This is a genomic window from Microbacterium sp. M3, assembly GCF_033548675.1.
Lineage (GTDB): Bacteria > Actinomycetota > Actinomycetes > Actinomycetales > Microbacteriaceae > Microbacterium > Microbacterium arthrosphaerae.
Genome location: NZ_JAWTZT010000006.1, coordinates 1 through 111,946, shown reverse-complemented (window position 1 = coordinate 111,946; position 111,946 = coordinate 1). Strand labels below are relative to the sequence as shown.

At 71.6% G+C, this 111,946-nt stretch carries 101 protein-coding genes and 2 pseudogenes; 48 read left to right on the top strand and 55 right to left on the bottom strand.

Annotation, left to right across the window (positions count from 1 at the left end; translation table 11 throughout):
* Positions 1-547: 547 nt before the first annotated feature.
* Positions 548-2,293, bottom strand: coding sequence for a formate--tetrahydrofolate ligase (locus R8Z57_RS16395; RefSeq protein ID WP_318354855.1), 1,746 nt, complete (start codon positions 2,291-2,293; stop codon positions 548-550).
* A gap of 320 nt (positions 2,294-2,613) precedes the next feature.
* On the opposite strand from R8Z57_RS16395, the gene R8Z57_RS16390 reads away from it, so the two are divergent.
* Complete coding sequence (locus tag R8Z57_RS16390; RefSeq protein ID WP_318354854.1) at positions 2,614-3,075, top strand: GNAT family N-acetyltransferase; 462 nt, start codon at positions 2,614-2,616, stop codon at positions 3,073-3,075.
* A gap of 244 nt (positions 3,076-3,319) precedes the next feature.
* Here the strand turns inward: R8Z57_RS16390 and recQ are convergent, their stop codons facing one another.
* Together recQ and R8Z57_RS16380 are read right to left on the bottom strand one after the other, a co-directional pair.
* A complete protein-coding gene (recQ, locus tag R8Z57_RS16385; RefSeq protein WP_318354853.1) occupies positions 3,320-5,332 on the bottom strand; it encodes a DNA helicase RecQ in 2,013 nt (670 codons plus the stop codon).
* Between the two features lie 153 nt (positions 5,333-5,485).
* Positions 5,486-6,022 (bottom strand): DUF1697 domain-containing protein, encoded by a 537-nt coding sequence (locus tag R8Z57_RS16380; protein WP_318354852.1) that lies wholly within the window; start codon positions 6,020-6,022, stop codon positions 5,486-5,488.
* 169 nt (positions 6,023-6,191) lie between these two features.
* On the opposite strand from R8Z57_RS16380, the gene R8Z57_RS16375 reads away from it, so the two are divergent.
* Entirely contained in the window at positions 6,192-7,064 is an 873-nt protein-coding gene (locus R8Z57_RS16375) for an SDR family oxidoreductase (protein ID WP_318354851.1), read from the top strand.
* A gap of 78 nt (positions 7,065-7,142) precedes the next feature.
* On the opposite strand, the gene R8Z57_RS16370 is transcribed toward R8Z57_RS16375, so the two are convergent.
* Positions 7,143-9,908, bottom strand: coding sequence for a DEAD/DEAH box helicase (locus R8Z57_RS16370; RefSeq protein ID WP_318354850.1), 2,766 nt, complete (start codon positions 9,906-9,908; stop codon positions 7,143-7,145).
* Positions 9,909-9,992: 84 nt separating this feature from the next.
* Positions 9,993-10,880 (bottom strand): SGNH/GDSL hydrolase family protein, encoded by an 888-nt coding sequence (locus R8Z57_RS16365; protein ID WP_318354849.1) that lies wholly within the window; start codon positions 10,878-10,880, stop codon positions 9,993-9,995.
* Positions 10,881-11,078: 198 nt separating this feature from the next.
* Between R8Z57_RS16365 and R8Z57_RS16360 the strand changes: the two genes are divergently transcribed.
* Positions 11,079-11,399, top strand: a complete 321-nt coding sequence (locus R8Z57_RS16360) for a GNAT family N-acetyltransferase (protein ID WP_318354848.1) — start codon at positions 11,079-11,081, stop codon at positions 11,397-11,399.
* Between the two features lie 7 nt (positions 11,400-11,406).
* The gene (locus tag R8Z57_RS16355) at positions 11,407-12,378 is read left to right on the top strand and encodes a pirin family protein (RefSeq protein ID WP_318354847.1); all 972 of its coding nucleotides are present in this window, start codon (positions 11,407-11,409) and stop codon (positions 12,376-12,378) included.
* Positions 12,379-12,564: 186 nt separating this feature from the next.
* On the opposite strand, the gene R8Z57_RS16350 is transcribed toward R8Z57_RS16355, so the two are convergent.
* On the bottom strand, positions 12,565-15,486 hold the full coding sequence (locus R8Z57_RS16350) for a S8 family peptidase (protein WP_318354846.1): 2,922 nt from the start codon (positions 15,484-15,486) through the stop codon (positions 12,565-12,567).
* Between the two features lie 238 nt (positions 15,487-15,724).
* On the opposite strand from R8Z57_RS16350, the gene R8Z57_RS16345 reads away from it, so the two are divergent.
* The 5 genes from R8Z57_RS16345 (at position 15,725) to R8Z57_RS16325 (ending at position 20,670) form a co-directional block, all read left to right on the top strand.
* Positions 15,725-16,276 carry an ECF transporter S component gene (locus tag R8Z57_RS16345; protein ID WP_318354845.1) on the top strand — a complete coding sequence of 184 codons (552 nt, stop codon included), beginning with the start codon at positions 15,725-15,727 and terminating at the stop codon, positions 16,274-16,276.
* A 106-nt stretch (positions 16,277-16,382) separates the two neighbouring features.
* On the top strand, positions 16,383-18,344 hold the full coding sequence (locus tag R8Z57_RS16340; RefSeq protein WP_318354844.1) for an ABC transporter ATP-binding protein: 1,962 nt from the start codon (positions 16,383-16,385) through the stop codon (positions 18,342-18,344).
* Complete coding sequence (locus tag R8Z57_RS16335; RefSeq protein ID WP_318354843.1) at positions 18,341-19,186, top strand: energy-coupling factor transporter transmembrane component T; 846 nt, start codon at positions 18,341-18,343, stop codon at positions 19,184-19,186. Before R8Z57_RS16340 ends, R8Z57_RS16335 begins: the two co-directional genes overlap by 4 nt.
* 39 nt (positions 19,187-19,225) lie before the next feature.
* Positions 19,226-20,101, top strand: coding sequence for a siderophore-interacting protein (locus R8Z57_RS16330; protein WP_318354842.1), 876 nt, complete (start codon positions 19,226-19,228; stop codon positions 20,099-20,101).
* On the top strand, positions 20,098-20,670 hold the full coding sequence (locus R8Z57_RS16325; protein ID WP_318354841.1) for an ECF transporter S component: 573 nt from the start codon (positions 20,098-20,100) through the stop codon (positions 20,668-20,670). The genes R8Z57_RS16330 and R8Z57_RS16325 overlap by 4 nt, the downstream gene beginning before the upstream one ends.
* Positions 20,671-20,817: 147 nt before the next feature.
* Here the strand turns inward: R8Z57_RS16325 and R8Z57_RS16320 are convergent, their stop codons facing one another.
* Complete coding sequence (locus R8Z57_RS16320) at positions 20,818-21,981, bottom strand: acyl-CoA dehydrogenase family protein (RefSeq protein ID WP_318354840.1); 1,164 nt, start codon at positions 21,979-21,981, stop codon at positions 20,818-20,820.
* A gap of 161 nt (positions 21,982-22,142) precedes the next feature.
* The gene (locus tag R8Z57_RS16315; RefSeq protein WP_318354839.1) at positions 22,143-23,456 is read right to left on the bottom strand and encodes a D-alanyl-D-alanine carboxypeptidase family protein; all 1,314 of its coding nucleotides are present in this window, start codon (positions 23,454-23,456) and stop codon (positions 22,143-22,145) included.
* A 120-nt stretch (positions 23,457-23,576) separates the two neighbouring features.
* On the opposite strand from R8Z57_RS16315, the gene R8Z57_RS16310 reads away from it, so the two are divergent.
* Positions 23,577-24,704, top strand: coding sequence for an Rv2578c family radical SAM protein (locus tag R8Z57_RS16310; protein ID WP_318354838.1), 1,128 nt, complete (start codon positions 23,577-23,579; stop codon positions 24,702-24,704).
* A 40-nt stretch (positions 24,705-24,744) separates the two neighbouring features.
* On the opposite strand, the gene R8Z57_RS16305 is transcribed toward R8Z57_RS16310, so the two are convergent.
* Positions 24,745-25,665 (bottom strand): alpha/beta hydrolase, encoded by a 921-nt coding sequence (locus R8Z57_RS16305; RefSeq protein WP_318354837.1) that lies wholly within the window; start codon positions 25,663-25,665, stop codon positions 24,745-24,747.
* Between the two features lie 72 nt (positions 25,666-25,737).
* Here R8Z57_RS16305 and R8Z57_RS16300 point away from each other — a divergent pair, with 72 nt between their 5' ends.
* Entirely contained in the window at positions 25,738-26,397 is a 660-nt protein-coding gene (locus tag R8Z57_RS16300) for a TetR/AcrR family transcriptional regulator (protein ID WP_318354836.1), read from the top strand.
* A 63-nt stretch (positions 26,398-26,460) separates the two neighbouring features.
* On the opposite strand, the gene R8Z57_RS16295 is transcribed toward R8Z57_RS16300, so the two are convergent.
* Positions 26,461-27,378: an SGNH/GDSL hydrolase family protein gene (locus R8Z57_RS16295; protein ID WP_318354835.1), complete on the bottom strand. Its 918-nt coding sequence runs from the start codon at positions 27,376-27,378 to the stop codon at positions 26,461-26,463.
* A 191-nt stretch (positions 27,379-27,569) separates the two neighbouring features.
* On the bottom strand, positions 27,570-29,369 hold the full coding sequence (locus tag R8Z57_RS16290; RefSeq protein WP_318354834.1) for a glycosyl hydrolase family 18 protein: 1,800 nt from the start codon (positions 29,367-29,369) through the stop codon (positions 27,570-27,572).
* Positions 29,370-29,536: 167 nt separating this feature from the next.
* On the opposite strand from R8Z57_RS16290, the gene R8Z57_RS16285 reads away from it, so the two are divergent.
* The gene (locus R8Z57_RS16285) at positions 29,537-30,808 is read left to right on the top strand and encodes a glycosyltransferase (protein WP_318354833.1); all 1,272 of its coding nucleotides are present in this window, start codon (positions 29,537-29,539) and stop codon (positions 30,806-30,808) included.
* Positions 30,809-30,882: 74 nt separating this feature from the next.
* Here R8Z57_RS16285 and R8Z57_RS16280 read toward each other — a convergent pair whose 3' ends face one another.
* Positions 30,883-32,553 (bottom strand): DEAD/DEAH box helicase, encoded by a 1,671-nt coding sequence (locus tag R8Z57_RS16280; protein WP_318354832.1) that lies wholly within the window; start codon positions 32,551-32,553, stop codon positions 30,883-30,885.
* Between the two features lie 327 nt (positions 32,554-32,880).
* Between R8Z57_RS16280 and R8Z57_RS17450 the strand changes: the two are divergent.
* From R8Z57_RS17450 to R8Z57_RS16270, 3 genes and pseudogenes are all read left to right on the top strand, one after another.
* A pseudogene (locus R8Z57_RS17450) lies at positions 32,881-33,582 on the top strand (hypothetical protein); the annotation flags it as partial.
* 122 nt (positions 33,583-33,704) lie between these two features.
* Positions 33,705-34,328 carry an antibiotic biosynthesis monooxygenase gene (locus tag R8Z57_RS16275; protein ID WP_318354831.1) on the top strand — a complete coding sequence of 208 codons (624 nt, stop codon included), beginning with the start codon at positions 33,705-33,707 and terminating at the stop codon, positions 34,326-34,328.
* Between the two features lie 118 nt (positions 34,329-34,446).
* Positions 34,447-35,532 (top strand): DUF998 domain-containing protein, encoded by a 1,086-nt coding sequence (locus R8Z57_RS16270; RefSeq protein ID WP_318354830.1) that lies wholly within the window; start codon positions 34,447-34,449, stop codon positions 35,530-35,532.
* A 47-nt stretch (positions 35,533-35,579) separates the two neighbouring features.
* On the opposite strand, the gene R8Z57_RS16265 is transcribed toward R8Z57_RS16270, so the two are convergent.
* The 8 genes from R8Z57_RS16265 to R8Z57_RS16230 all read right to left on the bottom strand — a co-directional run bounded on the left by R8Z57_RS16265 (position 35,580) and on the right by R8Z57_RS16230 (position 44,945).
* Positions 35,580-36,467 (bottom strand): hypothetical protein, encoded by an 888-nt coding sequence (locus tag R8Z57_RS16265; RefSeq protein ID WP_318354829.1) that lies wholly within the window; start codon positions 36,465-36,467, stop codon positions 35,580-35,582.
* 53 nt (positions 36,468-36,520) lie between these two features.
* Positions 36,521-37,297: a hypothetical protein gene (locus R8Z57_RS16260; RefSeq protein ID WP_318354828.1), complete on the bottom strand. Its 777-nt coding sequence runs from the start codon at positions 37,295-37,297 to the stop codon at positions 36,521-36,523.
* A gap of 212 nt (positions 37,298-37,509) precedes the next feature.
* A complete protein-coding gene (locus R8Z57_RS16255) occupies positions 37,510-41,628 on the bottom strand; it encodes an efflux RND transporter permease subunit (protein ID WP_404810356.1) in 4,119 nt (1,372 codons plus the stop codon).
* Between the two features lie 156 nt (positions 41,629-41,784).
* A complete protein-coding gene (locus tag R8Z57_RS16250; protein WP_318354827.1) occupies positions 41,785-42,159 on the bottom strand; it encodes a fluoride efflux transporter FluC in 375 nt (124 codons plus the stop codon).
* Positions 42,156-42,569 carry a fluoride efflux transporter FluC gene (locus R8Z57_RS16245; RefSeq protein ID WP_318354826.1) on the bottom strand — a complete coding sequence of 138 codons (414 nt, stop codon included), beginning with the start codon at positions 42,567-42,569 and terminating at the stop codon, positions 42,156-42,158. Before R8Z57_RS16245 ends, R8Z57_RS16250 begins: the two co-directional genes overlap by 4 nt.
* A 160-nt stretch (positions 42,570-42,729) precedes the next feature.
* A complete protein-coding gene (locus R8Z57_RS16240; protein WP_318354825.1) occupies positions 42,730-43,698 on the bottom strand; it encodes a DNA topoisomerase IB in 969 nt (322 codons plus the stop codon).
* 50 nt (positions 43,699-43,748) lie between these two features.
* On the bottom strand, positions 43,749-44,015 hold the full coding sequence (locus R8Z57_RS16235) for a Rho termination factor N-terminal domain-containing protein (protein ID WP_318354824.1): 267 nt from the start codon (positions 44,013-44,015) through the stop codon (positions 43,749-43,751).
* A 42-nt stretch (positions 44,016-44,057) separates the two neighbouring features.
* Positions 44,058-44,945 (bottom strand): SDR family oxidoreductase, encoded by an 888-nt coding sequence (locus R8Z57_RS16230; RefSeq protein ID WP_318354823.1) that lies wholly within the window; start codon positions 44,943-44,945, stop codon positions 44,058-44,060.
* A 212-nt stretch (positions 44,946-45,157) separates the two neighbouring features.
* Here R8Z57_RS16230 and R8Z57_RS16225 point away from each other — a divergent pair, with 212 nt between their 5' ends.
* On the top strand, positions 45,158-45,322 hold the full coding sequence (locus R8Z57_RS16225; protein WP_200826306.1) for a hypothetical protein: 165 nt from the start codon (positions 45,158-45,160) through the stop codon (positions 45,320-45,322).
* Positions 45,323-45,465: 143 nt separating this feature from the next.
* On the opposite strand, the gene R8Z57_RS16220 is transcribed toward R8Z57_RS16225, so the two are convergent.
* The gene (locus R8Z57_RS16220; protein ID WP_318354822.1) at positions 45,466-46,248 is read right to left on the bottom strand and encodes a MerR family transcriptional regulator; all 783 of its coding nucleotides are present in this window, start codon (positions 46,246-46,248) and stop codon (positions 45,466-45,468) included.
* Positions 46,249-46,841: 593 nt separating this feature from the next.
* Between R8Z57_RS16220 and R8Z57_RS16215 the strand changes: the two genes are divergently transcribed.
* Positions 46,842-47,813: a DUF4097 family beta strand repeat-containing protein gene (locus R8Z57_RS16215; protein ID WP_318354821.1), complete on the top strand. Its 972-nt coding sequence runs from the start codon at positions 46,842-46,844 to the stop codon at positions 47,811-47,813.
* Entirely contained in the window at positions 47,813-48,421 is a 609-nt protein-coding gene (locus tag R8Z57_RS16210) for a PadR family transcriptional regulator (protein ID WP_318354820.1), read from the top strand. Before R8Z57_RS16215 ends, R8Z57_RS16210 begins: the two co-directional genes overlap by 1 nt.
* Before the next feature lie 63 nt (positions 48,422-48,484).
* On the opposite strand, the gene R8Z57_RS16205 is transcribed toward R8Z57_RS16210, so the two are convergent.
* Together R8Z57_RS16205 and R8Z57_RS16200 are read right to left on the bottom strand one after the other, a co-directional pair.
* The gene (locus R8Z57_RS16205; protein WP_318354819.1) at positions 48,485-49,795 is read right to left on the bottom strand and encodes an alpha-L-fucosidase; all 1,311 of its coding nucleotides are present in this window, start codon (positions 49,793-49,795) and stop codon (positions 48,485-48,487) included.
* A gap of 203 nt (positions 49,796-49,998) precedes the next feature.
* Positions 49,999-50,538 (bottom strand): universal stress protein, encoded by a 540-nt coding sequence (locus tag R8Z57_RS16200; protein WP_318354818.1) that lies wholly within the window; start codon positions 50,536-50,538, stop codon positions 49,999-50,001.
* A gap of 167 nt (positions 50,539-50,705) precedes the next feature.
* Between R8Z57_RS16200 and R8Z57_RS16195 the strand changes: the two genes are divergently transcribed.
* Positions 50,706-50,903, top strand: coding sequence for a DUF3073 domain-containing protein (locus R8Z57_RS16195; protein ID WP_318354817.1), 198 nt, complete (start codon positions 50,706-50,708; stop codon positions 50,901-50,903).
* A 168-nt stretch (positions 50,904-51,071) separates the two neighbouring features.
* Here the strand turns inward: R8Z57_RS16195 and R8Z57_RS16190 are convergent, their stop codons facing one another.
* The 3 genes from R8Z57_RS16190 to purM are packed head-to-tail and all read right to left on the bottom strand — an operon-like array spanning position 51,072 to position 54,954.
* On the bottom strand, positions 51,072-52,301 hold the full coding sequence (locus tag R8Z57_RS16190; RefSeq protein ID WP_318354816.1) for an MFS transporter: 1,230 nt from the start codon (positions 52,299-52,301) through the stop codon (positions 51,072-51,074).
* A gap of 52 nt (positions 52,302-52,353) precedes the next feature.
* A complete protein-coding gene (gene purF / locus R8Z57_RS16185) occupies positions 52,354-53,814 on the bottom strand; it encodes an amidophosphoribosyltransferase (protein WP_318354815.1) in 1,461 nt (486 codons plus the stop codon).
* A 36-nt stretch (positions 53,815-53,850) separates the two neighbouring features.
* Positions 53,851-54,954: a phosphoribosylformylglycinamidine cyclo-ligase gene (gene purM, locus R8Z57_RS16180; protein WP_318354858.1), complete on the bottom strand. Its 1,104-nt coding sequence runs from the start codon at positions 54,952-54,954 to the stop codon at positions 53,851-53,853.
* A 233-nt stretch (positions 54,955-55,187) separates the two neighbouring features.
* On the opposite strand from purM, the gene R8Z57_RS16175 reads away from it, so the two are divergent.
* Positions 55,188-55,799, top strand: coding sequence for a zinc-binding alcohol dehydrogenase (locus R8Z57_RS16175; protein ID WP_318354814.1), 612 nt, complete (start codon positions 55,188-55,190; stop codon positions 55,797-55,799).
* A gap of 71 nt (positions 55,800-55,870) precedes the next feature.
* Here R8Z57_RS16175 and R8Z57_RS16170 read toward each other — a convergent pair whose 3' ends face one another.
* Positions 55,871-56,224 carry a potassium transporter Trk gene (locus R8Z57_RS16170; RefSeq protein WP_318354813.1) on the bottom strand — a complete coding sequence of 118 codons (354 nt, stop codon included), beginning with the start codon at positions 56,222-56,224 and terminating at the stop codon, positions 55,871-55,873.
* A 48-nt stretch (positions 56,225-56,272) separates the two neighbouring features.
* Positions 56,273-56,641 (bottom strand): sterol carrier family protein, encoded by a 369-nt coding sequence (locus R8Z57_RS16165; RefSeq protein WP_318354812.1) that lies wholly within the window; start codon positions 56,639-56,641, stop codon positions 56,273-56,275.
* Positions 56,642-57,071: 430 nt separating this feature from the next.
* Between R8Z57_RS16165 and purD the strand changes: the two genes are divergently transcribed.
* From purD to R8Z57_RS16140, 5 genes are all read left to right on the top strand, one after another.
* A complete protein-coding gene (gene purD / locus R8Z57_RS16160) occupies positions 57,072-58,346 on the top strand; it encodes a phosphoribosylamine--glycine ligase (RefSeq protein WP_318354811.1) in 1,275 nt (424 codons plus the stop codon).
* Positions 58,347-58,348: 2 nt separating this feature from the next.
* On the top strand, positions 58,349-58,738 hold the full coding sequence (locus R8Z57_RS16155; protein WP_318354810.1) for a hypothetical protein: 390 nt from the start codon (positions 58,349-58,351) through the stop codon (positions 58,736-58,738).
* A gap of 109 nt (positions 58,739-58,847) precedes the next feature.
* On the top strand, positions 58,848-59,549 hold the full coding sequence (locus R8Z57_RS16150; protein WP_318354809.1) for a DUF2306 domain-containing protein: 702 nt from the start codon (positions 58,848-58,850) through the stop codon (positions 59,547-59,549).
* Positions 59,550-59,553: 4 nt separating this feature from the next.
* Positions 59,554-60,786 (top strand): sensor histidine kinase, encoded by a 1,233-nt coding sequence (locus tag R8Z57_RS16145; RefSeq protein ID WP_318354808.1) that lies wholly within the window; start codon positions 59,554-59,556, stop codon positions 60,784-60,786.
* Positions 60,783-61,436, top strand: coding sequence for a response regulator transcription factor (locus R8Z57_RS16140; protein WP_318354807.1), 654 nt, complete (start codon positions 60,783-60,785; stop codon positions 61,434-61,436). Before R8Z57_RS16145 ends, R8Z57_RS16140 begins: the two co-directional genes overlap by 4 nt.
* A 139-nt stretch (positions 61,437-61,575) precedes the next feature.
* Here R8Z57_RS16140 and R8Z57_RS16135 read toward each other — a convergent pair whose 3' ends face one another.
* Positions 61,576-61,734 carry a hypothetical protein gene (locus R8Z57_RS16135; RefSeq protein WP_308866175.1) on the bottom strand — a complete coding sequence of 53 codons (159 nt, stop codon included), beginning with the start codon at positions 61,732-61,734 and terminating at the stop codon, positions 61,576-61,578.
* 173 nt (positions 61,735-61,907) lie between these two features.
* On the opposite strand from R8Z57_RS16135, the gene R8Z57_RS16130 reads away from it, so the two are divergent.
* Positions 61,908-62,249 (top strand): hypothetical protein, encoded by a 342-nt coding sequence (locus R8Z57_RS16130; RefSeq protein WP_318354806.1) that lies wholly within the window; start codon positions 61,908-61,910, stop codon positions 62,247-62,249.
* Between the two features lie 6 nt (positions 62,250-62,255).
* On the opposite strand, the gene R8Z57_RS16125 is transcribed toward R8Z57_RS16130, so the two are convergent.
* Both R8Z57_RS16125 and R8Z57_RS16120 read right to left on the bottom strand, forming a co-directional pair.
* The gene (locus R8Z57_RS16125) at positions 62,256-62,936 is read right to left on the bottom strand and encodes a response regulator transcription factor (protein WP_318354805.1); all 681 of its coding nucleotides are present in this window, start codon (positions 62,934-62,936) and stop codon (positions 62,256-62,258) included.
* Positions 62,937-62,966: 30 nt separating this feature from the next.
* A complete protein-coding gene (locus R8Z57_RS16120; RefSeq protein WP_318354804.1) occupies positions 62,967-64,217 on the bottom strand; it encodes a sensor histidine kinase in 1,251 nt (416 codons plus the stop codon).
* A 223-nt stretch (positions 64,218-64,440) separates the two neighbouring features.
* On the opposite strand from R8Z57_RS16120, the gene R8Z57_RS16115 reads away from it, so the two are divergent.
* From R8Z57_RS16115 to R8Z57_RS16100, 4 genes are all read left to right on the top strand, one after another.
* The gene (locus R8Z57_RS16115; RefSeq protein WP_318354803.1) at positions 64,441-65,295 is read left to right on the top strand and encodes a hypothetical protein; all 855 of its coding nucleotides are present in this window, start codon (positions 64,441-64,443) and stop codon (positions 65,293-65,295) included.
* A 106-nt stretch (positions 65,296-65,401) separates the two neighbouring features.
* The gene (locus tag R8Z57_RS16110; protein WP_318354802.1) at positions 65,402-66,391 is read left to right on the top strand and encodes a phosphoribosylaminoimidazolesuccinocarboxamide synthase; all 990 of its coding nucleotides are present in this window, start codon (positions 65,402-65,404) and stop codon (positions 66,389-66,391) included.
* A 109-nt stretch (positions 66,392-66,500) separates the two neighbouring features.
* Positions 66,501-67,847, top strand: a complete 1,347-nt coding sequence (locus tag R8Z57_RS16105; RefSeq protein WP_318354801.1) for a uracil-xanthine permease family protein — start codon at positions 66,501-66,503, stop codon at positions 67,845-67,847.
* Positions 67,848-68,061: 214 nt separating this feature from the next.
* On the top strand, positions 68,062-68,949 hold the full coding sequence (locus R8Z57_RS16100) for a VOC family protein (protein ID WP_318354800.1): 888 nt from the start codon (positions 68,062-68,064) through the stop codon (positions 68,947-68,949).
* A gap of 174 nt (positions 68,950-69,123) precedes the next feature.
* Here R8Z57_RS16100 and R8Z57_RS16095 read toward each other — a convergent pair whose 3' ends face one another.
* From R8Z57_RS16095 to R8Z57_RS16075, 5 genes are all read right to left on the bottom strand, one after another.
* On the bottom strand, positions 69,124-70,137 hold the full coding sequence (locus R8Z57_RS16095; RefSeq protein ID WP_318354799.1) for a LacI family DNA-binding transcriptional regulator: 1,014 nt from the start codon (positions 70,135-70,137) through the stop codon (positions 69,124-69,126).
* Between the two features lie 148 nt (positions 70,138-70,285).
* The gene (locus tag R8Z57_RS16090; protein ID WP_318354798.1) at positions 70,286-71,764 is read right to left on the bottom strand and encodes a glycoside hydrolase family 1 protein; all 1,479 of its coding nucleotides are present in this window, start codon (positions 71,762-71,764) and stop codon (positions 70,286-70,288) included.
* Between the two features lie 40 nt (positions 71,765-71,804).
* Positions 71,805-72,716, bottom strand: a complete 912-nt coding sequence (locus R8Z57_RS16085) for a carbohydrate ABC transporter permease (protein WP_318354797.1) — start codon at positions 72,714-72,716, stop codon at positions 71,805-71,807.
* Positions 72,713-73,780 carry a carbohydrate ABC transporter permease gene (locus R8Z57_RS16080; protein ID WP_404810355.1) on the bottom strand — a complete coding sequence of 356 codons (1,068 nt, stop codon included), beginning with the start codon at positions 73,778-73,780 and terminating at the stop codon, positions 72,713-72,715. The genes R8Z57_RS16085 and R8Z57_RS16080 overlap by 4 nt, the downstream gene beginning before the upstream one ends.
* A gap of 99 nt (positions 73,781-73,879) precedes the next feature.
* Complete coding sequence (locus R8Z57_RS16075; RefSeq protein ID WP_318354795.1) at positions 73,880-75,121, bottom strand: ABC transporter substrate-binding protein; 1,242 nt, start codon at positions 75,119-75,121, stop codon at positions 73,880-73,882.
* A gap of 459 nt (positions 75,122-75,580) precedes the next feature.
* Here R8Z57_RS16075 and purS point away from each other — a divergent pair, with 459 nt between their 5' ends.
* Both purS and purQ read left to right on the top strand, forming a co-directional pair.
* Positions 75,581-75,829 (top strand): phosphoribosylformylglycinamidine synthase subunit PurS, encoded by a 249-nt coding sequence (gene purS / locus R8Z57_RS16070; RefSeq protein WP_318354794.1) that lies wholly within the window; start codon positions 75,581-75,583, stop codon positions 75,827-75,829.
* Positions 75,826-76,533 (top strand): phosphoribosylformylglycinamidine synthase subunit PurQ, encoded by a 708-nt coding sequence (gene purQ, locus R8Z57_RS16065; protein WP_318354793.1) that lies wholly within the window; start codon positions 75,826-75,828, stop codon positions 76,531-76,533. The genes purS and purQ overlap by 4 nt, the downstream gene beginning before the upstream one ends.
* A gap of 109 nt (positions 76,534-76,642) precedes the next feature.
* Here the strand turns inward: purQ and R8Z57_RS16060 are convergent, their stop codons facing one another.
* Complete coding sequence (locus R8Z57_RS16060) at positions 76,643-77,074, bottom strand: DUF1761 domain-containing protein (RefSeq protein WP_318354792.1); 432 nt, start codon at positions 77,072-77,074, stop codon at positions 76,643-76,645.
* 103 nt (positions 77,075-77,177) lie between these two features.
* Between R8Z57_RS16060 and R8Z57_RS16055 the strand changes: the two genes are divergently transcribed.
* The gene (locus R8Z57_RS16055; RefSeq protein ID WP_318354791.1) at positions 77,178-78,110 is read left to right on the top strand and encodes a 2-hydroxyacid dehydrogenase; all 933 of its coding nucleotides are present in this window, start codon (positions 77,178-77,180) and stop codon (positions 78,108-78,110) included.
* Between the two features lie 105 nt (positions 78,111-78,215).
* On the opposite strand, the gene R8Z57_RS16050 is transcribed toward R8Z57_RS16055, so the two are convergent.
* Together R8Z57_RS16050 and R8Z57_RS16045 are read right to left on the bottom strand one after the other, a co-directional pair.
* Positions 78,216-78,914, bottom strand: a complete 699-nt coding sequence (locus R8Z57_RS16050; protein ID WP_318354790.1) for a response regulator transcription factor — start codon at positions 78,912-78,914, stop codon at positions 78,216-78,218.
* Positions 78,911-80,092: a sensor histidine kinase gene (locus R8Z57_RS16045; protein ID WP_318354789.1), complete on the bottom strand. Its 1,182-nt coding sequence runs from the start codon at positions 80,090-80,092 to the stop codon at positions 78,911-78,913. Before R8Z57_RS16045 ends, R8Z57_RS16050 begins: the two co-directional genes overlap by 4 nt.
* 226 nt (positions 80,093-80,318) lie before the next feature.
* Here R8Z57_RS16045 and R8Z57_RS16040 point away from each other — a divergent pair, with 226 nt between their 5' ends.
* Both R8Z57_RS16040 and R8Z57_RS16035 read left to right on the top strand, forming a co-directional pair.
* On the top strand, positions 80,319-80,942 hold the full coding sequence (locus R8Z57_RS16040; RefSeq protein WP_318354788.1) for a hypothetical protein: 624 nt from the start codon (positions 80,319-80,321) through the stop codon (positions 80,940-80,942).
* A 147-nt stretch (positions 80,943-81,089) separates the two neighbouring features.
* The gene (locus R8Z57_RS16035) at positions 81,090-81,668 is read left to right on the top strand and encodes a pyridoxamine 5'-phosphate oxidase family protein (protein WP_318354787.1); all 579 of its coding nucleotides are present in this window, start codon (positions 81,090-81,092) and stop codon (positions 81,666-81,668) included.
* Between the two features lie 15 nt (positions 81,669-81,683).
* On the opposite strand, the gene R8Z57_RS16030 is transcribed toward R8Z57_RS16035, so the two are convergent.
* The 3 genes from R8Z57_RS16030 to R8Z57_RS16020 all read right to left on the bottom strand — a co-directional run bounded on the left by R8Z57_RS16030 (position 81,684) and on the right by R8Z57_RS16020 (position 84,735).
* Positions 81,684-82,202 carry an adenine phosphoribosyltransferase gene (locus R8Z57_RS16030; protein ID WP_318354786.1) on the bottom strand — a complete coding sequence of 173 codons (519 nt, stop codon included), beginning with the start codon at positions 82,200-82,202 and terminating at the stop codon, positions 81,684-81,686.
* Between the two features lie 149 nt (positions 82,203-82,351).
* On the bottom strand, positions 82,352-84,265 hold the full coding sequence (locus R8Z57_RS16025) for a M64 family metallopeptidase (RefSeq protein ID WP_318354785.1): 1,914 nt from the start codon (positions 84,263-84,265) through the stop codon (positions 82,352-82,354).
* A 5-nt stretch (positions 84,266-84,270) separates the two neighbouring features.
* Positions 84,271-84,735 (bottom strand): hypothetical protein, encoded by a 465-nt coding sequence (locus R8Z57_RS16020; RefSeq protein WP_318354784.1) that lies wholly within the window; start codon positions 84,733-84,735, stop codon positions 84,271-84,273.
* Positions 84,736-84,904: 169 nt separating this feature from the next.
* On the opposite strand from R8Z57_RS16020, the gene R8Z57_RS16015 reads away from it, so the two are divergent.
* Positions 84,905-86,590 (top strand): alpha-amylase family glycosyl hydrolase, encoded by a 1,686-nt coding sequence (locus tag R8Z57_RS16015; RefSeq protein WP_318354783.1) that lies wholly within the window; start codon positions 84,905-84,907, stop codon positions 86,588-86,590.
* A 122-nt stretch (positions 86,591-86,712) separates the two neighbouring features.
* Positions 86,713-87,729 (top strand): LacI family DNA-binding transcriptional regulator, encoded by a 1,017-nt coding sequence (locus tag R8Z57_RS16010; protein WP_318354782.1) that lies wholly within the window; start codon positions 86,713-86,715, stop codon positions 87,727-87,729.
* A 115-nt stretch (positions 87,730-87,844) separates the two neighbouring features.
* Here R8Z57_RS16010 and R8Z57_RS16005 read toward each other — a convergent pair whose 3' ends face one another.
* Genes R8Z57_RS16005 through R8Z57_RS15990 form a run of 4 tightly spaced genes read right to left on the bottom strand, consistent with a single transcriptional unit; the run spans position 87,845 to position 90,022 of the window.
* The gene (locus tag R8Z57_RS16005) at positions 87,845-88,486 is read right to left on the bottom strand and encodes an LON peptidase substrate-binding domain-containing protein (protein WP_318354781.1); all 642 of its coding nucleotides are present in this window, start codon (positions 88,484-88,486) and stop codon (positions 87,845-87,847) included.
* Positions 88,487-88,515: 29 nt separating this feature from the next.
* Entirely contained in the window at positions 88,516-89,022 is a 507-nt protein-coding gene (locus R8Z57_RS16000) for a hypothetical protein (RefSeq protein ID WP_318354780.1), read from the bottom strand.
* 44 nt (positions 89,023-89,066) lie between these two features.
* A complete protein-coding gene (locus R8Z57_RS15995) occupies positions 89,067-89,768 on the bottom strand; it encodes a tyrosine-protein phosphatase (protein ID WP_318354779.1) in 702 nt (233 codons plus the stop codon).
* A 26-nt stretch (positions 89,769-89,794) separates the two neighbouring features.
* Complete coding sequence (locus tag R8Z57_RS15990) at positions 89,795-90,022, bottom strand: hypothetical protein (RefSeq protein ID WP_318354778.1); 228 nt, start codon at positions 90,020-90,022, stop codon at positions 89,795-89,797.
* A 26-nt stretch (positions 90,023-90,048) separates the two neighbouring features.
* Here R8Z57_RS15990 and R8Z57_RS15985 point away from each other — a divergent pair, with 26 nt between their 5' ends.
* Complete coding sequence (locus R8Z57_RS15985) at positions 90,049-90,438, top strand: ester cyclase (RefSeq protein ID WP_318354777.1); 390 nt, start codon at positions 90,049-90,051, stop codon at positions 90,436-90,438.
* A 21-nt stretch (positions 90,439-90,459) separates the two neighbouring features.
* On the opposite strand, the gene R8Z57_RS15980 is transcribed toward R8Z57_RS15985, so the two are convergent.
* Complete coding sequence (locus tag R8Z57_RS15980) at positions 90,460-91,197, bottom strand: alpha/beta hydrolase (protein ID WP_318354776.1); 738 nt, start codon at positions 91,195-91,197, stop codon at positions 90,460-90,462.
* Positions 91,198-91,580: 383 nt separating this feature from the next.
* Between R8Z57_RS15980 and R8Z57_RS15975 the strand changes: the two genes are divergently transcribed.
* Positions 91,581-92,810 (top strand): amidohydrolase, encoded by a 1,230-nt coding sequence (locus R8Z57_RS15975; RefSeq protein ID WP_318354775.1) that lies wholly within the window; start codon positions 91,581-91,583, stop codon positions 92,808-92,810.
* A gap of 30 nt (positions 92,811-92,840) precedes the next feature.
* Here the strand turns inward: R8Z57_RS15975 and R8Z57_RS15970 are convergent, their stop codons facing one another.
* The 3 genes from R8Z57_RS15970 to R8Z57_RS15960 form a co-directional block, all read right to left on the bottom strand.
* Positions 92,841-93,305 carry an SRPBCC family protein gene (locus R8Z57_RS15970; RefSeq protein WP_318354774.1) on the bottom strand — a complete coding sequence of 155 codons (465 nt, stop codon included), beginning with the start codon at positions 93,303-93,305 and terminating at the stop codon, positions 92,841-92,843.
* A 17-nt stretch (positions 93,306-93,322) separates the two neighbouring features.
* A complete protein-coding gene (locus R8Z57_RS15965) occupies positions 93,323-94,057 on the bottom strand; it encodes a hemerythrin domain-containing protein (protein WP_318354773.1) in 735 nt (244 codons plus the stop codon).
* 332 nt (positions 94,058-94,389) lie between these two features.
* Positions 94,390-95,490, bottom strand: coding sequence for a VanZ family protein (locus R8Z57_RS15960; protein ID WP_318354772.1), 1,101 nt, complete (start codon positions 95,488-95,490; stop codon positions 94,390-94,392).
* A 140-nt stretch (positions 95,491-95,630) separates the two neighbouring features.
* Between R8Z57_RS15960 and R8Z57_RS15955 the strand changes: the two genes are divergently transcribed.
* The 5 genes and pseudogenes from R8Z57_RS15955 (at position 95,631) to R8Z57_RS15935 (ending at position 101,897) form a co-directional block, all read left to right on the top strand.
* Positions 95,631-97,694, top strand: coding sequence for an APC family permease (locus tag R8Z57_RS15955; protein ID WP_378722300.1), 2,064 nt, complete (start codon positions 95,631-95,633; stop codon positions 97,692-97,694).
* Positions 97,695-97,757: 63 nt separating this feature from the next.
* On the top strand, positions 97,758-99,059 hold the full coding sequence (locus R8Z57_RS15950; RefSeq protein ID WP_318354771.1) for a SufS family cysteine desulfurase: 1,302 nt from the start codon (positions 97,758-97,760) through the stop codon (positions 99,057-99,059).
* Positions 99,056-99,532, top strand: coding sequence for a Fe-S cluster assembly sulfur transfer protein SufU (gene sufU / locus R8Z57_RS15945; protein WP_318354770.1), 477 nt, complete (start codon positions 99,056-99,058; stop codon positions 99,530-99,532). The genes R8Z57_RS15950 and sufU overlap by 4 nt, the downstream gene beginning before the upstream one ends.
* A 242-nt stretch (positions 99,533-99,774) precedes the next feature.
* Positions 99,775-101,217 (top strand): annotated as a pseudogene (locus R8Z57_RS15940) (DUF4118 domain-containing protein); the annotation flags it as partial.
* The gene (locus R8Z57_RS15935) at positions 101,214-101,897 is read left to right on the top strand and encodes a response regulator (RefSeq protein ID WP_318354769.1); all 684 of its coding nucleotides are present in this window, start codon (positions 101,214-101,216) and stop codon (positions 101,895-101,897) included. The pseudogene R8Z57_RS15940 and the gene R8Z57_RS15935, both read left to right, overlap by 4 nt.
* Before the next feature lie 120 nt (positions 101,898-102,017).
* On the opposite strand, the gene R8Z57_RS15930 is transcribed toward R8Z57_RS15935, so the two are convergent.
* On the bottom strand, positions 102,018-102,917 hold the full coding sequence (locus R8Z57_RS15930) for a TerC family protein (protein ID WP_318354768.1): 900 nt from the start codon (positions 102,915-102,917) through the stop codon (positions 102,018-102,020).
* Between the two features lie 221 nt (positions 102,918-103,138).
* Here R8Z57_RS15930 and R8Z57_RS15925 point away from each other — a divergent pair, with 221 nt between their 5' ends.
* Positions 103,139-104,251: a fatty acid desaturase family protein gene (locus tag R8Z57_RS15925; RefSeq protein WP_378722302.1), complete on the top strand. Its 1,113-nt coding sequence runs from the start codon at positions 103,139-103,141 to the stop codon at positions 104,249-104,251.
* Positions 104,252-104,349: 98 nt separating this feature from the next.
* Here R8Z57_RS15925 and R8Z57_RS15920 read toward each other — a convergent pair whose 3' ends face one another.
* From R8Z57_RS15920 to R8Z57_RS15905, 4 genes are all read right to left on the bottom strand, one after another.
* A complete protein-coding gene (locus tag R8Z57_RS15920) occupies positions 104,350-105,330 on the bottom strand; it encodes an SRPBCC family protein (RefSeq protein ID WP_318354767.1) in 981 nt (326 codons plus the stop codon).
* Positions 105,331-105,332: 2 nt separating this feature from the next.
* On the bottom strand, positions 105,333-105,728 hold the full coding sequence (locus tag R8Z57_RS15915) for a metalloregulator ArsR/SmtB family transcription factor (protein WP_318354766.1): 396 nt from the start codon (positions 105,726-105,728) through the stop codon (positions 105,333-105,335).
* 118 nt (positions 105,729-105,846) lie between these two features.
* Positions 105,847-106,443 (bottom strand): VanZ family protein, encoded by a 597-nt coding sequence (locus R8Z57_RS15910; protein ID WP_318354765.1) that lies wholly within the window; start codon positions 106,441-106,443, stop codon positions 105,847-105,849.
* Positions 106,440-107,105, bottom strand: a complete 666-nt coding sequence (locus R8Z57_RS15905) for a M15 family metallopeptidase (protein WP_318354764.1) — start codon at positions 107,103-107,105, stop codon at positions 106,440-106,442. Before R8Z57_RS15905 ends, R8Z57_RS15910 begins: the two co-directional genes overlap by 4 nt.
* An 88-nt stretch (positions 107,106-107,193) precedes the next feature.
* Between R8Z57_RS15905 and R8Z57_RS15900 the strand changes: the two genes are divergently transcribed.
* The 3 genes from R8Z57_RS15900 to purL all read left to right on the top strand — a co-directional run bounded on the left by R8Z57_RS15900 (position 107,194) and on the right by purL (position 111,502).
* Entirely contained in the window at positions 107,194-107,868 is a 675-nt protein-coding gene (locus R8Z57_RS15900) for a response regulator transcription factor (protein ID WP_318354763.1), read from the top strand.
* Positions 107,861-108,940: a HAMP domain-containing sensor histidine kinase gene (locus R8Z57_RS15895; RefSeq protein WP_318354762.1), complete on the top strand. Its 1,080-nt coding sequence runs from the start codon at positions 107,861-107,863 to the stop codon at positions 108,938-108,940. Before R8Z57_RS15900 ends, R8Z57_RS15895 begins: the two co-directional genes overlap by 8 nt.
* A gap of 225 nt (positions 108,941-109,165) precedes the next feature.
* Positions 109,166-111,502 carry a phosphoribosylformylglycinamidine synthase subunit PurL gene (purL, locus tag R8Z57_RS15890; RefSeq protein WP_318354761.1) on the top strand — a complete coding sequence of 779 codons (2,337 nt, stop codon included), beginning with the start codon at positions 109,166-109,168 and terminating at the stop codon, positions 111,500-111,502.
* Positions 111,503-111,946: the final 444 nt, after the last annotated feature.

The window sequence follows — 111,946 nt, the reverse complement described above, 5'->3', positions numbered from 1 at the left end:
TTCCCTACCTCTCGTCCACCAGCTGTACTCTCGCGGCGCGGGCCGCGGGCGCCGACGCGGGCCGGGCGTCGGGCGCGGGCGCGGGGCGAGCGCGGGGCGCGGCCGGGACGCGGGGCGTCGGGCGCCGGCGGGGGCCGAGCGGGCGGCGCGGCCCCCGCCGCCCGCGGCCCCCGTGCCCCCGCCTGCGGGCTCGCGACTTTCGCCGAAAGTACAGCTGGTGGACGAGATGTTGGTTGGNGCCGGGCGTCGGGCGCGGGCGCGGGGCGAGCGCGGGGCGCGGCCGGGACGCGGGGCGTCGGGCGCCGGCGGGGGCCGAGCGGGCGGCGCGGCCCCCGCCGCCCGCGGCCCCCGTGCCCCCGCCTGCGGGCTCGCGACTTTCGCCGAAAGTACAGCTGGTGGACGAGATGTTGGTTGGTTCCCTACCTCTCGTCCACCAGCTGTACTCTCGCGGCGCGGGCAGCGGGCGCGGGGCGAGCGCGGGGCGCGGCCGGGACGCGGGGCGCCGGGCGCGGCGCGGGCCGAGCGCGGGGCGCGGCCGGAGCCGGACTCAGAAGAGGCCGACGATGCGGCCGTCTTCGTCCACGTCGATCGTGTTGGCCGCTGGCACTGCGGGCAGCCCGGGCATCGTCATGATGTCGCCGCAGATCATCACGACGAAGCGCGCACCCGCGGCGAGGCGCACCTCACGGACGTCGACGACGTGGCCGCGGGGCGCGCCGCGCAGGCGCGGATCGGTCGAGAACGAGTACTGCGTCTTCGCAACGCACACCGGGTACCCGCCGTAGCCCTCGTCCTGCAGGCGCTTGATCTGTGCGCGCACAGCGGTCGAGGCGGTGACCTCGGATGCCCCGTAGATGCGGGTGGCGATGGCGTTCATCTTCTGCCACAGCGTCGCGCCGTCGGAGTACGTGAAACGCAGGCTCTGTGCCTCCTCCGGGTCCTGAGCCGGTGTCTCGGCCCGCTCCGGCCGCGGGGGGGACGGAGGGCCGGGCACCGGGCTGTGGGCGCAGAGGCGCACCACTTCGCGCGCCAGCGCCTCGGCCCCGGCGCCGCCCTCGGCGAAGTGCTTGGCCACGACGGCCGTGACCCCGACGGCCTCCGACGCGGCGACGAGCGCCGTGGTCTCGGCATCCGAATCCTCCGCGCGATGGTTGATCGCGACGAGCGCGGGGATCCCCCACGTCTCGCGGATGGTCGTGAGATGGCGGACGAGGTTGGCGGTGCCGCGCTGGAGAGCGGCCACGTCCTCGCGAGCGAGATCGGCGACCTCCACGCCGCCGTGGTACTTCATCGCGCGCACGGTCGCGACGACGACGGCCACGTCGGGCCGGAGGCCGGTGGTGCGGCAGAGGATGTCGACGAACTTCTCGGCGCCGAGGTCTGCCCCGAAGCCGGCTTCGGTGACGACGTAGTCCGCCATCCGCAGCGCCGAGTCGGTCGCGAGGAACGAGTTGCAGCCGTGCGCGATGTTCGCGAACGGGCCGCCGTGCACGAAGGCCGGCGTGTGCTCGAGCGTCTGCACCAGGTTCGGGGCGAGCGCGTCACGCAGGATCGCCGCCATCGCGCCGTGGGCCTGCAGATCGCGCGCGCGGACGGGCCGGCGGTCGCGCGTATACGCGACGACGATCTCGCCCAGGCGCTCCTTGAGATCGGCGAGGTCGGTGGCCAGGCAGAAGATGGCCATCACCTCGCTGGCGACGACGATGTCGAAGCCGTCCTCCCTGGGGTATCCGTTCGCCGGGCCGCCCAGGCCGACCACGGCATCGCGCAGCGCGCGGTCGTTGACGTCGAGCACCCGCCGCCACGTCACTCGGCGCACGTCGATGCCGAGCTCGTTGCCGTGGTGCACGTGGTTGTCGATGAGAGCCGCGAGCAGGTTCGTCGCGACGGCGATGGCGGCGAAGTCGCCGGTGAAGTGCAGGTTGATGTCTTCCATCGGCACGACCTGGGCGTATCCGCCACCCGCCGCGCCGCCCTTCATGCCGAACACGGGCCCGAGCGCCGGCTCGCGCAGGCAGATCATCGCGCGCTCGCCGATGCGCGCGAGGGCATCGCCGAGCCCCACCGTCGTGGTCGTCTTGCCCTCGCCCGCTGGGGTCGGCGAGACAGCCGTCATGAGCACGAGCCGGCCGCGCGGGCGGTCGCGGAGAGTGCGCAGATGCCGCAACGAGACCTTCGCCTTGTGCCGGCCGTACGGCACGAGCTCTTCCTCGGGGATGCCGAGGCCCCCGGCGATCCGGGTGATCGGCCAGAGGTCGGCCTGCTGTGCGATCTCGATGTTGCTCGTGGCCACGCGCGTTGCTCCGTTCGCGGGCACCGTCGCCCGCTGCGGTCAGCCTAGGCGCAGGCGCCCCGCCGAGTCCGGAGCCCGCGCGTCCAGCGCCGCCCGTCCCCGCACCGGGGCCGCGCGCGGCGGAGGCCCGGCGCACTCGCGGAGGCCCGGCGCTGCCGAGATAGCACGGTCTCGTCGAGCCAGTACGTTGTCGGCGACGACGACATGCGTGCTCGTCGAGATCGCACGATCTCGACGGGGACGGGCGGGTCCCCGGTGCTGCGGTGGCGGTGCGGCGGCGGCGCTGGCGGCAACGCGTGCCCTTGCCTACGTTGGAGGGCATGGCCAGGCATCCGGTCCGCAGAGCGGGCGTCGACGACGCCGAGGCGGTCGCCGGTCTGCTGCACGACTTCAACACCGAGTTCGATACGCCGTCACCGGGCAAGGACGTGCTGGCAGCTCGATTGCGGCACCTGCTCGGCGAACCGCACACGTTCGCGTTGCTCGGTGGCGATCCCGCGCAGGGACTCGCGCTGGTGACGCTGCGTCCGAACGTCTGGTACCCGGGACCGGTGGCGCTCCTCGACGAGATGTACGTGGCGCCGGCGGCCCGCGGCTCGGGCATCGGCGGCGCGATCATGGACCGACTCATCGAGGAATGCCGGGCCGCCGGGGTGTCGGCGATCGAGATCAACGTCGACGAGAGCGATGTCGACGCACAGCGCTTCTACGAGCGTCACGGCTTCGCCGGCGTCGACCCCGAAACCGGCGAGCGCGCCTTCTACTTCTCCCAGGAGCTCTGACCGGCCGAGTGCGGCCGGCGGCTGCGCCGGCCGTGTCGATCGCGCGAGTAATGTTCGAGCGCACGGATTGCCGGCGAGCGGACGACCTGTATGCGCGGATATCTCCTGCACTCGGCGCTCACCGGCCCCCGACTCCGCGCGGGGCCCCGGACGCCGGGCGCGCGGACGCACATCCCGGAGCCGGGTCGGGCCTCGACGCCGGGCGCTGACCCACATCCCGGAGCGGTCGGGCCCGCGACGAGGGTCAGGCCGCGGCGGCGACCACCGCGAGCACGGCGTCGCCGTAGGCCTCGCGCTTCTTCGCGCCGATTCCCGAGACGCCGTCGAGGTCGGCGAGGCTCTCGGGGCGGCGCTCGGCGAGGGCGCGCAGCGTCGCGTCGCCGAACACGATGTAGGCGGGAACGCCGAGCTCCTTGGCGACTCCGGCGCGCCACGCGCGCAGCGCCTCGAAGAGGCCGGCATCGGCGGGATTCAACGACGCGGGCGCGCTGGACTTGCGCACGCGGGCCACGCCGCCCGACCGGCCCATGACGTCGCGGCGCAGTGGGACCGGCGTCTCGGCGCGCAGCACGCCGGCCGCGGGCTCGCCGAGCGCGAGCGTGCCGTACTCGCCGCGGGCGACCAGGATGCCGCGTGCCAGGAGCTGCCGGATCACGCTGCGCCAGTCCTGCTCGCTGAGGTCGGCGCCGAGGCCGTACGTCGACAGCTGGTCATGCCCCTGCTGACGGATCCGATCCGTCGACGAGCCGCGCAGGATGTCGATGAGGTGGCCGGCACCGAACGCCTGGCCGCGCTCCCGCTGGAGCCGCACGATCGTCGAGAGCAGCTTCTGTGCGGGGATCAGGCCGTCCCACGTCTCGGGAGACTCGAGGCAGGTGTCGCAGTTGCCGCAGGGCTGCGAGTCCTCGCCGAAGTAGGCGAGCAGGTTCTGCCGCCGGCATCCGACCGTCTCACACAGGGCGAGCATCGCGTCGAGATGCTGGCCGAGACGATTCTTGAAGGCCCGGTCGCCCGGCGACTGGTCGATCATCCGCCGCTGCTGCACGACATCGCCGAGGCCGTAGGCCATCCAGGCGACCGAGGCTTCGCCGTCGCGGCCGGCCCGCCCGGTCTCCTGGTAGTACCCCTCGACCGACTTCGGAAGGTCGATGTGGGCGACGAACCGCACGTCGGGCTTGTCGATGCCCATGCCGAAGGCGATGGTGGCGACCATCACCACGCCGTCCTCGCGGAGGAAGCGGGACTGATTCGCGGCGCGCGTCTCGGCCGGGAGACCCGCGTGATACGGCAGCGCGTCGACGCCCTGCGCAGAGAGGAACTCGGCCGTCTGCTCGACGGACTTGCGGCTCAGCGCGTAGACGATCCCCGCGGCCCCGGGCCCCTGCGACCTGATGAAGGCGACAAGCTGTCGCCGCGGGTCGGACTTGGCCTCGATGCGGTACTGGATGTTCGGACGGTCGAAGCTCGACACGAAGTGCCGCGCCTGCGGCAGCTGCAGGCGCTCGGTCATCTCGCGGTGGGTCGCGGGAGTCGCGGTCGCGGTGAGGGCCAGACGTGGCACACCGGGGAACCGCTCGGCGAGCGCGCCCAGCGCGAGGTAGTCGGGCCGGAAGTCGTGACCCCACTGCGACACGCAGTGCGCCTCGTCGATCGCGATCACACTCAGCCGCCCCCGGGCGAGGAACCGCAGCGTCGTCTCGGTGTTGAGCCGCTCCGGAGCGACGTAGAGGAGGTCGAGCTCCCCGGCGAGGTACGCCCGCTCGACGGCCGCGCGCTCGGGCGGAGCCTGCGTGGAGTTCAGGTAGGCGGCGCGCACGCCGTTGGCCACGAGTGCGTCGACCTGGTCGTGCATCAGCGCGATGAGCGGGCTCACGACGAGCCCGGTGCCGGGCCGCACGAGCGCGGGAACCTGGTAGCAGACGCTCTTGCCGCCACCCGTCGGCATCAGGACGACGGCGTCGCCGCCCCCGACGACGTGGCCGACGATGTCGCCCTGCTCGCCGCGGAATGCGTCGTAGCCGTAGACCTCCTGCAGCACGGCGCGGGGGTCGGCGCCGGTGAAGTCACGGCGCGGGCCCGCGCCCTCGAACGGATCGAGGTGGGTCGATCCTCCGGCGTGCACGTCGGGCGGCGGCGCCCAGCCGTCCTCCGGCGGTGCCCACGAGTCGTCGGGCGGAGGTGCGTCGTCGAACGGGGGCGCTGCGAGATCGGCCTCCCACGCGAGATCGGCGTACGGGTCGCCCTGCGGGATTGTCACCCGTCCCAGGGTAGCCGCGGCATCCGACTCGATCTTCGTGGGGGACGGATGCCGCACAACCGGCGCGATGCGCGCGCGAGCGGCTGCTGGGGAGGAGCCGGGAGTCAGGCCGACGCAACCTCCAGCGAGGCGTAAAGGCTGTGGCGACGCGGGTCAGCACCACTTGTCGGCGATCGCCTGGATCACCGTGCGATTGCGGTTGGTCGCGACCCCGAGCAGCTTCACCGCGTTGAGCGGATCGACCGAACCGGCCTGGTATGCCGGGCCGAGCAGCGCGTGCGCGGCGCGATCGCTCACGACCATGCGCCCCGCCTCGGACTCGAGCGCCGCGATGCCGGCGACGGCGTCGGCGGAGGGCTCGTCCTTCAGCAGATAGACGTAGTGGCGCGCGAGGCCGGGACTGGCCTCGCTCAGGGCCGCGGCCTCGTCGGCGATCGCGCGCACCTCGGCCGTCGTGAAGACCATGGTCGGCACCTCGAAGCCGCGGTCGGCGGCGAAGGCGTCCTCGAGCAGTTTCTCGATCTTGGGGTGCGACCGCATCGATGTAGTGAAGCGCACGTTGCCGGTGTTGATGTGCGTCTCGACGTCGGTGAAGCCGACGCCCTCGACGGCGCGGCGGATGTCGTCCTTCGGGACCTTCCGATTCGGCCCGAGATTGATCGCGCGCAGGAACGCCACGTAGGTGGGCATGACCTCATCATTCCGGATGACCTCGTTCCACGCAGGCCGGTCGCCGGGGCATCCGTTAGCCTCGAGGTCATGCAATGCCTGTGACCCGCCTCCGTCACCACCTCGTCCGCCGCGATCGGCGCGGACGCTGATCCGGATGCCGCAGCCCGGCGTCCTCGAAAGGCATCGCATGTTCCCCACCACCCAGCCGCTGCGCGGCAAGACCGCACTCGTAACCGGCGTCTCCCGCCGACGCGGCATCGGCTTCGCCGTCGCGTCGGAGTTCGCCCGGCTCGGTGCCGACGTCTTCCTCCACCACTACCGCCCGCACGACACCCGTCTGCCGTGGGGCGGCGACGACCTCGACGCGGTGCGCGACGGGCTGCAGAGCGCCCTCGCCACGGGCGCCCGGTTCGGCGATGTGAGCGCGGATCTGCGGGACGCGGCATCCGTCCCCCTCGTCATCGAGGCCGCGCAGGGTCTGACCGGACGGCTCGACATCCTGGTGTGCAACCACGCGCAGTCGGGCGACGACGGCTCGATCCTCGACATGACCGCCGAGCGGCTCGACGCGTTCTGGGCGACCAACACGCGCTCGACGATCCTGCTCACGCGAGAGTTCGCGGCCCTGCACGCGCGTTCGGACGGGCCGGGTTCGCGGCCCGGCGAGCGCGTCGAGCGTCGCGGCCCGTTCGCTGAGCCGACGGGACGGGTGTTCTGGATGACGTCGGGGCAGATCCACGGCGCGATGCGCGGCGAGGTGGCGTACGCCGCGAGCAAGGCCGCGCTCGCCGGCGTCACGAAGACGGTCGCGGCCGAGCTGCTCGACCTCGGAATCATCCTCAACACGATCGATCCCGGACCGGTCAACACGGGCTACCTCGATCCTGAGACGACGGACCGCCCGCTCGCCGAGATCGAGGCGTGGATGCGCGCCACCCCGTTCGGGCGCTACGGCGAACCCGCCGACCCGGCACGGCTCATCGGGTGGCTGGCGACGCCGGCGGGCGCGTGGGTCGTCGGCCAGGTGCTGTCCACCGACGGCGGGCTCGGGCTCGGCTGACCCGCGGCTCGAATGGCCCGGGTGGCACGCTCGACCCGGTCACCCGCCCATCCTCGAACGGACCGCCGCCACCCCGGGCTACAGCCGGACGACCTCCGTCACCCGCACGACGGCGGTGCCGGTCTCCTCCGACGCGGCGAGGTCGACCACGCCGCGGATGCGCCAGTCGTGGTCGCCGGCCGGGTCGTCGATCGTCTGCTCCACCCGCCACACGCCGGAAGCGGCATCCGTCTCGTCGATCGTCACGAGGCGCGGCGACCGCGCCGGACCGCCCGTGCCGATCGAGTCATGGTCGTCGAAGTAGGCGTCGAGAGCGGCGGGCCAGTCGACGTCGGCGTCGAGCTCGACGAGCTCGTCGTCGCGTTGCAGCGCCGCCAGCTGCACTCGGCGGAACAGCTCGTTGCGCACCAGCACGCCGAACGCGCGACGGTTCGTGAGCACGGACGGCGGGGCGGGCGGCACGACCGGCGCCGCCGGGTCGTCGGCGGGGTTGACCAGCGCCCCCCACTCGTCGACGAGGCTCGAGTCCACCTGGCGCACCACCTCGCCGAGCCACGCGACCAGGTCGTGGAGGTCTTCGGTCTGCGCCTCGGCGGGCACCGTCTGCCGGATCGCCCGGTACGCGTCCGACAGGTACCGCAGCACCAGCCCCTCGCTGCGCGCGAGCTGGTAGAGCGAGATCAGCTCCGAGAACGACAGCGCCCGCTCGAACATGTCGCGCACGACCGACTTCGGCGACAGCTCGAAGTCGCGCACCCACGGCTGGCTCGATGCGAACACCTCGTACGCCTGCGCGAGCAGCTCGTCGAGCGGCTTGGGGTAGGTGACCTCCTCGAGGAGGGCTATGCGCTCGTCGTACTCGATCCCGTCGGCCTTCATCGCGGCGACCGCCTCGCCGCGGGCCTTGAACTCCTGCTGCGCCAGGATCGGTCGCGGGTCGTCGAGCGTCGCCTCGATGACGCTCACGACGTCGAGGGCGTAATGACCGGTCCCGGCGCCGGTGCGTGCTGCAGAACTCCACGGATTCTGCCCCGCGGCCGCCGAATCCGGCATCTCCGCGGGCTGACGCGGCGGATCCGTGGAGTTGTGCCGGGCACCGGCCGTGTCGTCCGGGTCGAGCAGCTCGATCGCGGCGAGCGCGAACGGCGACAGCGGCTGGTTGAGGGCGAAGTTCGGCTGCAGGTCGACCGTCAGCCGGATCTGATCCCGGATGCCGGGGGCCGAGGCATCCGTCATCTCCCCGCGTGTCCCAGAATCTTCGCCGCGTGTCCCGGAATCATCGCCATACGGCGCGGTTTGCGGACGATTTCGGGACATGCCGTCGGTGGAGGGCGTCTCGAGCGCGCCGCGCGCGACCTCGACAACGTCGGCGGCGACCAGCGTGCGGAAGATCGCGATCGCGCGGCGGGCGAGCTCGTACCGGCGGGCGCGAGGCTCGTGGTTGTCGAACACGAGAGACCGCACGTTCGTGAACACGTCGCCGCCGCGGGCGATGACGTTGATCAGCATCGCGGCGGTCAGCTGCAGCTGGGGGACGAGCGGCTCGGGCTCGGCCTCGACGAGGCGCTCGAACGATCCGAGCCCCCAGTTGACGACCCCCGTCGGCGCCTTCTTGCGGACGATCTTCTTGCGCTTGGCAGGGTCGTCGCCGGCCTTGCGCAGCGCGGCCTCGTTCTCGATCTCCCACTCCGGCGCCATCACGACGACGGTGCCGGCGGTGTCGTAGCCGGCGCGGCCCGCGCGGCCCGAGATCTGATGGAACTCCCGTGCGGTGAGCTGGCGCATCTTGGTGCCGTCGAACTTCGACAGCGCCGTGATGAGCACGGTGCGAATAGGGACGTTGATGCCCACGCCGAGCGTGTCGGTGCCGCAGATCACGCGCAGCAGTCCCCGCTGCGCCAGCGTCTCGACGAGGCGGCGGTAGCGCGGCAGCATGCCTGCGTGGTGCACGCCGATGCCCGCCCGCACGTAGCGCGACAGCGTGCGCCCGAAGGCCGTCGTGAACCGGAAGCCGCCGATCGCCTCGGCGATCGCGTCGCGCTGCTCGCGCGACACGATCTTGATCGATGACAGCGCCTGCGCCCGCTCCATCGCGGCGGCCTGCGAGAAGTGCACGATGTAGATCGGCGCCTCGCCGGTCTGCAGCAGCTCCTCGACGGTCTCGTGGACGGGCCGGCGCGCATACGAGAAGTGCAGGGGCACCGGCCGCTCCACACCGGTGATGCGTGAGACCGCGCGACCGGTGCGGCGCTCGAGGTCTGCGGCGATGTCCGTGACGTCGCCGAGGGTCGCCGACATGAGCACGAACTGGGCGCGGGGCAGCAGGAGCAGCGGCACCTGCCACGCCCACCCGCGCTCGGGGTCGCCGTAGTAGTGGAACTCGTCCATCACCACCTGATCGACCGCGGCGTCCGCGCCCTGGCGCAGCGCCAGGTTCGCCAGGATCTCGGCCGTGCAGCACACGATGGGCGCATCGGGGTTCACCGACGAATCGCCCGTCACCATGCCGACGTTCGCGGCGCCGAAGATGTCGACGAGCGCGAAGAATTTCTCGCTCACGAGCGCCTTGATCGGCGCGGTGTAGTAAGTGCGGCCGCCACGGGCGACGGCGGCCGCGTGCGCCGCGACGGCGACCAGCGATTTGCCGGTCCCCGTCGGCGTCGACAGGATCACGTGCGATCCCGACACGATCTCGATGACCGCCTCGTCCTGCGCCGGATACAGCGCGAAGCCCTGATCGCCCGCCCACTCGACGAACGCGTCGTACAGCGCGTCGGCGTCGGGTGCCCCGGCAGGCGACCCGGCCGCCTCGGCCGCCGCGGCGATCGTCTCGAGAAGCGTCACCGTCCGAGTCTGCCAGGTCGCCTCGCCCTCGCCGGTGGATGACGGATGCCGCGGGCCCCGGCATCCGTCCCCTCCCTCTTCGTCCTACCCGGCGAGGGCTCCGGCGACCGCCCGGGCGTAGGCCTGCTGGCCGGCGGCGTTCGGGTGGAAGCCGCGGTCGACCGTGCCCTTGCCCGACGAGAGCCCGATGATCCAGCGGTCGCCGGTGTCGCAGAGCCGGTGCCCCTCGAACGCGGGCGAGACGTCGACGAACTCGACCAGTGGATCGGGCATGCCGAACGTCGCGGTGAAGATCGCCTGGTAGAGATCCACGCCGCCGCTCACGGCGGTGTTCACCCCCGCCACTCCGGCGTTGATCTCGGCGGTCTGCTGCGCGGTGAAGGCGACCGGCGCGCCGCCCGAGCTGCCGACGTGGCAGGTGTCGCTCACCATGCCGAACAGCAACGGGTAGCCCGTGACCACGATCCGCGCGGTCGGGGCCAGACTCCGGACGAGCCCGATCAGCTGCGAGATGGCGACCGGGATCCCCGCCGCCGCCTCGGCCGCGTCCAGCTTGGCGGCCTCGCACGCGGCCGGCGTGCCGGTGCTGCTGCAGGCGATGAGCACTGACTGCCAGTCGATGTTGTTCACGCCCGCCGTGATGGTGACCAGCTGCGTCGCGGGTCCGAGCGAGCCCATCGCCGCGAGAGTCGCGGCCTGCGCGGTGACCTCGGCCGTGTCGTCTCCCGCGCACGCGGCGGAGAGGACGGGGGTGCCGAGGGCGACGCCGAGCAGCTCCGGGTAGGCCTTCTTCGAGCGCAGGCAGCCGGCGTCGAGGTACGGCATGTTGCCCGTGCCGGCGGCCTCCGAGTCGCCGATGGCGACGTACGGCGAGCCGGTCGGCTCCACGGCGAGCGCCGCGGAGGAGGTGCCGAACAGCGCGGTCGCGCCGACGGCCAGCGCCGCGAGGGCGGCGAGGATGCGTCGTTTCATGATTCCCCTTTGAATCCAACGGATCGATCGGTCTCCCCAGAACCGGCCCACCGGTGCACATCCCGTCCCTCGCTGCACGGGTATGCGGTGGACGAGGCTGACGATAGACCCGCGACGGGTCCGCCGAAAGGGGGAGGCGCGCGCTGGCGGAACACACGGGCGCCCGCCTACGTTGGAGAAGACGTCGAAAGGATGCCGATGCCTGCCACCGAAGACGAGATCACCGTCCGTCGCAACGACGATGCCGGCCGCTACGAGGTGTGGGTCGGCGACGTGCTCGCCGGATTCACGGAGTTCGTGCCCGACGCCCGCGGCCGCCTGCGGTTCCCCCACACCGAGGTCGATCCGGCGTTCCGGGGGCGCGGTCTGGCGCAGATCGTCGTGGCCGAGGCCATGGCCGACGAGGCCCGCCGGGGCGACACCGTGGTGCCGCTGTGCCCGGTCGTGGTGAAGTACGTGCGCGAGAACGACGTGCCCGGCCTCCAGGTCGAGTGGCCGTCGCGCGTCGCGACCCCGTGAACCCGTCATGACCCGCATGGATGCCGACGCCGCCGTCGCGACCGAGTCCGCGGTGGAGTGCATCGGGCCGCGCGCGCTGCTCCTCGAGGTGCGCGAGGTGCCGCTCGGCGGCGTCCGCGCGATGTCGGTGCACCGTGCGCTGCCGCAGCGCGAGCTGCCGCTCGTCGGAGCGTGGTGCTTCCTCGACCGGTTCGGCCCGCAGGAGACGCGCATGCGCGTCGAGCCCCACCCGCACATCGGCCTGCAGACCGTGACATGGCCGTACCTCGGCGACGTCCGCCACCGCGACTCGGTCGGCAGCGACGTCGTCGTGCAGCGCGGCGCGCTCAACCTCATGACGAGCGGCGCGGGCATCTCGCACTCCGAGTACTCGGTGGGCGACGACGCGGCGCCTCTCGACGCACTGCAGCTGTGGGTGGCGCTGCCCGAGTCGCGCCGGCATGGCGCGCCGGCGTTCGAGCAGCACGCGGTGCTCCCCGAGTTCGAGCTCGTGGCGGTCGATGGGGCGCCGGGCGCCGCCACCGTGGTGCTCGGCGAGCTGGGTGGTGTGCGGTCGCCGGCGACGGTGTACACGCCGATCATCGGCGCCGAGCTGCGGATCGCGGCCGGCTCGACGGTGCGCGTGCCGCTCGACCCCGCATGGGAGCACGCGCTCGTCGCGGTGCAGGGCGAGGCCTCGGCCGAGTCCGTCACGCTCGACACCGCTCATCTGCTGTACCTCGGCACCCGGCGCAAAGGCGTCGAGATCACGAGCCCGACCGGCGCGACGCTGTTCCTCCTGGGCGGCGAGCCGTTCGAGGACGACGTCGTGATGTGGTGGAACTTCGTCGGCCGCACCCATGAGGAGATCGTCGACGCCCGCGAGGCCTGGGAGTCGGGCTCCGAGCGGTTCGGCCGTGTCGTCGACCACGGCGACGAGCGCATCCCCGCCCCGCCGATGCCCGCGGTGCGCCTCACCCGTCGGCGGCGCCGCCTATAGCGCGCACGCCGCACGCGGCGGATGACGGATGCCGCGGCCCGTGGTCCTGCGGTGCGGCATCCACCCCCACCCGTGCGAAGTCCGGACTTCACAGGGTTTCTCGCATCGCACCGTGCACTTCCCGGACCGCGAAGAGGCGCCCGGGCCGAAGCCCGGGCGCCCCTCGCTGTGCGCTGTGCGCTGGAACTACGGCACGTCGACCGAGACGACCGTGCGCACGTCCGAGTCGCCGTAACGGACCACGCCGAGGTAGGTGCCGCTCTCGAGGCCCGACCACGACAGGTTGTACGTCGTCGGCGTCGCCTGCTCGGCCGCCAGTGTGCCCGGGGTCGCCGTCAGCGAGCCGAGGCCGCCGTCGGTGACGAGGGCGCTGGTGGCCGTCCAGGTGAACGGACCGGTGAAGGCGAACACGTCGGCCTCGATGAGGTACCACCCGGCCGTCGGCTGCGGGATCTGCACGGCCTCATCGGCCGAGCCGGTCGCGGACTGCCATGCCTGGTAGTACCGGAGGTCGGTGTCGCTGACGACGCGCTTGACCGTGAGGTCGAGGTCGGTGCCCGCGGTGTCGACCGATGAGTTCAGCGCGAACCGGGCGAGTTCGACCCCTTCCGGCACCTGCACCAGGACCTTGGTGAGGCCGTCGGTGTCGGCACCGGTGGTCTCGTCACCGTCGATGAGCACGTCGTCCTTCGCGAGGCCGAACACGTTCAGCGGCAGGTCGCCGGTGAAGCCCGGCGTGACCGTGACGTCGACGCTGCCGTCGGCGCCCTCGCCCGAGACCGCCGGCGGGGCGTCGGCCGTGACCGGGAACACCGCGATGGGCGAGCGGACCGTCGTGTCGGCGCCCGTCCACGTGAGGAAGCCCGTCGTCCACTCCTCGACCGGAGCCGTGGCGTTGGTGAACGTGACCGTGAAGGCCTGCGTCTCGCCCGCGGCGATCGTGAAGGAGGACGGCGAGACGACGGCGTCGACACCGGGGAGGTCGACCGAAGCGGTGAACGTGCCGGCGGTGGTGGCCGTGACCTCACGCGTGATCGTCTGCGTGCCGGCGAGCGCGCCGACTCCGATCGACGCGAGGTTGAGGTCGCTCGGGTCCATGGGCTCCGCGTCCGTCCAGTAGTCGGCCCCGAGTGCGCCCTCGATGTACGACAGCCAGTCCATGGTGTCGTTCAGGTAGAGCAGGCCCGGCTGGAAGTAGCGCTTCGGGTCGACGTGACCGGCACCCTGCGCGAAGGTGTCGGCGACAGGATCACCCGAAGCGTCCACGAGGTCGTACGCGGTCGTCATGAGCGCGGACTTGATCTGCGCCGGCGTCGCGTCGGGGTCTTCGCCCAGGTAGAGGGCGCCGAGACCTGCGACGTGCGGCGACGACATCGACGTGCCCGACTTGAAGCCGAACGTCGCGGCCTCCTTCGGGCCGTTGTGCGTGGCGGCGATGATGGCGACACCGGGCGCCGACACGTCGGGCTTGATGACGTCGCTGCCGTCCGCGAGGATCGGCCCGCGGCTGGAGAACCCGGCGATCTGGGGCGTCGGGGTCTCGACACCGGTGACGTTGTCACCGACGAGGGTCGCCGTCGCGCCGGCGGTGCCGCGGACGTACTCGAGCAGCGCGTCGCGGTGCTGCGCGTCGATGTGCACGGTCGGCACCGAGTGGAAGTCGTTGTCGAGCGATCCGGGCGTCTTGTTGACGAGGATCATCGCCGTGCCACCGGCTGCGGCGACCTCCTGCGACTTCTCCACGCGGGCGTTGGCGCCGCGGTCGCAGACCACGATCTTGCCCGCGGCCTTCGCCGGGTCGAGCGTGCCGAGGAAGCACAGCTCGGCGTCGGCCTGCGCGGCATCCGCCTTCTTGATGTCACCCGCGTAGACGACCGGGCCGCTGAGCGACTCGCCGAACGGCACCGTCACCGAGGCACCGGCGGCCTGGAAGCCGTTCGGCAGCTGGACCGTGCCCTCGTAGGTCGGCACCGTGGAGGCGGCGACCGTCGTGTACCAGGGCGAGCCGTGGTCGGCGGTCGCCGCACCCGGTCCGTCGTTGCCCGCGCTCACCGACACGAAGACGCCCGCCGCCGCGGCACCCAGGAACGCGTAGTCGTCCGCGCTCAGGATGCTCGAGGCCGAGCCGCCGCCGATCGAGTAGTTGATGACGTCGACGCCGTCCTCGACCGCCTTGTCGATGGCGGCGATCAGGTCGCTGCCCGCGCAGATGTCGTCGCTCGTGACGAGGTCATCGGGCCCGACGTAGCACGCCTTGTACGCCGAGACCTTGGCAGCCGGGGCAACGCCCGAGATCTTGCCGAAGCCGATGCCCTCGACCGAGGCGTCCACGCCGAAGTTGCCGGCGGCAGTGCCCGCGGTGTGCGAACCGTGGCCGTCACCATCTCGCGGCGAGAGGTAGTCGTAGCTGAAGTCGAAGCCCGACGCCTTCGCACCCTCGGAGAAGTACTGCGCCCCGATGAGCTTGGTGTTGTAGTTGTGCTTGTTCCAGCTCTGACCGATCGTGATCGGGCTGCGGAACTGGCCGCCGTCGGCCTTGTCGAAGACGATGGTGTCGCCGCCCTCGGTGTAGGGCTCGCCCGTGCCGGACTTCTTCTTCAGCTTGTCGCCCGCGAACGAGGGGTTCTCGGGGGCGATGCCCGTGTCGATGACGCCGACGACGATGCCCTTGCCCGCCTCCGCGACGCCGCCCACGGCATCCCAGACGCCGCCGGTGCCGGTGTCGACCGACCCGAGACCGATGAACTCCGTCGACGGCACGGCCGCGGTCGGGTGGTAGATCTCGTCGGGGAAGACGCCGAGCACGTTCTTGTCGGTGCTGAGCGCGTCGACCTGCTCGCCGGTGAGCTGGGCGCTGAAGCCGTTGACCGTCACGCCGTACGTCGTGTCGGGGGTGGCGCCCACCTCGGCGGCGACGTCCGCCTGCTGCTTCTTGAGGTGCGCGAGGTACTTCTTCGAGTTGGGCGAGTGGGCGTCGAGCTGCGCGCCCTTGTCGGGCTTGGTGCGCTGGAGGCCGCTCGTGCCGCCCTCGTACGCGGCGAGGGGCGCTTCCTTCAGCAGGACGATGTAGCGGCCGTCCTCTGCGCCGACGGGGGCCGGGTTGTTCACCTCCTCAGGCGCGGCACCGAAACTTGCTGTGGCTGTGCCCGTGAACAGGGCGGCGAGTGTGACGACCGCGGCTGCTCTGACGGAGGATCGACCCATCAATGGCCTCCAGATTGTTGGTACTGGGAGATGCCGCGCCACATCTTCGGGGCGCAGCACGCTCAAACGTAACTCGCAGGTGAATCACAGAAAATGAGAGCTCCGTGAGAAACGCAATGCCGGCGCCCAGTACTCTGGGCAGGTGGCTGAACGAACCCGACTCTCGACGAGCGTTCTGCTCACCTGCGCGGCCATCGGCGTCGCGACCGGTGTGCTCGGCGGTGTCGCGGGCTGGATCACGTTCCCCGTTCTGGCGGCGGTGCCGATCGTGTACGGGTTCGTCCTCGGCGTGCACGTGCTGCCCGGGATCATCGCCCAGGAGCTCATGCGGCTGCCGTGGGTGGCGCTCATCACGCACCTCCTCGCCGCGCTCGTCGCGTCGGCGATGATGCCGCCGTACATCGGTCGCTTCCTCGGCACGGCGCTCCTCTTCGGCGCCATCCAGGAGGTCGTCGCCGCCCTGACCCGCTACCGCAGCTGGGCGCCCTGGCGGTTCTTCGTGTCGGGCGCGATCATCGGCGTGCTCGTCGCCGTCGTGGTGTTCTTCGCGGCCGACCTCGCCGCCCTGCCCGGCTGGGCCCAGGTCGCCTACCTCGCACTGTCGCTGCTGGGGCCCATCGCATGGACCGCCGTCGGCCTCGGGATCGGCGCGGGCCTCCGCCGCGCGGGGGTGGCACGGCGCAGCCGGGGCTGAGGCATCCGTCCCCCATCGCCCGGTCGCGCGCGCCCGCCGGCCGAGCGGTTGGCCGGGTGCAGTGCGGCCGGTAAGTTAGGGAAGGCTAAGTTTCCCTGACGATCGGATGCCCGTGTCCCCTGCCGTGCCGCTGCTGCGTGTGAGCGAGCTCGGCGTCACGCATGACGGCGAGGAGACGCCGGCACCGGCATCCGTCTCGTTCACCGTCGCCCCGGGCGAAGTCGTGCTGCTGCTGGGCCCCAGCGGCTCGGGCAAGTCGACGCTCACGCTGGCGCTCAACGGACTGATCCCGCACGCGGTGCCCGCCACCGTCACCGGGACGGTGGAGGTCGACGGCCTCGACACGCGCGACACCCCGGTGGCCGCGCTCAGCACCCGCGTCGGCATGGTCTTCCAAGACCCCGACGCGCAGCTCGTGACCGGCACGCTGCTCGACGAGGTGGCCTTCGGACCGGAGAATCTGCGGATGCCGGTGGCCGACGTCCTCGCTCGCGCCGAGGCGGCGCTGCGCCGGGTGGGCCTGTGGGACCGCCGCGCCGAGAACCCCGACCGCCTGTCGGGGGGCGGGCGGCAGCGCCTGGCCATCGCGTGCGCCCTCGCGATGGGCTCGCCGCTCCTCGTGCTCGACGAGCCCACGGCCAACCTCGACCCCGCGGGCATCGAGGAGGTCTATGCGGCGCTCGGCGACCTCGTCGCCGCCGGCGACCGCGCGATCCTGCTGGTCGAGCACAACCTCGACGCGGCGGTCGGCTTCGTCGATCGCGTCGTCGTGCTCGACCACGACGGGCGCCTCGCCGCCGACGGGACGGTGGACGACGTGCTGCGCGGCCGCGCCGGCGACCTGCACGAGATGGGCGTGTGGCTGCCGGTCTCGGCGATCGCGGCGCTCCGGCTGCGGCAGGCGGGCTTCACCCTCGACCCGCTGCCGCTCACCCCTGACGAACTGCGCGCGGCGCTCGACGCCGAGCCGGCGCCGGCCGGGCTCGCGAAGGCCGAGCCTGCGTCGGCCAGGCTCGCCGACGCCGAGCCGGCGTCCCGGTCGTCGAGCGAGCGAAGCGGGACGCAGCGCTCCGAGCCGACGCACGACGCGGACTCCACGCCCGAGCTCGCCCACCGGGATGAGGCCGCTCCCCTCATCACCGTCCGCGACCTTTTCCTGCGGCGCGGGCGAGCCGAGGTGCTGCACGGCATCGACCTCGCCGTGCCCCGCGGCGCGTTCGTCGCGGTGGTGGGCGCGAACGGCGCCGGCAAGACCACCCTCATCCAGGCGCTGGCCGGCGTGGTGACGCCCCCGAAGGGCAGCGTGCACATCGACGGCCTCGACGTGGGGCGCAGCGACGCCCGCACGCTCAGCCGGCGCGTCGGGTTCGTCTTCCAGAACCCCGAGCACCAGTTCATCGCGCACACGGTGTTCGACGAGATCGCGCACGGCCTGCGCCTGCAGCACCTGCCCGACGACAAGGTGCGGACGCGCACCGAGGCCCTGCTGGAGCGGTTCGGTCTGACGGCCAAGGCGGGCAGTCACCCCTTCCTGCTGTCGGGCGGGCAGAAGCGACGGCTCTCGGTGGGCACGGCGCTCGTCGCCGGCGCGCCGGTGCTGGTGCTCGACGAGCCGACGTTCGGCCAGGACCGCGCCCGCGCCGACGAGCTGCTGTCGCTGCTGGCGGAGCTCAACGCCGACGGCACCACGATCGTCGTGGTCACGCACGACATGCAGCTGGTCACCGACTACGCCGATCGCACCGTCGTGATGGCCGACGGCCGCGTGCTCGCCGACGGGCCGACCGCCGACATCTTCGCCGACGACGCCCTCATCGCCCGCGCGGGACTGCGCCCGCCGCCCCTGCGCCGCGCACTGCGAGGCGTGCAGCGGCATCCCGAGCTCTCCCGGGTCGCGCGCCTCGCCGACCTCCCGGGCGCGCCGGTCACGGCCGCCTCGTCTGCACAACTCCACAAGACCGTCGCGGAATCGCGCGAAACCGCCGATGTCACCCCCTCGAGCTCCGAATCCGTGGAGTTCAGCAGACGCCCGCACGCGACCCCGCACGCGAGGGGAGGCGCGGCATGAGCGACACCGCACCTCTCACCGCGGCCCCGGCCGCGCCGGCCGATCCCTACGCGCAGCGGGCCGCGGCATCCGCTCTCCGCTTCCTGTACGCGCTGAACCCGCTGGCCAAGCTCGCTGCGCCGTTGCCGGCGATGCTCGTGCTGGTGTTCGTACGGGATGCCGCGACCCCCGCCGCATTCCTCGCGCTGGCGTACGTCGTGCTGCTGGTCGGCGTGGACTTCACGCGCCGGCTCGCGGCGGTGCTGTTCCTGGCCATCCCGGCGAGCGCGGTCGCCATCGGGTTCGGGTTCTCGCTGTGGACCGACGCGTCGCGCGTGGACCAGTCCGTCGTGGTGTGGCAGATCGGCGGGTGGACGATGTACGGCGGGGCGCTCGAGGTCGGGTTCGCGACCGGACTGCGGCTCGCGGCCATCGTCGCGCTGACGCTCATCGCGGGCCTCTCGACCATCGGGCCCGACCTGGTGCGGGCCACCGTGCAGCAGCTGCGGGTGCCCTACCGCATCGGCTACACCGCGCTGGCGGCGTTCCGCTTCGTGCCGCGGTTCGGGCACGAGCTCGACGTGATCCGTCAGGCGCACCGCGTGCGCGGCGCCCACGGCGGCCGTGGGCCTTTCGCCGCGACCGCCCGCTGGTTCGGCTACATCGTGCCGCTCCTGGCCGGCGCGATCCGCCACGCCGAGCGCGTCGCGCTGGCGATGGACGCGCGCGCCTTCGGCGCCCACCCCGACCGCACCGAGCGGCACCTCGTGCCGTGGCGCGCCCGCGACACCGTGTTCGTCCTGGCCTTCTGGGCGGTGTCGGCCGTGCTGCTGATCGCACTGTTCCCGTGGGGTCTCGCGTGACCCCGACCCTCGCCCCCCACCCCGAAACGGAGCACTGACATGGCTCAGGCAAGCCGGCTGGTCAAACCCGAGACGCAGGGTCTCGTCCACCTCACGGTGCTGCGCACCGAGCGCCTCTCGCCGCACTGGATGCGCGTGACCCTGGGCGGCGGCGAGATCGACGGGTTCCACCCGATGGGCTACGACCAGTGGTTCCGCATCTTCCTGCCGCTGGGCGGCGACGAGGGGCTCGAGCGCCTGCCCGCCAAGGCCAACAAGATGTTCGGATACCTGAAGTACCTGCGCATCCCCGACGGGGTGCGGCCCGTGATGCGCAATTACACGGTGCGCGCCTATCGACCCGCCACCGCCGAGACGGGCGCCGAGATCGACGTCGACTTCGTGCTCCACGGCTCGGCGGCCGACGGCACGGCGGGCCCGGCATCGCGCTGGGCCGAGACGTGCGAGCCCGGCGAGAGCGTCGTCATCATCGACGAGGGCCTCGCCTTCAACCCCGAGCGGGGCGTGGACCGCGTCGTGCTGGTCGCCGACGAGACCGGTCTCCCCGCGATCGCCGGGATCTGCGCGGCGCTGCCCGCCGACGCCACCGGCCTCGCGATCGTCGAGGTGCCCTCGGCCGAGGACGCGCTGGACTTCGTGCACCCGGCCGGCGTCGCGGTCCAGTGGATCGTGCGCGACCACGACGTCAAGCCGGGCACGCCCGCCCTCCAGGCGCTGCGCGACGCCGCGCTGCCGCCGGCGCCCTTCCACGCCTACCTCGTCGGCGAGCAGGCGCTCCCGACGGACGGCCGCCGCCACCTCGTCGGCGAGCGCGGCGTGGCGAAGGAGCTCGTGAGCTTCTGCGGCTACTGGCGCGTCGGTGCCGCCTCACCCGCGCCCAAGTCGCAGCGCGTCACCGCCGAGGCGCACTCGTGAGCCGCGCGACGACCGCCTATCTGCTCACGTGCGCCGCGATCGGCGTGGCGGGCGGCGTGATGCTCTGGGGCGCGACGGCGCTGTCGACGGTGCTGTTCGCCGTCGTGCCGTTCATCTCGGTCGCCCTCGCGGGCCTGTGGCTGCTGCCCGCCGTCGTGGCGCTGCGGCTCATCGAGCGCCCGTTGGCGGGCCTCCTGGTCGGCCTCATCTCGGGCCTCGTGGTGTTCCCCTACCTCGCGACGAACCTCTGGTGGTCGTTCTTCGCCGAGCTGCCGTTCCTCATCGTGCTGTACCGCTCCTGGCGCACGTGGCAGTACTACGCCGGCGCGGCCTTCGTCGGGGTGCTCTACCCGGTGCTCGCGGCGGTGTCGTTCGACCTGTGGTCGATGACGCTCGGCGCACAGGTCGGCTTCTTCGCCCTCTCGGTCGCGAGCTGCCTGGCCGGCACCGCGCTCGGCATCCTCATCGCCGATCGGCTGCGCAGGGCCGGTGTCGCCAAGCTCGCGCGCCGCGGCGGACTCGCGGGCCGCGGACTCGGGCGCGGCAGCGGCCCGGCCGGCCAGCACTGACACACCGAAGACGACGGATGCCGCGACCCGGCGCCTCGGCAGAGGCTCGGGTCGCGGCATCCGTCATCGAACGGGGCATCGCGTCCCCGTCGCATCAGGTCTCGATACGGCTCGTTCCTCGCCTACTCGACCTTGACCCGCGACGCGTCAACGCTTCCCGGCGATCTGGCGGCCGACGATCTCGCGCATGATCTCGTTCGTGCCGCCGTAGATGCGGTGGACGCGGGCGTCGAGGAACGCACGGGCGATCGGGTACTCGGTGATGTAGCCGTAGCCGCCGTGCAGCTGCACGCAGGTGTCGAGGATCTCCCACTCGCGCTCGGTGGTCCAGAACTTGACCTTCGCGGCCTCTTCGGCCGACAGGTTGCCGTCCTTGTAGGCCAGCAGCGCGCGGTCGAGGTACGCCCACATGACGTCGACGGTGGTGGCGACATCGGCCAGCTTGAAGCGCGTGTTCTGGAAGTCGATGATCCGGTCGCCGAACGCCTCGCGGCTCTTCGTGTAGTCGACGGTCCACGCGAGGGCGGCCTGCGCTGCCGCACCGGCGGCGATGCCGATCGACAGACGCTCGAGGGGCAGGTTCATCATCAGCTGGATGAAGCCCTGGCCCTCCTTGCCGCTGATGAGGTTCTCTTCGGGCACGAAGACGTCGCTGAACGACAGCTCGGCGGTGTCGTGGCCATGCGAGCCCATCTTGTGCAGCTTCTTGCCGTGGTCGAAGCCGGCCATGCCGTTCTCGAGGATCAGCAGGCTGAAGGCGTCGGGGCGGTTGCCCTCGCCGGTCTTGACAAAGGTCACCACGATGTCGGCGGTCTTGCCCGACGAGATGAAGGTCTTGGCGCCATTGACGATGTAGCCGCCTTCGACGCGCTTGGCGGTGGTCTTGATGCCGCGCAGGTCGGAGCCCGCGCCCGGCTCGGTCATGGCGAGGGCGCCGAGCACCTCACCGGTGGCCATGCGGGGCAGCCACTTCTCCTTCTGCTCCTGCGTGCCCATGTGCACGAGGTAGGGGACGGCGAGGTCGTCCTGGATGCCGAAGGCCCCGGCGAGCGAGCCCGCGCCGGCACCGATGACCTCTTCGTTCACGATCGTGCGGAAGCGGTAGTCCTGCAGCATGCCCGCGCCGCCGAACTCCTCCGGCACGCTGAGGCCGATGATGCCCGCCTCACCGGCGGCGAGCATGGTCGCGCGGTCGATCTCGCCGTCGGCGTCCCACTGGTCGCGCTTCTCGCTCGTCGCGTAGCGCTTGATGAACTCCCTGACGACGTCGCGGAACGCCTCGTGGTCCTCGTCGTAGATGTCGCGCTCCATTGTGCGCCTTCCTCTCGTTGCTCCCGCTTCGCGCAGCGGTCGAGTCTGCGGAGACGCTCCCCGGCTGGAATTGCATCTCACGGCATATGGTACTCAGTTTCAGTCGAACGGATGCCGCGAACCCGGGGCGGCCGGATCTCGCGACCTCTGCGCGCGCGGCGTCAGCCCAGGTAGTCGGGAGCCGGTCCGAGACCGAAGAAGTCCTCGAGCGAGGTCCAGCCGCCGTCGTGATACGCCTTCGCCAGCTCGGGACCGACGTAACGCAGGTGCCAGGGCTCGGGCAGGTAGCCCGTGACCGGTGTCGCCCCGTCGACGTAGCGCACGATCCAGCCGTGCTCCCACGCGTGCTCGGCCACCCATTGCCCCTGCGGCGTCGCGGCGAGCCCGTCCAGCGAGCCGCACGCGCCGGCGCACGCGACGACGTCGGCACCCAGGCCCAGCTGGTGCTCGCTGAAGCCGGGCCGCGCGCTGACCTGGTCGGCGCCGTCGCCGCGCTCGGCGACGTGCCGGCCGTAGGTCTCCTGCTGGGTCTGGTACGAGCGGAAGCCGCTCTCGAGCGCGATCTCGCCGACGCCGGAGGCGAGCGCGGCCGCCGCGAGCGACGAGAGAGCGGATGCCGCGTCCGACCGCAGTGCGCCTCCTTCGACGTTGCGCACCCCGTCCGGGAGGACGAGCCCGACGGGCCGGTAGTCGATGGGGCTGGCCGGGCGGGCCTTGTCGACCACGGCCCAGACGCGCGAGGAGTCCCCGAGGTCGACGCACGACGCGCGACCCTCGACCACGGCGGCGCGGAAGGCCTCGCCGCCACCCGCCGCGACGATCGCCGCCTCGTCGGCGCCGGTCTGCAGCGCCGAGACGACGTCGGGGAGCGTGCAGATGTCGGCGGCGGGCGGCGACTGCTGCACGTCGGGAACCGGAAGCTGCTCGACCGCAGGGAGCTGCGCGCTCAGCGAGGTCGCGGCACCGGTCGGGTCGCCCGCCGCCGGGGGCAGCATCATGGCGGTCATCGCCGCCGACCCCACCAGCAGCGCCCCGCCCGTCACGAGCCCGGCGACGACCGCGAGCCGCCGGGTCAGTCGCCGCGGCTGTGCGTGACGGACCGGCGGCGCATGCTCGTCGACCTCGAGCATCTCGGCCGCCCGCGCCGCGCGCCGCTCGCCGAGCTTCCGGTGCGTCTCGCGCGCCGCACGACCGCGCGGGCGCACGCGCGGCGGAGCCGGGGCGGTCGCGCCGGAGGTGCGCCCGACGGGGGCGGCGGCATGCACGCGCAGCTCGGGCGGCAGCGCCGAGGGAGAGGCACCGGCCGCCGACGCCGGCGCGAAGTCGTCGGTCGGCAGTTCGAACGAGACGACGTCGGCCGGAGCTGCCGGCTCCTGCGTCCGGGCACGCCGTTCGGCCTCTTCGCGCATCGCTCGGGCGGCGCGACGAGTCTCGGGGGCGGCTCGGGGGGTAGCGAGCCCGCCAGGCTCCGTCACGTCAGCCATTCTGACCCGATCAGCCTGATTTGGCCAGGCGAGCAGCCTCCGTTCGGGCGGTGTTCTATCGCAGGGGCGGTCAGCCTTGACTTAAGTTCGAAGCTTTGTTCTCATGGAACCATGCGGTGGCAGGGGCAGGAACTCGGAGTGGCGGATGCCGCAGCCCTGCCCGGCATGGAACAGCTGAACGGGCTGGTGCGATCGGTGACGACGCCCGAGTTCGCCGGCGTCACCTTCCACGAGGTGCTCTGCAAGTCGGCGCTCAATCACGTGCCCAGCGCCTCGGCCATGCCGTTCGACTGGACCGTGAACCCGTACCGCGGATGCAGCCATGCCTGCGTTTACTGCTATGCCCGGGGGACGCACGAGTACCTCGAGCTCGACGCGGGCCGGGACTTCGACACGCAGGTCGTCGTCAAGGTCAATGTGGCCGACGTGCTCGAGAAGGAGCTGCGACGGGGCACGTGGCAGCGCGAGCCCGTGATGCTCGGCACCAACACCGATCCGTATCAGCGGGCCGAAGGCCGCTACAAGCTCATGCCGGGGATCATGTCGGCGCTGACCGAGTCGGGCACGCCCTTCTCGATCCTCACGAAGGGCACGCTGCTGCGGCGGGATCTGCCGCTGCTGACGGATGCCGCAGAACAGGTCCCCGTGACGATCGCGATGTCGATCGCCGTGTTCGACGACGAACTGCAGCACCTCGTCGAACCCGGCACGCCGAACGCGACCGCACGCCTGGAGACGGTACGTGCGGCGACCGAGGCGGGCTTCCGGGTCACCGTGTTCCTGATGCCGATCATCCCGCACCTCACCGACTCGATCGCGGCCATCGACTATGCACTGACCCGCATCAAGGAGGCGGGCGCGGTGCGCGTGGTCTACGGCGCTCTTCACCTCCGACCGGGCGCGAAGCAGTGGTTCCTGCAGTGGATCGCCGAGCGGCACCCCGAGCTGGTGTCGTCGTACCGCGGGCTCTATCCGGGTGCGACCGCCTACGCGCCGAAGGCCTACCGCACGTGGCTGGCGCGGCGCGTGCAGCCACTGCTTCGTGTACACGGGCTCAACGGACGGGCGGAGGACGAGACGCCCCGCGGAACGCCCGTCGCGGGGCTGGCCGACCGCGTCGACGCGCGCAGCCAGCCGCCGATCGTCACCACCTCGCGCGGGCGCGCGGCCGCGACGTCGCTGCGGATGGCCGCGGCGCGTCCCACGACGGCGGGCGAGGCATCCGCCCGTCTCTTCTGATCGAGGGAACCACCCCGAACCGCACCTCGACGACCGGGGCTCAGGCCGCGGTCGTGACGACCCCCGGCCCGTCGAGCCGTGCGACGGGGGCCGGTGTGCGCACCGGCGCCTCGAGGTGCGCGAGCACCGCGTCGAGCACGACGTCGGACGCCAGGATCCGGTTGTGACCGAGCCCTGTGGTGGGCAGCATCCGCGCCCCGTGGTTCGCCGCCACGATGCGGCCGGCCTCGGCGAACGGCACCACGCGATCGCCGTCGTCGTGCGCGACCAGCAGAGGCACCCCCGCAGGAAGCGGGCGCCGCACGCTCGAGAGCCACGCGAACGGGTCGGACTCCCCGGGGAAGTAGCGCTCGACGAAGCGCTCGCGCATGCGCGCCGACACACCGTCGGAGTAGCGGAGCATCGCCTGGAACTGGCTGAGCAGCAGATCGGCGTCCGCGGGCGCCGCGATCGTCACGACCCGTTCGGAGACGGTTCCGCCGGCGACGCCGACGAGGGTCGCGAGTCCGCCGAACGAGTGGCCGACCATGCCCTCGAAGGCGCCGTGGCGCTCTTGCAGGGCGGCGAACACGTCGAGCCAGTCGACGAGGTACGTGCGGCGTCCGGCCGAGGAGCCGTGGGCCGGCGCATCGAACGCGACGACGCGGAACCCCGAGGCCACGAGCTCGCGCACGAGCACGGCGAACTGGCTCGCCCGGCCGCTCCAGCCGTGCGCGAGCACGACCGTGCGAGACCCCGCACCCCACTCGTACGTCTCCACGTCGACGCCCCGACGGTCGACCCCGGGAATGCGCACGGTACGGCGGCGTGCCCGCGACATCGTCGGCTCGTCGTCGGCGTGAACGGGACGAGGCCTCGCGACGTACGCGAAGAGCGGCATCGCGACGGCAGCGCCCCACCGGGGCGAGACCGCCGCCGCAAGCCGCACGGAAGCACCGGCGGTGGCGAGTGCGAGATCCATGATGGGCTCCGATCGGAAGAATACGAACGATCGTACTTATAAATACGAACGATCGTACGGTAACCTCGGGGTGTGGCACAAGCATCGATCGATCGGCGGCGTCTGCGCGGCGACGAGTCACGTCGCGCCGTGCTCGCTCACGCCGTCGACACCGCCACCGTCGAGGGGCTCGACGGCCTCACGATCGGCCGCCTGGCCGAAGCGTCCGGGCACAGCAAGAGCGGGATCGCGACCCTCTTCGGCTCGAAGGAACAGCTGCAGCTCGCGGTCGTCGCGGCGGCGCGCGAGGTCTTCATCGACCGGGTCGTGGCCCCCGCTCGCGCGCGGACGTCGCGCGGGCTCATCCGTGTCTGCGCGCTGCTCGCGGACTGGCTCGCCTACTCGCGTGATCGCGTCTTCCGCGGCGGCTGCTTCTTCGCGGGCACGTCCGTCGAGTTCGACGCCAAGCCCGGCGCCGTGCGCGACGCCATCGTCGCGGCCTCCGGCGAGTGGGAGGACTACCTCACCCTCAGCATCGAGCACGCCATGGCCGCCGGCGAGCTGCCCCTGCTCGACGACGCGCGCCAGCTCACATTCGAGATGGTCTCCTTCCTCGAGGCCGCCAACACGCGTTCGCTGCTCCACGCCAGCGCGGAGCCGTACCGCCGCGCCGAGACGGCGCTCCGGTCACGGCTCACCGCCCTCGGCGCCGACCCGGCGCTCGTCGCGTCGATCGGCGCCTCCTCGGCCTGATCGCCCCGGCGGCGAGCGGATGCCGGGGCCCCGGCATCCGCTCTCTTCCCCCGCTCGCCCGGCTCAGCCCGCCGGGATCGCCGCCCGGATCGCCGCGGCATACGCCACGTAGCCGGATGCCGTCGGATGGAACCCGTTGGTGGTACTGAGCCAGCTCCAGTCGTTGATCCAGGGCGCCGTGCTGCCCACGCCGTGGCCGGCGAAGTCGTCCTCGACGTCGACGAAGACGGCGCCGTTCGCGACGGCCACCCGCTCGATCACATCATTGAGCGCGACCGTCTGGTCGTTGACCTCGTCCGCCCACGAGTACTTGGGGTTCACGCCGCTCGCGTTCTCCCAGAACAGGAGCGGGTAGCCGGCGACCACGACGCGCGCGGCAGGCGCCTTGGCGCGGATCGCCGTGATCACGCCGGCGACGTTCGCCGCGAACGCGTCGGAGGCGGCGATCGCGGAGCCGGCCGCGATCTTCGACGCGCATGTGGAGTTCGGCAGCACGAAGCAGTTCTGCATCACGTCGGCGAACCCGACGTCGTTGCCGCCGACCGTCACGGTGACCAGCGCGGCACCGGCCGGCACCGCCCCGGTCTGAGCGACCACGGCGGCCGTGTTCGCGCCGGAGCAGGCGACGAACGTCGACAGCAGCTTGTCGGCATCGGCGTCGAGCAGCTTCGGATAGCTCTTGGAGCTGCGGTAGCACGACGTGTCGAGGTAGCTGCCGGCGCCCACGCCCGCCGCGAACGAGTCGCCGACGGCCGCATAGACCGGCTCGGTGGTGCCACCTCCCCCGCCACCGCCTCCGCCGCCCTTGCCCCCGCCGTTGCCGCCTCCGGGGCCACTCGGCTTCGCCGCGACGACCGCTCCGCCTCCGGCAGCCTCGGCGGGCGCCGCCACCGCGACGAGGGCCACGGCCAGGAAGACAGCGATCAGTGCCGCGATGGATGCGCGTCCGCGCGCGTGCGCGCGCACCAACGATCCGCTCATCGGAAACCCCCAGTCTGTTCGACTCCCCAGCCGATTCGACGCCGTCGTCGATGGACACAGCTATACCACTGTCCCCGCGGCACGGAAAGAGGGCCGGTCGCCGCCGATCGCGGCACGGCAGGCGAGGCCGGCCCCGCACGCCACGACGGGCGCCCCCGAGGGGACGCCCGTCGTGCCCGCGATGCGCGCGGTCAGCGCTTCCAGGGGCCGTGCTTGGCGCCCGGCACGTCGTTGCGGCTCCACCACTGCGCGGTGTAGGTCACGCCGTCGTGGATGACCTGGTCGCCCTTGACGTAGATGGTGTCGGGGTACCAGGCCTGCACGGTGGCCGGGTCGACGCCGCAGGCGGTGAGCGTGCTCCACGGCCCGCGCACCGACGCCCCGGGCTGGTCGCCCTTGGCGTACCACTGCGCCTCGAACACGCGCCCGTCGAGGAAGACCAGCTCGCCCCCGCGATACGTCGTCTGCGCGTTCCAGGGCTGGGCTGCGGCATCCGGCGTCGTCGCACACTGCAGACCCGCAGAACCGGCGACCGGACCTGGCGCGGCGGCGCGGAGCACCTCGGCCGAGGCGGTCGGCAGATCGCCCGCCACGTCGTTGCCGACCTCCCAGAAGTCGACCCCGCCGAGACCCTTCGAGATCGCCCACGCGGTCTTCTCGGCCACCGCCACCTCGTCGTCGAACGACCAGAACTCGCCCGCTGCGGCGTCATAGCCCCACGTGGCATCGAACCGGCCGTCGGCCGTGTACTCGTGGTGGATGTCGAGGTCGCGCTGCTTCAGCTGGTCCCACGTGATCTGCCCGATGCCGCCGCCTGCCGCGGTCCAGGGCGCGGGTTCGGCATCCCGCCAGCCCTGCCCGTAGGCGGCGAGCCCGAGGTTCAGCTGGGCGGGATCGACTCCCGCGTTGACATACGACGCGAGCACGGTGTCCAGGCCCAGGCCCCAGTTGTGGGCGGGGTCGCCGTAGACGTTGCCCTGGTGTCCGGTCTCGGCCGTCCACGAGCCCCACAGGTCGTAGCCCTGCAGGTTGGCGTAGTCGAGGTACTCGAAGAGCTCCGGATCGTTCCAGCCGCCCGCGGCGATCTGGGTGGGGCCGGCCGGGAGGAAGGCGGAGAGCTCGTAGTCCCTGCCGGTCTCGCCCTCCACGGCGTCGAGCTGCGCGCGCAGCTCCTTGACGAAGGCCAGGAAGTTCGCCTTGTCGTTGACCGGGTCGACGCTGTTGCCGACCTCCTGAGCCCAGTCCGGGGCGCCCGGCCACTCCCAGTCGAGGTCGAACCCGTCGAACACCCCGGCCGCGGCGCCCGGGCCGCCGCGCCCGTCGATCACGGGGAGGTTGCCGCGGATGTACAGGTCGATGCACGAAGCGGCGAGGGCCGAGCGCCGCTCGGGGGTGGCCACCGCCTTCGAGAAGGACTTCGACCACGACCAGCCGCCGAGCGACACGTTCACCTTGAGATCGGGGTAGAGCCGCTTCAGCTGGGCGAGCTGATTGAAGTTGCCGGCGAGCTTCTGCTTCTTCGTGTCGGCGATGCCGAGCACCGACTGCTCCGCGGTGAACGCGTGCACGAAGTCGCTGTCGGCGTCGCCGGCCGTGTCGGTCTGGCCCGGCCCCGGGGCAGGGGTGTCGGAGATGAAGCACGTGTACGGCTCCACTCTGTCGAGCCCCTTCGTGCCGGCAGCGCGTGCCGCGTCGAGGGCGGTCTGGTCGCCGGCGATGTTGCCGAACGAGTAGTTGAGATGGGTGAGTGTCGCCCCGGCGCTGCCGTCCACGAACAGCCGCTCGATGGTGGCCTGTGCCTCACCGGTCGCTCGCCACTGGCCGTAGTAGCCGACGTTGCGATAGCCGTTCAGGGTGGTGGTGGGCGTCGCGTCGTCGGCGGCCGCGAGGGCCGGCGGTGCTGCGACGAACCCGACGGCGAGCGCGCCGGCGACGGCGGCGGCGAGGGCGGGGAGTCTCCGGGATCGCCCGGACGGTTGTTGCTTCGACACACAAGCTCCTTCGGTTGTGAGGGGGGAGGCATCCGAGTCGCCAATTAGGTAAGCGTCCTAACAAATACCCGATGTCCATTCTGGCATCGCACCCCTGCCCGCCGAAAGCCCCGGAAGCCGCGGCCACCCCTCTGGCGCGGCCGCCGCAGGTCGGCCAGCATGGCGGAATGGCGCGGTTCCTCCTCTCCGCGATGCCCTTCACCGGCCACGTCACTCCCCTGCTGGCCGTCGCCGGCGCCCTCGTCGAGCGCGGACACGCCGTGCGCTTCCACACGGGCGCCGCCTTCCGCGCGCGTGTCGAGGCATCCGGCGCCGTCCACGTGCCGTGGCGCGAGGCGCCCGACTTCGACGAGAACGATCAGGGTGCGACGTTCCCGCGCGTGCAAGGACGCAAGGGCCTGCGGCAGGTGTTCATCAACCTCGAAGACCTCATGATCGGCACCGCGCCCGCACAGGTGGCCGACCTGCAGGCCGAGTGGGACCGTGAGCCGTGGGACGCCCTCGCCGCCGACGAGATCTCGGTCGGCGCCGCGCTCTTCGCCGCCCGGTCGGGCTGCGCGTGGGCGACGATCGCGGTGCTGCCGCTCGCCGTGCCGAGCGGGCAGGGACCGCCGTCGGGCATGGGGATCATGCCGGGTCGCAACCCGCTGACGAAGACGCGCGACGCCGCGCTGCGCGCGCTGGCGCCGCTGATGATGCGGCCCCTCACCGGGCCGCTCGTACGGGCGCGGACGGCCGTCGGCCTCGCACCGGATCCGCTCACCTTCGCGCAGACGGTGTTCTCGCCGCAGCGCGTGCTCGCGAGCGGCTCGCCGCTGCTGGACTACGGCCGCACCGACCGGCCGCCGCACCTGGACTTCGTCGGCGTGCTCACGCAACCGCCCTCAGGGCCCGCCCCGCTTCCGGACTGGTGGGGCGACCTCGACGGCCGCACGGTGGTGCATCTCACGCAGGGCACGCAGAACATCGATCCGTCCGACCTCCTGCGGCCGGCACTCGAGGCGCTCGCGCACCGCAACCTGCTCGTCGTCGTGTCGACCGGCGTGCGCGGCCGCGACGAGCTACCGTTCCCGGTGCCGGGCAACGCGCGCGTGGCGGGCTTCCTCCCCTACGACCAGCTGCTCCCCCGCACCGACGTCGTCATCACGAACGGCGGCTGGGGAGGCACCCTGCGCGCGCTGAGCCACGACATCCCGCTCGTGATCGCCGGCGGCGACCTCGACAAGCCCGAAGTCGCGGCCCGGGTGGCCTGGAGCGGTGCGGGCGTCGACCTGCGCACCGGGACTCCGACGGCAGCTCACGTGGCGCGCGGCTTCGAGCGCGTCTCGCATGATCCGTCGATGAGGGGTGCCGCAGCCCGCGTGGGTGCGCAGCTCCGCTCAGAAGGCGGGGCACAAGCTGCGGCCCGACTGCTCGAGGCCTTCGCCCGCGAGGCGTGAGGCTCAGCACCCGCGAGGCCTGCCGGCTCAGCGCCACGACGCCCCTGGGTCAGCTCCGCCCGAGACGTGAGGGCTCAGCGCCCGATGCCTGGCAGGGGTTCGCCCGCGCGGGCCTCGTCGAACGGCGCGTCGATGTCGGCGCGCTCGAGCAGCTCGGCGAGCCGCGCGCGTCGCGCCCTCGTGACGAGCGTGACGACCGTTCCCGCCCGGCCCGCGCGCCCGGTCCGCCCGGCGCGGTGCAGGTACGTCTTGTATTCGTCGGGCGGGTCGGCCTGCACGACCAGGTCGATGTCGTCGACATGGATGCCGCGAGCCGCGACGTCGGTCGCCACCAGCACGTCGATGCGTCCGGAGGTCAGCTTCTCGAGGTTGCGGGTGCGGCGGGCCTGGTCGAGGTCGCCGTGCAGCGCGAGCGCCCGGATCCCGGCTTCGCCGAACTGCTCGGCGAGCATCTCGGCATACGCCCGCGTTCGCGTGAACACGAGCGTCTTGCCCTCGGTGCTCACCAGCGCCCGCAGGATCTCGGGCTTGTCGCGATGGTCGATGACCAGTACGCGATGGTCGATGGTGCCCGAGCGCTGCGTCTCGTCGGCGACCTCGTAGACGGCCGGCTCCGCCAGGAACTCGCGCACCAGCGCCTCGACCTGGCGGTCGAGGGTCGCCGAGAACAGCAGCCGCTGAGCGTCGCGCGAGGTGCGGCGCATGATGCGCTGCACCGGCTCGAGGAAGCCGAGATCGCACATGTGGTCGGCCTCGTCGAGCACGGCGATGCGCACCTGCGAGAGATCGAGCGCGCGGGACTCGACGAGGTCCTCGATGCGGCCCGGCGTGCCGATGACGATGTCGACGCCCTTCTTCAGTGCGCCGAGCTGGCGCGCGTGCGGCACTCCGCCGTAGATCTGCGTGGTGAAGAGGCCGACGCTGCGCGCGATCGGCTGGATCGTCGCATCGATCTGCAGCGCGAGCTCGCGCGTCGGCGCGAGCACCAGGGCGCGCGGCGGGCGGCCGATATCCCGCTTCTGCCTGGCCTGCGAGCGCAGCACGCTCTCCACGAGGGGCGCGCCGAACGCGATGGTCTTGCCCGATCCGGTGCGTCCGCGGGCGAGCACGTCGCGGCCGTCGAGGATCGCGGGGATGGTGGCCGCCTGGATGGGGAACGGATGCCGCGCCCCGAGCTCGGCGATGGTCTTGACGATGTTCTGGCCGAGACCGAGATCCCCGAAGGTGGCGTCCGACCCCGCCGCGGCCGTGACGACATCGCCGCGGAGGCGCTCGTGCACGACATCGTCCCCGCCGCCCGCCCGGGTCGGCGCAGCCGCGCCGCGCGGTGCCCTCCGGCCGCGCTCCTCGACGGGGCGTCCCGCACCGCGATCACCCGCGCCGCGATCACCCGCCCCGCGACCGCGGTCCTCCGTCGGCCGAGCACCGTCCGGGCGGGACCGCGCGTCCCGCGCGTGCGTGCGGATGGCGCGCGCCTCGTCGCGCCCGGCACGCTCCTGCTCGGTCCACCGGCGCTTCGGCGCCCCGCCCTCGCGGCCCGGCTGGCGCGGGTCGGCAGCCGGTTCCGCGCGGTAGCCGCGGTGCCCGGGGCTGCGACTGCCGGGCTTGCCGGTCGAGGATTCGCCGGGGCGTCGCTTGCCCCCGGGTTCGTCCGACGATCCGCCCGCGGCGCGGTACTTGGGGTTGTAGCGCGGGTCGAAGTTCTTCGCCGCGCGGCCGCCGCCGGGCTTCTTGTTCTTGGGCATCCGGCCCCTCCTGGTGCGCATCCGCGAAGCTCGCAGGCCGCCCGTGGGGCTCGACGCGGGAGCCGGTCACCCTCAGCGTACTCGGGCCCGCTTGCGCATCGAAGAGCCGCTGAACGCAGACGGGGAGCCTTTTCCCGGCTCGGCGGACTACTGTTTGACTGAGCGGCTTGTCGCTGATCAGCCTTTTAACACTGATCAGGGTCGAACCGCATGCAGCAGTCAATGCTGAACTGGGGATTTGTCGTCATATCCGGCGACCCCCGGCGCCGGATTCCTTTGGGGGGATGATCGGCTCCGGAGTCGCGCACAGAACCGATCGTGAGTCGCATGCCTCCCACGACCCTTTCCGACGCAGCCAGCGGTCCAGCTGCCCCTTCGGCAGCGCCGGTACTCGCCGTGGTGCGCCGTCCGGCGCGCCTCGACGCCGCGGGGGCGGCGCTCGAGCCCGTCACCGCCCAGCCGTCCACCACCATACCCGCGCTCCTGGCTCGCGACGTCGAGGTCACCTCCGTCGCCGACGCCCGTCCGAGCGCCGCCGACCTCGACCCCACCGCCGTCGCTCACCGCGTCGGCCGCCTCGCCGTGCTGTCCCTTCCCGTGGGCGTCGCCCTGGCGATCCTCACCACCCACGACGCCACGTGGTGGCAGCTCCACTTCTCCCAGCTCGGCACGCACTCCGACTTCTCCGGCCGCACGTTCAACACCATCGCGATGTTCTCGGGCTTCTTCCTGGCCGCCTACGGCGTGCTGATCGCGGTGGCCCTGCCCTCCGGCATCCGTCGCCGCACGTCGCGTGCCTTCCGCGGCTCGATCGTGTCGGCGGGTCTGCACCTGACCGCCGTGGGTCTCGTGCCGATCCCCGTCAGCGTCGTGATGCACGACCTGATCGCGACGGGCCTCGGTCTGTCGTTCCTCGCGACCGTGGCGACCGGGCTGGCCCTTCCCGGCCGCAGCCGCGGATTCCGCCGGGCGACGGCGCTCTGCGTCGGACTGCTGGCCGCGGGCATGGCGGTGCTCACCGCCGGCTTCATCACCCTCGCCCTGTTCGAGTTCGTCGCGTTCGTGACCATGGGCATCTGGCTCCTCTCGCTCCCGCGCGCACTGGCCCGCGTCTCGGCGCCGAAGCGGTCGGCGCAGCCCGCCACCGCAGAATGGACGTCATGGCAGAACCCGTGGCCCACCCCATCACTGTCGCGATCGAACGACGCATCGACCCGTCCCGCACCGTCGAAGCCACGAGCTGGATGCAGGCCGGCACGGATCTCGCTGCCGGTTTCGCCGGCTTCCTCGGCTCGGGATGGGTTCGCGCCGGCGAGGGGAGCGACCTCTGGTACATGCTCTACCGCTTCCGCGACATCCCGACTCTCGAGGCGTGGGAGGACTCACCGCAGCGTGCGTGGTGGCTCGACTCGGGTCGCGCCTTCGCGAGCGAGGTCAGGGTCGAGCGTCGCACCGGCATCGAAGGCTGGTTCGACGCGCCCTTCGCGACCCACGTCGAATCGCGTCACGCCGACGGCGCTGCTGCGCCGGTCACCGGTCCGGTCCAGCAGCCCATCCCGGCCGCCCCGCCGCGGTGGAAGCAGGCCGTCACGATCTGGCTCGGGTTCTTCCCGACGAACCTCCTCGCGTCGTGGCTCCTCGGCTTCGTCCCGGGGTTCACGGACTGGCCGCTCGTCGCACGCGTCCTCCTGGCGACGGTGCTGCTGACCCCCGTGATGACCTACGCGGTGCTGCCGTGGGTGACCCGCGCGCTGCGGCCCTGGCTCCAGCGCTGATCACGGCACGTGGTGCCGGGCGCCCGCCGGCGACCGATGCGAGCGGTGGTGGCATCCGTGATCGAATCTTGTCTCGCCGTTCCTCCTCGGAGCTCGCACGCGGTCGTACCCTGACCTCGTGAGCACACGGAACACCTCGCCGCTGCCGGATGCAGAGGCGCCCACTCCCGGTCGTCGCGCCGAGTCGGAGGCGGTCTACGCCGCCCTGTCCGCCGGCGTGCTGGGAGCGATCTACGGGCTGCTCGTCGGGATCTTCGCCCCCGATCTGCAGCTGGCGGGAGTCGCGGACTCCTTCGCGGTGTGGGCCGCGTGCGGCGCCGCCGTCGTCGCCGCCGTCGCCTCCGCGACCGAGTACTGGCGGGCTCGCCACCGGCCGGGGCAGGAGTGGCGCGCCGCCCTGCCGCCGTGGAAGTTCGTCGTCAACACGATCTCGGTCGTCATCGTCCACACGGCTCTCGCGTTCGTCGCGGTCTACGCGCTCTACCGCGTGCTGGCGATGGGGTTCATCGGCCTGCCCATCGTGACGTTCTGGTCGGTCGTCCTCATGGCCGTGACGCTCGGGCTCACCACGTGGGCGGTCTACCTCTCGGTGTCGGCGATGACGACGCAGCGCATGTCGTCGCTGCTCCTGGCGTTCATCGCCATCGGCACGCTGACCGCGATGGTCACCACGCCCGACCCGCGCTGGTGGACGATCCACTTCAGCCACCTGGGCACGTTCGAGGACGACCTGTCGAGCTGGGTCTTCAACGGCACGCTCATCGCCGCGGGCCTCCTCGTCACGACATTCGCCGTCTACATCGCAAACGACATGCGTGTGCTGGCCACGGCCGGCGTCCTCGAGAATCCGAAGGGACCCCGCGTCGTGCCGGTGCTGTTCGTCGTGATGGGCGTCATGCTCGCGTGCGTCGGCATCTTCCCCGTCGACGTCAATCTCGCGCTCCACAACCTCTCGGCCTCGGGCATGGCGGCGATGTTCCTCGTGCTGCTGATCGCCGGGCCCCGCCTGCTGCGCGGGATGCCGCGCACGTACTTCGTCGCCTCGTGGGGGTTCCTCGCGGCCATGGCCGTGTCGGTGGTCCTCTTCATCCCGGCGGTGGGGTACTTCTCGCTGACGGCGTTCGAGATCATCGTCTTCGCGCTGATCTTCGGCTGGATCGCGGTGTTCATCCGCTTCCTCGGGGTCGCGGGGCGCCGCGACTGACGCTGTCGAGCGGATGCCGCGCCCCGCTGTGGAGCGGAGCTCCGGGGTCACTCGCTGTCGAGGAAGACGCCGACGCGGTCGCCGTCGAAGACGAACTGCAGGGCGCTGTCGTCGGTGAAGCGCGCCCGCAGGGCTTCCGGCGCGTTGCTGTCGACGGCGAACTGGACCGTGGCGGGGAAGGCGCCGACGCCGCAGCCGTAGTACACGGCGCCCTGCGTCGACCACGAGCTGGTGTCGGCGCCGGGCTCGGGCAGATCCTCGGTGGCCATCACCGTGAAGCAGTCCGTTCCCGACCCGCCGGGACTGAATCCGCCCGAGGTCTCGAACAGCGTCAGTCCGTAGAACTCGAAGGCTCTCGAACTCGGGCCGGCGCCGAACCAGCCGGCGGGCACGGTGATCAGGGAGTCGGGCTCGAGCGTGGCGATCTGCGGCGCCCCGCTGGACGCCGAGACCGGCGCCATCGAGGTGAGCGCGTACGTCGCACCGGCCGCGAGGGCCGCCGCGGCCACGACCGACAGGGCCCACAGCACCCGCGTGCGCGGACGCAGACGAGCCCGCGCGGGTGTCGCCGAGGTGGCGTCGGCGGGGGGAAGTGCCGGAGCTGACTCGTCCGGGCGACGGGGCTCCGCGGCCGCCGTCGGAGCGTCCGGCTCTTCGCGCGGGCGTCGACGCCGGACTGCGGGCGCCTCGTCCGCCGGGGGCCGCGGTGGGTCTGTGTCGGCCGCGCGGGCCTGGTCGCTTCGCGACTCAGCGTTCGGGAGGAGCGCGTCGACGGTCGCCGGCGCCGGCGCCGGCGTCGGCGTCGCGGCGCCGGCGTGACGGGCTTCGAGCTCGCGCAGCCTGCTCAACGCGGCGGGATCGCCGTCGATGTCGGCCGCCGGGCCGTAAGCACGCTGGCGAAGCTCCCGCAGTTCGTCGAGGGTGGCGGCATCCATCCTCAGCATCGTCTCACGACCGATCCGTCATCCAGCCGCACGGCGAGACCCGCTCACCCGCCGAACTCGGCGTGCGTGATGACCGGAGTCTGGTTGGCGTTGCAGGCGAGGATGATCACGCCCACCGGCTCCTCGGTGCCGTTGAGCACGGCGCCGACAGGACGGTCGGGATCGTCCACGATGCCTTTCAGGTCCGCAAAGGCGGTTCCCAGCTCGGACTGCGCCGCCGCGGCGAGAGCGTCGAGCTCCGCCGTCGCCTCGTCGACGCGGGTCTCCCACTCGCTCGCGGGGAAGGCACCGTAGTGGGTGTATCCGGTATCGGCGTTGATGAGGGCGCTGTGGATCTCGGAGAACCTCTCGCAGTCGGCCGCGAGTGCGTCGTCGCGGGCGAACTCCGCGTCGGAGAAGGTCGGCGACGCCGTCCACGTGACACCCTCGCCGACGGTGACCGACAGCGTGGGGCCGGTCTGCTCGGTCACCGGCCATGACAGCTGCTGGGTGCCGTCGCAGGTTCCGCCGGCCGGCGCCTGTCCGAGCATCATCGAGTCGCCCAGCTCGACGCTGAACAGTCCCCCTCCTTCGCAGTCGAAGGCGATGACGACCGAGCGAGCGCCCGCCGGGATCTCGAAGTCGACGCCGGGAAACCCGGTGGGCCCCGTTCCCGACACGCTCTCGCCGTCCAGCGCGGCCGCGGGTGTCGTCGCCGATCCCGCGGCAGGGGTGGGCTCGACGTCGCCCGTGGCGCACCCCGACACGGTCATCGTGATCGTCAGCACCCCCGACAGCACGGCGGCGAGACGAACGCCCCGCCTCTTCGTCGCGCGGACCATCGCTCTCCTTCGCCGTGTGGTCGGCTGTCGTCGCGCCTGCCCGGCGACCGCCATCAGCACGCTACCGCGCACCACGGATCCGGGTGCAGACGGCCCGGCCGGACTGTGGACAACCATCGGCGCGTCGGCTCGAGCGGGAGTCCGCGCACGCGAAAGGGGGATGGATGCCGCGGGCCGCGGCATCCATCCCCTCGTGTCCTGCGCGCCCGGCGTCAGTCGCCCTCGCGGGGGCGGTGCTCGTCGCCCTCGGGCCGGCCCTCCGAGTGCTGCTCGGCATCGGACTGCTCCGAGACGTGCTGCTCGGCCGGCTGGTCTTCCGCCTCGGGGGCGGGCTCGGGCTCCCACTCCACGACGGGCTCGGACTCGGCGTCCGCGACCGCTTCGGACTCGACGTCGGCCACCGGCTCCGGCTCCAGCTCCGGCTCCGCGGCGACCTCGGGCTCGGGCTCGGGCTCGGGCGAGGCCTCGGCGACCGGCTCCTCGCCGGCAACCGGCGAGGAGTCGGCGACGGGCTCGGCGAGCTCGGCCGCGGGATCGGAGTCGGACGCGTTCTCCAGCTCCGCCCCACCGTCGGACGAGGGCTCCGGCTGCGCGGCATCGGCGCCCGGCACCGTGTCGATGATGGCGAGCGGCTCGGCCTCCGTCTCCACGGGCTCGGACTCGTCTACGAGAACCGCCGACTCGGGCTCCGCCGAGGGCTCCTCGGACTCCGGCTCCCCCGCGAACTCGGTGAGCTCGGACTCGACGACCGCGGGCGCGGGCTCCGGCTCGGGCCCCACGGTCGAATCCGGAGACTCGGACTCGAGCGGCTCGGCCTCGGTCACGGCGGGCTGCCCGTGCCCACCCTCCTCGACCGTCTCGACGTCCGCGTCAGGGGACTGTTCCGCGTCGAGCGAAGACACCGCCGCCACGGCCGCCGCTGCGGCGTCGGCCGCTGCCGGCGGGGGCGTCGCGTCCGACACCTCGACGTCGGGACCCTCCTCGATCACCGGCACGTCCACGTCCACGCTCTCGGCGACGGCCGCACCGGTCTCGGCCTCGCGCTGGCGGCGCTGCCGCCGCGTCTCGAACGCGCCGGCGGCCGCGCCCGCCACGGCCGCAGCACCTGCGCCGGCCGCGTCGGCACCACCGGCACCGGCACCCGCGACGCCCGCGCCCACGAGCACCGCGTCGGCTTCGGCATCCGTCCCGCTCGTCGGTCCCTCGCCCGCGGGCGCCGGACCGCCGTCGCCGCCGTCGTCGTCACCACGTCCGCGGCGACGCTCGGCACGACGCTCCTTGGCGCCCTCGACGAGGTTGTAGAGCGTCGGCAGCACGAGCAGCGTCAGCACCGTGGATGAGACCAGGCCGCCGATCACGACGATCGCGAGAGGCTGCGAGATGAAGCCGCCCTGACCGGTGATGCCGAGGGCCATCGGGGTGAGCGCGAAGATGGTCGCCAGCGCCGTCATGAGGATCGGGCGGAGGCGTCGCGAGCCGCCGGCGATCGTGGCATCGTGCGCCGACAGGCCCTTCTCGCGGTACTGGTTCACGAGGTCCACGAGCACGATGGCGTTCGTCACGACGATGCCGATGAGCATCAGCACGCCGATGAGCGACGCGACGCCGAGCGGCACGCCCGTGATGATCTGCAGCAAGATGGCGCCGGTCGCCGCGAAGGGCACCGACACGAGCAGCAGCAGCGGCTGGCGCAGCGACTTGAACGTCGCGACCATCACGATGTAGACGATCAGGATCGCCGCGAGCAGGGCGAGACCGAGCTGCGAGAACGCGTCCTGCTGCTGCGTCACGACGCCGCCGAGGCTCGCGTCGGCCGAGGCAGGCAGGTCGGCGTCGGCGAGCGCCGTCGTCACCGACGCCGAGGCGGTCGCCAGGTCGTCGGTCGACGGCGTGACCGTCACGGTCGACGTGCGCTGACCGCCCTCGGTGGTGATCGAGGTGGGGCCTTCGCTCTCTTCGACGGTCGCGACGTCCGACAGCGGGATCGGGCCGGTGGCGCTCGGCACCGGCAGCTGGCGGAGCTCGTCGAGCGACGCGGGCGTCTCGGCTGCCGCGAGGTACACGGTGAGCGACGTGTCGTCGATCTCGACCGTCCCGATCGACTGCGGCTGCATCGTGTTCGACACCAGCGCGCCGACGGCGACCTCCGACAGCCCGAGCTCCGCGGCCTTGTCGCGGTCCACCGTCACGGCGATGTAGGGCAGCGAGGCCGACAGGTTGCTCGTGACCTGGCCCACGCCGTCGGCTCCTTCGACGGCCGCGATGACGGCATCCGTCGCCTCCTGCAGCGTCGAGGAGTCGGGGGCCGTGACGTCGATCGCGATGTCGGTCGAGCCGAAGCCGCCGCCACCGGCGGCGACGGTGATCTCGCCGGCGTCGTCGAGCTCGGCGACCGCGGCCTGCACCTCTTCCCGGAGCGCCACCTGGTCGACGCCGGCGTCGGTCGTGATGGAGTACGTGATGCCGCTGCCGCCGCCCGAGAAGGCGTCGCGCAGCGCGGAGCCGCTCGAGCCGATCGACACCTGCACGGTCTCGATGCCGTCGATGCCGAGGAGCACCTCCTCGACCTGCTCGGCCGCGGCGCTCTCGGCCTCGAGCGAGGGGGCCGGCCCGATGTCCTGCGTCATCGTGAACGTGTTCTGACCCGAGTCGCCGAGGAAGTTCGTCTTCATGAAGGGAGCTGCGGCGATGGTGCCGACGAGCACCAGCACGGCGAGGGCCAGCGTGACCCACGAGTGCTTGAGCGTCCAGCGCAGGATCGGCAGATACGACTTCTGCAGACGGCTGGGCGGCGCCGCCGGGTCCTCCGGGTCGACCGCGACGCCGGCCTCATCGAGGATCGGCTTGCCGGGCTTGAGGAACCAGTACGCGAGCACCGGCACGATGGTGAGCGCCACGAAAAGCGACGCGGTCATGGCGATCGTCACGGTCATCGCGAACGGACGGAACAGCTCGCCCGTGACGTCGCCGACGAACGCGATCGGCAGGAAGACCGCCACGGTCACGATCGTCGACGCCGTGATGGCGGAGGCCACCTCGCGCACCGCCCGGCGGATCGAGTCGCCCTTGTCGGCATCGCCGACGTAATGCCTCTTGATGTTCTCGATCACGACGATGGAGTCGTCGACCACGCGGCCGATCGCGATCGTGATCGCACCGAGGGTCAGGATGTTGAGCGAGTAGCCGAACGCCTGCAGGCCGATGAACGTGATGAGGATGCTGGTCGGGATCGAGATCGCCGCAACGAGGGTCGAGCGCACCGACAGCAGGAACACGAAGATGACGAGCACCGCGAAGACGAGTCCGAGCAGGCCCTCCTTCGCGAGCGTGTCGATCGACTCCTGGATGTAGGGCGCCTGGTCGAACACGACCGTGAACTCGGCGCCGTCGAGCGACTCCTCCAGCTCGGGCAGGATCGCCAGCACGCCGCGCGAGACGTCGACGGTGTTCGCCGCCGGGAGCTTCGTGACCGCGATGGTGAGCGCGGGCTCGCCGTTCACCCGCGAGACGGTCGTGACCGGGTCGGCCTCCTCGGCGACCGTCGCGACGTCGCCGACGGTGACCAGCCCCGCCTGGAACTGCTCGGGGGTCGAGGGCACGAGCGGCAGCGCCGCGATCTCGTCGACCGAGGCGATCTTCGAGCCCGTCTGCACGGTGAGCGACTCGTCGCCCTCGGTGACCTCGCCGCCGGGGAACAGCACGCCGTTCTGGTCGAGGGCATCGCGGATCGCCTGCTGCGTGTAGCCGGCCGCGGCGAGCGCCGCCTGGTCGGGGGTGATCGTGACGCGCTGCCCCACGCCGCCGACGATCTGCGCCGCGTTGACCCCGTCGACGTCCTCCAGGTCGGGGATGACGGATGCCTCGAGCTGCGCCTGGATCGTGGCCTCGTCATCGTAGCCGGTCACCGCCAGCTGAATCACCGGGAAGTCGTCGATGCTCGCCGAGATGACGCTGGGCTCCACCCCCTCGGGCAGCTGGCCCTTGATGCGGTTGATGGCCTGCGTCATCTTCTGTTCGGCGGTCGCGAGATCGGTGCCGTACGTGAAGGACGCCTGCACGATCGACGCATTGGTCGTGCTCGTGGCCGTCGAGGACTCGAGCCCGGCGACGCCCTGGATGGCGGTCTCGATGGGCACCGACACGTCGTTGCTCACGACCTCGGGCGACGCGCCCGGGTACGTCGAGACGACGATCAGCGCGGGGAACTCGATCGAGGGGATGAGCTCCTGCTTGAGGTTCGTCAGCGCGAGCCCGCCGAACACGGCGGCCACGATGGTGATCAGCGCGATGAGCGCGCGGTTCTTGAGACTCAGGACGGCGAGGTTGGACACGGGTGCCTTCGCTGGTTGTGCGACGGATGATGTCGATACGGTGTGCGCGTGGTCCCCGCACCGCAGATGCGGCGGCGGGAGCCCCGGACGATACGCGGATGTATCGGTGTCAGTATTTCATGCGGTTCTCATGTGAACCGCCTGAGCGCCTGGCGCTCAAACCGCGAGCACGCGCCCCGCGAGAAGCCCGATGCCGGCGGCGGCCACCGCCACCGCGAGTGTGCCGAAGACGTTGAGCGCGGCATCCCGCCACCGCCGTCGCTGGGCGAGCAGCACCGACTCGACGGCCACCGTGCTGAACGTCGTGTACCCGCCGAGCAGCCCGACGCCGAGGACGAGCGCCGCCTCGGGCGCGACCGCCGAGCCGAGCCCGGTGATGAGCCCCAGCGCGAACGACCCGGTGACGTTTACCACGAAGATCCCGAGCGGGAACCCGCCGTGGCCCGCCGGAGTCAGCAGCCGGTCGACGACGTACCGCAGCCCTGCGCCCACCCCGCCCGCGAGCGCGGCGAGCAGCAGCCAGGCGCTCACTCGGCGTCCTCCGGCAGCTCGATCTCGCCGGGGCGGTCGGCGATCCGGCGTCCGATGAAGAGGCCGACGACCGCGCCCGCGATGCCGGCGATGACGGATGCCGCGGCCAGCCCCGCGGCGGACCACGGCGTTGCGAGACCCTCGGCCAGGGCCACGGCGAGCGCGCTGTACGTCGTGAATCCGCCCAGGACGCCGGTGCCGAGGAACGCGCGCAGCAGCGGCCGGCGGTCGTCGAGCCATCCCACGACCACCCCGAGCAGGAGCGCCCCCGCCACGTTCACCCCGAACGTGACCCACGCCGCCGTGACGGGGTCGCCCACGGGCGTGACGATCATCCCGCGGGCGAGCACCCCCACGGCACCCCCGGCCGCCGTCGCCCCGAGCACGCGCGGGTCGACGGGCTGCGGCATCCGTCCACGCTACTCCCGCGGTCCGCTGAGCCGGCGTGCGTCCGTCCCGCTGTCGCGTTTCGTCTCGCTCGTTCCTCGCTCGCTCAACGACCGGCATCCAGCCCGGTCGTTGAGCGAGCGAAGCGAGACGAAACGCCCGGGGAAGACCGCAGGACCCCGGTCAGCGGCCCGGGCGCAGCAGCGCGCGGATCGCCGACTCCGGCGTCTTCGAGAGGTCGAGCAGATGCCCGTCGCGGTAGCGCGCGAACACTCGCGGGTCGATGTACGAGCCGCGCGCGACCGAGGGGGTGTTGCCGAGCGCTTCGGCGGTCGCCCTGACCGCCAGCACCTCGGCGCGCTTGAGGTCGGTCTTGGTGTCGACCGTGCCGATCCGCGCGAGCGCGTCGGCGGCGAGGATCGTGCCCCGCAGCGTGCGGAAGTCCTTCGCCGTGAACCGCGCACCCGTGAGCGTCCGGATGTACGCGTTGACCTCTGCCGGCGTCAGCGGCACGCGGCGCCCGCCGCGGTCCCAGGCGAGCAGCGGCGAGCGCGGACGCCCGGCCGCCAGCAGCTCGATCGCGGCCGCGAGATCCGCGTCGTCGATTTCGAGCAGCTGGCGCTTCCCGCTCTTGCCGGGGAAGGCGAACGTGATGGCGGATGCCGCGACCGACGCATCCCGACGCTGCAGGGTCGTGAGGCCCCGGCTGCCGTGCGCGGCGAGGTAGCGCTCCGAGCCGATGCGCGGGGCCGCGTCGTCGAGGAGCCGGAACGCCACGGCGAGCACGCGCTCGCGATCGAGCGCCTCGCGGCGCAGCGAGGTCGTGACGCGCGCCCGTGCCCGCGGCAGCGCCTCGGCGAGCGCGAGGGCACGCGCGAACTTGCCCTTGTCGCGGCCGGCGGCCCACTCCGCGTGATAGATGTACTGCCGGCGGCCGGCGTCGTCGGTGCCGACGGCCTGGATGTGCCCGTCCGGACGCTCACTGATCCAGACGTCGTTCCAGGCCGGCGGGATGACCAGCGCCTGGATGCGCTCGAGGTGCCGGCGGCCGGGCGCCCGGCCCCGCGCGTCGAGGTACCGGAAGCCCGCGCCGGATCGCACCCGACGGAACCCCGGGTCCTCGAGGGGCCGCACGCGCGCCAGTCTCGGCATCCGTCACTCCGTTCGCATGAGTCCGGACGCCGTCTGCGCCGACCGCGACCTCAGTGGTTGCGGATCATCGAGATGAGCTCGGACTTCTTCTTGCCCGAGTATCCCGTGAGACCCAGCTCCTTGGCGCGCTTGCGCAGCTCGGGCACGGTGCGGTCGTCGTAGTCCTTGGCGTTGCCGCCGCGCCGTCCGACCTTCTTGCGGCCCTGGCTCGCGGCCGCATTCGAGATCCGTGCGGCCTTCTCCTTCGAGGCGCCGTCCTTTCGGAGCTCCTCGTACATGTCGCGGTCCTTCAGGTTCGATCCACGTCCGGCGGGCATGGCATCCTCCTTCTCTGTCGGCGCGCCGCGAGGGCGCGGTCGTCACAAGCCCTTCCCCCCGGTCACCGGCAGGATCGCGGCCGAGGTGTACGACGCATGGTCGCTCGCGAGGTACACGTAGGCGCCCGCCAGTTCGGCCGGCTGACCGGCGCGCCCGAGGGGAGTGTCCTGTCCGAACGACGCGAGGCGCTCCTCATCCCACCCGGTGGCCGGGATGAGCGGGGTCCAGATGGGTCCGGGTGCCACGCCGTTCACACGGATGCCCTTCTCGCCGAGCTCCTGCGCGAGCGCCCGCACGAAGGCGACCTGGGCGGCCTTCGTCATGGCGTAGTCGATGAGTCCCGGCGACGGGTTGAAAGCCTGGACGGAGGTCGTCACGATGATCGACGACCCGGGCTTCATGTGCGGGATGGCGGCGCGGGCGGTGAACATCTGCGCGTAGAGGTTGGTGCGGAACACCCGGTCGAACTCTTCGGTCTCGAGCTTGTCGAGGCCCTCGCGGTCCTTCTGGTATGCCGCGTTGAGCACGAGCACATCGAGTCCGCCGAACTCGCCCACGGTGCGCTCGACGATCTCGGCGCAGAAGTCCTCGTCGCGCAGATCGCCCTCGAGCGGCAGCGCGCGGGTGCCCGCCTCGGTCACCCAGCGCGCGGTCTCGTCGGCGTCCTCCTGCTCCTCGGGCATGTAGGTCAGCGCGACGTCCGCCCCCTCGCGGGCGAATGCGATCGCGACGGCCCGCCCGATGCCGGAGTCGCCTCCGGTGATGAGCGCGCGACGACCGCTGAGCCGTGCGGCGCCGCGATAGCTCTCTTCGCCGTGGTCGGGTTCGGGCCGCGTCTCGTCGGTGAGTCCGGGCTGCTCCTGCTCCTGTGCGGGGAAGCCGCCGGAGTGATGTGCGTTCGTCGGATCACTGGGCGTGGATGAGCTCATGGCGCGACGCTACGGCGGCACGCGCGCGCTCTCACGGGGCTTGACTTCCCCCGGGAGCGGCGATAGACCCGCGGTTCTCCGGCGACTATCACCGCTGCGGGATCGTCGTCAACCCCCTACGGGCGGCGCGGTGGCGGTGCCACTGTCGATGCATGCCCACAAGGCATACCGGCGCATCCCGTGCACCGGACACCCAGAAGGAGATGCTTCACATGAACCTCGCCCTGATCATCATCATCGTCGTCGCGATCATCCTTGCGATCGTCGGCGGCCTCAACTCCGCGCTGAGCTGGCTGCTGTGGGTGGCCATCATCGTCGGTGTCATCGCCCTGATCGCGTTCCTGTTCAGGGTGATCAGCGGGAACCGCAACACCTGATCTGCATCACCCCGGATAGACAGCGGATGCCGCGGCCAGAGCTGGCCGCGGCATCCGTGTGTCTGTGCGGGGTCCCGCCTTCCCGCTCACCTGTCACGAAGTGCCGGTCCGACCGACGCATTGCGACAGGTGAGCGGAGGGGTTCAGAGGTTCGCCTCCGCGTAGACGCGCAACGCGTCGCGGACGAACTCGGCGCCGTGCGTGCCGCCCTGGCTCGTGGCGTAGTTCGCGCCGAAGCGCGGGTCGGCGACGTACATCTCGCCCAGCCCGAGCACGTAGCCCTTCACGTCTCCGCCGCCCGGAGCGGCCGGCGTCCCGGGGATGCCGGTGAGCCACTCCACGTGGCGCTTCGCGAGCGCCTGCGCCTCGTCGCTGTCGGGCGCGACACCGGATTCCGCCGCCGCGATCCAGTCGCGGCCGAGATCGGAGACCCGCTGCTGCCACGCGGCCTTCTCGTCGGCGCTCATGGAGCGCCACCAGCGGTCGCTGTCGGCGTACGCCTTCTTGCCCCAGCGCTGCTGGACCTCGTCCTTGTACTGGGTGTGGTCGAAACCGTCGAACATGTTCTCTGCCATCATTCGCTCACCTCCTCTCACGGCGTTGATGGTGTTCTCCACCGACGCGATCTGTCGCGCCAGGCGGTCCTGCTCCTGCCGCAGCCAAGCCAGATGGGCCTCGAGCGCCGGCACCTCGCCGGTCTCGCGCTCCATCACCTCGCCGATCTGCGGCAGGCCGAGGCCCAGCTCGCGCAGCAGCAGGATGCGCTGCAGGCGCACGAGCGCGGCCTGGTCGTAGTAGCGGTAGCCGTTGTGACCGATGCTCGAGGGTGCCAGGAGCCCGATGTCGTCGTAGTGACGCAGCGTGCGGCTGGTGGTGCCCGCGAGCTTCGCGATCTGCTGGATCGACCACTCTTCGTCGTCTCTCACGGCGGCTCCTCCCTGCTCGTCGTCCGTCGTGATGACCACGCTAAAGGTTGACGCTGCGTCAAGGTCAAGCGCCGCCCCCACCCGCGAGACCGCACGAATGCACCAGCATTTGCCCTCCCACGGTGCTATCGCGAGGTCTCATCGCAACAGCACCACCGTAGGCAAGGGTCGCAGCCCCACCCACCCCCACCCGCGCGACCGCACGAATGCACCAGCATTTGCCCTCCCACGGTGCTATCGCGAGGTCTCATCGCAACAGCACCACCGTGGGCAAGGGTCGCAGCCCCACCCACCCCCACCCGCGAGACCGCACGAATGCACCGGCATCCGCCCTCCCACGGTGCTATCGCGAGGTCTCATCGCAACAGCACCACCGTGGGCAAGGGTCGCAGCCCGACCCACCCCCACCCGCGAGACCGCACGAATGCACCAGCATTTGTCCTCCCACGGTGCTATCGCGAGGTCTCATCGCAACCGCACCGACCGCGCACACGAGCAGCACTCTTGACCCGGACGCGATATATCGTGTTATGCTGGACGCACGCGATATATCGCGAGACGGATCACCCCGAGAAACCGCAGGAGAAGCAGCCATGACCCTGGAGAAGTGGATCATCCACCCGGGCGACACGCGCGTCATCGACATCGAGGCCGTGCGCACGCTCAAGATCGGCCTCGTCGGCGGACAGGTCGACGTCATCGCCCACGACGAACCCGGCATCCGGATCGAGGTGCACGAGGTCACCGTCAAGGACCTCCGCATCGAGGTCGCGGACGACCACATCGAGATCGACCACCCGCAGCTGCGGTGGGACAACTTCCTCGAGGTGTTCCGCAACTTCGGCGCCGGCGGGCCTAAGGCCGAGATCAGCGTCGCGGTTCCCCGCGACGTCGCACTCACCCTCGGTGTCGTCAGCGCCAGCGCCCTCGTCTCGGGCCTGCGCAACGGCGCCACCCTCAACACCGTCTCGGGCGACATCATCGTCGACGGCCTCACCGGCGACCTGTCGGTCAACGCCGTCTCGGGCGACGTGCAGGTGCGTGAGCTCGTCGGCGGCCTCAACGCCAACAGCGTCTCGGGCGACGTCGCCGCGACCGGCTCGCTCCGCAAGGCGAACATCGACACCGTCTCGGGCGCACTGCTGGTGGACTCGACCGGCGAGATGCTCACGGTCGGCCTCAACACGGTGAGCGGGAACGCGACCGTGCGACTGGACGAGGGATACCCCGCGAACTTCGTGCTCCGCAGCGTCAGCGGCCGTGTCCAGGTCGACGGTGTGGTGCGCTCGGGCAACGGCACGGGTCCGACGACGAACTACGCCGGCTCGGTGGGCGAGCTCAGCGGCAGCTTCGCCGACGTGCGCGCGCACAGCGTCTCGGGCGACATCACGGTCCTGCGCCGCGCGGACGCGTCGGTGACGGATGCCGCGGCCCCCGCTCCCGCCGACGCTTCGGCGCCTGCGGCGACCGGCTTCGAGCAGGCCCCCGCCGAGTCGGGCTGGTCGGCCCAGCCTCAGGGTGACGGCACCGCCGGCGACGCCGGCTACGACCGAGGAGAAGTGTGATGGCTCCGGTCTTCTCGCACGGCGACCTGCGCCTGTACCTGCTGAACCTGCTCGATGAAGGGCCGCGCCACGGCTACGACATCATGCAGGCCCTGTCGGACCGCACCGGGGGCACCTACACCCCCAGCGCCGGCACCATCTATCCGCGCCTGGCGAAGCTCGAGGAGGAGGGGCTCGTGACCAAGACGGTCGACGGTCGCAAGACCGTCTACGAGATCACCCCCGCCGGCCACGCCGAGGTGCAGGCCCGCGCCGGCGAACTCGAGGGCATCGAGGCCGGCCTCGCCGACTCGGTGCGGCTCATCGCGGACGAGGTGCGCGGCAGCGTGCGCGAGGCGATGAAGAGCCTCCGCGCCGACCTCGCCGCCGCCTCCCGCGAGGAGCGCGAGGCCACGCCCCAGCAGCCGCGCGAGGACGATCCCCGCGTGCGCAGCCGCGAGCAGCTGCAGCGCCTGGACGCGCTGGTCAACACCTTCCGCGCCAACCTGCGCAGCGACGCCCGCGTCCACGTGGCGCGAGGCGGCGAGCTCGCCGCCTCGGTGGTCGACCAGGTGGCGGCCGAGCTCGACCGCGTCGCCCGCGACGTGACACGCGCGCTGCGGGGCTGAGCCGCGGCATCCGTCCTCCCGGACGAGGAGAGGGTGGCCCCGAGGGGCCACCCTCTCTGCGCGTCAGCGCCGCGCCATCGCCACCGCAACAGGGCCGCCGTCGGTGCCCGCGACCCGGACCACGGCCTCGTCACCGTCCCGCTCGACGACCGCGTCGCCCGTCAGCACGCGGGACCGCTCGGCGTCCACGCCGGCGCCGTCGAGCCGGTGCTCTCCGGTCGCATCTACGAAGACGATGCGCTCGCTCGGAGTCCACCACTCGCGCCGCCACAGACCGTTGGACGGCAGCGACGGATCCCGGCGCTCGGTCGCCTCGGCGGCGTCGCCGAGGGCGCGCTTCCAATCGCCGAAACCGCGGAGCGACTGCTGCTGCCGCTCGGGGATCACGCCCTCCGCCGTGGGCCCGACGTTGAGGAGCAGTCGCCCGCCCTTGCTCACGACGTCGACCCAATGCTGGGCCAGCTGCGCCGAGTCCAGGGTCTGCGCGGGCGACTCGAGCCGGTTGAACCCGAACGACCAGCCGAGCCCGCGGGTGTTCTCCCACACGTCCTTGGCCTCGTTCTCGCTCATGGCCGAGTACTCGGTGGTGGCGAAGTCGTAGTGGGTGTCGCCCCACCGATCGTTCACGACGCCGTCGGGGTTGGCCGCGTAGTAGTCCTCGAACAGCTCGTAGAGCCCGTCGGGTCCGCGGTGCTTGCCGGCGTCGGGCCACTCGATGTCGTTCCAGAGCACGTCCGGCCGGTACCGGTCGATGAGATCGCGCACGTGCGCCAGCGCGTAGTAGTTGTAGGCGGCGTCATTCGGTCGCAGTGAATGCACCTGCTCTCCTGAGCGTTGCGGCGGCAGGTCGGTGACCGACCAGTCGAGACCGCCCGAGTAGTACACGCCGAAGCGCAGACCCTCAGCGCGGACGGCGCCGGCGATGTCGCCGATCAGGTCTCGCTGCGGCCCGCGCCGCACCGTGTTGCGCGCCCCCGTGCCCGGCGCGTCCCACAGTGCGATCCCGTCGTGGTGCTTGGTCGTCGGCACGACGTAGTCCGCGCCCGCCTCGGCGAACAGCTTCGCCCATTCCGCGGGGTCGAACCGCTCCGCCTTCCACTGGTCGAGGAACTCGTCGTACGGCGCGTCGCCGTACTGCTCGCGGTGGTGAGCCTGCGCCGGGCTGCCCTCGATGCGGATGGTGTTGAAGTACCACTCGGCGTAGGGGTTGTGGGCGAACCAGGTGTCGTCGTCCGCGATCTCGCCGAGGGCGCCGATCGGCTCCGCCCACGCGGGCACGGAGTACGCGCCCCAGTGGATGAAGATCCCGAACTTCGCCTTCGCGAACCATTCAGGAAGCGGCCGCGACAGCTCGTGCCAGGTCTGCTCGGTCAAGGGTGGTCCTTCCGGTCAGCGGCGACGCGGGCACGCTGAGATCCGATGTCTGGACCCTAGTCTCGGGTAGGTCGCGCGAAACGGTCAAGTCTGAGGCCGAAACATCAGCTCAATCACCGCGACCGGCCCTGTCCGGCGCGACGCCGCGGCTGCGCGACGCACCGACGAGCATCTGGCGGCAAGCCGGCTTGCGCAGGCCCGCGTCAAGCGGGCCAGATCTCCTCGTCGTCCGGCACGGGCTCCCCGAGGGGCACGATCAGGATCGACCGGTGCTGGCGATGGGCGAGGCGGGCACCGACCGAGCCGGTGAAGAACTCGCGGACCGACTCGCCGAAGCCGCGCTTGCGGGTGCCCACGACGAGCAGGCGCGCGTCGATCTGGTCGGCGAAGTGCTTGATGGCCATCGCGGGGTCGCCGACGAGCTGGCGCACGGTCCAATCGAGGCCGGACTCGGCGAGGACGGATGCCGCGGCATCCTGCACCTTCGCCAGCTCGCCTTCGCCGGCGGCGATGTTCATGTCGATGGGCGCCGAGTGCACGTAGCCGTCGGGATCTTCGTAGGTGACGAAGCGGGTCACATCGACGTGCACGACGACGAGCGGAGCCTGGAAGAGTTTCGCGTAGCGCGCCGCCTCCTTCACGACCCGGGTCGACTGGTCGGGGATGACCCCGACGACCACCGCCCCGTGCAGGTTCTCATCGGTCGTCGCGTCGCCTTGCGGCTCGGATGCCTCGTCGGTCATATGTCCGCACTCCTCCTGGGCCGTGGGGGTCGGAACCGCCGGGGTGCGGGGGCTCCGTGTTATCCTGAATGCTACTCTTACCGGTTCGAAGCCGGATTCGTGAATGCCCGGGTTTACGCGGCTGTCAGCCGCAGAATTGCCCGCGACTCTAAATGAGGGGGTCTCGCATGGGGCGTGGCCGTCAGAAGGCGAAGCACACCAAGATCGCCCGAGAGCTGAAGTACGACACGTACAGCGTGAACTACTCGGCGCTCGAGCGCGAACTCGGTCACCACAGTGAAGACGAGTACGTCGACAAGTGGGCCGACCAGTACAACGACGAAGACGAGGACGAGACCTCGCACCTCTCGTCGTCGCAAGCCTGAGCACGCGCCCGCAGGTCCTCACGACCCGCGGGCGCTCTCGTGCGCCGGAAGCGCGAGGCCGCCAGGCCCGGGTCGACGCCGGTCGCCGTCACGCGCGGGTCGATGCCGGTCGCCGCTGCGCGCGGCTCGACGCACCTCACGCGGCGGTCGCGCGCCGTCGCGGATGCCTCACCAGGCGCCGTGCCGGCGCTCCCAGTCGTCCTCCACGGTGTGGGGCCGCGCAGCGACCACGCCCGCGGGAATGGCCGCCGCCACCACGCACGCGAGGATGATCAGCGGCACGGTCCAGGAGTCGGTCGCATCGTGGATCAGACCGATGCCCACCGGGAACAGCGCGGCGATCGCGTAGCCGCCGCTCTGCACCAAGCCGCTCAGCGCCACCGACCCCTCGTGGGTGCGCGTGCGCAGCCCGAGCAGCACCAGGATCATCGGGAACAGCAGCGGCGCGAGACCGACCAGCACGACCCACAGCCATGGGGCCGCGGTCGGCGCGAACAGCAGGCCCGCGAAGCCCGCGAGACCCGTCGTGACCGCGATGCCGAACAGCAGCCGCGTGGCGTTCCAGCGCGTGACCAGCAGCGGCACGACGAGCGATGCCGGCAGACCCATGAACCCGAAGAGCGAGAGCAGGGCACCGGCGGTCGCCGGCGTGACACCGGCGATGTCGACGAGCATCTTGGGCATCCACGCGAACGACGTGTAGGCGATGGTGCTCGAGACGGCGAATGCGACGAGCAGCGCCCACGCGAGCGGCACCCGCCACATGCGCCCGAACACGCGCGGACTCGCCTGCTCGATGTCGCCGTCGGCGCCGTCGGCGCGCCGCCGCACCGCCAGGCCGATCCAGGGGATCATCGCCACCAGGGCGAAGACGGCCCACAGGCCCAGCGAAAGGCGCCAGTCCGCGGCATCCGCCACCGGCACGGCGATGAGGGGCGGCACGAAGGTGGCGACGGCCATCGTCGTCGAGAACACCGTCGTCATCAGCCCGATGCGGTCGGGGAAGTACCGCTTCACGAGCGGCGGCAGCAGGATGTTGCCCGTCCCGACCGCGGCGAAGACGAGCGCCGTGCCCGCGAGCAGCAGCCCGGAGTTCGGTGCGAGACTGCGTGCCACGAGCCCGGCGGCGACGACGGCCATGGCGACCACCGCGAGCCGCTCCAGGCCGAACCGCCGCTCGAGGGCGGGCGTGAGCAGGCCGAAGATCGCGAAGCACACCGGCGGGGCGGTGCCGATGAGGCCGATGACAGCCGCCGGCAGCTCGAAGTCGGCCGCGATGTGATCGAACAGCGGCGACAGCGACGCGACCGCCGAGCGCAGCGAGAACGCGAACAGGACGATGCCGGCGAGCGCGAGGGTTCTCCCCTGCCAGAGCGGACGGGCAGGAGTCGACTTCACCTATCCACCCTACGGGCGCTGACGGATGCCTCGGCCCGGCGCGATCGCCGGGTCAGGACTCCTGCGAGCCCTCGACCCACGCGAGGTACTCGTCGGTCACGGTGCCGGTGATGTAGCGGCCGTCGAAGCAGCTCATGTCGAGGTCTTCGACGTCGGAGCCCTCGAGGATCGCCGCCTTGAGGTCTTCGACCTCCTGGTACACGACGAAGTCGGCGCCGAGCTCCTCCGCGATCTCGGGGATCGTCCGACCGTGGGCGACGAGCTCATGGCGCGACGGCATGTTGATGCCGTAGACGTGGGGGAAGCGCACCGGCGGCGCGGCCGAGGCGAACGTCACGCTCTTGGCCCCGGCATCCCTCGCCATCTGGATGATCTCCTTCGACGTCGTGCCGCGCACGATGGAGTCGTCGATGAGCAGCACGTTCTTGCCCTTGAACTCGCTCGACATCGCGTTGAGCTTCTGGCGCACGCTCTTCTTGCGCACGGCCTGCCCCGGCATGATGAACGTCCGGCCGACGTAGCGGTTCTTGTAGAAGCCCTCGCGGTACTCGACGCCGAGCTTGCGCGCCACCTGCATGGCGGCGGGGCGCGACGAGTCGGGGATGGGCATGACGACGTCGATCGCCTCACGCGGGGTGTACTTGGCGATGGTGTCGGCGAGCCGGTCGCCCATGCGCAGGCGCGCCTCGTAGACCGAGATGCCGTTCATGACCGAGTCGGGTCGGGCGAGGTAGACGTACTCGAACGAGCACGGCACGAGCTGGGCGCCGGTCGCGCACTGGCGGGTGTGCAGCTTGCCCTCGAGGTCGATGAACACGGCCTCGCCGGGCTCGACGTCGCGCACGACCTCGAACTCGCCGTTCTCGAGCACCAGCGACTCGCTCGTGACGACCCACTCGTAGTGGCCGTCCTCGTGCTTGCGCGTGCCGAGGATCAGGGGACGGATGCCGAACGGGTCGCGGAACGCCAGGAGACCGTAGCCGGCGATCAGCGCGATGGCGGCGTACGAGCCCTCCACGCGCTCGTGCACGCGGCTGACGGCGTGGAACACCTGGTCGGGATCGAGCTCGAGGCCCGAGATGGACGACTGCAGCTCGTTGGCGAGCACGTTGACGAGCAGCTCGGTGTCGGACGAGGTGTTGAGGTGCCGACGGTCCTTGGTGAACAGCTCCTGCGTCAGCTCGCGCGTGTTGGTGAGGTTGCCGTTGTGCACGAGCACGATGCCGTACGGCGCGTTCACGTAGAACGGCTGCGCCTCTTCCTCGTTCGACGCCGTGCCCTTCGTGGCGTAGCGGACGTGACCGAGGCCGATCTCGCCGAGGAGCGCACGCATGTCGCGCGTGCGGAACGACTCGCGCACCTGCCCCTTGACCTTGTGCATGTGCACGACGCCGCTGCGCTCGGCGGTAGAGATGCCCGTGGAGTCCTGGCCCCGGTGCTGGAGGAGGAGGAGGGAGTCGTAGATCTCCTGGTTGACGGACCCGCGGCCCACCATTCCGACGATTCCGCACATGGGTGTTGCCTGCTCCTGCTGTGGTTCTGACTCGGCTCAGCGAGCCGTGTGGTCTGCGTATGCACCGACGAGGCGCACCGCGCCGCCGTCGACGCCCTTGGCGCCCTGCTCCCAGTCACCGTCCGGGCGCGCGCCCGTGCGGACGACGCCCACCTGCCACGTGGCGATGCCTGCGCGGGAGAGAGCGGATGCCGCGGCCTCGGCCTTCTCGGGGGCGACGACTGCGAGGAACCCGATGCCGAGGTTCCACGTGCCCTCTGTCGACTCGAGATCGAGGTCGCCGAGGTCGGCGAGCACGCGGAACACCGGTGACGGCGACCAGGTGGAGCGGTCGACCTCGACCCAGGTGTCCTGCGGGAGCACGCGGGCGAGGTTGGCCGCGATCCCGCCGCCGGTCACGTGGCTCAGCGCGTGGACCCGGTCGCCGTGGTCGGCGATGAGGCGCAGCAGCGGCTGGGTGTAGAGGCGGGTGGGCTCGAGCAGGGCCTCGCCCCACGTCGTGCCGAGGTCGGCGGCGTTGTCGCCGTACTGGATCCCGGCGCCGGCGACGATGTGCCGCACCAGCGAGTAGCCATTGGAGTGCAGGCCCGAGCTCGCAAGCGCCAGCACCACGTCGCCGTCGCGGACGCGCTCGGCGCCCAGCACGCGGTCGGCCTCGACGATGCCGGTGGCGGCGCCCGCCACGTCGTAGTCGTTGACCCCGAGGAGCCCGGGGTGCTCAGCGGTCTCGCCGCCGACGAGGGCGGTGCCGGTCTCGGCGCAGCCGGCCGCGATGCCGCGCACGATGTCGGCGATGCGCTCGGGGAAGACCTTGCCGCACGCGATGTAGTCGGTCATGAAGAGCGGCTTCGCCCCCACCACGACGATGTCGTCGACGACCATGCCGACGAGGTCCTGACCGATCGTGTCGTGCTTGTCGATGGCCTGGGCGATCGCCACCTTCGTGCCGACGCCGTCGGTGCTCGTGGCGAGCAGCGGCTTGGCGTACGCCTTGAGCGCGCTCGCGTCGAAGAGCCCGGCGAAGCCGCCGACGCCCCCGAGCACCTCGGGGCCGTGCGTGCGGCGCACGGCCGACTTCATCAGCTCGACGGCGAGGTCGCCGGCGGCGGTGTCGACACCAGCAGCCGCGTACGGGTTCACCGGCTGAGGGGGTGCGCCTTTTTCAGGGCGGGAGAGGGCATCGCGTTCGGATGAGGCCACGGCTACCAGCCTACCGGCGGCCTACCTGAGTGGATGCCCGCATTGCGTCATCGAGAGCCCCGCCCGACACGGGGGTCCGGCGCGGCGCGGGCCGCGGCATCCGCTCGAATCCGGGGCGACGGGATGCCGGATGCCGGGGCTCGACGTCGCAACCCGGATCTACAATGAACGACATGGGCGGCGCCGGTGCTCCGGAGTGGCTGATCCGCGAAGACGCCGGTCAGCCGGTGCTTCTCGCCCTCTACCTGCGGCAGGTGCTCGGCATCCGGTCACCCGAGGAGCTTCCGCACCTGCGGGGCATCCCGCCGCGGGCCAATGACCGCTCCGAGGAGTCCCAGTCCGCGCTCGAGCGGCAGTGGCGCGAGTTCTGGGCGATGACGGTCGAGCCGCAGGCGCATCCGTCGCCCGTTCCCCTCGATCTCGTCGAGGGCTTCGACACCGTGCTGGCGCTTCCGGTCGAGGGCTGCGACGAGCTGCGGGCCGCGTTCGAGCCGCACGCGGCCGACGCCCTCGAGTTCGCGCGGGCGGCGCACGGCCGCTACCGCAAAGAGGCCTCGCACAGCACCGGAACGGCCTACCGCGCGTACGCCGGAGCCATCGCCGAGCACGAGCGGCAGGTCGGGCGCCGTGCGCACTCGTTCGAGCTGAACGTGCAGGTGCTGCCGCTGAACCAGCGCGGGGTGTGGTGGATCGGGTCGCTCACGATCGCCGTCACCGACGGTCTGCGGGGCGACGTGGCTGCGTTCGACGCCGCGATCCACCCGATCATCGCCGAGCTGGCGTAGCGGGTCTGCGGCTGCGGGTTTCCGCTGGCGGGTGCGGCCGGGCGTACGGGTCAGCGGCGGGGGCTTAGGGGTCAGTGACCGGGGCCGTGGCCGTTCGAGCCGGGCTCGGGGTCGACGTGGACGGACTCGTGGTCGACGGCGATCTCGTGCGTGTGACGGCGCGAGCGGCGGTCGAAGATGAGCGCGACGATGCCGCCGAGCGCGATGCCGATGGGCGCGCAGATCAGCACCAGGAAGCCGAACACCTGTCCCTGCGTGTACTCGACGCCGGTGTTGGGACTGACCTCTGCGGTGCCGTTGAACGCGAACGTCAGGATCATCGCGACGAGGACGCCGAGGGCGGCGCCCAGGATCAGGAACACCGAGATCTTCGGCGCCCGGCGCACGCGCACGGTCTCGATGCGGTCTCGGCTGTGCTCGGGCATGCCTCCATTGTCCCACCGTCCGCACCGCCCCCGGCGCGCGCGGACGCCCTAGGGGCGGAGTGGAAGCAGCGTGGAGATGTCGGCGCGCGTGCCCGAGGCGCTGATGCGGCCGGCGGTCGCGGCATCCGTCCAATGCTCCGCGCCGGTGGCGAGCGCGATCCACGTCGCCGGGTCGGTCTCGACGACGTTCGGCGGTGTGCCGCGCGTATGCCGCGGCCCCTCGATCACCTGCACCGCGCCGAACGGCGGCACGCGCACCTCGACGGAGTTGCCCGGCGCCTTCTCGGCGAGCAGCTGCAGCAAGTAGCGCACGGCCGTGGCGTTGTCGGTGCGGGAAGGCGGAGCGGATGCCGCCGCCGCCGCTCGGACCGCGGCGAGCGCCGCGCGTCCGTCGTCGGTCGAGATCTTGCGGGCCACGGAGCCAGGCTACGCCGCCGTCCGGGTCCGCAACTCAGGATGAATGCTCCCCGGACCCGGTCCTGGGAGCCTCCGGCCGCAACCATCCTGAGTTGCGAACGAGGCGCGGGACCGGCGCCTCCACCACCGCCCGGTCCGCAACTCAGGATGAATGCTCCCCGGACGCGGTTCTCGGCCCCTCCGGCCACAACCATCCTGAGTTGCGAACGGGGCGCGGGACCGATGCCTCGCCTGCCGGATTCAGCCTGAGGGCGCTCGACACCGCTGCGCGGCCCCGAAAGCCCGCGCCCGCGACCAGCGAGGCTGAATCCGGCAGGTGAGGATGCCGCGACCAACGGACTGAATCCGTCGAGTGGCAGCGCGGGCTGCGGCGACCCGGCGACTCGGGCCGGCCGAAACAGCGCGGAGGGCCGCCGGTAGGCTGGGGCGCGTGAAGATCCTGGTCCTCGGCTCGGGCGCGCGGGAGCACGCCATCATCCTCGCTCTGCGGTCGGAGGAGGCCGAGCACGAGATCTTCGCGGCTCCCGGCAACGCGGGCATCGCGCAGGATGCGCGGTTGGTCGCGCTCGACGCGAACGACCCGGTCGCCGTCGCCAACTTCGCGCTCGACAACGACATCGCGCTCGTCGTGATCGGCCCCGAGGCGCCGCTCGTCGCGGGCGTGGCCGACGCGCTGCGCGAGCGCGGCATCCCGGCGTTCGGCCCGGGCAAGGCGGCCGCGCAGCTCGAGGGGTCGAAGGCCTTCGCGAAGCGGATCATGGAGGCCGCCGGGGTTCCGACCGGCCGCGCCGTGCGCGCCCACACGCGCGCCGAGGTCGAGGCCGCGTTCGACGAGCTCGGCGCTCCGCACGTCGTGAAGGCCGACGGTCTGGCCGCCGGCAAGGGCGTCATCGTCACGTCCGACCGCGCTGCCGCCCTCGCGCACGCCGACGAGTACCTGCCGTCGGGCCCCGTGCTGGTCGAGGAGTTCCTCGCCGGCCCCGAGGTGTCGCTCTTCTTCCTCAGCGACGGCGACCACGTGCTGCCGCTCAGCCCGGCGCAGGACTACAAGCGCCTGCTCGACGGCGACGAGGGCCCCAACACCGGCGGCATGGGCGCCTACTCCCCCCTCCCCTGGCTCGACGGGCGGTTCGGCAGCGAGGGCGAGTTCGTCGATCTCGTCACGCGTGACATCGCCGAGCCGGTCATCCGACAGTTGGATGCCGAGGGCACGCCGTTCATCGGCCTCCTCTACGCGGGCCTCATCCTGACCGACGCGGGCGTGAAGGTCATCGAGTTCAACGCGCGGTTCGGCGATCCCGAGACCCAGGTCGTGCTGCCGCGGCTCGTCGATCCGCTGTCGGAGCTGCTGCTGGCCGCGGCATCCGGTCATCTGGAGGATCTGCCGCGCCCCGCGTTCGCCGACGACGTCGCGGTCACCGTGGTGCTCGCGAGCGAGGGCTACCCGGCGTCGCCGGTGACCGGCCGGGGGCTGAGCAATCTGCGCGCGGCAGAAGCCCTCGACGGCGTGCACCTCGCCCACGCCGCCACCTCCGAGACCGACGGCGGCCTCGTCGCCACGGGTGGCCGCGTGCTCAACGTCGTCGCCGTCGGCACGACGTTCGCCGCGGCCCGCGACCGCGCCTACCGCGCCCTCGGCGAGATCGGCCTCGAGGGCGGCCAGCACCGCACCGACATCGCCGCCCGGGTCGCCGAAGGTCTCTGACCATGCGGCGCGCATCCGCTGTCGGCTCGCTCGCGCTGCTGCTGACTCTGGTGGCCGGGACGGCCACCGCCTGCGCGGCCGTCGACGTCGAGGGCCCCGGACAGGAGCTCATGGACCAGGCCCAGCAGGTCGCGAACGAGGCGCTGGTGGCAGCGGCCCAGACAGGGCTGGAGGCGTTGCAGGCGAGCGGCGCCCTCACCGAGGAAACAGTGCGCGACGCGCTCGAGGCCGCTGGAGCGGCCGACGTCGAGACGCGCATCGCCGGTGACAGCCTCCTGTTCGGCGCCGCGGTCTCGGGCGGGTGCGTCTACGGATCGGTGGATGTGTCGGGCGGCGTGACGGTCGACCTCGGCGGCGTGAACACCGACGGCGGGTGCCTGCGCGAGCCCTGATACGCGCCGGATCGCCGGCGCATTTCGCGGCGGGGTCGGCCGATCGGACGAGACGGTTGAAGCCGGGCGGCCGATGTGGCGCGGCATCCGTCCTCGCGAGTATGGGCGCATGACAACCGCCATCACTCGCCCGCGGCCCGCGCGGCGTCGGCCCGAATGGCTCGTGCCCGCCGGGCTCATCACCCTGAGTCTCGTGCCGATGGTGGCCGGGTCGGCACGGCTGTCCGAGCTCGCGACGGGCGCCGCCGTCACCGCGGAGAACGCCCGCTTCTTCGACTCGCCGGTCCCCATCGTCGCGCACATCATCGGGTCGAGCGTCTTCCTCGTCCTCGGCGCGCTGCAGTTCGCACCGTCGCTGCGGCGCCGACGCTGGCATCGCATCGCCGGTCGCGTCGTCGCACCGGCGGGCCTGGTCTCGGCGCTCTCCGCGCTGTGGATGACGCTGTTCTACGACCTGCCCGACGCGGTGACAGGTCCGGGACTGCCGATGGTGCGCGTCGTGCTCGGCACCGCGATGGCGGGCGCGATCGTGGTGGCGTTCGTCGCCATCCGTCGCGGCGACGTGCGCACGCACACCGCATGGATGACGCGGGCCTACGCGATCGGCCTGGGTGCGGGGACGCAGGTGCTCGTGTTCCTCCCCTACACCCTGCTGGCCGGGACGCCCGCCCCGCTCACGCACACGCTGCTCATGACCGCGGGGTGGGTGATCAACCTCGTCGTCGCCGAGGTCGTGATCCGGCGCCGCGGCCGCTCCCGCGCGGGGCGCAGGGGCGCCCGGCTGGCGACGCCCGGTGCCCGCCTATCATGAGGGCATGACGAGCCCCGTCCGCGCGCTCTGGGACGCGCCCGCGGCGGTTCCCGGCCCGCCGCGGCGCGTCTGGCGGGACTGGGCGCTCGTCGTCGGGATCCCCGCACTCGCGGTGGTCGAGGCATCCGTCCGCCCCGAGGTGCCGGCGCGCTGGCTGTGGGCCGTCGTGCTCGCGCTGCTCGCCCCCACGCTGCTGTGGCGGCGCTCGCGTCCCTTCACGATGCTCGCGATCGCCTTCGCGGTCGGCACCGCCGTCGGGGTCGCGACGGCGGGCGACCCGCAGCTGTACACGACGGCGTACCTCCTGATCCTGCTCTACGCGGTGTTCCGGTGGGGGTCCGGGCGGGCGATGATCGCCGGCGGTGCCCTCGTCGTCATCGGGATGCTGCTCACCTTCCTCACTTCCGTTCCCGAGGTCGCCGACATCATCGGCGGCGCCGCGGTCGCCGTGACCACGAGCACACTCGGGCTCGCCGTGCGCTGGCGGCGGCGTGCGCGCACTCGCGAACTCGACCAGGTGCGCCTGCTCGAGCGCGAGCAGCTCGCCCGCGATCTCCACGACACCGTGGCGCACCACGTCTCGGCGATCGCGATCCAGGCTCAGGCCGGCGCCGCCGTCGCCGCGGCAGACCCGGGCGCGACCATACGGGTGCTGCACGCGATCGAGGCGGAGGCATCACGGACGCTCCGCGAGATGCGCGCGATGGTGGGCGTGCTCCGCGCCACGGACGCGGTGGTCGTTCCCACGCCCGGGCTCGAAGAGATCCGCGCGCTCGCGACAACGGATGACGCGGCGAGCGAGGGCTTGGGCGCAGGCTCGGGCGCGACCCCGGGCTCGCGCCGCGGCCCGGAGGCCGTCGGCCCGGAGGCCGGGAGCGGCCCGGAGGCCGCCGGCCCGGCCGTGACCGTGCGGCTCTGCGGCGACCTCGACACCGTGCCCCCGCCGGTGGCGGCCGCGGTCTTCCGGATCGCGCAGGAGGCCGTCACCAACGCACGCCGTCACGCCCGTGACGCGACCCGGATCACGGTCGGCGTCGATGTCGACGCCGTGGCGGTGCGGCTCGAGGTGCGCGATGACGGGGTGGCCGCGGCATCCGCTCCTCCTGCGGGCTACGGGCTCACCGGCATGCGCGAGCGCGCGGCGCTGCTCGGCGGCACATGCGAGGCCCGGCCGGCGACCGACGGCCGCGGCTGGGTGGTCACCGCGATGCTCCCTCGGGCAGGGTGGACGACGTGAGCGTGCGCGTAGTGGTCGCCGACGACCAGGATCTGGTGCGGACGGGGCTCCGCATGATCCTCGACGTCCAGCCCGACATCGAGGTCGTCGGCGAGGCCGCCGACGGTGCGGAGGCCGTCGCCCTGGCCCGGAGCCTGCGGCCGGACGTGTGCCTGCTCGACATCCGGATGCCGGTGATGGACGGCCTCGCGGCGACCCGCGCGCTCGCCGGCCCCGATGTCGCCGACCCGATCCCGGTCGTCGTGATCACGACCTTCGACCTCGACGAGTACGTGTACGAGGCGCTGCGCGCCGGTGCTCGAGGGTTCCTGCTCAAGGACGCCGGGGCGGTGCTGCTGGCCGAGGCGGTGCGCGCGGCGGCACGCGGCGATGCGCTGATCGACCCGAACGTCACGGTGCGGCTCATCGAGGCCTTCGCCGGTTCCGCGCCGACCCCGCCGACGGCGCCGTCGAGCCCCCTCACCGAGCGCGAGGAGGCCGTGCTCGCCGGTGTCGCCCGCGGGCTCGGCAACAGCGAGATCGGCGACGAGCTGCACGTCTCGCTGAGCACCGTGAAGACGCACCTCGCGAGCATCATGACGAAGCTCGGCGCCCGCAACCGGGTCGAGCTCGCGATCTGGGCGCACGAGCGCGGACGCGGCAGGCGCTGACCCGCACGGTGTGGCCCGAGCGCGTCGCCTGGAGACATGTGAACGCCGGCGCCGTGTGCTGGGGGACGCACGACGCCGGCGTTGGGGCGACGCCCGGGATCGACGATCCACCAGGCGTCCAGGACCCGAGCTGGGGGACTCAGGTCTGACGACGGATGAAGCGCATCAGCCACGCGATCACCGCGATGATGATGATCACCAGGCCGATCCACAGCAGGAACTTCGCCGCTTCGATGAACACACCGAGCAGCAGAAGCACGATTCCGACGATGAGCAGGATCACTGCGAGTCCGGTCATGACCCCATGGTGAGCCGCATCCCGGGCACCGACCAACCACTTGACACCCCGCCGCGACAGGGCTAGCGGCTCGCGCGACGGGTGCGGTGGCGGTCCGTCGTGGCCGTGCGCGGAGCACACCCGTGCCTCCGAAGCGCTCGCGCGGTGTCGGGGCTCGGCCGTACCCTGTCGCCATGACAGACGCGGCCGCGGTGGAGCGCGCTCACGACATCTTCGACCCGCTCGCGGCCGGGTACCTGGCGCGGCCCGGTGTCGACATCGGCCCGATGTTCGGCAGCGAGGGCCTGCGCATCCGCGGCAAGGTGTTCGCCTTCGTCGGCTACCGCGGATCGCTCGTGGTCAAGGTGCCCGAGGCCCGCGCCGACGAGCTGGTCGAGTCGGGGACGGCCGAGCGCATGGAGATGCGCGGGCGCGCGATGCGCGAGTGGGTGCTGATCGGCCCCGAGGCCGCGCACGCATGGGGCCCGCTGATGGCGGATGCCTACGCCTTCGTCGACGAGATCACGCCCTCCTGAGCCTCGTCACCCCGTCGGCGTCTCACCGGCCCGCTCGACGATGACACCGACCTGCGTGCGGTTGCGCGCACCGAGCTTCAGCCGCGCCTGCTGGATGTGCGCCTTCGCCGTCGAGAGGGCGACGTGCATCGTCTGGGCAATCTCGCCATCGGTCGCCCCGGCAGCGACGAGCCGTGCCGCCTCGCGCTCGCGGTCGGTCAGGTTCGCGAACTGCGCAGCCGCGCCGCGGCGCGCTTCGCGGTCGGCCTCCGAGGCGAGGCGCTCCAGCAGCGCGCGTGTGTGCCGCGGCGAGAGGAAGGCGTCGCCGCGCGCGACGGTGAGCACCGCCTCGGCGAGCGCGTCGGGCGCGGCGTCTTTGAGGATGTAGCCGTAAGCGCCGGCATCCAGCATCCGCTGCACCATCTCGGCCGACGCGAGGCTCGTCATCGCGACGACCTGGGTATCGACCGCGGCGAGCAGCGCGCGGGTCGCCTCGACGCCGTCCATGCCCGGCATCTGGATGTCCATCAGCACGACATCGGTGCGCGTCGCGCGGGCGAGCTCAAGCGCCTCCATGCCGCTCGCGGCCGTCCCGACGACGTCGATGGCCGGATGCGGGCTCAGGATGCCCGTGACGGCGGCCCGGACGAGGAAGTCGTCGTCCACCACGAGCACGCGCACCGGATGCTGGTCGTCGACGGGAGACACCCCGCCACCATATCGGCGGCGCGGTCGCTCTCAGGGGCGGTCGCGCCAGGGCAGGCTCACGTCCGTCACAAAACGGCCGGCGTGCGGGCCGATCCACGCCGTGCCGTCGACCGAGGCGGCGCGTTCGCGGATGCCGAGCAGTCCGCGCCCGCCGCTCGGCACGCCGGTGGCGACGGGCACGAGGGCGTTCTCCACGCGAACGCGGACGCCGCGATCCGGTGCCGCATCGACCGTCAGCGACACCGTCGCGCCTGGGGCGTGCTTGATCGCGTTCGTCAGGCTCTCCTGGACGATCCGGAAAGCGGCGGCATCGACCGCCGGGCTCAGTCGCTCGATCCCTTCGACGACGACGTACGCGTCGACGCGATGACCGCCGGCGCGCAGCTCCGAGATCATCGCCGCGAGCCCGCGCAGCGATGCCGGGGGCAGCACCTCGTCGCCGGCGGCATCAGAGCGCAGGCCGCCGACGACGTCGCGAACGTCCTCCAGTGCGGCGTGAGCCTGGCGCCGCACCGTGCGAGCCCATTCGGTGAGCGCCGGGTCGACGGTCGTGCCGGCCTGGGCCTCGAACGCACCGGCCGCGAGCGCCACCGACGACAGCCGGTGCCCCAGGCCGTCATGCAGGTCGCGCGCGATGCGCTCGCGCTCGGCCTGCCGCGCCACCTGCATGTCGAGCGCGTCGGCGCGCTCGTGCTCAAAATCCGCGCGGACGCGGCTGACGGATGCCTCGATCCGAGCGCGTCGGTAGGCGACGAGTCCTGCCACCAGGCCGAGCGACAGGACCGCGATGACCGCAGCCGCGACGTTCCAGACGGGCGAAGCATCGGTGTATGGCGCATTGTCGAACGTCCACGCCAGCGCTCCGCCCCAGGCGGTGAACGCCTCCCGCAACACGAACAGAGCCACGGCGGCGACGGTGAGCGAGCCGATGAGCGGGGTGCGGCGGGGCCACCGGATCAACGCGTGGTAGACGCCGACCAATGCCAGGACGTACGAGACGCCCACCAGCATCAGCAGGCCCCCGGCGGCGACGACCGCGATCGGGATGCGCACGCGGACGAACACCGTCGTCCAGCAGGCGATCGCGACCAGCGCGATCATCACGCCGAGTCGCGTGATCTGCGCCTGCGGCTCGTCGCCTCCGGTCAGCGTGGCGGCGCCCGGCACATTGATCACGCAGTACATGTCGCACAGCGCGCCGAGCACGAGGATCAGCACCGATCGACCGACACGTCCGACGCGCGCGAACCGGCGGAGAGCGGGGCGCGCTGCGACGGTCATGGCTCCGAGCCTAGAGAGCGCCGGCGACGCCGGCCGCCTTCGAACGTCCCGACATCTCCGGCCGATCGACCGGGGCGTTCCGGCCGTTTGGAGGAGGCGAGCGCGGGTGATACCCCGGCACTGTGTCACAGAGCCGCCCGCTACGACTGCATGACTGGCGGCGCATATAGACTCCATCCGCAGATGAGAGCCTTCTCATCTTCAGGTTCCGAAGGGAAATCACATGTCGTTCGACACCACGCAGCCCCCCTCTCCCACGGGTCCGGCGGTTCCGCCGCCGGCCGGGCCGCCGGTGAACGCGGCACCGCCTGCAACCACGCGCGTCCACCCGCTCGGCTGGGTCGCGCTGGGCGCGGCAGTGCTGGGCTTCATCTTCGCGTGCATTCCGGGTGCGCTGTTCGTGGGCTGGATCCTGCTGCCCGTCGGGTTCGTCCTGGGTATCGTCGCCATCGTGCTGAAGGGCAAGAAGTGGCCCGGCATCGTGGCGCTCGTTCTCAGCATCGTGGGCACGATCGTCGGCTTCGTGGTCTTCTTCTCCCTCGCGGCGGCAGCCGTCAGCGACGCCATCGGGGACTCCACCGGCACCTCGGTGACAGCACCCAGCGAGGATGCCGCAGCTGACGAGGCTGTCGAGGAGCCCGCGGCCGAGACCGGAGCCTCACGCGACAACCCCGCACCGCTGGGATCGGTCATCAGCGGGGACGAGTGGGACGTCACTGTCAACAGCGTCACGCTCGGCGCGACCGACCAGGTCCTCGCGGCGAACATGGTCAACCAGAGCCCCGAGGCCGGCTACGAGTACATCCTCATCAACGTCACCGCGACGTACACGGGTGCGGACAAGGGCATGCCCGCGCTCACGTCGGTCAACTACGTCACGCCGGACGGTGTGACCATCGACGGCCTCGACTCCTTCGCCGTCGCGCCGGAGCCGCTCGACACGCTGTCCGAGCTGTACACCGGCGCATCGGCGACCGGCAACATCGCACTGGCGGTGCCAAGCGCCACCGCCGACGCCGGTGTGCTCGTCGTCACGCCGGGGATCCTCGCGGACGACGTCTTCGTCGCCGTCAAGTGATCAGGGAAAGGGTGCGTCGCCTCCCGAGGCGGCGCACCCTTTCGCATTGCGACGCTCATCCACGTGCCCCACGAAATCCGGCGCCGCGCGCCGGGATAATGGACGGGTGACGGCGAACCCCTCCTCCTCGACCGAGCTCCCCGGCTGGCGCCACGCCTACTCGGGTAAGGTGCGCGACCTCTACGTGCCGGCCGATTCCGCGCCGGGGTCGGGCACGGAGCCCGAGGCCAGGCCCGCCCGCATGCTCGTCGTCGCGAGCGACCGGGTGAGCGCCTTCGACCACGTGCTCTCGCCCGGCATCCCCGGGAAGGGCGAGCTGCTCACCACCCTCAGCCTGTGGTGGTTCGACCAGCTGGCCGGTGCGGACGGCGGCCGCGGCATCCCGAACCATCTCGTCGCCACGCGCAGCCTCGGCCTCGGCGCCGACGGCGAGGCCGGCACCGACGACGACGTGCAGAGCCTGATCCCCGACGCCGTGACGGGCCGGGCTATGGTCGTGAAGAGCCTCGACATGCTGCCTATCGAGTGCGTCGTGCGCGGGTACCTCACCGGGTCGGGCTGGGCGGAGTACCGCGAGAGCGGCACCGTGTGCGGCATCGCGCTGCCCGCGGGCCTGTCGAACGGCGACCGCCTTCCCGAGCCGATCTACACGCCGGCCTACAAGGCGCCGATGGGCGAGCACGATGAGAACATCTCGTACGAGCGCACGGTCGACCTGGTCGGCGAAGACCGGGCCGCCGAGCTGCGCGACCTGTCTCTCGAGATCTACCACCGGGCGGCGGCCACCGCCGAAGCGCACGGCGTGATCCTCGCCGACACCAAGTTCGAGTTCGGCGTCGATGAGAACGGCGTCCTGACGCTCGCCGATGAGGTGCTCACCAGCGACTCGTCCCGGTATTGGGATGCCGCGGCCTGGGCGTCCGGAACCACCCCCGAGCAGCGCATGGCCAGCTTCGACAAGCAGATCGTGCGCGACTGGCTGGCCGCGAACTGGCCCGCGCCCCGCGAGGGCGAGCCGCCGAGCCTGCCCGCGGATGTGATCGAGCGCACCACCGCCCGCTACCGCGAGCTGCTCGAGCGCCTCACCGCGGCCTGATCCCCGGCCCGGGCGTTGAGAAGACGCGTCGGGAACGCTCCCGCGTGCCGACGCGGCGCGCCGCTAGTGTGAGCGCAGCACACCCCCCGAGCGCAAGGAGCGAGCGCGCATGCCACTGTGGACCCTTCACGGCAACGGCCGGACCGTCGAGCCGGACAAGGTGGTGAAACCCGACGAGCGGCTGAACTGGCCGGCGACGATCGCGATCGGCGCGCAGCACGTCATCGCCATGTTCGGGGCCACCTTCCTCGTGCCGGTGCTGACGGGCTTCCCCGTCTCGACCACGCTGCTCTTCTCGGGCATCGGGACCCTGCTGTTCCTGCTCATCACGAAGAACCGCCTCCCCAGCTATCTCGGCTCCTCGTTCGCCTTCATCGCGCCGGTCACCGCGGCGACCGCGTCGCAGGGCATGGGCTCGGCGCTCGCGGGCATCGTCGCGGTCGGCGTGCTGCTCGCGGCCGTCGGCTTCATCGTGCAGTTCGCGGGCCTCGGCTGGATCGAGAAGCTCATGCCGCCCGTGGTCGCCGGTGCGATCGTCGCGCTCATCGGCTTCAACCTCGCGCCGGTCGCGTGGCAGAGCTACCAGCAGGCGCCCGTCACGGCGACGATCACGCTCGTCGCGGTCATCCTCTTCAGCGTGCTGTTCCGCGGATTCCTCGGGCGCATCTCGATCTTCCTCGGCGTCATCGTGGGCTACATCGCGGCGCTGATCTTCGGCGAGGTGAACTTCGACGCCGTCAACGAACTCGTCGCCGACGGCCAGTGGTTCGGCCTCCCGACGTTCGCCTTCCCCACCTTCGGTGAGCCGGGCACCTGGAGCGTCATCGCGATGTTCCTGCCGGTCGTGCTCGTGCTCATCGCCGAGAACGTCGGACACGTGCGCGGCGTCGCGACCATGACCGAGGCATCCGTCAACAAGTACACCGGCCGGGCGCTCATCGCCGATGGCGCGGCGACCGTGCTCGCGGGCACCTTCGGCGGTTCGGGCACGACGACGTACGGCGAGAACATCGGCGTCATGGCGGCGACGCGCGTGTACTCCACGGCGGCGTACTGGGTGGCGGGCCTCTTCGCCATCCTGCTGTCGCTCTCGCCGGTGGTGGGCGCGGTGTTCAACTCGATCCCCGCCGGCGTGCTGGGCGGCGTGACCACCGCGCTGTACGGCCTCATCGGCATCATCGGCATCAAGATCTGGGTCGACAACCGCGTCGACTTCTCGCGCCCGGTGAACCAGTACACCGCCGCCGTCTCGCTCGTGATCGCCATCGCCGGCTTCACGATGGTGTGGGGCGACTTCCAGCTCGGCGCCATCGTGATCGGTGCCGCCGCCGCCCTGCTGATCTACCACCTCGGCAACCTCATCGCCCGCTGGCGCAAGACCGGCGCCGACGACGGCGGCCCGATCCCCGCGGTGGGCCAGCTCGGCGGCGACCCGCAGGACACCCCGGTGCGCTGACCGCGGCCCGGGGCGGGACCCGGCGCTGACCCCCAGGGCGCCCCACCGCGCGGTCTGGGCCTGACGCGGCGCCCGGGTCACCGGCGCCGATGTCCCGAAATCTCTCGACCATGTCCCACTTTCGTTCCCATCCGCGCCCCTTTGGGAACGAAAGTGGGACATGCCCGCGCAGGGTGGGGGAATGGGGGACGGATGCCGGGGGTTATACATTCACATGAATGCACAATCCGCACCGGCCGACCGTCTCGCCGCCGCCACCGCTATGGGCGCGGTCACGCTCCTCGTCGGCGACCTCGACGGCATGACCGCGTTCTACCGGGACGTGATCACGCTGCAGGTGATCTCGGCCAACGGCGACCGCGTCGTGCTCGGCCGCGCGGGGCGGCCGGTCGTGGTGCTCCAGCATGAGCCCGCGCTCCGGCACGCGACCCCCGGATCGGCCGGGCTGTTCCACACCGCCATCCTCTTCGACACGCAGGAGGCCCTGGCCGCAGCGCTCTACAGCGTCGCCCGGCACGCACCGCAGACCTTCACCGGCTCAGCAGACCACCTGGTGAGCCAGGCGTTCTACCTCACCGACCCCGAGGGCAACGGCGTGGAGCTCTACTGGGACCGCGCCCGCACCGACTGGTCGTGGACGCACGGCAGCGTCGAGATGGCGACGCTCTACCTCGACCCGAACGCCTTCCTCGACGAGCACCTCACCGAGCGGGCCGCGGGCGGCGGCACCGCGGAGGACGCGGCATCCGTCGGTCACGTGCATCTGTCAGTCGGCGATGTCGCCACCGCGCGCGCGTTCTACGTCGACGCGCTCGGGTTCGACCAGACCGCCGCGATGGGCGACCAGGCCCTCTTCGTCAGCGCGGGCGGATACCACCACCACATGGCGATGAACGTGTGGAACTCCCGCGGCGCCGGTCCTCGCATGCCCGCACTCGGCCTCGGCCGCGTCGACCTGTCGCTGCCCGATGCCGACGCACTCGGCGAGCTGTCGGAGCGCCTGCGTCATCACGGCCTCGAGGTGCGCGACGACGGACGCACGGTCTCGTTCGACGACCCGTGGCGCAACCTCCTGCACGCGACGGTCCCCGGCCGCGGCTGACCCCGGCTCGCACCCCCACCCCCGCTCACCTGTCACAACATGCCGGCGCACCCGGCAACTCGCGACAGGTGAGCAGGCTTCAGCCAGGCCCCATCCCAACTCCTGAGCCAGGCCCCACTCCCGCTCACCTGCATGTTCCAGCCAGGCCTCGCCCCAGCTCGCGAGCCGGCCGGGTCAGACCGAGTCGCGGACGACCAGCTCGGTCTCGAGGATCGTGACGTGACGCGGATGCCGCCCCGCGAGCAGGTCGAGGAGCACCGTCGCCATGCGCTCCCCCTGCGCGAACGACGGCTGGCGCATCGTGGTGAGCGGCGGGCTCACCGACGTGGCGACCGGCGAATCGTCGAAGCCGATGACCGCGACGTCTTCGGGCACGCGCAGCCCTGCCGCCGCGAGCTCGGTCAGCACGCCCCGGGCCATGAGGTCGCTCGCGACGAACACCGCGTCGGGGCGCGCGCCCGAGCCGAGGATGCGGCGCATCGCGTCGGCGCCGCCGTCGGCGGTGAAGTTGCCGTCCTCGACGGCGATCTCGTCGAGCTGCCACGCGGCCAGCGCGTCGCGGTAGCCCTTGAGCCGGTCGACGCCGGCGGGCATGTCGCGGGGGCCGGTCACGGTCGCGATGCGGCTGCGTCCGCTCTCGATGAGGAACACCGTCGCGTCGTACGCCCCGCGCACGTTGTCGACGTCGACGTAGTAGTCCCGCTCGCGCTCGCGCACGGGACGGCCGCCGTAGACCACCGGCACCACGCTCGCGATGCGGTCGATGAACGTGTCGCTGGTGTGGTGCGAGACGACGATGGCACCGTCAACAGCCCCCGAGCGCACGTACGACGTGGTCTTGTCGCCCGGGTCGTCGCTCGCGATGAACAGGTTCAGCACGTAGTCCGAGCGGCTCAGGCGCGAGTTGATGCCCGACACGATCGCGGCGAAGAAGGGGTCGCCGAAGAAGCGCGTGGTGTCTTCGGGCACGATCAGCGCCACGGCGTGCGTCTTCTGGCTCGCGAGCGACCGCGCCGCGCGGTTGGGGACGTAGTTGAGCTCCGAGATCGCGCGCGTCACGGACTCCAGCGCCTCGGGGCTCACCGCGGTCGATCCGTTGACGACGCGCGAGACCGTCGATCGCGAGACCCCCGCCGCGGCGGCGACCTCCTCGATCGTCACGGCGTGACGACTGACGTCGGTGCTCATTCTGTCCCTCCTCCCGGATGCTACGACACGGCGACGACCTCGGGGAGCCGCTTGCCGTTGCATGACGGCGGATGCCGCCACCGGGCGCGTGCGCCGCGGCCCGGCTCTCCCCGCACGGCATCGGTCTCGAGCCGCCGCCGCTCCCGCGTCACGGGGCGGCGGCCGGCACCTCCACCGCCGTGCTCTCGAGCGCCCGGGCGCCGATGATGCGCTGGTACTCGAGGGCGCTGTCCTTCGGGGTGCGCTCCTGCGTGTCGTAGTCGACGTGCACGATGCCGAACCGCTTCTCGTACCCCCAGGCCCACTCGAAGTTGTCGAGCAGCGACCAGTAGAAGTAGCCGCGCACGTCGACACCCGCGTCGGCGGCGTCGAGGATCGCCCCGAGATGCCCGCGCAGGAACTCCACGCGATCGCCGTCGTGCACGTGCTTCACGCCGTCTTCGACGACGAGCTCGTCGTCGTACGCGGCGCCGTTCTCGGTGACGTACAGCACCGTGCCGGCCGGCTGCGCGTACTCGTCCCACACGCGCTGCAGCAGAGTGGTGAGCCCCTCGGGCTGCACCTCCCACTGCATCGGCGTGCGGGGCAGGCCGCGCTCGTGCCAGAAGATGCCCTCGTGCGACGGATACGGCGAGCGACCCGGGCGGTCGGTCGGCGCGTCCCCGCCGGTCGGCGGGTTCGCCGGCTCGTGTCCTCCGACGTACTCGCCGTGGTAGTAGTTCACGCCGAGCGTGTCGATCGGGGTCGCGATGGCCTCGAGGTCACCCGGACGGACCGCCGACTCCCAGGCGGCGATGGCTGCGGCATCCACCTTCCGGATGTCTTCGACCACGTCGGCCGGATACTGACCGCGGAAGATCGGGTCGAGGAACCAGCGGTTGAACTGCCCGTCGATGCGGCGGGCGGCGTCGAGGTCGGCCGGGTCGCTCTCGTCCACGGGCTCGGCGACGGTGAGGTTCAGCGTGATGCCGAGATTCAGCGACTCGTCGCGGGCGCGCAGCTCGCGCACGGCCTGGCCGTGCCCGAGCAGCAGGTGGTGCGCCGCGAGCACGCCCTCTTCGACGCTGTAGTGACCGGGGGCATGCATGCCCGCGGTGTAGCTGAGGAACGACGAGCACCATGGCTCGTTGAGCGTCGTCCACACGTTCACGCGGTCGCCGAGCGCGTCGTGCATCGTCAGCGCGTACTCGGTGAAGAGGTCGGCGGTGTCGCGGTTCGCCCAGCCGCCCTTCTCCTGCAGCGCCTGCGGCAGGTCCCAGTGGTAGAGCGTGAGCCACGGCAGGATGCCGGCTCCGAGCAGCTCGTCGACGAGTCGCTGGTAGAAATCGACGCCCTGGGCGTTGACCGCGCCGCCGTCGGGCCGCACACGCGACCACGACGTCGAGAAGCGGTAGGTCTGCAGACCCAGCTCCTTCATGAGCGCCACGTCGTCGGGATAGCGGTGGTAGTGGTCGCACGCCACGTCGCCGTTGTCGGCGTTGATGACGGCGCCGGGCACGCGGCAGAACGCGTCCCAGATCGAGTCGCGGCGGCCGTCCTCATGGGCGGCCCCCTCGATCTGGAAGGCGGCCGTCGCGGCGCCGAACAGGAACCCCTGAGGGAAGGAGCGCGAGCTCGCGGTCGTCATCAGCGGAGCGTCCTCTCGTGAAGCGATGGTCATCTGTCTATCAGCCCTTCACCGCGCCGGCCATGATGCCGCTGACGAGCTGCCGCCCGGTGAAGGCGAACACGATGAGGAGCGGAATGGTCGCGAGCAGCACCCCGGCCAGCACGACCGAGTAGTCGACGAAGTAGTTGGACTGCAGGAGCGAGAGCGCGACGGGCAGCGTCGGGCTCTGCCGGTCGAGCACGATGAAGGGCCAGAAGAACTGGTTCCACGCTCCCACGAAGGTGAAGAGGAACAGCATCGCGGCGGCGGGACGCGCGGCGGGCACGCCGACGGTCCAGAACGTGCGGAGCATGTTGGCCCCGTCCACGCGCGCCGCCTCGATCAGCTCGTCGGGCACCGTCTGCGACAGGTACTGCGTCATCCAGAACACGCCGAACGCGCTGGTGAGCGCGGGGATGATGATCGCGCCGATCTGACCGGTCCAGCCGAGGTCGGAGAACAGCAGATAGAGAGGCACGACGCCGAGCTGCATGGGCACCGCCATCGTCGCCACCACGAAGGCGAGCAGCCACTTGCCCCCGGGGAAGCGGAGCTTCGCGAAGGCCCAGCCGGCGAGGGTCGAGAAGAGGACGACGGATGCCGCGATCACGGTCGAGCTGAAGATCGAGTTCCACAGCGCCGGCCAGAAGTTGACCGCCGGGTCGTTGATCACCTTCAGCGCGTTGTCGATGAAGTTGCCGCCCGGCAGCCACGACATGTCGGGGTCGTTGATCGTCGAGGAGTCGCCCGAGCCGATCAGGAACGACCAGTAGTAGGGGAAGATCGCCGAGGCCACGACGACGCCGAGACCGACGTAGACCCAGAACCCGGCGCGCACACCGCGGATCTTGGTGGTGCGGTTGCGACGGCGGCCCGCGTGGGGGAGGTTCTCCTCGACGACGGCGAGGGGCGGGGTGTTGATGGCGCTCATCGCTGGGCTCCCTTCCGGCCCCGGCGTCCACGCTGGAGGACGCCCCGGCCGCCTTCGTCGCGCACGAGGGCACGGGTGATGGCGAGGTTGATGAGACCGATCGCCAGGATGATGATGAAGAGGATCCACGCCAGCGCCGCGGCCCGGCCGAAGTTGAACTCGCCCCAGCCGATGTTGTACAGGTACAGCGTGATCGTGAGCCACTGCCCGGCGGCGCCGCCGCGACCGGTCTGGTCGTACATGCGCGGCTCGTCGAAGATCTGCAGGCCGCCGATCGTCGAGGTGATGATCACGAAGATGAGCGTGGGCTTCAGCGACGGGAGCGTGATGCTCCAGAACTGGCGGAACGCGTTGGCGCCGTCGACGGTCGCCGCCTCGTAGTACTCGCGCGGCACGGCCTGCATCGCAGCGAGCAGGATGAGCGCGTTGTAGCCGGTCCAGCGGAAGTTGACCATCGTGGCGATCGCGACGTGGCTCCAGAACGGGTCCTTGTGCCACTGGATCGGCTCGAGGCCGATGCTGGTGAGGATGTTGTTCACCAGGCCGTGGTTGTCGCCGAACATGTTGCTGAAGATCAGCGCGACGGCGACCGGCGCCATGACGTACGGGAGCAGGACGCTCATCCGCCAGAAAGTCTTGGACCGGATGTTCTTGTCGAGCATGGCGGCGATGAACATCGCCAGGATGAGCTGCGGCACCGACGAGAGCAGGAAGATGCTGAAGGTGTTGCGCAGGGCGATCCAGAAGTCGGCCTGCGACAGGATCCAGATGTACTGGTCGAAGCCGACGAAGGTGCCGGAGTTGCGGACGAGGTCCCACTCCTGGAACGAGATGACCGCCGTGTAGACGATCGGGAAGAGTCCGACGATCGCGAAGAGGATGAAGAACGGCGAGATGTAGAGGTAGGGGGAGACCTTCAGATCCCAGCGGCTCAGGCGGTGGGAGAAGGAGAGGACGCGCGGCTGGCGCTCCGGATCGGGCCGATTGGCCGGCCCGGATGCCGTGGTGCGGGTGGCGGTCGTGGTCACCGGTGGCTCCGATTCGGGTGTGTCGAGAGTGGGCATGGAGGCGGAGTGCGTGCGAGCCGGGGGGACTCGCACGCACCCCGCTTCTGCTGTCGGATCGCGCCCGGGCGAGCGGGCGCGGTCGTCAGCCGCGACCTATCAGAAGGCCTCGACCTCGGCGACGTACGTGTTCCACGACGTCTGCGCGTCCTCGACACCGTCGAACACTCGCGTGATCGCGTCCTGGAGGGCGGTGTTGTACTTGAAGTAGTCCGCGCTCTTATACGGGGTGACCGAGATCGCCTCGGAGCGGTCCGCGAAGATCGTGCCGGTGGGCGCGTCCGCGAAGTACTCGTTGGTCGCGTCGGTGATGGATGCCGAGCTCTGCGCCTCGAGCGCGCTCGGGTAGGCGCCGACGTTCACGAACGTCTTCTCCTGCTGCTCCGGAGCGGTCAGCCAGTCGGCCAGGGCGAGGGCCGCCTCGACGTTCTTGCCGTTGGCGGGGACCGTCAGGTACGAGCCGCCCCAGTTGCCGCCGCCGTTGGGGAACGCGTTGGCGATCTCCCAGCCGGTGACCTCGGGCGCGTTGCCCGAGATGATGCCGAGCATCCACGGCGGGCACAGCATCGCCGCGAACTCGCCGTTCGCCATCGACGCGTTCCAGTCGTCCGACCACTGGCCCGAGTAGGCCGAGTTCGGGATGCCGCGCTCGACGACCAGGTTGTAGGCGTCCTCGAGCTCGGGGTTGTCGGTCGCGACGACGGTGCCGTCCGGCTCGTCGTACGGGAACTCGATCTGGTTGACGATGCCCTGGAACGCGGAGTTCGCGGAGTCGAGCATCGGCTTGCCGGTCGCGGCCTTGTACTGGTCGGCCAGGTCGAAGAACGTGTTCCAGTCGCCGTCGATCGCCGAGGCGACGTCGTCGGGCGTCGACGGCAGGCCCGCGGCGGCGAACAGGTCGGCGCGGTAGCAGACGGCCTGCGGGCCGATGTCGGTGCCGAAGCCGACCAGACGGCCGTCGGCGTCCGTGGCGGCCGCTTCCTTCCACTCGACCCAGCGGCCCTTGGCGCTGTCGGGCACCTCGGCGAGCAGGTCGGAGTACTGCATAGCCTCGGCGAACCAGTCGACCTCGACCGCCTCGATGTCGGCGAGGCCCTCCTTGCCGAGCTTCGCGAAGTAGTTCGTGCGGGCGTCGTCGGTGATGGCGGCCTTGTTGTGGACGATCTTCACGTTCGGGTTCTCGTCCATGTACTCCTGGAGGAGTTCATCGTCGTAGCCGAAGTCGTTGAACGTGGCGAGGGTCAGCGTGATCTGGCCGTCTTCGCCGCCGGCCTCGTCGCCGCCGCCGCCGGCGCAGCCGGCGAGGACGATGGCCGAAGCCGAGAATGCGGCGATTGCCACTGCGCTTCTGCGGAAGGCGCGTGCGTTCACTGTCACTCCTTTGTGTTGTCAGGGTCGTTGTGTTGCAGGACCGGCCCGGACGGGTGCCGTGGCCGTGGTGCCCGTGGGAGCGTTCCCACCGGACGAGACGCAACGCTATGGGATCGCTCCCACGAAGTCAAGGGAGCGCTCCCACGGATTCATCACGGTTGTGTCACGGACGCCCATCACCCCGTTCGAATCGCGCACTTGGTCGTAAATCCGGCCCCCGAGCTGCAAAGTGCGCGATTCGAACGGCTCGTGGGCCGGTGGACGCAGGCGGCGAAACCGCGGTTGCCGCGGCCCGTACACTGGAGGGGACCCCTGCCCGCGGCATCCGGCTCCGATTCCTCGCGAAGACCTGCACTGAGCGAGCGAACCGAGACGACGTGTGTCGCTCAACGACCGATAGCAGCGGCCTCGGCCGCCAGGAGGATCCGGATGCCCACCATCGTCGTCGACGTCATGCCCAAGGCCGAGCTGCTCGACCCGCAGGGGAAGGCCGTCTCGGGCGCGTTCGCACGCCTCGGTGTCGCCGATTTCAGCGCCGTGCGCATCGGCAAGCGGTTCGAGCTCACGGTCGACGGCGAGGTGACCGACGAGGTGCTCGCCGAGGCCCGGCGCGTCGCCGACGAGATCCTGTCGAACTCCGTCATCGAGGACGTCGTCGGCGTCGAGGTCGTGGAATGACCGCCCGCATCGGGGTCATCACGTTCCCCGGCTCGCTCGACGACGTCGACGCCCAGCGCGCCATCCGCGTCGCCGGCGCCGAGCCGGTCGCCCTCTGGCACGGCTCGCACGACCTCGAGGGCGTCGACGCGCTCGTTCTTCCCGGCGGCTTCAGCTACGGCGACTACCTGCGCGCGGGAGCCATCGCCGCACTCGCGCCGATCATGGCCGAGGTGAAGGATGCCGCGGCCAAGGGCATGCCGATCCTCGGCATCTGCAACGGCTTCCAGATGCTCGTCGAGGCGCACCTGTTGCCCGGCGGGCTGATCCGCAACGCGCACCAGCAGTTCATCCGCCGTGACCAGCGCCTGCGCGTCGAGAACAACGACACCGCGTGGACCAGCGATTTCGCCTCCCGCCAGGAGATCGTCATCCCGCTGAAGAACGCGGACGGCGGCTACATCGCCTCGGAGTCCGAGCTCGACCGCCTCGAGGGCGAGGGCCTCGTGGCCTTCCGCTACGTCGGCGTGAACCCGAACGGGTCGCTCCGCGACATCGCCGGCCTCACCAACGAGCACGGCAACGTCGTGGGCCTCATGCCCCACCCCGAGCACGCTGTGGAGCCCGGCTTCGGCCCCGACACGGCCGCCGCCATGCGCTCGGGCGTCGACGGACTGTCGTTCTTCACCTCGGCCGTTGCCGCCGTGGTGGGCGCCGCCGCCTGACGCGTCTCGCTGCGCTCGCTCGACGACCGCCGTCCGGGAGCCGCCAGGGCGCAATCCCCACCCCGGTCGTGCGCGCGAGAGCGTAGCGACCGAGACGAAACGCGCCAGGTCAGACGGTTCCGGCGGGCGGCCAGACGCCGATGATGAGCGCCATCACCACGATGGTCACGAGTTCGTGAGCGATGTTCATCACGGTGAGCGATGAGGGTCGGCCCTCGAACGCGTCGTGCGTGATGAAGCGCGCCGCGGTGAAACCCGCCCATAGGACCACCCCGGTGCCGAGCGCCGCGAGCAGGTAGCTGCCGTCGTAGAAGTGCCAGGCGATCGACGCGGCCCCGGCCAGGACCCACGCCGTCACGAAGCTGACGATCAGCGTGACGACGATCGGCACGACGGCGGTGGAACCCGGCCGGTTCATGTCGACTTTCGCCAGCTTCGCCCAACGCGTGCCGAACACCTTGGGGGTGTACCAGATCGATCCGACGACCATGCTCGACAGGGTCGCGAGCAGCACCGCCCAGTAGTTGATCTCGGGAACCATGTCCGCCTCCTCGCCTCGGCGCGCTGGGCCGCACGCCCGCTCGACGCGAGCGTAACGCCGGGCGGCGGGGCCGGCCCCGCACCGCGCCGGTAGCGTGGACGGGGTGAGCACAGGCATCCGGAATCTCGTCGTCAGCGTCCCCACCGAGCAACTCGCCGCCGATCTGGGAGACCTGCCCGCGGGCGTCGAGCTGGTGGTCTGGCCGATGGATGCCGCCGCCCCCCGCGAGCGGTTCGACATGGTCGTGCCGCCGTACATGTCGATGGCACGCGTGCTGGAGCGCCTGGAGGGCGTGGAGGTCGGCCTGGTGCAGGGCCAGTCGATCGGGTACGACGGCGTGGCCGACATCCTCCCCGGAGGGCTGCGCTTCGCCAACGCCGCATCCGTGCACGAGACCTCGACCGCCGAGCTCGCCGTCGGGCTGGCGCTCGCGGCGCAGCGGCACATCGACGCCTTCGCGCTCGACACCGCCGCCGGCCGCTGGTCGCCGGTCTTCGCGCAGAGCCTCGCCGACCGCCGCGTGCTGCTGCTCGGCTACGGCGGCGTGGGCAAGGCGGTGGCCGCGCGGCTCCTGCCGTTCGAGGTCGAGCTGACCCCCGTCGCCTCACGTGCGCGCGAGGAGGACGGCCTGCAGGTGCACGGCATCGACGAGCTTCCCGACCTCCTCCCCCGCGCCGAGATCGTGATCCTCACCCTGCCCGGTGGCGAGGCGACCCAGGGCCTCGTCGACGACGCCTTCCTCGCGGCACTGCCGGACGGTGCGCTGATCGTCAACGTCGGCCGCGGCACCCTCGTCGATACCGACGCGCTCGTCGACCACGTCGGCCGCGGGCGGATCCGGGCGGCCCTCGACGTGACCGATCCCGAGCCGCTCCCCGAGGGCCACGCGCTGTGGTCGCTCCCCGGCGTGCTCATCTCGCCCCACGTCGGCGGCGCGTCCAGTGCGATGCGCCCGCGCGTCGCGAAGCTCGTGCGCACGCAGATCGAGCGCCTGGTCGCCGGCGAGCCGCCGATCAACGTCGTGCTCGGCGGCTGACCCGCCCGCCCCACCGAGCGGAGGCCGCTGACCGCGCAACCACTGCACCCCGTGCAGACCGCTGATCGCCCGGCCCGGGGCGAAGCACACTCGCGTTCAGCGGCGTCAGGCGCCGGGCCGGACGAGTCCGGTCTCGTACGCGGCCACGACCGCCTGCACGCGGTCGCGGACGCCCAGCTTCGACAGCAGCCGGGTGACGTGCGCCTTGACCGTCGCCTCGCTGAGGTACAGCTCCTGGCCGATCTCGAGGTTCGAGCGCCCGCGGGCGATGCACAGCCAGATCTCCTGCTCGCGCGGGGTGAGGTCGACGGGCGGGTGGGCGTCAGGCGGAGGGGCGCCGAGGTAGCGCTCGATGAGACGCCGGGTGACCTCCGGCGCGAGCAGCGCCTCTCCCGCCGCCACCGTGCGCACGGCGTCGACCAGGCGCTCCGGCGGTGCATCCTTGAGCAGGAACCCCGAGGCGCCGGCCGCCAGCGCGCGGTACACGTACTCGTCGAGGTCGAACGTCGTGAGCACGAGCACGCGCGGCGCGTCGGGGCCGGCCGCGATTACACCGGTGGCCTCGATGCCGTCCATTCCGGGCATCCGGATGTCCATGAGCACCACGTCGGGCGCCAGCGTCCGGACGGCGGCCACCGCCTCCTGCCCGTTGGACGCCTCGCCGACGACCACGAGATCGGCGGCCTCGAGCAGTCCGCGGATGCCCGAGCGGACCAGCGCGTGATCGTCGACGATGAGGACACGGATGCCGCGGCCCGCCGCGGCGGTGTCGCCCGCGACGCCGTCTGCGTCGAGCGGGTTCACGACGCGCCGCCGGCCGGGATCGTCGCCTGCACCAGCCAGCCTCCGGCCGCCGTGGGGCCGGAGTCGACCGAGCCGCCGTAGAGGCGCGCGCGCTCGCGCATGCCCGGGAGGCCGCGGCCGCTGCCATCCGCCGCCGCGGGGCGCGCGGGCGCCGGTCCGTTCTCGACGCGCAGCTCGACCGCCCTCCCGGTCCAGCGCACCACCACCGCGATGTCGGCGCCGGGCGCGTGCTTTCGCACGTTCGTGAGCGATTCCTGCACGATGCGGTAGACCGCGAGGGCCGGGCCGTCGGCGATCCCTTCGGCCGGGGCATCCGTCTCCAGCGTGCAGCGATGACCGGCAGCCCGGGTCTCGGCGATGAGGTCGGGGAGTGCCGACAGGCCGGGCTGCGGCGCATACGAGGCCTCGTCCTCGCGCAGCACCTCGAGGAGGTGCCGCATCTCGTCGAGCGCGCTCTGCGCGGTGCGCCGGGTCAGCTGCAGGTGGGTCCGTGCCCGCGCCGGGTCGCGCTCGACGAACTGCTCGGCGGCGGCCGCCTGCAGCGCGACGATCGAGAGCGAGTGGGCCACGATGTCGTGCAGCTCGCGGGCGATGCGGCGGCGCTCGGAGGCCGCGGCTTCGGCGGCGCGCTGCTCGGAGCCCTCGCGGGTGCGCTCGAGCGACAGCGCGCGGTGGCGCACGATGCGCCCGGCCGCCCAGGTCGAGCCGACGAAGAAAACGAGGAAGACGGTGCCGGCGGTCTCGATGCCGGTGGCGCCGAAGTACCCCAGGGCGTGGGCCGACAGCATCGCGGCGATCGGCACGAGCCCGAGGAGGATCGCCCACGGCAGCGGCGTCACGCGCTCGGCCACCGTGAAAGTCGCCACGAGCAGGCTCGGGAACGGGTTGAAGGTGGCGTCGGGCCCCGCGAGCGCCGCATGCAGCACCAGCGCGGCGGCGACGACCAGCATGACGGCGGCGGGGAAGCGGCGGCGCACCGCGAGGGGCAGGGAGATCACGAGCGCGAACCCGAGCTGCGCCACCGGGTGACCCGACGGCACGAGGAGAGCCTCGAGCACCGCCCACACGCCGATCCCGCCCGCGATCGCAAGGTCGAGCGGCGACGTCCAGCGCCGCCACCCGCGGGACTCCGCCGCGGCATGCACCGGCGCGGGAGCGGGGATAGGCGACGCGATCACGGTCCGATGCTAGGTGCGCACGGGCCTCCGGCAGTAGCGACGAAGGTCGACATTCCGGTGCACGCAGGTCTGCCCGGCGCCCGCCGCAGGTCGCGCCCGAAGGCCGACCCGCCGCCATCGGCCCGTCGACCTGCGCACGATGCCGGCTCCTGGCACGCCTCCGTAGCTTCGTCTCGTCGCCCGGAATCCCGGACCGCGGCACCCGAACTCGACAGAAAGGCCGGCCATGGCTGCCGTCACCACTCCCACCGGGCGCACCTCCGCGGTCGCCCCCGCCACCGCCTACCCTCGCGACGGCCGCGTCATCGGCCGCGTGAGCAGCCGTCTCGCCGGCGCAGCCGCGCTGACCGCCGGCATCCTCTCCATCGCGATCGGCACCCTGCAGTACCTGTTCCCGCAGGATGAGGATCCGGCGATCGATCCCCGCACCCGCGTGATCCTCGTGATGTTCACGCTCAGCCTGTGGGCCTTCGCGGTGCTCTTCGTCGGCCTCGCCCGGTACGCCCGGTCGAGCTGGGGTGCGTTCGTCGCCGGCACCGGCACCGTGCTCCTGACGCTCGGCACCGCGACGAGCGCGGCCAACGGCATCGACCTGGAGTTCTTCCCGATCGTCGCGATGGCGGCGAATGCGCTGTGGCTCGTCGGCGTGATCGGGCTGACGGTCTCGCTCGTGCGCGCCCGCCAGCTGAGCCTGTGGCTCGTGCTGCCCCTGCCGTTCGTGCAGGTGCTGCTGCTGTTCTTCTCGCAGATGGGCGGCGGCGTGCCGGCAGGCCTGTTCGTCTCGGCGCTGGGCATCGTGCTCCTCGCCGGCGGCGCGCAGTCGCGCGCTCGTCGGCGCGCGGCTCGCTGACACGCACATCGCGCAGGGCCGGGGTGGATGCCTCGGCCCTGCGCGGTGCGCGTCGCCGGCGGGTGCGACCCCCGAGCGTGCGGTGACGCTCCGGCTCTTCTCATCGCGGCGGGTCTGGGGTATGACCGAAGAGAGGGCGGTGACGCGATGAACGATGCGAGATCGGACCGGACGCCGAAGGTGGAGCGCCTCGACGCCGCGACGTGCTGGGAGTACCTGCAGGGCGCGCAGCTCGGGCGCCTCGCGGTCGACAACGCCGACGGGTCGCCCGACATCTTCCCCGTGAACTACGTCGCACACGAGGGGGCGGTCTTCATCCGCACCGCGCGCGACGCCAAGCTGCTGCACATCGCCCACCACCCGATGGTGGCGTTCGAGGTCGACGGCGAGGCCGGCGACGCCTACTGGAGCGTCGTGATCCGGGGCCGCGCCGAGCGGGTCACGCGCGAGGACGAGATCCGCGACAGCGGCGTGACCGGTCTCGCCTCCTGGAGTCCGACCTCCAAGCTCTTCGTGATGAAGGTCACGGCGAACACGGTGACCGGCCGCCGCTTCCCATCGCACGCCGGCCGCACCGGCCCGTCGATCGCGTTCGAGGGTGACGCGACGCGGCCGGCGGCCGGCGAGCAGCGCCCGGCACGCGGCGAGCGCCCGGCGCCGATCCCCCACTTCGAGCCCCGCACCGGGGCCACCGACACCGTGCCCGACGCGGGTCGCGAACCCTGACCCGCCGCCGCGGCGTCAGGCGGTGAAGACCGTGTGCACGTCGCCCACGATCTCGCGGCCGCCCAGCGCCGCGAGCTCCATGAGCACGGCGGTGCCGACGACGACGCCGCCCAGCGCGGCGACGAGCTCGTGCGCCGCGACGAGGGTTCCGCCGGTGGCGAGCACGTCGTCGACCAGGAGCACCCGGGTGCCGTCGGCGATGTCGTCGTGCGCCTCGATCGTGGCCGTGCCGTACTCGAGCGCGTAGGTGACGGATGCCGCGGGCAACGGCAGCTTGCCCGCCTTGCGCACCGGCACGAGGCCCACCCCGGCCTCCATCGCGACCGCGCCCGCGAGGAGGAACCCGCGCGCCTCGACCCCGGCGACGACGTCGAACGACCCCTCGAACGGCGCGATCATCGCGTGGATGACGGTGCGCAGGGCCGACGCGTCGGCCAGCAGCGGCGTGATGTCGCGGAACATGACCCCGGGCTCGGGGTAGTCGGGGATCGTCCGGATGAGGGACTCGGCTCGTGTCAGGGCTTCGGACGGCACGGCTCTCACCCTACGCCGCCGGCCGCCCTCGGTCGTCGAGCGAGGAGCGCAGCGACGGAGACGAAACGCCCGCACCCGGCGCACCGGATCCCGAGGCAGCGGATGCCGCCGCCGGACGCGCCGGCCGCGGCATCCGCTGTCCGTCCAGGTCAGGTGATCCCGAGCTGGAACCAGCCCGCCCAGCCCCCGGCGCCGTTCCACCATGTGCTGTAGGCGATGCCGTCGCTGCCGGTGACGAACACGTCGATCTGCTCGGCGACGCGGCTGATGGCCGCGACCTGGCCGCCGGGCCTGCCGACGCCGCCCGACACGTTGAACCAGCCGGCCCAGTTGCCGCCCTCGTGCCACCACGTGGAGTAGACGCGGTTGTCGGTGCCGATGACGAACAGGTCGAGGTGGTTGTCGTACCGGGCGATGGCGGTGACGTCCGACCCCGGCGACGCCACCCCGCCCGACACCTGGAACCAGCCGCGCGCCCAGCCGCCGGTGACGTTCCACCAGGTCGACATGATGCGCCCCGCACTGTCCGTGGTGAACAGGTCGAGCTGATCAGGATGCCGCGCCACCACTGTGACCGTCGAGTCGGGCCGGCACGTGATGCCGTTGATGGGGAACCACCCCGACCACCCCGAGCGCTGGTCCCACCACGCCGAGTACACCCGGTTGTCGGTGCCGACGGTGAAGATGTCGAGGTGGTGCGGGCGCCGGGCGACGGCGGTCACGGGTGCGCCGTTCGCGGCGATGCCGCCGCCGATGTGCACCCAGTCGCGCGCCCAGCCGCCTGCGCCGTTCCACCAGATCGTCATCGTGCGGCCGCTCTCGTCGGTCGTGAAGAGGTCGATCTGATCGGTGTAGCGGGCGAGCGCGGTGATCACCGAGCCCGGACGGCAGCGGATGGTGCCGAGCACGAACCAGCTCGACCAGCCGGTCGCGGCGTTCCACCACGCGGAGTAGACGCGGTTGTCGGTGCCGACCGTGAAGAGGTCGAGGTGCCGGTCGAAGCGCGAGATCGCCGTGATCGGCGAGCCGGCGCCACCGGGCGACGCCACCCCGCCCATGAGCGAGAACCAGCCCGCCCAGCCCGAGCCGGCATCCCACCAGTTCGACACGCATCGCCCGTCGGGCGCGACCGCGAACACGTCGAGGTGCTCGGGGTAGCGGGCGACGACCGACATGAGCGCGCCGGCGCGCACCTCCTGGGTCATGAGCGGCCGGAACCTGTTCCAGATCACCGCCTTGCACACGGCGCAGAACTTCACGCCGAGGTTGCGCATCTTGCAGTTCCACTCCGGCCGGTAGGCGCCCGCGTGGTAATAGTGCGCACCCTCGAACGTGCCGACCGTCCCGTCGGCGACGGGGCTCGGCGAGTAGTCCTCGATCGCCGGGTTCGGATTGGTCTGCGTCGGGATGGGCGTGCTCGCCGCCACCGCCCAGCGCCACTTGAGCGTGTTGCGGTCGGTGTTGATCGTGACGTTGGGCTCGCCCGGCTCGGTCGGCGGGTGGTGCTGTCGATCGGCCTCGTTGCCGCCCGCCCAGTACGGGTACTCGTCCGCGAGCCCGAAGGCGGTGTGCCCGGCCTCGTGGATCGCGATCTCGGTGGCCCCGCCGGCGAGCGAGTACGTGCCGATCGAGCCGCCGGCCCCGCCGTACACCGTGGAGTTCACCACCAGCAGCGCCAGGGTGAACTCCGGCACCTGCGCGGCGGCCGTCGTGAGCACCGTCGCCGTGTTGGCGAGGAGGAGACGACGGATGCCGCCACCGCCGAAGCTGGCATCGAAGTACGTCCGTGCGGTGGCCCCGGTGCCCCCGGCGGCGGCCGGGTCGTCGGCGCCGCTGTCGGTGGAGCGCACGTTCACGCGGAAAACGTTGATCACCGGGCGCAGGTCGCCGAAGGGCTCGGTGCCGAGGAGCGCCGTGACGAAGTCCGACGCCGCGGTGTCGAAGGCGCCCTGCTGGGCGGCGGTGAAGCCGTCGCCGAGGAGGACGATGTTGAACGCCCGGTTGCGCGGGGCGTTCCCGTGAATCTGGGTGGTGCCGATGACGGCGCCGTCTGCGGTGGTCATCGCCCTCACCCCTCGATCGCGTCGTCCGACAGGACGGCCGGGGCGGGAGGCTCGACGCCTCGCACGCCGGGTTCGCCGGGGGCGGGCTCGGCCTCGGGTGCCGCCGGTCGCTGCAGCACGACCCGCGCCGCCGCCTCGGGAGCGGGCACGACGACAGTGAAGGCGCCGCGGCGCACGGTGTCGGGCACACGCGTGATGGCCTCGCCCGGCTCGCCGAACACCTCGAGCGACTCGGGCAGGGCGTTGCGGACTGTCACCCGCGACAGCGCCGTGCCCTCGACGTCGCGCACTTCGACGTGGTCGACGCTCGGGGCCTCGGCGAGGTCGAAGCCCGACACCGCGACATCGACGCGCTGCTGGCTGACGAGGCGGACGTCGCCGTCCTCGTACTCGTAGATCAGGCGCAGGGCGGCAGGGCCGCTCGGCGTCTCTTCGCCGGGGCTGCTGCCCGGCATCTCGGGAGAGCTCATCGCTGCACCTCCGGATCGATGGACATTGACCCTCAGGAAGAGCGGGCGCCGTCACCCGGTGATACCGCGGCGGTGCCGAGGCGAGGGATCTGCGGGCGTGGCCGGGAAGGCGCACGAAAGGAGGAAGGCCATGGCGTGGGACTGTAAGCGCTTGCAGTACACTGGCCCGATGACTTCCGCACAGACCGCTGAACGCACGGACGCGTTCCTCGCCCCGCTCGGCGGCGAATGGTGGCGCACCGCCGTCATCTACCAGATCTACCCGCGCTCCTTCGCGGACGCGTCGGGCGACGGCATCGGCGACCTCCCCGGCGTCACGGCGCACCTCGACGACCTGCAGAGCCTCGGCATCGACGCCATCTGGCTGAGCCCGTTCCAGCGGTCGCCGCAGAAGGACGCCGGCTACGACGTCAGCGACTACTGCGACGTCGACCCGCTGTTCGGCACCCTGGCCGACTTCGACGAGATGCTCGCCGGCGCCCATGACCGCGGCATCCGCGTCATCGTCGATCTCGTCCCGAACCACTCCTCCGACCAGCACGAGTGGTTCCAGCAGGCGCTGGCCGCCGCGCCCGGCAGCCCCGAGCGTGCGCGGTACATGTTCCGCGACGGCAAGGGCCTCGAGGGCGAGCTGCCCCCGAACAACTGGGAGTCCGTCTTCGGCGGCCCCGCCTGGACCCGCGTCGTCGAGGCCGACGGCCGCCCCGGCCAGTGGTACCTGCACCTCTTCGACTCGTCGCAGCCCGACTTCGACTGGTCGAACGAGGTCGTGCGCGAGGAGTTCCGCCGCATCCTGCGCTTCTGGCTCGACCGGGGCGTCGACGGCTTCCGCGTCGATGTGGCGCACGGCCTGATGAAGGCCGAGGGCCTGCCCGACTACATCCCCGACCCCGAGGCCGGCTCGATGGGCGGCGAAGAGGAGAACGTCCCTTACTGGGGTCAGGACACCGTGCACGAGGTGTACCGCGACTGGCGGAAGATCATGGAGGAGTACGCGGGCGACCGCGCCCTCGCCGCCGAGGCCTGGCTGCCGACGGCCGAGCGCACCGCCCAGTGGGTGCGCGCCGACGAGATGCACCAGGCGTTCAACTTCCCGTACCTGTCGACGGAGTGGGACGCCGCCGACCTGCGCACGGTCATCGACGTGTCGCTGCGCGCCTTCCCCGGCGTCGGCGCACCCTCGACCTGGGTGCTCTCGAACCACGACGTCGTGCGCCACGCGTCGCGCCTCGCGCTGACCGCCGAGAACCCGCAGGGGCACGGCATCGGCCCGGACTCGCCCGGACAGCCGATCCCCGAGGTGGGCCTCGCCCGCGCACGCGCGGCGACGGCGCTCATGCTCGCGCTCCCCGGTTCGGCGTACCTGTACCAGGGTGAGGAGCTCGGTCTGCCCGAGGTCATCGACATCCCCGGCGACGCCCGTCAGGACCCGACGTGGTTCCGCACGAACGGCGAGCGGTACGGTCGCGACGGCTGCCGCGTGCCGATCCCGTGGAACGCGGATGCCCCGGCCTATGGCTTCAACACTTCAGGGGCGTCGTGGCTGCCCCAGCCCGCCGAGTGGGCGACGCTCGCGCGCGACGCGCAGTCGGGCGTCGAGGGCTCGACGCTCGAGCTGTACCGCACGCTGCTCGCGGAGCGTCGCGCGCGCTCGCTCGGCGCCGGCTCACTGGAGTGGCTCGAGGGCTACGGCGCCGACGCCGTCGCATTCCGCAACGGGAATGTCTCCGTCGTGGCGAATGTCGGCAGCACCCCTATCGCGCTGCCGGACGGTATCGTGATCGCGTCGAGTGGCCCGCTCGCGGGCGGCGCCATCCCGGCCGACACGACGGTCTGGGTGGTCGACCAGGGCTGACCCGCCCGGCCGGCGTGCGGCATCCACTCAGCGACACACCCGATGAGTTGGCGTAGATGTCCGCGACACGCCTGGCGTGTTGTACACATGAGCCAGGTCAACGAAGGGGACAGGGAGACGACGTGGTCAGCATCGATGAGGTCGCCCGCGCGGCGGGCGTCTCGACTGCGACCGTCTCGCGCGCCCTGAGCGGGCGCGGCCACGTCTCCGCGGGCGCCAAGGCGAAGGTCGAGGCGGCGGCGAAGAGCCTCGGCTACGTGGTCTCGGCGTCGGCGTCCAGCCTCGCCTCCGGACGCACGCGCAACATCGGCGTGCTGGTGCCGTTCCTCGACCGCTGGTTCTTCTCGACGGTGCTGAGCGGCATCGCTTCGGCGCTCATGCGACGCGGCTACGACATCACGCTGTACAGCCTCACCGCCGACCGCGCCGAGCGTCACGACGTCTTCGACACCTTCCTGCGGCGCCAGCGCGTCGACGGGGTGATCGCGATCTCGCTCGAGCTCGGCCGCGAAGAGACCGAGCGCCTCGTCGAGCTCGACCTGCCCGTCATCGCGATCGGCGGCCCCAACCCGCTCCTGACGACCCTGACGGTCGACGACGTCGCGGTCGCACGACTTGCCACCGAGCACCTGCTCGCGCTGGGTCACCGCGAGATCGCCCACATCGGCGCGAGCCCCGAGTTCGACATCGACTTCCACATCCCCACCCAGCGCCGGCAGGGCTTCGAGCAGGCGCTGGCCGATGCCGGCATCCCGGTGAGCCCGTCGCTGTTCGAGCCGGCCGACTTCACCATCGAGGGCGGTTTCCGCGCCGCCAAGCAGCTGCTCGGCAAGCCCGGAGGCCGCCCGACGGCCATCTTCGCGGCATCCGATGAGATGGCGATCGGGGCGCTGCTGGCGGCCCGCGAACTCGGCTACCGCGTGCCCGAAGACCTCTCGGTCGTCGGCATCGACGGCCACGAGCTCGGCGAGTTCTTCCGGCTCACCACGGTCGACCAGTTCCCGCTCGGGCAGGGTGAGCGTGCCGCGGAGGCGATCCTGCAGGAGCTGGAATCGGATGCCGCGCCCCCCGCGCACCGGCCGGGCGAGCTGCCCTTCGAGCTCATCGTGCGCGGCTCGACGGCCCGCCTCCCCGCCTGAGCCGGCCTGCGTTCCCGCCCTTCGGTCGGCCCCGGTCGTCGAGCGAGCGAGACGACACGGGCGCCCGACACTGCGTCGGGCCCCGGGCGTTTCGCTTGGTCGCTGCGCTCTCGCCTCAGAGATCGCTGTCGTCCTCGTCGCGCGCGTCGGCGGCGCGGGCGATGAGCACCGGCTCCTCCTCGAGGCACAGGTCGATGATGGCGCGCAGCAGACCGCCGAGGCTCGTCGAGTTCAGCAGACGGAATCGGTCGTACTCGCCGAGCGGAGCGATGGCGGCGAGCTGCCAGGCCGACTCCACCGGGTCTTCCGACAGGGGCGTCGCGGGGTCCCATCGCGCCTCATCGAGGACCGACGCGAGCGTCGCGAGGCGCCGCACGATCTGCTCCGCTTCGCGGTGGAGCGGTGCCAGCGCGTCGTCCCAGACGAGCGCGGGAACCGTCGACACATCGGCCACCGGGTGAGGGTCGTCCTGGCGCCAGCCGGCGACGGCGATGCGCTCTCCCCCCACGGCCACCACGTAGAGGTCCGTCGCTCCGGCCTCGACCTGCAGGATGCGCGCCATGGTGCCCACCGAAGCGCGCTGATCCCCGCCGCCGGCCTCGAACCCGCGCTCGATGAGCACGACGCCGAATTCCGGCTCTTCGAGGTCGAGCAGGTGCCCCATCATGGTGAGGTAGCGCGGCTCGAACACCCGCAGCACCAGCGGCGTATACGGGAAGAGCACGCTTCCGAGCGGGAACATCGCGACGACGTCCATGGCTGACAGTCAATCAGCCGGATGACGTGTCAGGGCGATGTCGCCGGTGGTCCTCCCAACGGACGTGTGGGCCGGCGGTGGTGCTGACTGCTCGACAGATACAGGCGATACGCCCGCGACAGCGCGTCATCGCCCACGACGTCCTCCACGCGCATCGTCCGGCGTACGTTCTCCAGCACGTGGATGTCGGGCACCCGTGACAGGTCATGACGGCGCCGCTGATCCTCCAGCACAGCCGTCACCGCACCCCACTCAGGGTCGAGGAACAGCGTGACGGGCTTGCGCCGCGGTCGCAGTTCGTTGATGCGCATGACCGGGCCGGCGAGGAGCGACCACGGGTAGACGTCGGGGCGGCCGCTGCGGTCATGGATCACGGTGGGAACGTCGTCCACGAGGTACACCAACCCCTGAAGGCGAGTGCCCCCTCCGAGACCGTCGTTCGGCCCCAGGATGATGTCGAGCCGCACATCGCTCCCGAAGTACGGTTCGAGCGCGACGCACGCCTCCGGCTGCCAGCGATCGGGCCAACGGATCATGGGCGCAGACTATCTCGCGCTCCTCGCACTCCTCGCGCGACGAGTCAGAGGGCGCGCCACGTCATGATCGCGCGCTCCGTGGCGGCGTCCACACCCGCATGGCGCAGCCAGTCGTGAAGGTCGAGCTGCCGGTACATCGCGCGGAACGCCGAATCCGCTGTGTGCCCGAACCTGCCCAGCACCGCGCGGCGCTCCTCTACGTCGAAGGAACGGCCGTGCAGCGCCCGCATCGACTCCGCGTTCGCGAAGGAGGCGAGGTAGTCGGCGGCCGCGGCATCCTCCGTGACGCCGGTCGCCTTCAGCAGCACGGCGGCGACGAGTCCGGTCCGGTCCCACCCGGCACCGCAGTGGAAGAGGATGCCGCCGGCAGGCGCTGATGCGATCGCCTCGAGCACTGCGGCCAGGCGATGCGGGAGTTCTCGAAGGTGGTCGGCGTAGTAGAGGGGGGTCCCCCAGCGCCCGTCGGCTTCGAACGCGGCCCAGAAGTCGCGCTCGTCGCCGTCCAGGTCGACGTGCAGCGAGAGCACGTCGTCGGGCACGCTTCCGGTGATCTCTTCGGGCCGCCGCAGATCGATGCTCGTCCGCACCCCGTGGCTCCGGAGCGCATCCCACCCCGCCGCATCGACCCGATCCAGCACTTCCGCGCGGACGAAGACGCCGGCGGGGGTCGTGGATCCGTCCTCCCGCTCCAGCCCGCCGAGGTCGCGGACGTTGGCCAGTCCGTGGACGGCGAGAGCGATCGGCACGTCGTCAGTGTGCCACGCGGCCGGACTCAGGGCGCGAAGATCAGCACGCCGTAGACGCCGAACAGCATGAGATGCACGGCACCGTGAACCGCGGTGGTGCGGGGCGCGAAGTACGTGATCACGGTCATCACGAGGGTGATGCAGATGAGCACCATGTTGGCCGGGGACTCCCCGAGGATCACCGGTCGGCCCGTGATCAGGCCGATCACGAGGATCGCCGGGATCGTCAGGCCCACGGTCCGTCGGCGCGCCACCGACGACGGTCGTCGAGAATGGACGGGTGGAGCCGTGGGAGATGCGCGAGTGGTACGCGGACTTCCTCGATGCCTGCAACCGGCACGACCTCGACGACGTGCGATCGCACCTCGACCCGGCCGTCCGTCGCGCACATCTTCCCGGTGGCGTCGACGCCTGGATCGACGATCTCGACGAGCTGTTCCACGGCTTCCCCGACTGGCAGTGGCGGCGCATCCAGGTGATCGTCGAGGACGACCGCATCGCCGCGCACCTCCGGGGCAGCGGGACGCACCTCGGACCGTTCCGCGGCATCGCCCCCACCCGTCGTCACGCGAACGTCGCCGAATTCGCGATGTACCGCGTCGCACGCGGGCGGATCGTGGAGTTCTCGGGCACCGAGCCCATCGAGCTTCTCGCGCTGCTGCAGCAGTGAGCCGCGGCATCCACGATCCCCTCATCCGCGAAGGTGCCTCGTGAAGAATCGGGCGGCGTCCTCGCCCGCGTAGGACGGGACACCGGTGTGACCGCCCATGTTGGCCTGCAGGGTCTTCTCTTCGGATCCGAACGCGTCGAAGAGATCGAGTGCCATCTGCCGGTCGTTGCCATGGTCGTCCCACTGGAGCAGCACATACACCGGGATCGTCACGCGACGGGCCTCGTCGAAGGTGGATGCGGGCACGTAGCTGCCGGCGAAGAGGCCGGCCGCGACGACGCGGGGATCTGTTGCGGCCAGCCGCACGCCGATGGCGATCACGCCACCCGAGTACCCGACCGGGCCCGCGATCTCGGGGAGGGCGAGGAGCCCATCCAACGTGCGCTGCAGTTCGGGGACAGCCCGGTCCACCAGCGGCACGACGAGGCGGTCGATGACGTCAGCAGTGACCGGCCTGCCGTCGCGCAATGCCGTCTGCAGGTCGGCGCGCGCGGCGTCGACGCCCTCGATCGGGGGCCTGTCGCCCGCACCGGGCAGGTCGATCGTCGCGGAGCTGAATCCGTGCGCGGCCGATTGCTGTGCCCTGGCCAACAGACGCGGATACATGCGCTGGATGCCGCCGGGATGGCCGAGCAGGATCAGCGGGGTGGGCTCCGACAGCGCGCGCGGTGGTGTCCAGAGGATGCCGGCGACGCCGTCGATGTCGATCTCGCGCTCGACAACGCCGTCGTCGAGGACGCGCTCAGAAGTGAAACGCATGAGTGGTGCCTTTTGGAAGTGCTCCAGATGGGGCGCTCCCGGCGACCTATCGCCCGACCGCAGCTCCCACGAGGAGCGCCCGCGTGATTCCGTTCATCGGGTCACCTCCTTCTCGTCCGCTCGGCCCGGCCACAGTACCGCCTGCGGCCGCCGCCGGCCAGGGGCGTGCTCCGCGGCGGGAGGCCGCGGCGTCGGGTCGTCCGCAGGTGAACGGGCCTTGCGCAGGAGCCCGGCGCGGGTCCGGGTCCTGTGGAAGCCCTGTTCACCTGTGCCGACGCGGGCGGGCGCAGGCGGAGCGCGGCCGCAGGGGCGAGGTGCAGCGGTCCGCGACCCGGTCCTCCTCACCCCGCGCCCGCGACGGACCCCCGGCTAGGCTCGACCCCATGACCCTCGACCTCGAAGCGCTCTACATCGATCTGCACCGGCATCCGGAGCTGTCCTTCCAGGAGACCCGCACGGCCGGGGTGATCACGCAGCACCTGACGGAGCTGGGCATCGCATTCGAGGAGGGCATCGGCAAGACCGGCGTCGCCGCGCTCATCGAGAACGGCGAGGGGCCGGTCGTCTGGCTGCGCGCCGACATGGACGCGCTGCCGGTGCCCGAGCAGACCGGGCTCGAGTACGCGAGCACGGCGCGCGGCACCGACCCCGCCGGCAACGACGTGCCGGTCATGCACGCGTGCGGGCACGACATGCACGTGACGGCGCTGCTCGGCGCGCTCGAGCAGCTGGTCGCGACCAAGGAACAGTGGTCGGGCACGATCGTCGCCGTCTTCCAGCCGGCCGAGGAATACGGCGCCGGCTCGCAGGCCATGATCGCCGACGGCGTCTTCGACCGGTTCCCGAAGCCCGACATCGTGCTCGGCCAGCACGTCACCCCCCTGCCTGCCGGCACGATCGGCGTGCGCAGCGGCACGCAGATGGCGGCATCCGACGGTCTCTCGGTCACCCTGCTCGGTCGCGGCGGACACGGCTCGCGCCCGCAGGCCACGATCGACCCGGTCGTCATGGCGGCAGCGACGGTCCTGCGACTGCAGACGATCGTCTCGCGGGAGGTCGATCCTCGTGACGTCGCCGTGGTCACCGTCGGCTCGATCCACGCCGGCCTCAAGAACAACATCATCCCGGCCGAGGCGAAGCTCGAACTGAGCCTGCGGTACCCCGACGACGAGGCCCGCGCCCGCGTGCTCGAGAAGGTGGAGCGCATCGTGCGCGCCGAGGCGCAGGCGTCGGGCGCCGAGGAGCCGCCGGTGATCGTGACAGACCACACCCTGCCGCCGACCATCAACGACGCCGATGCGACCGAGCGTCTCGCGACCGCTTTCGACGCGGCGTTCGGCGAGGGGACCGTGATCGACCCCGGCATGTTCACCGGCAGCGAGGACGTGTCGTGGTTCGCACGGGAAGCAGGCGTGCCGCTGGTGTTCTGGTTCTGGGGCGGCGCCGACCCGGTCGCGTTCGCCGCAGCCCAGGCCGCAGGCACCGTCGAGCGGGACATCCCCACCAACCACTCGCCGTTCTTCGCGCCCGTGCTGCAGCCGACGCTCGGCCGCGGGGTGGACGCCCTGGTCGTCGCCGCGCGCGAGTTCCTCGGCAGCGCTCCTGCCACGTAACCGCCGCCGTCGCACCCGCCACGACATCGCTCAGGCCGGATCGGCCTCGGCGACGGCTTCGACCCTGGCGTCTTCGGCATCCAGCAGCCGGGTGAGTCCGCGGAAGTCGCGCAGCAGGATCCGCGCCAGCACGAACGTCGGCAGCAGCGCCACCAGCCGGAGCCACCCGGCGACGTCGCCGCCGTAATCGGCATGGACGCGCGTGCCGCCGCGATCGGGCGCGCATACGTACTCGACGCGCGAGTTCCACGGGGCCGTGGAATGCCACACGACGCGCTCCAGCGGCTCGACCACCTCCAGTTCGTCCCAGAACCGCACGCGGAACGGGCCGACGATACGATCCACCGCCGACCAGCGGCTGCCGACGACCGCGGGCCCCTCGCCGAGCCGCTCCCGGAGCTCGACCGCCGGCGCCCAGTCGGGCCACGTGCCCGGGTCGGCGAAGCAGGGGAAGACGCGCTCGGGCGGATGATCGAGGTGGACGTCGAGCGTCACGCGTCGCCACATGATCGTCACACCATGGCGGGGACGGGGCGATCGGGATAGAGCTCCCGCATCGCTCGGTCGTACTGCCGCTTCATGAGCAGCAGATACAGCACGCGGATCGGCGCAGGCACGTTCGATCGCAGCCACGCGTCGCGCTCCGCCTCCGGCACGCTTGCCAGCAGCAGGCCGAGCTGCAGCGCCATGATGTCCTTGCCCAGCTCCTTCCGGTGGGCCATCAGCTCGGCGCGCGTGTGCTCCTCCATCCAGTCCCACTCCTGCTGCGACAGGACCGCGCCGGCCACCGGCATGATGTCGTCCTCCTCTTGCCCGAGGTGAGCGATGAGGGTGTCGCGCAGGTGCTCGATGTCGGCGGCGAACGCGTCGCGCCGCGCGGCATCCGCGGTCTGGAGCCACGGCTCGAGCTGCGGCTCGATGCGCGCGAGGTGCGCCGCCACTTCCGCGTGCTGCGCGCGCATCTGATCGACGTGCATCGCGCAGCCGGGGTCGCGCGACACCAGCCGGTCCCACAGTGCGGCGTCTTCGGTCTGGTGGTGCATGTGCAGCGCGTAGAAGTCGAGATGGGCGTAGCGGCCGACGACGGCGGCGCGCTCGACATCGCCCGGCGCGACGTCTCGGACGAGCTGTGGCAGCTCGCGGTAGAGCCACCGGAAGATCCTGTGCACCAGGATCAGCCCCGATGTGTCGCAGCCGGGTTGCTGCCCCTCCGGCATCGGTCCTGACGACGGCAGTCTGGTCGCCATGTCGCACCCCCGATCCGTCCGCTGCTCGCCGCGTCGCGACGACCCCAGGCGGTGATCAGCCCGGATTCTACTCGCGGTCGTTCCCGCGCGCAGTACCTCCGCGTGCGCGGCCGCGGCCGGTTCACCGCGCGCAGTGCCACCGGGTGCGCGGACGCGGCCGGTTCGGCCTCCGGGCCCCAGCACAGTACCCCCGCGTGCGCGGCCGTGGAAGCCGTTAGGCGCGGGGGACGGATGCCGCGGCCCGCGGCCGCGCCATCCCTCAGCAACGCCGGACCCCTGCTCGGGCACACGTTCACGGGCGCAGTGACCCGCGCACGCTGCGGGCCGAGGCATCAGCGACCCGGGCGCGGCGTCCCGCCCGGGGGCGCGGCATCCGGATCGTCCGCCTGGCGGGCGTCGGTGAGGCGCTGACCCGACAGCAGCCCGGGGAGGCCCCGATGCCCCCTCGTCGTGAGGGCGAGGATGACCGACAGCGCCGCGAAGACAGACGCCACGAAACCCCACACCCCCGGCACGGCGGCCAGGAGCAGATAGCCGCCGATGCCGCCGGCGAACCGCAGCAGACGTGCGAGACCGACCGGCAGCGGGCCGCCCTCGAACCGCAGCTGCACGACGTGGTCGCCGACCGTCCCTCCCGTCGCGAGGACGACGATCAGCCACACGACGATCGGCACGGCGGAGCCGACCACGCTCGCCGCCGAGCCGTCGCGCACGGCGGCATCCGCCCCGAGCAGGTACAGCGCGAGCTGGACCGTCACGACCATCGAGAGGTTCAGCACCCAGGCGGCGAGCGCGTCGCACACCATGCCGAGCAGGCGCCGGCCGCCGGTGACGGGCCGCGGTCGGTCGGCGTCGGCGAGCCTCGGCGATCCCCGGTGGCGGGCGGGCACGGCGAGCGCGAGCACCGAGCCGAGCACGGCGCCGAGGGTGTTCGTGAGGAGGTCGTCGACGTCGAACACCCGGTACGCGCAGGGGTAGAGGCCCCATACCCCGGAGAGCTGCGTGAGCTCGACGAACCCCGACAGCGCCACGCCGACGAGGAGGGCCGTGCCCACGCCGCGGCCGCCGAGCACCCGCACGAAGAACCCGAGCGGCACGAACAGCAGCACGTTGAGCAGCACCTGCAGCATCGCGGGATCGCCGGCGGCCGCGCTCCCGCGACGGGCGACGGCGCCGCGGATCTCATCGGCGATGGCGGTGACGTCGATGTTCACGCCCGCGCAGCGGATGGCGTCGGGGTCGGGCAGGGGCAGGAGCGTGTAGGTCCACACGGCCATGACGTATACGAGCGCCGAGCCCCACAGCACGAAGCGGCCGAAGCCGAAGCCCCCGCGCCGCCGGTAGCTCAGGGCCACGAACGGCACGAACAGGAGCACTCCGACGACCACGCCGAGCGTGATCGCCAGCACGCCCAGGACGACCTGCTCCTCCACGGCATGAGTCTCGCAGAGAGCCGGCGTATGGATTCCGTGAGGATGCCGCTTCCGGCGCGGCGGCGAGGGTAGCGTGGCCCGCCGTGACGAGTGAGAGCCGCGAGCAGACGGTCGACGAGGCGCCGATCGCGAAGCGCCTCATCCTCGGCGACCCGCTGGCGTCGACCGACTCCGACGAGCACCTGCTTCCCAAGAAGATGGCGCTCCCCATCTTCGCCTCCGACGCGCTGTCGTCGGTGGCGTACGCCCCGCAGGAGCTCCTGCTCATCCTCCTCACCGGCGGCCTGGCGTTCCTCGCCTTCGCTCCCTGGATCGCCGCCGCGGTCGTGGTGCTGCTCATCGTCGTGGTGGTGAGCTACCGCCAGCTCATCAAGGCCTACCCGTCGGGCGGCGGCGACTACGAGGTCGCCCGCAAGAACCTCGGTGAGATCCCGGGTGTGGTGGTCGCCTCGGCGCTGCTCGTGGACTACGTGCTCACCGTGTCGGTCTCGGTCGCCTCCGGCGTCGACAACATCATCTCGGCGCTCCCCGGCCTGAACCCGTGGCGCGTCGAGCTCGCGGTGGGCTTCGTGATCCTGATCGTGGTCGTCAACCTCCGCGGCGTGCGCGAGGCCTCACGGGCGTTCGCGATCCCGACCTACGTCTTCATCGGGTCGGTCGGGGTCATGATCGTCGTGGGTCTGTTCCAGATCGCGACCGGCAACCCGCCCGTCGCGTCCAGCGCGCAGTACGCCGTGCAGACCGAGAGCATCACGCAGGCCGCCGTGATCCTGCTGATCCTCCGCGCGTTCTCCAGCGGATGCTCGGCGCTGACCGGCGTGGAGGCGGTGTCGAACGGGGTGCAGGCGTTCCGCCAGCCGAAGGTGCGCAACGCGCAGACGACGCTCGCGGCGATGGGTGGCATCGCGATCCTGCTCTTCTCGGGGCTGACCGCGATCGCTCTCGTCTCCGGCGTCCACTACGCCGAGAACCCGTGCGACCTCATCGGCTTCGACTGCTCCCAACCGCAGCCGAGCCTGATGGCGCAGGTGTCGTCGGCGGTGTTCGGCATGGGGTCCATCCCGTTCTTCGTGATCCAGGCGGCGACCGCCATCGTGCTGCTGCTGGCGGCCAACACCGCCTTCAACGGCTTCCCCCTGCTGGGTTCCGTGCTCGCGCGCGACGGTTACGCCCCGAAGGCGCTCAACACCCGCGGCGACCGGCTGGTGTACTCCAACGGCATGATCATCCTGGGTCTCATCGCGATCGCCGTGCTGATCGTCTACCAGGCCAACCTCACCAACCTCATCCAGCTCTACATCATCGGCGTCTTCGTGTCGTTCACGATCGGGCAGATCGGCATGATCCGGCACTGGCGGCGCGGACTGCGGGGGCTGCGCACCCTCTCGCCCGAACAGCGCGCCACGAAGGCGGCGCGCACCGAGGCGTTCGGCCTGCGCAAGGGCCTCGTCATCAACTCCCTCGGCGCCAGCATGACCGCGTCCGTGCTCATCATCGTGACCATCACCAAGTTCACGCACGGCGCGTGGCTGGTGTTCCTCGCGATCCCCCTGCTCTCGTTCCTCATGGTCGGCGTGCACCGGTACTACCGCGACGTCGAGCACGAGATCGAGATGGACGACAGGATCCACTTCGGCTCGACGGGCGACGTCGCGCTCATCCTCGTCAACAAGCTGCAGAAGCCGGTCGTGAAGGCCGTCGACTACGCCCTGGCCGCCAAGCACGACAAGACGTTCGCGGTGCACATCTCGGTGACGAAGGAGGATGCCGCGGCGCTCGAGGCCGAGTGGCGCTCCCACCGCATGCCCATTCCGCTCAAGATCATCGAGTCGCCGTACCGCACCTACGCGGGCCCGATCGCGGAGTTCGTCAAGAAGTACCGGCAGGAGCACGGGTCTGCGGTGGTGACCGTCTACCTGCCGCAGTACATCGTGGGCCATTGGTGGGAGTCGCTGCTGCACAACCGGCGCGCGCGGCGCATCGCGCAGCAGCTGATGCTCGTCCACGGCGTCTCGATCACGCTGGTGCCGTGGCTGCTCGACTCGTCTGAGCTCATCTACGGTCGCCGCTCGCGCGTGCTGCCGGGTGACGAGCGCGCCGGACGAGGTGCGGCGCCCGAGGTGCATCGCACCGCCCGGCGTGCCACGCGACCGGCGGGTCCGCCGATTCGGGATGCCGCGGCATCCGACCCCGCGAAACGCTGAGCCCGACGGGCCTCGAGCCCCGGTTCCCAGCCGGGGCGGCGGCATCCCGCATACCCTTGAAGGGTGACCCCTTCCGCTTCCGCGGCCTTCCCGCCTGCCCTGCTCGACGCCGACGCGCTGCGCGCCGACTTCCCGATCCTCGGCGAGCGCGTCAACGGCGAACGTCTGGTCTACCTCGACTCGGGCGCGACCAGCCAGAAGCCGCGGGCGGTCATCGACGCGGAAGTGGACTTCCTCACGCGCGCGAACTCGGCCGTCCACCGCGGCGCGCACACCCTCGCCGCCGAGGCGACCGAGCTGTTCGAAGACGCCCGCGCCACCGTCGCCGGGTTCGTCGGGGCCCGCCCCGAGCAGCTCGTCTGGACGAGCGGCGCCACCGCGGGACTCAACCTCGTCGCCTACGCGATCGGCAACGCCTCGATCGGGCGCGGGGCTCCGGCATCCGCTCCCTACGCGCTCCGCGCCGGCGACGAGATCGTGGTGACCGAGAGCGAGCACCACGCCAACCTCATCCCGTGGCAGGAGCTGGCCGCCCGCACCGGCGCCGTGCTGCGCCACATCCCCGTGCGCGACGATGGAACGCTGGACATGGATGCCGCAGCCGCCGTCATCGGTGACCGCACCCGGGTGCTGGCCTTCACCCACGTCTCCAACGTGCTGGGCATCGTGAACCCCGTCGACCAACTGGTCGCCCTCGCCCGCGCCGCCGGCGCTCTCACCGTGCTCGACGCCTGCCAGTCCGCGCCCCACCTGCCCCTGGACCTTCCCGCCCTCGACGTCGACCTCGCCGTGTTCTCGGGCCACAAGACGCTCGGCCCCTACGGCATCGGCGGGCTCTACGGGCGGTCCGCGGTGCTCGAGTCGCTCCCGCCCTTCCTCACGGGAGGGTCGATGATCACCACCGTCACGCTCGACGAGGCCTCCTACCTGCCGCCGCCGCAGCGGTTCGAGGCGGGCACGCAGCCGGTGTCGCAGGCGATCGGTCTCGCGGCGGCCGTGCGCTACCTCGACGGCATCGGGATGGACGCCGTGCACGCGCACGAGAAGGCGCTCGAGGCCCGCATGGGCGAGGGGCTGCGGGCGATCCCGGGCGTGCGCCTGCTCGGCGACGCCGCCGGGGCCGAGCGCGTGGGGCTCTGGGCGTTCGAGGTCGAGGGCGTGCACGCGCACGACGTCGGCCAGTTCCTCGACGCGCGCGGGGTCGCGGTGCGCGTCGGCCATCACTGCGCCCAGCCGCTGCACCGCCGCTTCGGCCTCACCGCGTCGGTGCGCGCGTCGACGCAGCTGTACAACACCGCCGACGACGTGGACGTGTTCCTCGACGCACTCTCGGGCGTCCGTTCGTTCTTCGGGGCCGGCGCATGAGCGGGCTCGATTCGCTGTACCAGGAGCTGATCCTCGACCACTCCAAGCGCCCGCACGGCAAGGGTCTCGCCGCGGAGGCCGCCGCCGAAGGCGTTGCGCACAGCCAGCGCGTGGCCACCTCGTACCAGCGCAATCCGATCTGCGGCGACGAGATCACGCTGCGCGTGCGCCTGTCCGACGACGGCACGACCGTCGACGAGGTGACCTGGGACGGCGCCGGCTGCTCCATCTCGCAGGCGTCGGCGTCGATGCTCGCCGCGCTGATCGAGGAGGAGGGACGGATGCCGCGGGCCGAGGCATCCGCTCTCGTCGAAGGCTTCCGCGAAGCGCTGCGCTCGCGCGGCGAGATCGCGCTCGACGAGGAGGTCTTCGGCGACGCGGCCGCGCTGTCGGGGGTCTCGAAGTTCACCGCCCGCGTGAAGTGCGCCATGCTCGCCTGGGTCGCCTTCGAGGACGCGACCTCCCGGGCCTGATCCGCGGAGGAGCCCGACCGCCCGGTCGCTGAGCGAGCGCAGCGAGACGAAACGCCCGCGGCACGCGGGCCTTCCTCCGGGCGTTGAGCGAGTGAAGCGAGACGAAACGCCGGCGACGCGCGGGCGTTCGGATTCCGTGAGGGCGGCGGCTGCGGCATCCGGCGCCGTCATAGGGTGACCACATGGAGCGGGGCGCGCGCGGAGGGCACCCGGCGGCGGACGCCGGTTCACCGACCAACCCTGGCGGCCGGTTCACACTTCCCCGGATGACCGGCGGGGCATTGAGCCTGCGCCGCCGGCTGCTCGGCTTCGGTCTCGCCCTCCTCGGCGGCCCGGTGCTCACGTGGTTCCTCGTGAGCATCCGCAGCGAGGAGACGATCACGAGCGAGGTGCTCGCGTACCAGTTGCTCGTCGTGCTGGTCTCGCTCGTCGGCGGCATCTGGCCGGCGGTGTTCGCCGCGGTGATGTCGGGCCTCGCGATCAACTACTTCTTCGTCGCGCCGTACTACACCGTCTCGATCGCGGATCCGCGCAACGTGTGGGCCCTCGTCCTGTACGTGGTCATCGCGGTGCTCGTCAGTTTCGTGGTCGACCGGGCCGCGCGGGCGGCGCGGGCGGCGCATCGTGCAGAAGCGGAGGCCGAGCTGCTGGCGGCCGTCGCGGGCAGCGTGCTGCGGGGCGACTCCGCCGTGCTGGCACTCGTCAGCCGCACCCGCGAGTCGCTCGGGCTCGCCGGCGTGCGGCTGGTGGACTCTGACGGCACCGTGGTGGCGACCGACGGCGAGCCGGTGCGCGACGGCCGGTTCGAGGCGGTCACCGTCAGTCGTCGCAACGGCGGTCCACCCGCGATGCTCGAGCTGCACGGCCACCCTCTCGATGCCTCCGAGCGCCGGCTCGTCGACGCCGTCTCGGCGCAGCTGTCCGCCGCGCTGGAGCACACCGACCTGACCCGCACCGCGCGCAAGGTGGACGTGCTCGCCGAGACCGATCAAGTGCGCAGCGCGCTGCTCTCGGCTGTGAGCCATGACCTGCGCCGCCCGCTGGCGGCCGCCGTCGCCGCCGTCGGGGGTCTCCGCGCCGCCGGGCCGGGCCTGTCGGCCGAGGACCGCGCCGAGTTGCTGGCGACCGCCGACGAGTCGCTCGCGACGCTGTCGAACCTCGTCACCGACCTCCTCGACGTCAGCCGCGTGCAGGCGGGCGTTCTCGCCGTGTCGCTGCAGCCCGTCGACGGCGCCGGCGTCGTGCTCGCCGCGCTCGACGAGCTCGGCGCGGGACCCGAGCAGGTGGAGCTGGCACTCGACGCGCGCGTTCCCGCGCTGCGCGCCGATCCCGTGCTGCTGCAGCGCGTGCTCGTCAACGTGCTGGCCAATGCGACGCGCCACTCGCCGGACGGGGCGCGCGTGCGGGTGTCGACCGCCCGTCGGGGGCCCGACGCCGAGATCCGTATCGTCGACCGCGGCGCGGGGATCCCGGCCGCTCGCCGCGACGACATGTTCACCCCGTTCCAGCGGCTGGGCGACACCGACAACACGACGGGGCTCGGACTGGGGCTGGCGCTGTCGAAGGGGTTCACCGAGGGCATGGGCGGTACGCTCACGCCCGAGGACACCCCCGGAGGAGGCTTGACCATGGTGATCGCCCTCCCCGTCGCGGACGCCCACGACGAGCCGGTGGTCGCCGAATGAAGGTGCTGATCGCCGACGACGACCCCCAGCTCGTGCGGGCGCTGCGCATCACCCTCGCCGCCCACGGGTACGACGTGGTCGCCGCCACCGACGGCGCCGCGGCCATCGCGCTGGCCGCGAAGGAGCACCCCGACGTCGTCATGCTGGACCTCGGGATGCCGCGCCTCGACGGCATCCAGGTCATCGAGGCGCTGCGGGGCTGGAGTACCGCGCCGATCATCGTCGTCTCGGGCCGCACCGGCTCCGCCGACAAGGTCGAGGCGCTGGATGCCGGAGCCGACGACTACGTCACCAAGCCGTTCCAGATCGACGAGCTGCTCGCACGGCTGCGGGCCCTCTCGCGACGCGCGGTCGCGGCATCCGGAGCTCCTGTGGTCTCGTTCGGCGACGTCGTGGTCGACCTCTCGACCAAGACCGTCACGCGCGCCGGCGAGCGCGTGCACCTCACGCCCACCGAGTGGCGCATCCTCGAGTTCCTGGCGCGCAACGCCGGATCGCTCGTGACGCGCCAATCGCTCCTCAAAGACATCTGGGGCACCGAGCAGGTCGTCGACACCGGGTACCTGCGGCTTTACATGTCGCAGCTGCGCAAGAAGCTCGAGGCCGACCCCGCCCACCCGGCGCACCTGCTCACCGAGTCGGGCATGGGCTACCGCCTGCTCGCCGACCCCGCCGCCTGACCGCGCGGGCCGGGGCCCGCGACGCCGGGCCGAGCGTTCCGGTGAGCCCAGGCCCGGGGGCAGCCCCCGATCAGCCGAGGCCTCGGGCCAGCCGAGGCCCGGGGCAGCCGAGGACCCGGGTCAGCCCAGGCCGTGGCGCTCGTCGGCGGCCGCGGCGTCATCGCCCGCGACGGGCTTGCGCGAGAGTCCGACCGAGCCGCCCGACGCGCTGCCCGAGAGCGCGGAGTGGACCGCGACCGACTCGTCGACGTCGGGGTACTGCGGGCGCAGCTGCACCGCCTCGTTGCGCTTGTTCTCGCGCTTGGCCTTGCGGGCCGAGTAGGCGAGGTTGAGGGCCTCGACGAAGATCGCGAAGGCCATCGGCCCGTAGATGAACGCCTTGTCGATCTTGATCTCGAAGCCCTCGGCGACCAGGAACACACCGATCAGGAGCAGGAACGACAGCGCCAGCATCTTCACCGTGGGGTGCTTGTTGACGAACGCGAAGATGAAGCGCGACGCGAAGAGCATGATGCCGAACGAGAGCACGACGACCGTGATGATGACGACGAGGTTCTCCGTCATGCCGACCGCGGTGATCACCGAGTCGAGGGAGAAGACGAGGTCGAGCAGCAGGATCTGCACGAGCACCGAGCCGAACGTGATCGTCTTGCGGCCGACGCCGGCGTGCTCCTCCTCGGCCCCCTCGAGCTTGTGGTGGATCTCTGTCACGGCCTTGTAGACGAGGAACAGACCACCCGCGATGAGGATGAGGTCCTTCCACGAGAAGCCCATCTCACCGATGAAGAACACGTCGTTCTTGAGCGTGATGATCCACCCGGCGAACAGCACGAGGATCACGCGCATCACCATGGCGAGGGTGAGGCCGAGGTTGCGGGCCTTGGCCTGCTGCTCCTTGGGGAGCTTGGACGCGAGGATCGAGATGAAGATGACGTTGTCGACGCCGAGCACGATCTCGAGCACGAACAGCGTCAGGAACACGGCGATCAGATCGGGCGTGAAAGCGAAGGAGAAGTCCACCCGCTCATCGTAGGGGGCGCACGTGGACCGGCCGCGGCGGTCGGCAGCCCGGTGCGGCCTGCATGAGGGTCCGATGAGGCCGCGCTCCCAAAGCCCTGGGAGGACTCGGCCCATGCCCTCCCGGCCATATTCACGTGCGTAGGGTGGGCCACAGCGATCGGCATCCGCCTGTGGCTCCGAGACGACGTCAGCGTCGACACCCGACCCAGAGCAGGTGCATCATCGCCACACTCATCGCCGCCCCGCAGGATCAGCTGGGCCCCGTCCGCCAGACCTACGCCGGCGCCGAGACCTTCCCGCCGGTCGCCCGCGCCTACACCGAGGTGTCGCAGGTCGTGCGCGAGACGGGACTCCTCCGCCGGGCCGAGTGGTTCTACGCCCTCGTCGGCGTGGGGCTGCTCCTGGGGTTCGGCGGCGTCATCACGGGCTTCGTCCTGCTCGGGCAGACGTGGTACCAGCTGCTGATGGCAGGTGCCCTCGGCATCCTGTTCACGCAAGTGGCGTTCCTCGCCCACGAAGCCGCCCACCGGCAGATCCTCGCGTCGGGCCCCACCAACGACCGGCTCGGGCGCTTCCTCGCCGCCGGTGTCGTGGGGATCAGCCTCTCGTGGTGGAACAACAAGCACAATCGCCACCACGCGAACCCGAATCGCGTGGGCAAGGATCCCGACATCGAGATCGACACGATCTCGTTCCTGGAGACGGATGCCGCCTCCGCCGGCCGATGGCGCGCCCTCGTCACCCGTAAGCAGGGCTGGCTGTTCTTCCCGCTGCTGACGCTCGAAGGCGTGAACCTGCACGGGCACGCGTTCCGCCACCTGTTCTCACGCGAAGGCGTCAAGGACCGCTGGATCGAGCTCGCGCTCATCACAGTGCGATTCGCCCTCTACCTCACGCCGATCTTCGTCTTCCTCCCGATCGGCATGGCGTTCGCGTTCCTCGGCGTGCAGCTGGCCGTGTTCGGCGTCTACATGGGCGCGTCGTTCGCGCCCAATCACAAGGGCATGCCGATCATCGCCAATGACGCGAAGCTCGACTTCTTCTCGAAGCAGGTGCGCACCTCTCGCAACATCCGCGGCGGCTGGTGGGCGACCGCGCTGATGGGCGGGCTCAACTACCAGGTCGAGCACCACCTCTTCCCGAGCATGGCGCGCCCCCACCTCGCGAAGGCCCGCGAGATCGTCATCGAGCAGTGCCGCACACGGGGCGTGCCGTACACCGAGACGAGCCTCTGGGAGTCGTACGCCATCGTCATCGCGTACCTCAACCGGGTGGGCCTCGCCGCCCGCGACCCGTTCGACTGCCCGATGGTGAATCGGTTCCGCAGCGCCTGAGTGCGAAACTCCACGGATCCGCCCCCACCGCGCGGCCCTCGCGGCGCGGTGGGGCCTGGACAGTGTGGATCCGTGGAGTTCTGCAGACGGCTGTCCGGCTAGACCCCGGCCAGCACTCCCTCGAGGCGCGCGTAACTCGCCTCCATGCCGTCGGTCATGCCGGTCGCGAGCACGATGTCGCGGGTCTGCATGTCGGGGTACTCGATCAGGAGCGTGATCAGGGTGGCGCCGTCCTCCTCCTCGAGGTTGAGGTCGTTGAGGGTCGACGGGTAGTCGGTTCCGGTCATGTGCTCGGTGGTCACGGCGCGACGCGGCGCCTCGGACAGCACGGTCTCGCCGTCGAACCCGAACCGCTCGCCCTCGGTGTCGCCGATCGGCTCCCACTCGTAGCGATACTTCCCGCCAACGGCGGGGTCGACTTCGCACACCGACATCCGCCAGCCGTCGGGGCCGAGCATCCACTTCTCCAGCAGCTCGGGCTCCTGGTGGGCGCGCCACACCAGGTCGATCGGGCCCTCGATGAGCCGCGTGATGCGCACGTGGGTGTCGTCGAGGATCTCGGTCTGCGTGGCCTTGCCGGCGGCGTACTCGCGCAGGCCTGCCAGCACGCGGTCGAGCTGGTTGATCGCCATCGTCGAGCCCTCGACCGCGCCGAAGTCGACGACCTGCTGGAGGGCGTCGGCCGAGGCGAAGTGCGAGACATTGACCATGCGCGAGCCCGCCGCGGTGGGCTCGAACGTGAAGACGACGCGCATGACGGGCATGCCGTCGAGCGGCGCCCCGTCTGCATTGGCGAAGTTGTCGAGCACGGTGAAGCCGCGTGGGGCGTCGATCTCGAGGAACTCCCACGAGCCGTACGACTTCTCGCCCTGCGGGCTCGTCATGTAGTACACGGCACGGCCGCCCGGGGTGAAGTCGAACTCCGGGAAGCGCGCGGGCCAGCCCGGAGGGCCCCAGAACCGCTCGAGCTGCTGCGGGTCGGTGAAGGCCTCCCACAGTCGCTCGACGGGCGCCGCGAAGTCCGCGGTGAGCGTCAGCGTGAGAGCTTCGGCATCGGTGGTGACGTCGGTGACGGGCATCGTCATTCTCCTTCGTTGGTGTCGTGCTGGGGTTCTTCTGGGGTGGGGATGCCGGGGGCTCCGGCCGGCTCGGCCAGCAGCGCGTCGAGCCGGTCGATGCGGGAGCGCCACATCTCCTCGTAGCGGGCGAGGAGCGCCCGCGCCCGGGCGATCATCTCGGGGTCCGCCCGGACGAGTCGCTCGCGCCCCTCGGCGCGCTTGACGATGAGGCCGGCCTCCTCGAGGACGGCGACGTGCTTCTGCACGGCCGCGAACGACATGTCGTATTCGCGGGCGAGCGCCGAGACCGAGTGCTCGTCCGCGATCGTCCGACGGAGGATGTCGCGCCGCGTGGCCGCGGCGAGCGCGTGGAACACGCGGTCGATCTCGTCATCGCTGAGCTCATTTCGTACAACCATTTGGTTGTAGGTTAGGCCGGGTCGCGGCATCCGTCAACCCCTTCGGTCGACCGAGGTCCCGAGCGACGACGCACGGTCATCCCGTGAGGCACAGGCGCCCGGACGGCGGTCCGTGCCCTCACGGTGCCAGACGCTCCGTGCCCGAATGCTGGGGCGGCCGGGGCCCGTCGGGCGGTGGGCCGTAGCGGGTGGGCGAGGCGACGAAGGCAGCGCTCGCGAGCACTGCGATCACCGTTCCCACCGCGAGCGCGCGCTGGACGCCCCTCACCCCGAACGTGCGCCGCACGACGGCGACGAGGCCGCACCCCGCGAGACCGCCCGCCGTGTTGACCAGTACATCGGTCACATCGGAGCTGCCGACCGCGAGGACGAACTGCACGGACTCGAGCGCGAAGCTCGCGCCCGCGAGGGTCGCGGTGATGCGCGGAAGCGACCGCGCCGGCGCGAGCAGGGCGAGGTACGCGCCGAACGGCACGAAGATGAGCACGTTCGCAACGACCTCAGCGGGGACGCTCGCGCCGAACCCCTGGCCCGCGACGAACGGCACGAGCTTGATCGAGCGGGTGACGCCCCCGACGACCGGCACATCGAGCTTGAACAGCACGAGCCACGCGAGCAGCACGAGATAGACGCCGAAGAGCCCGGCGACGAGCCCGCGATTCACGCGATCGGCGGCGTGCGGCGCGGAAGGCGAGGTCTCAGTCGTCGCGGTCATGGCTTCATCCGCGGGTCGTAGGTCGGGTCGGGGTACACCGCGGGGCAGCCCGATCCGACGGCCTCCGGGCGCAGCTCGTAGTGCCACGGCTCGTTCGCATAGATCTGACAGAGTCCGAACCGCGCGCCCCTCGCCGCGAGCCAGTCCGTGGCATCCGTCCCTCCGATGTCGATCGCGCTCCCCGAGACGTGCGGCGACGTGTCCGGCGTCGCGACCCAGCGCGCGGCCTCTTCGGCCGAGCCGTACTCGGCGATCGCGTCGCGCAGCAGGCGGTCCTGGTGATCGCGCGACCGCCAGCCGCTGTTGACGACGAACGCAATGCCGCTGGCGGAGGCGTCGGCGGCCGCACGCCGGAGTGCCTCGAGCAGCTGCGGCTGGAGTCGGGAGACGGCAGGGACGTCGTCGAAGACGGTCGTGCCGTCGGCGACACCACCGTCCTCCGCGAGCACCGCGCCGGAGCTGCCCTCGAGCGCCGGAAGCGCCCCGGGGACCGATCCGGCGGTGTCGGCAGCGATCGCAGAGGGCGCGGTCGCGGCGGGCTCTCGGGCGCTCGCGGGCCACGTGCACGCCGTGACGACCACTGCGAAGACGACCGCTGCCGAGGCGACGGCGGCCGCATGAAGGCGGCGGGATGCCGGATTGTGAGGGGTGTGAGAGGACATGGCACTCACTTCACGCGAGCGCGTGTTGCCAGAGCGTATGCCGAGCTCGATATGCCGACGATATGCGCCAGCTCTTACGATCGTCAGCATGCGCGTGCTGGTCGTCGAGGACGAGCCATTCCTCGCCGAAGCCGTCCGTGACGGGCTGCGGCTCGAGGCGATCGCGGCTGACATCGCGGGCGACGGCGACACGGCCCTCGAGCTCCTGAGCGTCAACTCGTACGACATCGCGGTGCTCGATCGCGATATCCCGGGTCCGTCGGGCGACGAGATCGCGCGGCACATCGTGGCATCGGGCAGCGGCATCCCGATCCTCCTGCTCACTGCCGCCGACCGGCTCGACGACAAGGCGTCGGGGTTCGAACTCGGTGCCGACGACTACCTCACGAAGCCCTTCGCGCTGCGAGAGCTCGTGCTGCGTCTGCGCGCGCTCGACCGGCGCCGCGCGCACCACCGGCCGCCCGTGCGCGAGATCGCGGGCCTGCGGCTCGACCCCTTCCGTCGCGAGGTGTTCCGCGACGGACGCTATGTCGCGCTGACGCGCAAGCAGTTCGCCGTGCTCGAGGTGCTCATCGCGGCCGAAGGCGGGGTGGTGAGCGCCGAGGAGCTGCTCGAGCGCGCCTGGGACGAGAACGCCGACCCCTTCACGAACGCCGTGCGGATCACGGTCTCGGCGCTGCGCAAGCGCCTGGGCGAGCCGTGGGTCATCGCGACGGTCCCGGGCTCGGGCTACCGCATCGACACGGGTGGACCCCATGGCTAGAGAACGCGGACCGAGCGTTCGCCTCAAGCTCACGCTCAGCTACGCGGGATTCCTCATGGTCGCGGGCGGCATCCTGCTCGCCGTGGTGTGGCTGTTCCTGCTGCGGTACGTGCCGCCGGACGCGACACCCACGCTCGACGGCTACTCGCCGGGCCGCGACGACCTCATTCGCGCGTTCACGCCGGCCGCCGGTTGGGCCCTCGTCTTCCTCCTCGCGTTCGGGCTCGCAGGCGGGTGGGTCCTCGCCGGCCGCATGCTCGCTCCGCTCACGAGGATCACGGATGCCGCGCGCCGCGCCGCCGGCGGCTCACTGTCGCACCGGGTCGCTCTCGAAGGACGCCAGGACGAGTTCCGCGAGCTCGCCGACGCCTTCGACACGATGCTCGCGCGACTCGAGGCGCAGGTCGCCGAGCAGCGTCGTTTCGCCGCCAACGCCTCGCACGAGCTGCGGACGCCGCTCGCGATCTCGCAGGCGATGCTCGAAGTCGCGCGCAGCGACCCCGGGCACGACACCGCCGCGCTCCTCGAGCGGCTCAGCGTCGTCAACGCCCGCGCGATAGAGCTGACCGAGGCCCTGCTCGTCCTGAGCCGCGTCGACCAGGGCACGTTCGACCGCGAGCGCGTCGACCTGTCGCTCCTCGCCGAGGAGGCGGCCGAGACGCTGCTGCCGCTCGCCGAAGAGCGCGGCGTCACGCTCGAGACATCGGGCGACATCGCGCCCGTGCTCGGGTCGCCGGCGCTCCTGCTGCAGCTCACCACGAACCTCGTCCAGAACGCGATCGCGCATAATCTCCCCGAGCGAGGCAGCGTCCGCGTGCGCACCGAAACGCGCGCGGGAGGCGGCATCCTGACCGTCGAGAATACCGGCCCGCGCCTCGCACCCGAACTCGTCGCGACGCTCACCGAGCCCTTCCAGCGCGGCAGTGAGCGCCTGCGCGGCGACGAGGCCGGGGTCGGCCTGGGCCTCGCGATCGTCCAGAGCATCACGCGGGCCCATGGCGGGGCGCTCACGCTGACGGCGCGCCCGGAGGGAGGGCTGCTCGTCACGGTGCGGGTGCCCGGCGCGGGCTGATGAGGAGCGTCCCGCGCCCGCCGGATGGTGTCACGACACGGCTGCGCTGCCGCTTCTAGACCTTCCGTTCTCACGTGACGGCCGGTGTCCCGACGCCGTTTCCGAGACTTCGTCCGGAACACGACCGGCGGACGGATGCCTCGGCCCGCGGCATCCGTCACCCCATCTCGTGCCGAACTAGACTGGGGAGGTCCGGCATCCCCCGAATTTCTGGAGCTGAGCCGCGTGACCACCCCCTCTTCGACTTCCGTCGCCGACACCGTCTCGAACGCCGAGGCCACGCCCGAGAAGGAGCAGCCGTACGCGGCGCTCGGTCTCAAGCCGGACGAGTACGACAAGATCCGCGAGATCCTCGGCCGCCGCCCCACGTCGGGCGAGCTGGCGATGTACTCCGTCATGTGGTCGGAGCACTGCTCGTACAAGTCGTCGAAGATCTACCTCCGCAAGTTCGGTGAGAAGGTCTCGGACGAGATGAAGGAACGGCTCATGGTCGGCATGGGCCAGAACGCCGGCGTCGTGGACATCGGCGAGGGCTGGGCGGTCACCTTCAAGGTCGAGTCGCACAATCACCCGAGCTACATCGAGCCGTTCCAGGGCGCCGCGACCGGCGTCGGCGGCATCGTGCGCGACATCATCTCGATGGGCGCGCGCCCGGTCGCCGTCATGGACCAGCTGCGCTTCGGCGCCATCGACAACCCCGACACCGCGCGCGTGGTCCATGGCGTGGTGAGCGGCATCTCGTTCTACGGCAACTGCCTGGGCCTTCCGAACATCGGCGGCGAGACCGTGTTCGACGCGGTCTACCAGGGCAACCCGCTCGTCAACGCCCTCGCGGTCGGCGTGCTCCGCCACGAGGACCTCAAGCTCGCCAACGCCACCGGCGCCGGCAACAAGGTCGTGCTCTTCGGCGCCCGCACCGGCGGCGACGGCATCGGCGGGGCATCCATCCTCGCCTCCGACACGTTCGCCGACGGCGGTCCTACCAAGCGGCCCGCGGTGCAGGTCGGCGACCCGTTCGCCGAGAAGGTGCTCATCGAGTGCTGCCTCGAGCTGTACAAGGGCGAACTCGTCGAGGCCATTCAGGACCTCGGCGCCGCCGGCATCTCGTGCGCGACGTCGGAGCTCGCCGCCAACGGCGGCTCGGGCATGCGCGTCGACCTCGAGAAGGTGCTGCTGCGCGACCCGTCGCTCACGCCCGAAGAGATCCTGATGAGCGAGAGCCAGGAGCGCATGATGGCGATCGTGGCGCCCGAGAAGCTCGACGCGTTCCTCGAGGTCGTCGGCAAGTGGGACGTCGAGACGAGCGTGCTCGGCGAGGTGACCGGAGATGGGCGCCTCCAGATCTTCTGGCACGGCGAGCAGATCGTCGACGTCGACCCCTCGACCGTCGCGGTCGACGGGCCGGTGTACGAGCGCCCCGTCGCCTACCCCACCTGGATCGACGCGCTCCGCGACGACTCCGCCGCGGCGCTCCCCCGCTCGAGCGACCCCGACACGCTCCGCACGCAGTTCACGCAGCTCGTCGCGAGCCCGAACCTCGCCGACACGTCGTGGGTCACGAACCAGTACGACTACTACGTCATGGGCAACACGGCCCTGTCGTTCCCCGACGACGCCGGCATGATCCGCGTCGACGAGCACTCGGGGCTCGGCTTCGCCATCGCCACCGACTGCAACGGCCGCTACTGCCAGCTCGACCCGTACCAGGGCGCGAAGCTGGCCCTCGCCGAGGCCTACCGCAACGTCGCCGTCACCGGTGCCGTGCCGACGGCCGTCACCGACTGCCTGAACTTCGGCAGCCCCGAGAACCCCGAGGTCATGTGGCAGTTCTCGCAGGCTGTCGACGGCCTGTCGGACGGATGCCTCGAACTCGGCGTCCCCGTCACCGGCGGCAACGTCTCGTTCTACAACCAGACCGGCGACCAGCCGATCTTCCCGACGCCGGTCGTCGGCGTGCTCGGGATCATCGACGACGTCGCCCGCCGCATCCCGTCGGGCTGGCAGGACGCCGGCGAGAACATCTACCTCCTCGGCGTCACGGCCACCGAGCTCTCGGGCTCGCAGTGGGCCGGGACGATCCACGGGCACCTCGGCGGCCGCCCGCCGGCGGTGGACCTCGCGCACGAGAAGAAGCTCGCCGAGCTGCTGCACGCGGCCGGCCAGCAGTCGCTGGTGTCGTCGGCGCACGACCTGTCGTCGGGCGGCCTCGCGCAGGCTCTGGCCGAGAGCGTCATGCGCTTCGGCGTCGGCGCGCGCGTCTGGCTGAACGAGATCCAGGAGCGGGACGGGGTGGATGCCGCCACCGCCCTCTTTTCGGAGTCCACGGGCCGCGTCATCGTCTCGGTGCCGCGCGAGGACGACGTGAAGTTCCGCGGGCTGTGCGAGGGCCGGGGGTACCCGGTGCTGCGCATCGGCGTGACGGACGCGGCCGCGGACGGCGACGAGCCGGCGCTCGAGGTGCAGGGCGTCTTCACGGTGCCCCTCGCCGAGCTGCGCGACCTCTCGACGTCGACGCTGCCCGCCGCCTTCGGCGCGACGGTGTCGGAGCCTGTGGCCTCCTGACCCCCGTCGGGTCCGGGCGCAGCCGCGTTGCGCAGGCGAACGGGGCTTCCACAGCACCCGATGCTCTGTAGGGGTCCTGCACAAGACCCGGGCACCTGCGGATGCCCTGACCCCCGAGGTGGAGCTCGGCCGCGGTGGCCCGCACCCGTATTGCGCAGGTGAACAGGGCTTCCACAGGACCCGAAGCCATCTCCGGCTCCTGCACACGGCCCGATCACCTGCGGACGCCCTGTCGCGCCGGAGCGCATTCGGCCTCCCTCCTTCCTCGCTCGCTCGCTTGACGACCAGAGGCTCCGGTCGTTGAGCGAGCGAAGCGAGACGAAACGCGCCCGAGCTCTGCACGGCCGTACGCACCAGGGCGTTCCGCAGGCGAACAGGGCTTCCACAGGACCCGAAGCCATGGGTGAGTCCCATAACGTGGTGTCACTTCCCGCGGGGTCGTCG

Excerpts from the sequence above, each read along its gene's own strand:
- R8Z57_RS16060 (WP_318354792.1), bottom strand. The coding sequence starts at position 77,074 with ATGGTTCCCGAGATCAACTACTGGGCGGTGCTGCTCGCGACCCTGTCG.
- R8Z57_RS15900 (WP_318354763.1), top strand. The coding sequence starts at position 107,194 with ATGCGCGTGCTGGTCGTCGAGGACGAGCCATTCCTCGCCGAAGCCGTC.
- R8Z57_RS16230 (WP_318354823.1), bottom strand. The coding sequence starts at position 44,945 with ATGAGCTCATCCACGCCCAGTGATCCGACGAACGCACATCACTCCGGC.
- R8Z57_RS16015 (WP_318354783.1), top strand. The coding sequence starts at position 84,905 with ATGACTTCCGCACAGACCGCTGAACGCACGGACGCGTTCCTCGCCCCG.
- R8Z57_RS16235 (WP_318354824.1), bottom strand. The coding sequence starts at position 44,015 with ATGCCCGCCGGACGTGGATCGAACCTGAAGGACCGCGACATGTACGAG.
- R8Z57_RS16210 (WP_318354820.1), top strand. The coding sequence starts at position 47,813 with ATGGCTCCGGTCTTCTCGCACGGCGACCTGCGCCTGTACCTGCTGAAC.
- R8Z57_RS15895 (WP_318354762.1), top strand. The coding sequence starts at position 107,861 with ATGGCTAGAGAACGCGGACCGAGCGTTCGCCTCAAGCTCACGCTCAGC.
- R8Z57_RS15920 (WP_318354767.1), bottom strand. The coding sequence starts at position 105,330 with ATGCCCGTCACCGACGTCACCACCGATGCCGAAGCTCTCACGCTGACG.
- R8Z57_RS15935 (WP_318354769.1), top strand. The coding sequence starts at position 101,214 with ATGAAGGTGCTGATCGCCGACGACGACCCCCAGCTCGTGCGGGCGCTG.
- R8Z57_RS16120 (WP_318354804.1), bottom strand. The coding sequence starts at position 64,217 with ATGACCGTCGCAGCGCGCCCCGCTCTCCGCCGGTTCGCGCGCGTCGGA.
- purS (WP_318354794.1), top strand. The coding sequence starts at position 75,581 with ATGCCCACCATCGTCGTCGACGTCATGCCCAAGGCCGAGCTGCTCGAC.
- R8Z57_RS16175 (WP_318354814.1), top strand. The coding sequence starts at position 55,188 with ATGGGCGGCGCCGGTGCTCCGGAGTGGCTGATCCGCGAAGACGCCGGT.
- R8Z57_RS16170 (WP_318354813.1), bottom strand. The coding sequence starts at position 56,224 with ATGCCCGAGCACAGCCGAGACCGCATCGAGACCGTGCGCGTGCGCCGG.
- R8Z57_RS15965 (WP_318354773.1), bottom strand. The coding sequence starts at position 94,057 with ATGGCGACCAGACTGCCGTCGTCAGGACCGATGCCGGAGGGGCAGCAA.
- R8Z57_RS16265 (WP_318354829.1), bottom strand. The coding sequence starts at position 36,467 with ATGGATGCCGCCACCCTCGACGAACTGCGGGAGCTTCGCCAGCGTGCT.
- R8Z57_RS16025 (WP_318354785.1), bottom strand. The coding sequence starts at position 84,265 with ATGACCACCGCAGACGGCGCCGTCATCGGCACCACCCAGATTCACGGG.
- R8Z57_RS16150 (WP_318354809.1), top strand. The coding sequence starts at position 58,848 with ATGACAACCGCCATCACTCGCCCGCGGCCCGCGCGGCGTCGGCCCGAA.
- R8Z57_RS16215 (WP_318354821.1), top strand. The coding sequence starts at position 46,842 with ATGACCCTGGAGAAGTGGATCATCCACCCGGGCGACACGCGCGTCATC.
- R8Z57_RS16285 (WP_318354833.1), top strand. The coding sequence starts at position 29,537 with ATGGCGCGGTTCCTCCTCTCCGCGATGCCCTTCACCGGCCACGTCACT.
- R8Z57_RS16360 (WP_318354848.1), top strand. The coding sequence starts at position 11,079 with ATGCCTGCCACCGAAGACGAGATCACCGTCCGTCGCAACGACGATGCC.
- R8Z57_RS16035 (WP_318354787.1), top strand. The coding sequence starts at position 81,090 with ATGAACGATGCGAGATCGGACCGGACGCCGAAGGTGGAGCGCCTCGAC.
- R8Z57_RS16105 (WP_318354801.1), top strand. The coding sequence starts at position 66,501 with ATGCCACTGTGGACCCTTCACGGCAACGGCCGGACCGTCGAGCCGGAC.
- R8Z57_RS15975 (WP_318354775.1), top strand. The coding sequence starts at position 91,581 with ATGACCCTCGACCTCGAAGCGCTCTACATCGATCTGCACCGGCATCCG.
- R8Z57_RS16130 (WP_318354806.1), top strand. The coding sequence starts at position 61,908 with ATGACAGACGCGGCCGCGGTGGAGCGCGCTCACGACATCTTCGACCCG.
- R8Z57_RS16000 (WP_318354780.1), bottom strand. The coding sequence starts at position 89,022 with ATGATCCGTTGGCCCGATCGCTGGCAGCCGGAGGCGTGCGTCGCGCTC.
- R8Z57_RS16240 (WP_318354825.1), bottom strand. The coding sequence starts at position 43,698 with ATGCCGAGACTGGCGCGCGTGCGGCCCCTCGAGGACCCGGGGTTCCGT.
- R8Z57_RS16280 (WP_318354832.1), bottom strand. The coding sequence starts at position 32,553 with ATGCCCAAGAACAAGAAGCCCGGCGGCGGCCGCGCGGCGAAGAACTTC.
- R8Z57_RS16155 (WP_318354810.1), top strand. The coding sequence starts at position 58,349 with ATGCGGCGCGCATCCGCTGTCGGCTCGCTCGCGCTGCTGCTGACTCTG.
- R8Z57_RS16365 (WP_318354849.1), bottom strand. The coding sequence starts at position 10,880 with ATGAAACGACGCATCCTCGCCGCCCTCGCGGCGCTGGCCGTCGGCGCG.
- R8Z57_RS16245 (WP_318354826.1), bottom strand. The coding sequence starts at position 42,569 with ATGCCGCAGCCCGTCGACCCGCGCGTGCTCGGGGCGACGGCGGCCGGG.
- R8Z57_RS16115 (WP_318354803.1), top strand. The coding sequence starts at position 64,441 with ATGTCGTTCGACACCACGCAGCCCCCCTCTCCCACGGGTCCGGCGGTT.
- R8Z57_RS16320 (WP_318354840.1), bottom strand. The coding sequence starts at position 21,981 with ATGGAGCGCGACATCTACGACGAGGACCACGAGGCGTTCCGCGACGTC.
- R8Z57_RS16020 (WP_318354784.1), bottom strand. The coding sequence starts at position 84,735 with ATGAGCTCTCCCGAGATGCCGGGCAGCAGCCCCGGCGAAGAGACGCCG.
- R8Z57_RS16380 (WP_318354852.1), bottom strand. The coding sequence starts at position 6,022 with ATGCCCACCTACGTGGCGTTCCTGCGCGCGATCAATCTCGGGCCGAAT.
- purF (WP_318354815.1), bottom strand. The coding sequence starts at position 53,814 with ATGTGCGGAATCGTCGGAATGGTGGGCCGCGGGTCCGTCAACCAGGAG.
- R8Z57_RS16085 (WP_318354797.1), bottom strand. The coding sequence starts at position 72,716 with ATGAGCGCCATCAACACCCCGCCCCTCGCCGTCGTCGAGGAGAACCTC.
- R8Z57_RS16080 (WP_404810355.1), bottom strand. The coding sequence starts at position 73,780 with ATGCCCACTCTCGACACACCCGAATCGGAGCCACCGGTGACCACGACC.
- R8Z57_RS16040 (WP_318354788.1), top strand. The coding sequence starts at position 80,319 with ATGGCTGCCGTCACCACTCCCACCGGGCGCACCTCCGCGGTCGCCCCC.
- R8Z57_RS16195 (WP_318354817.1), top strand. The coding sequence starts at position 50,706 with ATGGGGCGTGGCCGTCAGAAGGCGAAGCACACCAAGATCGCCCGAGAG.
- R8Z57_RS16305 (WP_318354837.1), bottom strand. The coding sequence starts at position 25,665 with ATGGATCTCGCACTCGCCACCGCCGGTGCTTCCGTGCGGCTTGCGGCG.
- R8Z57_RS16135 (WP_308866175.1), bottom strand. The coding sequence starts at position 61,734 with ATGACCGGACTCGCAGTGATCCTGCTCATCGTCGGAATCGTGCTTCTG.
- R8Z57_RS15905 (WP_318354764.1), bottom strand. The coding sequence starts at position 107,105 with ATGTCCTCTCACACCCCTCACAATCCGGCATCCCGCCGCCTTCATGCG.
- R8Z57_RS15915 (WP_318354766.1), bottom strand. The coding sequence starts at position 105,728 with ATGGTTGTACGAAATGAGCTCAGCGATGACGAGATCGACCGCGTGTTC.
- R8Z57_RS16335 (WP_318354843.1), top strand. The coding sequence starts at position 18,341 with ATGAGCGACACCGCACCTCTCACCGCGGCCCCGGCCGCGCCGGCCGAT.
- R8Z57_RS15980 (WP_318354776.1), bottom strand. The coding sequence starts at position 91,197 with ATGCGTTTCACTTCTGAGCGCGTCCTCGACGACGGCGTTGTCGAGCGC.
- R8Z57_RS16275 (WP_318354831.1), top strand. The coding sequence starts at position 33,705 with ATGGACGTCATGGCAGAACCCGTGGCCCACCCCATCACTGTCGCGATC.
- R8Z57_RS16260 (WP_318354828.1), bottom strand. The coding sequence starts at position 37,297 with ATGGTCCGCGCGACGAAGAGGCGGGGCGTTCGTCTCGCCGCCGTGCTG.
- R8Z57_RS16200 (WP_318354818.1), bottom strand. The coding sequence starts at position 50,538 with ATGACCGACGAGGCATCCGAGCCGCAAGGCGACGCGACGACCGATGAG.
- R8Z57_RS16145 (WP_318354808.1), top strand. The coding sequence starts at position 59,554 with ATGACGAGCCCCGTCCGCGCGCTCTGGGACGCGCCCGCGGCGGTTCCC.
- R8Z57_RS16340 (WP_318354844.1), top strand. The coding sequence starts at position 16,383 with ATGCCCGTGTCCCCTGCCGTGCCGCTGCTGCGTGTGAGCGAGCTCGGC.
- R8Z57_RS15910 (WP_318354765.1), bottom strand. The coding sequence starts at position 106,443 with ATGACCGCGACGACTGAGACCTCGCCTTCCGCGCCGCACGCCGCCGAT.
- R8Z57_RS16295 (WP_318354835.1), bottom strand. The coding sequence starts at position 27,378 with ATGAGCGGATCGTTGGTGCGCGCGCACGCGCGCGGACGCGCATCCATC.
- R8Z57_RS16355 (WP_318354847.1), top strand. The coding sequence starts at position 11,407 with ATGACCCGCATGGATGCCGACGCCGCCGTCGCGACCGAGTCCGCGGTG.
- R8Z57_RS16330 (WP_318354842.1), top strand. The coding sequence starts at position 19,226 with ATGGCTCAGGCAAGCCGGCTGGTCAAACCCGAGACGCAGGGTCTCGTC.
- R8Z57_RS16090 (WP_318354798.1), bottom strand. The coding sequence starts at position 71,764 with ATGACGACCGCGAGCTCGCGCTCCTTCCCTCAGGGGTTCCTGTTCGGC.
- R8Z57_RS16005 (WP_318354781.1), bottom strand. The coding sequence starts at position 88,486 with ATGGACGTCGTCGCGATGTTCCCGCTCGGAAGCGTGCTCTTCCCGTAT.
- R8Z57_RS16310 (WP_318354838.1), top strand. The coding sequence starts at position 23,577 with ATGCGGTGGCAGGGGCAGGAACTCGGAGTGGCGGATGCCGCAGCCCTG.
- R8Z57_RS16225 (WP_200826306.1), top strand. The coding sequence starts at position 45,158 with ATGAACCTCGCCCTGATCATCATCATCGTCGTCGCGATCATCCTTGCG.
- R8Z57_RS16100 (WP_318354800.1), top strand. The coding sequence starts at position 68,062 with ATGAATGCACAATCCGCACCGGCCGACCGTCTCGCCGCCGCCACCGCT.
- R8Z57_RS16390 (WP_318354854.1), top strand. The coding sequence starts at position 2,614 with ATGGCCAGGCATCCGGTCCGCAGAGCGGGCGTCGACGACGCCGAGGCG.
- R8Z57_RS16095 (WP_318354799.1), bottom strand. The coding sequence starts at position 70,137 with ATGAGCACCGACGTCAGTCGTCACGCCGTGACGATCGAGGAGGTCGCC.
- R8Z57_RS16375 (WP_318354851.1), top strand. The coding sequence starts at position 6,192 with ATGTTCCCCACCACCCAGCCGCTGCGCGGCAAGACCGCACTCGTAACC.
- purQ (WP_318354793.1), top strand. The coding sequence starts at position 75,826 with ATGACCGCCCGCATCGGGGTCATCACGTTCCCCGGCTCGCTCGACGAC.
- sufU (WP_318354770.1), top strand. The coding sequence starts at position 99,056 with ATGAGCGGGCTCGATTCGCTGTACCAGGAGCTGATCCTCGACCACTCC.